109 protein-coding genes, 3 pseudogenes and 5 riboswitches (2 of these 117 only partly in view) are annotated in these 115,343 nt (G+C 49.2%); of the genes and pseudogenes, 79 read left to right on the top strand and 33 right to left on the bottom strand.

The genetic code is table 11. The features are described from left to right. Positions 1–9: the 3' portion of a hypothetical protein gene (locus JOE45_RS21735; protein ID WP_210022396.1), read on the top strand. It extends 3,045 nt beyond the left edge of the window; only the last 9 of its 3,054 coding nucleotides appear in the window; its start codon lies off the left edge, out of view; its stop codon occupies positions 7–9. 4 nt (positions 10–13) lie between these two features. Next, the gene (locus JOE45_RS21740; RefSeq protein ID WP_210022395.1) at positions 14–586 is read left to right on the top strand and encodes a CvpA family protein; all 573 of its coding nucleotides are present in this window, start codon (positions 14–16) and stop codon (positions 584–586) included. Positions 587–768: 182 nt separating this feature from the next. On the opposite strand, the gene JOE45_RS21745 is transcribed toward JOE45_RS21740, so the two are convergent. The 3 genes from JOE45_RS21745 to JOE45_RS21755 all read right to left on the bottom strand — a co-directional run bounded on the left by JOE45_RS21745 (position 769) and on the right by JOE45_RS21755 (position 2,693). Then, complete coding sequence (locus tag JOE45_RS21745) at positions 769–1,479, bottom strand: SDR family NAD(P)-dependent oxidoreductase (protein ID WP_245247111.1); 711 nt, start codon at positions 1,477–1,479, stop codon at positions 769–771. A 177-nt stretch (positions 1,480–1,656) separates the two neighbouring features. Then, the gene (locus JOE45_RS21750; RefSeq protein WP_210022394.1) at positions 1,657–2,079 is read right to left on the bottom strand and encodes a cupredoxin domain-containing protein; all 423 of its coding nucleotides are present in this window, start codon (positions 2,077–2,079) and stop codon (positions 1,657–1,659) included. A 257-nt stretch (positions 2,080–2,336) separates the two neighbouring features. Next, positions 2,337–2,693, bottom strand: coding sequence for a phage holin family protein (locus JOE45_RS21755; protein WP_210022393.1), 357 nt, complete (start codon positions 2,691–2,693; stop codon positions 2,337–2,339). Positions 2,694–2,889: 196 nt separating this feature from the next. Between JOE45_RS21755 and JOE45_RS21760 the strand changes: the two genes are divergently transcribed. The 21 genes from JOE45_RS21760 to JOE45_RS21855 all read left to right on the top strand — a co-directional run bounded on the left by JOE45_RS21760 (position 2,890) and on the right by JOE45_RS21855 (position 23,731). After that, positions 2,890–5,274 (top strand): endonuclease MutS2, encoded by a 2,385-nt coding sequence (locus JOE45_RS21760; RefSeq protein WP_210023525.1) that lies wholly within the window; start codon positions 2,890–2,892, stop codon positions 5,272–5,274. Between the two features lie 158 nt (positions 5,275–5,432). Then, positions 5,433–6,113, top strand: a complete 681-nt coding sequence (locus JOE45_RS21765; protein WP_210022392.1) for a PspA/IM30 family protein — start codon at positions 5,433–5,435, stop codon at positions 6,111–6,113. A 98-nt stretch (positions 6,114–6,211) separates the two neighbouring features. Further along, positions 6,212–6,631 carry a DUF350 domain-containing protein gene (locus JOE45_RS21770; RefSeq protein ID WP_210023524.1) on the top strand — a complete coding sequence of 140 codons (420 nt, stop codon included), beginning with the start codon at positions 6,212–6,214 and terminating at the stop codon, positions 6,629–6,631. Continuing rightward, complete coding sequence (locus tag JOE45_RS23935) at positions 6,631–6,756, top strand: hypothetical protein (RefSeq protein WP_280874637.1); 126 nt, start codon at positions 6,631–6,633, stop codon at positions 6,754–6,756. Before JOE45_RS21770 ends, JOE45_RS23935 begins: the two co-directional genes overlap by 1 nt. Continuing rightward, positions 6,749–7,288 (top strand): hypothetical protein, encoded by a 540-nt coding sequence (locus JOE45_RS21775; protein ID WP_461479651.1) that lies wholly within the window; start codon positions 6,749–6,751, stop codon positions 7,286–7,288. Before JOE45_RS23935 ends, JOE45_RS21775 begins: the two co-directional genes overlap by 8 nt. Before the next feature lie 130 nt (positions 7,289–7,418). After that, positions 7,419–8,741 (top strand): MFS transporter, encoded by a 1,323-nt coding sequence (locus JOE45_RS21780; RefSeq protein WP_210022390.1) that lies wholly within the window; start codon positions 7,419–7,421, stop codon positions 8,739–8,741. 121 nt (positions 8,742–8,862) lie between these two features. Then, the gene (gene cysK, locus JOE45_RS21785) at positions 8,863–9,789 is read left to right on the top strand and encodes a cysteine synthase A (RefSeq protein ID WP_210022389.1); all 927 of its coding nucleotides are present in this window, start codon (positions 8,863–8,865) and stop codon (positions 9,787–9,789) included. Between the two features lie 263 nt (positions 9,790–10,052). Further along, positions 10,053–10,340 carry a hypothetical protein gene (locus tag JOE45_RS21790; RefSeq protein ID WP_210022388.1) on the top strand — a complete coding sequence of 96 codons (288 nt, stop codon included), beginning with the start codon at positions 10,053–10,055 and terminating at the stop codon, positions 10,338–10,340. Between the two features lie 283 nt (positions 10,341–10,623). After that, on the top strand, positions 10,624–11,115 hold the full coding sequence (locus JOE45_RS21795; protein ID WP_210022387.1) for an Lrp/AsnC family transcriptional regulator: 492 nt from the start codon (positions 10,624–10,626) through the stop codon (positions 11,113–11,115). A gap of 14 nt (positions 11,116–11,129) precedes the next feature. Beyond that, positions 11,130–12,335, top strand: a complete 1,206-nt coding sequence (locus JOE45_RS21800) for an aminotransferase class I/II-fold pyridoxal phosphate-dependent enzyme (protein ID WP_210022386.1) — start codon at positions 11,130–11,132, stop codon at positions 12,333–12,335. Between the two features lie 129 nt (positions 12,336–12,464). After that, positions 12,465–12,734: an aspartyl-phosphate phosphatase Spo0E family protein gene (locus JOE45_RS21805; RefSeq protein WP_210022385.1), complete on the top strand. Its 270-nt coding sequence runs from the start codon at positions 12,465–12,467 to the stop codon at positions 12,732–12,734. Between the two features lie 137 nt (positions 12,735–12,871). Then, a riboswitch (cobalamin riboswitch) is annotated at positions 12,872–13,081 on the top strand. Between the two features lie 165 nt (positions 13,082–13,246). Next, on the top strand, positions 13,247–14,269 hold the full coding sequence (locus tag JOE45_RS21810; protein WP_210022384.1) for an ABC transporter substrate-binding protein: 1,023 nt from the start codon (positions 13,247–13,249) through the stop codon (positions 14,267–14,269). 1 nt (position 14,270) lies between these two features. Next, positions 14,271–15,308 carry a FecCD family ABC transporter permease gene (locus tag JOE45_RS21815; RefSeq protein WP_210022383.1) on the top strand — a complete coding sequence of 346 codons (1,038 nt, stop codon included), beginning with the start codon at positions 14,271–14,273 and terminating at the stop codon, positions 15,306–15,308. 15 nt (positions 15,309–15,323) lie between these two features. Then, complete coding sequence (locus tag JOE45_RS21820; protein ID WP_210022382.1) at positions 15,324–16,109, top strand: ABC transporter ATP-binding protein; 786 nt, start codon at positions 15,324–15,326, stop codon at positions 16,107–16,109. Further along, entirely contained in the window at positions 16,109–17,188 is a 1,080-nt protein-coding gene (gene cobT / locus JOE45_RS21825) for a nicotinate-nucleotide--dimethylbenzimidazole phosphoribosyltransferase (RefSeq protein ID WP_210023523.1), read from the top strand. Before JOE45_RS21820 ends, cobT begins: the two co-directional genes overlap by 1 nt. Then, positions 17,185–17,751, top strand: a complete 567-nt coding sequence (gene cobU / locus JOE45_RS21830; protein WP_210022381.1) for a bifunctional adenosylcobinamide kinase/adenosylcobinamide-phosphate guanylyltransferase — start codon at positions 17,185–17,187, stop codon at positions 17,749–17,751. The genes cobT and cobU overlap by 4 nt, the downstream gene beginning before the upstream one ends. A 20-nt stretch (positions 17,752–17,771) precedes the next feature. Then, a complete protein-coding gene (cbiB, locus tag JOE45_RS21835; RefSeq protein WP_210022380.1) occupies positions 17,772–18,758 on the top strand; it encodes an adenosylcobinamide-phosphate synthase CbiB in 987 nt (328 codons plus the stop codon). Continuing rightward, positions 18,731–19,564: an adenosylcobinamide-GDP ribazoletransferase gene (cobS, locus tag JOE45_RS21840; protein WP_348632572.1), complete on the top strand. Its 834-nt coding sequence runs from the start codon at positions 18,731–18,733 to the stop codon at positions 19,562–19,564. The genes cbiB and cobS overlap by 28 nt, the downstream gene beginning before the upstream one ends. A 4-nt stretch (positions 19,565–19,568) precedes the next feature. After that, complete coding sequence (locus tag JOE45_RS21845) at positions 19,569–22,238, top strand: cobyric acid synthase (RefSeq protein WP_210022378.1); 2,670 nt, start codon at positions 19,569–19,571, stop codon at positions 22,236–22,238. A 3-nt stretch (positions 22,239–22,241) separates the two neighbouring features. Continuing rightward, entirely contained in the window at positions 22,242–22,808 is a 567-nt protein-coding gene (locus tag JOE45_RS21850; protein ID WP_210022377.1) for a cob(I)yrinic acid a,c-diamide adenosyltransferase, read from the top strand. Beyond that, positions 22,805–23,731, top strand: a complete 927-nt coding sequence (locus JOE45_RS21855; protein ID WP_210022376.1) for an RluA family pseudouridine synthase — start codon at positions 22,805–22,807, stop codon at positions 23,729–23,731. Before JOE45_RS21850 ends, JOE45_RS21855 begins: the two co-directional genes overlap by 4 nt. A 172-nt stretch (positions 23,732–23,903) precedes the next feature. Here JOE45_RS21855 and JOE45_RS24310 read toward each other — a convergent pair whose 3' ends face one another. Together JOE45_RS24310 and JOE45_RS23735 are read right to left on the bottom strand one after the other, a co-directional pair. Continuing rightward, positions 23,904–23,969 carry a hypothetical protein gene (locus tag JOE45_RS24310; protein ID WP_481856106.1) on the bottom strand — a complete coding sequence of 22 codons (66 nt, stop codon included), beginning with the start codon at positions 23,967–23,969 and terminating at the stop codon, positions 23,904–23,906. Continuing rightward, positions 23,944–24,294, bottom strand: coding sequence for an ElyC/SanA/YdcF family protein (locus JOE45_RS23735; protein WP_245247112.1), 351 nt, complete (start codon positions 24,292–24,294; stop codon positions 23,944–23,946). The genes JOE45_RS24310 and JOE45_RS23735 overlap by 26 nt, the downstream gene beginning before the upstream one ends. A gap of 293 nt (positions 24,295–24,587) precedes the next feature. Here JOE45_RS23735 and JOE45_RS21865 point away from each other — a divergent pair, with 293 nt between their 5' ends. The 7 genes from JOE45_RS21865 (at position 24,588) to JOE45_RS21895 (ending at position 31,094) form a co-directional block, all read left to right on the top strand. Beyond that, complete coding sequence (locus JOE45_RS21865; protein ID WP_210022375.1) at positions 24,588–24,968, top strand: arsenate reductase family protein; 381 nt, start codon at positions 24,588–24,590, stop codon at positions 24,966–24,968. Positions 24,969–24,986: 18 nt separating this feature from the next. Then, a complete protein-coding gene (locus JOE45_RS21870; protein ID WP_210022374.1) occupies positions 24,987–26,066 on the top strand; it encodes a site-2 protease family protein in 1,080 nt (359 codons plus the stop codon). A 70-nt stretch (positions 26,067–26,136) separates the two neighbouring features. Further along, a complete protein-coding gene (locus JOE45_RS21875; protein ID WP_210022373.1) occupies positions 26,137–27,321 on the top strand; it encodes an aminotransferase class I/II-fold pyridoxal phosphate-dependent enzyme in 1,185 nt (394 codons plus the stop codon). 248 nt (positions 27,322–27,569) lie between these two features. After that, positions 27,570–28,721, top strand: a complete 1,152-nt coding sequence (locus JOE45_RS21880; protein WP_210022372.1) for a Gfo/Idh/MocA family protein — start codon at positions 27,570–27,572, stop codon at positions 28,719–28,721. 206 nt (positions 28,722–28,927) lie between these two features. After that, positions 28,928–29,797, top strand: a complete 870-nt coding sequence (locus tag JOE45_RS21885) for a 5'-3' exonuclease (RefSeq protein ID WP_210022371.1) — start codon at positions 28,928–28,930, stop codon at positions 29,795–29,797. Between the two features lie 188 nt (positions 29,798–29,985). Then, a riboswitch (cyclic di-GMP riboswitch) is annotated at positions 29,986–30,072 on the top strand. A gap of 143 nt (positions 30,073–30,215) precedes the next feature. Next, on the top strand, positions 30,216–30,422 hold the full coding sequence (locus JOE45_RS21890; RefSeq protein ID WP_210022370.1) for a hypothetical protein: 207 nt from the start codon (positions 30,216–30,218) through the stop codon (positions 30,420–30,422). A 66-nt stretch (positions 30,423–30,488) separates the two neighbouring features. Next, positions 30,489–31,094: an HD-GYP domain-containing protein gene (locus tag JOE45_RS21895; RefSeq protein ID WP_245247113.1), complete on the top strand. Its 606-nt coding sequence runs from the start codon at positions 30,489–30,491 to the stop codon at positions 31,092–31,094. 320 nt (positions 31,095–31,414) lie between these two features. Here the strand turns inward: JOE45_RS21895 and JOE45_RS21900 are convergent, their stop codons facing one another. The 3 genes from JOE45_RS21900 to sigI all read right to left on the bottom strand — a co-directional run bounded on the left by JOE45_RS21900 (position 31,415) and on the right by sigI (position 35,580). Beyond that, the gene (locus tag JOE45_RS21900; protein ID WP_210022369.1) at positions 31,415–32,881 is read right to left on the bottom strand and encodes a copper amine oxidase N-terminal domain-containing protein; all 1,467 of its coding nucleotides are present in this window, start codon (positions 32,879–32,881) and stop codon (positions 31,415–31,417) included. A gap of 315 nt (positions 32,882–33,196) precedes the next feature. Next, on the bottom strand, positions 33,197–34,837 hold the full coding sequence (locus tag JOE45_RS21905) for an anti-sigma factor domain-containing protein (protein ID WP_210022368.1): 1,641 nt from the start codon (positions 34,835–34,837) through the stop codon (positions 33,197–33,199). Continuing rightward, entirely contained in the window at positions 34,834–35,580 is a 747-nt protein-coding gene (sigI, locus tag JOE45_RS21910; RefSeq protein ID WP_210022367.1) for an RNA polymerase sigma-I factor, read from the bottom strand. Before sigI ends, JOE45_RS21905 begins: the two co-directional genes overlap by 4 nt. A gap of 547 nt (positions 35,581–36,127) precedes the next feature. Between sigI and JOE45_RS21915 the strand changes: the two genes are divergently transcribed. From JOE45_RS21915 to JOE45_RS21950, 8 genes are all read left to right on the top strand, one after another. Further along, positions 36,128–37,405, top strand: a complete 1,278-nt coding sequence (locus JOE45_RS21915) for a nickel pincer cofactor-dependent isomerase, group 22 (RefSeq protein WP_210022366.1) — start codon at positions 36,128–36,130, stop codon at positions 37,403–37,405. A gap of 110 nt (positions 37,406–37,515) precedes the next feature. Next, positions 37,516–38,853, top strand: a complete 1,338-nt coding sequence (locus JOE45_RS21920; protein WP_210022365.1) for an ABC transporter substrate-binding protein — start codon at positions 37,516–37,518, stop codon at positions 38,851–38,853. A 92-nt stretch (positions 38,854–38,945) separates the two neighbouring features. Next, the gene (locus tag JOE45_RS21925) at positions 38,946–39,827 is read left to right on the top strand and encodes a carbohydrate ABC transporter permease (protein ID WP_210022364.1); all 882 of its coding nucleotides are present in this window, start codon (positions 38,946–38,948) and stop codon (positions 39,825–39,827) included. 5 nt (positions 39,828–39,832) lie between these two features. Continuing rightward, entirely contained in the window at positions 39,833–40,648 is an 816-nt protein-coding gene (locus JOE45_RS21930) for a carbohydrate ABC transporter permease (RefSeq protein ID WP_348632608.1), read from the top strand. Positions 40,649–40,726: 78 nt separating this feature from the next. Next, positions 40,727–42,475, top strand: a complete 1,749-nt coding sequence (locus JOE45_RS21935) for a sensor histidine kinase (protein WP_210022363.1) — start codon at positions 40,727–40,729, stop codon at positions 42,473–42,475. After that, the gene (locus JOE45_RS21940; protein ID WP_210022362.1) at positions 42,475–44,097 is read left to right on the top strand and encodes a response regulator transcription factor; all 1,623 of its coding nucleotides are present in this window, start codon (positions 42,475–42,477) and stop codon (positions 44,095–44,097) included. Before JOE45_RS21935 ends, JOE45_RS21940 begins: the two co-directional genes overlap by 1 nt. 14 nt (positions 44,098–44,111) lie before the next feature. Then, positions 44,112–45,125: a zinc-binding alcohol dehydrogenase family protein gene (locus tag JOE45_RS21945; protein WP_210022361.1), complete on the top strand. Its 1,014-nt coding sequence runs from the start codon at positions 44,112–44,114 to the stop codon at positions 45,123–45,125. A 309-nt stretch (positions 45,126–45,434) separates the two neighbouring features. Continuing rightward, complete coding sequence (locus JOE45_RS21950) at positions 45,435–45,956, top strand: acyl-CoA thioesterase (RefSeq protein WP_210022360.1); 522 nt, start codon at positions 45,435–45,437, stop codon at positions 45,954–45,956. 198 nt (positions 45,957–46,154) lie between these two features. On the opposite strand, the gene JOE45_RS21955 is transcribed toward JOE45_RS21950, so the two are convergent. Further along, positions 46,155–46,445, bottom strand: a complete 291-nt coding sequence (locus tag JOE45_RS21955; RefSeq protein ID WP_245247114.1) for a DUF3055 domain-containing protein — start codon at positions 46,443–46,445, stop codon at positions 46,155–46,157. A 217-nt stretch (positions 46,446–46,662) separates the two neighbouring features. Here JOE45_RS21955 and ilvD point away from each other — a divergent pair, with 217 nt between their 5' ends. Further along, positions 46,663–48,348: a dihydroxy-acid dehydratase gene (ilvD, locus tag JOE45_RS21960; protein ID WP_210022359.1), complete on the top strand. Its 1,686-nt coding sequence runs from the start codon at positions 46,663–46,665 to the stop codon at positions 48,346–48,348. A gap of 65 nt (positions 48,349–48,413) precedes the next feature. Here ilvD and JOE45_RS21965 read toward each other — a convergent pair whose 3' ends face one another. Then, positions 48,414–48,716 carry a hypothetical protein gene (locus tag JOE45_RS21965; protein ID WP_210022358.1) on the bottom strand — a complete coding sequence of 101 codons (303 nt, stop codon included), beginning with the start codon at positions 48,714–48,716 and terminating at the stop codon, positions 48,414–48,416. 222 nt (positions 48,717–48,938) lie between these two features. Between JOE45_RS21965 and JOE45_RS21970 the strand changes: the two genes are divergently transcribed. Next, a complete protein-coding gene (locus tag JOE45_RS21970) occupies positions 48,939–49,940 on the top strand; it encodes an HRDC domain-containing protein (protein ID WP_245247427.1) in 1,002 nt (333 codons plus the stop codon). A gap of 47 nt (positions 49,941–49,987) precedes the next feature. Here the strand turns inward: JOE45_RS21970 and corA are convergent, their stop codons facing one another. Next, a complete protein-coding gene (gene corA / locus JOE45_RS21975) occupies positions 49,988–50,923 on the bottom strand; it encodes a magnesium/cobalt transporter CorA (RefSeq protein ID WP_210022356.1) in 936 nt (311 codons plus the stop codon). A 465-nt stretch (positions 50,924–51,388) separates the two neighbouring features. After that, a riboswitch (SAM riboswitch) is annotated at positions 51,389–51,512 on the top strand. A gap of 120 nt (positions 51,513–51,632) precedes the next feature. On the opposite strand from corA, the gene metA reads away from it, so the two are divergent. The 3 genes from metA (at position 51,633) to mqnC (ending at position 55,136) form a co-directional block, all read left to right on the top strand. After that, the gene (metA, locus tag JOE45_RS21980) at positions 51,633–52,559 is read left to right on the top strand and encodes a homoserine O-acetyltransferase MetA (RefSeq protein ID WP_210022355.1); all 927 of its coding nucleotides are present in this window, start codon (positions 51,633–51,635) and stop codon (positions 52,557–52,559) included. Beyond that, entirely contained in the window at positions 52,556–53,761 is a 1,206-nt protein-coding gene (locus tag JOE45_RS21985; RefSeq protein WP_210022354.1) for an aminotransferase class I/II-fold pyridoxal phosphate-dependent enzyme, read from the top strand. Before metA ends, JOE45_RS21985 begins: the two co-directional genes overlap by 4 nt. Positions 53,762–53,996: 235 nt before the next feature. Then, positions 53,997–55,136 (top strand): cyclic dehypoxanthinyl futalosine synthase, encoded by a 1,140-nt coding sequence (mqnC, locus tag JOE45_RS21990; protein WP_210022353.1) that lies wholly within the window; start codon positions 53,997–53,999, stop codon positions 55,134–55,136. A gap of 46 nt (positions 55,137–55,182) precedes the next feature. Here mqnC and JOE45_RS21995 read toward each other — a convergent pair whose 3' ends face one another. Next, on the bottom strand, positions 55,183–56,682 hold the full coding sequence (locus JOE45_RS21995) for a L,D-transpeptidase family protein (RefSeq protein WP_210022352.1): 1,500 nt from the start codon (positions 56,680–56,682) through the stop codon (positions 55,183–55,185). A 280-nt stretch (positions 56,683–56,962) separates the two neighbouring features. Between JOE45_RS21995 and ytxC the strand changes: the two genes are divergently transcribed. The 4 genes from ytxC (at position 56,963) to JOE45_RS22015 (ending at position 60,975) form a co-directional block, all read left to right on the top strand. Beyond that, the gene (gene ytxC, locus JOE45_RS22000; protein ID WP_210022351.1) at positions 56,963–57,892 is read left to right on the top strand and encodes a putative sporulation protein YtxC; all 930 of its coding nucleotides are present in this window, start codon (positions 56,963–56,965) and stop codon (positions 57,890–57,892) included. A gap of 343 nt (positions 57,893–58,235) precedes the next feature. Continuing rightward, positions 58,236–60,173, top strand: a complete 1,938-nt coding sequence (thrS, locus tag JOE45_RS22005) for a threonine--tRNA ligase (RefSeq protein WP_210022350.1) — start codon at positions 58,236–58,238, stop codon at positions 60,171–60,173. Positions 60,174–60,490: 317 nt separating this feature from the next. Further along, positions 60,491–60,646: a sporulation histidine kinase inhibitor Sda gene (sda, locus tag JOE45_RS22010; protein ID WP_210022349.1), complete on the top strand. Its 156-nt coding sequence runs from the start codon at positions 60,491–60,493 to the stop codon at positions 60,644–60,646. A 65-nt stretch (positions 60,647–60,711) separates the two neighbouring features. Continuing rightward, on the top strand, positions 60,712–60,975 hold the full coding sequence (locus tag JOE45_RS22015) for an HPr family phosphocarrier protein (protein ID WP_210022348.1): 264 nt from the start codon (positions 60,712–60,714) through the stop codon (positions 60,973–60,975). A gap of 383 nt (positions 60,976–61,358) precedes the next feature. Here the strand turns inward: JOE45_RS22015 and JOE45_RS22025 are convergent, their stop codons facing one another. Beyond that, the gene (locus JOE45_RS22025; protein WP_210022347.1) at positions 61,359–62,345 is read right to left on the bottom strand and encodes an NAD(P)/FAD-dependent oxidoreductase; all 987 of its coding nucleotides are present in this window, start codon (positions 62,343–62,345) and stop codon (positions 61,359–61,361) included. Positions 62,346–62,752: 407 nt separating this feature from the next. Here JOE45_RS22025 and JOE45_RS22030 point away from each other — a divergent pair, with 407 nt between their 5' ends. Next, positions 62,753–63,943 (top strand): NAD(P)/FAD-dependent oxidoreductase, encoded by a 1,191-nt coding sequence (locus JOE45_RS22030; protein ID WP_210022346.1) that lies wholly within the window; start codon positions 62,753–62,755, stop codon positions 63,941–63,943. A 3-nt stretch (positions 63,944–63,946) separates the two neighbouring features. Beyond that, on the top strand, positions 63,947–64,219 hold the full coding sequence (locus tag JOE45_RS22035; RefSeq protein ID WP_210022345.1) for a hypothetical protein: 273 nt from the start codon (positions 63,947–63,949) through the stop codon (positions 64,217–64,219). 88 nt (positions 64,220–64,307) lie between these two features. Here JOE45_RS22035 and hemQ read toward each other — a convergent pair whose 3' ends face one another. Continuing rightward, positions 64,308–65,054, bottom strand: coding sequence for a hydrogen peroxide-dependent heme synthase (gene hemQ / locus JOE45_RS22040; protein WP_210022344.1), 747 nt, complete (start codon positions 65,052–65,054; stop codon positions 64,308–64,310). 228 nt (positions 65,055–65,282) lie between these two features. Here hemQ and JOE45_RS22045 point away from each other — a divergent pair, with 228 nt between their 5' ends. The 3 genes from JOE45_RS22045 to dnaI all read left to right on the top strand — a co-directional run bounded on the left by JOE45_RS22045 (position 65,283) and on the right by dnaI (position 68,433). Further along, entirely contained in the window at positions 65,283–65,567 is a 285-nt protein-coding gene (locus JOE45_RS22045) for a YuiB family protein (RefSeq protein WP_210022343.1), read from the top strand. A 348-nt stretch (positions 65,568–65,915) separates the two neighbouring features. Continuing rightward, positions 65,916–67,427, top strand: coding sequence for a replication initiation and membrane attachment family protein (locus JOE45_RS22050; protein WP_210022342.1), 1,512 nt, complete (start codon positions 65,916–65,918; stop codon positions 67,425–67,427). A 52-nt stretch (positions 67,428–67,479) separates the two neighbouring features. Next, positions 67,480–68,433, top strand: coding sequence for a primosomal protein DnaI (gene dnaI, locus JOE45_RS22055; RefSeq protein ID WP_210022341.1), 954 nt, complete (start codon positions 67,480–67,482; stop codon positions 68,431–68,433). 92 nt (positions 68,434–68,525) lie between these two features. Here dnaI and JOE45_RS22060 read toward each other — a convergent pair whose 3' ends face one another. After that, a complete protein-coding gene (locus tag JOE45_RS22060; RefSeq protein WP_210022340.1) occupies positions 68,526–68,672 on the bottom strand; it encodes a YqzM family protein in 147 nt (48 codons plus the stop codon). A 180-nt stretch (positions 68,673–68,852) separates the two neighbouring features. Here JOE45_RS22060 and trxA point away from each other — a divergent pair, with 180 nt between their 5' ends. Both trxA and uvrC read left to right on the top strand, forming a co-directional pair. Next, entirely contained in the window at positions 68,853–69,170 is a 318-nt protein-coding gene (gene trxA / locus JOE45_RS22065; RefSeq protein WP_210022339.1) for a thioredoxin, read from the top strand. Positions 69,171–69,261: 91 nt separating this feature from the next. After that, entirely contained in the window at positions 69,262–71,247 is a 1,986-nt protein-coding gene (gene uvrC / locus JOE45_RS22070) for an excinuclease ABC subunit UvrC (protein WP_210022338.1), read from the top strand. On the opposite strand, the gene JOE45_RS22075 is transcribed toward uvrC, so the two are convergent. Then, positions 71,159–72,841 carry a CPBP family intramembrane glutamic endopeptidase gene (locus JOE45_RS22075; protein ID WP_210022337.1) on the bottom strand — a complete coding sequence of 561 codons (1,683 nt, stop codon included), beginning with the start codon at positions 72,839–72,841 and terminating at the stop codon, positions 71,159–71,161. The genes uvrC and JOE45_RS22075 overlap by 89 nt on opposite strands. Positions 72,842–73,067: 226 nt before the next feature. Continuing rightward, positions 73,068–73,208: riboswitch (cyclic di-AMP (ydaO/yuaA leader) on the top strand. Positions 73,209–73,275: 67 nt separating this feature from the next. Between JOE45_RS22075 and JOE45_RS22080 the strand changes: the two genes are divergently transcribed. The 3 genes from JOE45_RS22080 (at position 73,276) to JOE45_RS22090 (ending at position 76,711) form a co-directional block, all read left to right on the top strand. Then, positions 73,276–74,628 (top strand): TrkH family potassium uptake protein, encoded by a 1,353-nt coding sequence (locus JOE45_RS22080; protein WP_210022336.1) that lies wholly within the window; start codon positions 73,276–73,278, stop codon positions 74,626–74,628. A gap of 12 nt (positions 74,629–74,640) precedes the next feature. Beyond that, positions 74,641–75,303, top strand: coding sequence for a potassium channel family protein (locus JOE45_RS22085; RefSeq protein WP_210022335.1), 663 nt, complete (start codon positions 74,641–74,643; stop codon positions 75,301–75,303). Positions 75,304–75,379: 76 nt separating this feature from the next. After that, positions 75,380–76,711, top strand: a complete 1,332-nt coding sequence (locus JOE45_RS22090) for a TrkH family potassium uptake protein (RefSeq protein ID WP_210023519.1) — start codon at positions 75,380–75,382, stop codon at positions 76,709–76,711. A gap of 35 nt (positions 76,712–76,746) precedes the next feature. Here the strand turns inward: JOE45_RS22090 and JOE45_RS22095 are convergent, their stop codons facing one another. After that, the gene (locus JOE45_RS22095; protein ID WP_210022334.1) at positions 76,747–77,655 is read right to left on the bottom strand and encodes a LysR family transcriptional regulator; all 909 of its coding nucleotides are present in this window, start codon (positions 77,653–77,655) and stop codon (positions 76,747–76,749) included. A 267-nt stretch (positions 77,656–77,922) separates the two neighbouring features. Between JOE45_RS22095 and JOE45_RS22100 the strand changes: the two genes are divergently transcribed. The 4 genes from JOE45_RS22100 to JOE45_RS22115 all read left to right on the top strand — a co-directional run bounded on the left by JOE45_RS22100 (position 77,923) and on the right by JOE45_RS22115 (position 82,349). Continuing rightward, a complete protein-coding gene (locus JOE45_RS22100) occupies positions 77,923–78,579 on the top strand; it encodes a succinate dehydrogenase cytochrome b558 subunit (protein ID WP_210022333.1) in 657 nt (218 codons plus the stop codon). 15 nt (positions 78,580–78,594) lie between these two features. Next, positions 78,595–80,355 (top strand): succinate dehydrogenase flavoprotein subunit, encoded by a 1,761-nt coding sequence (sdhA, locus tag JOE45_RS22105; protein ID WP_210022332.1) that lies wholly within the window; start codon positions 78,595–78,597, stop codon positions 80,353–80,355. A gap of 2 nt (positions 80,356–80,357) precedes the next feature. After that, on the top strand, positions 80,358–81,125 hold the full coding sequence (gene sdhB / locus JOE45_RS22110) for a succinate dehydrogenase iron-sulfur subunit (RefSeq protein ID WP_210022331.1): 768 nt from the start codon (positions 80,358–80,360) through the stop codon (positions 81,123–81,125). 150 nt (positions 81,126–81,275) lie between these two features. Then, positions 81,276–82,349: a LacI family DNA-binding transcriptional regulator gene (locus JOE45_RS22115; protein ID WP_210022330.1), complete on the top strand. Its 1,074-nt coding sequence runs from the start codon at positions 81,276–81,278 to the stop codon at positions 82,347–82,349. A gap of 112 nt (positions 82,350–82,461) precedes the next feature. Here the strand turns inward: JOE45_RS22115 and JOE45_RS22120 are convergent, their stop codons facing one another. Then, positions 82,462–83,418, bottom strand: coding sequence for a cation diffusion facilitator family transporter (locus JOE45_RS22120; protein ID WP_210023518.1), 957 nt, complete (start codon positions 83,416–83,418; stop codon positions 82,462–82,464). 428 nt (positions 83,419–83,846) lie between these two features. Then, positions 83,847–84,584 carry a tyrosine-type recombinase/integrase gene (locus JOE45_RS22125; protein ID WP_210022329.1) on the bottom strand — a complete coding sequence of 246 codons (738 nt, stop codon included), beginning with the start codon at positions 84,582–84,584 and terminating at the stop codon, positions 83,847–83,849. A 156-nt stretch (positions 84,585–84,740) separates the two neighbouring features. On the opposite strand from JOE45_RS22125, the gene JOE45_RS22130 reads away from it, so the two are divergent. The 4 genes and pseudogenes from JOE45_RS22130 to JOE45_RS22145 all read left to right on the top strand — a co-directional run. Beyond that, complete coding sequence (locus JOE45_RS22130; RefSeq protein WP_210022328.1) at positions 84,741–84,917, top strand: hypothetical protein; 177 nt, start codon at positions 84,741–84,743, stop codon at positions 84,915–84,917. A 128-nt stretch (positions 84,918–85,045) separates the two neighbouring features. Beyond that, positions 85,046–85,882 (top strand): restriction endonuclease, encoded by an 837-nt coding sequence (locus JOE45_RS22135; RefSeq protein WP_245247115.1) that lies wholly within the window; start codon positions 85,046–85,048, stop codon positions 85,880–85,882. Positions 85,883–85,909: 27 nt separating this feature from the next. Further along, on the top strand, positions 85,910–86,254 hold the full coding sequence (locus tag JOE45_RS22140; RefSeq protein WP_210022326.1) for a hypothetical protein: 345 nt from the start codon (positions 85,910–85,912) through the stop codon (positions 86,252–86,254). Positions 86,255–86,279: 25 nt separating this feature from the next. Beyond that, positions 86,280–86,768: pseudogene (locus JOE45_RS22145) on the top strand (IS3 family transposase); the annotation flags it as partial. A gap of 287 nt (positions 86,769–87,055) precedes the next feature. Here JOE45_RS22145 and JOE45_RS22150 read toward each other — a convergent pair. Further along, complete coding sequence (locus JOE45_RS22150) at positions 87,056–88,234, bottom strand: cytochrome P450 (RefSeq protein WP_210022325.1); 1,179 nt, start codon at positions 88,232–88,234, stop codon at positions 87,056–87,058. Between JOE45_RS22150 and JOE45_RS24315 the strand changes: the two genes are divergently transcribed. Continuing rightward, a complete protein-coding gene (locus JOE45_RS24315) occupies positions 88,145–88,432 on the top strand; it encodes an NAD(P)H-binding protein (RefSeq protein WP_210022324.1) in 288 nt (95 codons plus the stop codon). The two genes, JOE45_RS22150 and JOE45_RS24315, sit on opposite strands and share 90 nt — an antisense overlap. A 272-nt stretch (positions 88,433–88,704) precedes the next feature. On the opposite strand, the gene JOE45_RS22160 is transcribed toward JOE45_RS24315, so the two are convergent. After that, complete coding sequence (locus JOE45_RS22160; protein WP_210022323.1) at positions 88,705–89,223, bottom strand: DUF3231 family protein; 519 nt, start codon at positions 89,221–89,223, stop codon at positions 88,705–88,707. A gap of 795 nt (positions 89,224–90,018) precedes the next feature. Between JOE45_RS22160 and JOE45_RS22165 the strand changes: the two genes are divergently transcribed. The 3 genes from JOE45_RS22165 to JOE45_RS22175 are packed head-to-tail and all read left to right on the top strand — an operon-like array spanning position 90,019 to position 92,867. Then, complete coding sequence (locus JOE45_RS22165) at positions 90,019–91,047, top strand: TRAP transporter substrate-binding protein (protein WP_210022322.1); 1,029 nt, start codon at positions 90,019–90,021, stop codon at positions 91,045–91,047. 57 nt (positions 91,048–91,104) lie between these two features. Continuing rightward, positions 91,105–91,593 carry a TRAP transporter small permease gene (locus JOE45_RS22170; RefSeq protein ID WP_210022321.1) on the top strand — a complete coding sequence of 163 codons (489 nt, stop codon included), beginning with the start codon at positions 91,105–91,107 and terminating at the stop codon, positions 91,591–91,593. Between the two features lie 2 nt (positions 91,594–91,595). Further along, on the top strand, positions 91,596–92,867 hold the full coding sequence (locus tag JOE45_RS22175; protein WP_210022320.1) for a TRAP transporter large permease: 1,272 nt from the start codon (positions 91,596–91,598) through the stop codon (positions 92,865–92,867). A gap of 232 nt (positions 92,868–93,099) precedes the next feature. Here JOE45_RS22175 and gcvPB read toward each other — a convergent pair whose 3' ends face one another. From gcvPB to gcvT, 3 genes and pseudogenes are all read right to left on the bottom strand, one after another. Next, positions 93,100–94,605, bottom strand: a complete 1,506-nt coding sequence (gene gcvPB / locus JOE45_RS22180; RefSeq protein ID WP_245247116.1) for an aminomethyl-transferring glycine dehydrogenase subunit GcvPB — start codon at positions 94,603–94,605, stop codon at positions 93,100–93,102. After that, positions 94,602–95,954 (bottom strand): aminomethyl-transferring glycine dehydrogenase subunit GcvPA, encoded by a 1,353-nt coding sequence (gcvPA, locus tag JOE45_RS22185; protein ID WP_210022319.1) that lies wholly within the window; start codon positions 95,952–95,954, stop codon positions 94,602–94,604. The genes gcvPB and gcvPA overlap by 4 nt, the downstream gene beginning before the upstream one ends. A gap of 41 nt (positions 95,955–95,995) precedes the next feature. Beyond that, positions 95,996–97,098, bottom strand: a pseudogene (gcvT, locus tag JOE45_RS22190) (glycine cleavage system aminomethyltransferase GcvT). 192 nt (positions 97,099–97,290) lie between these two features. Then, positions 97,291–97,385: riboswitch (glycine riboswitch) on the bottom strand. A gap of 242 nt (positions 97,386–97,627) precedes the next feature. Between gcvT and gcvH the strand changes: the two are divergent. Continuing rightward, on the top strand, positions 97,628–98,026 hold the full coding sequence (gene gcvH / locus JOE45_RS22195) for a glycine cleavage system protein GcvH (RefSeq protein ID WP_210022317.1): 399 nt from the start codon (positions 97,628–97,630) through the stop codon (positions 98,024–98,026). Between the two features lie 108 nt (positions 98,027–98,134). On the opposite strand, the gene JOE45_RS22200 is transcribed toward gcvH, so the two are convergent. Then, a complete protein-coding gene (locus JOE45_RS22200; RefSeq protein ID WP_210022316.1) occupies positions 98,135–98,842 on the bottom strand; it encodes a FadR/GntR family transcriptional regulator in 708 nt (235 codons plus the stop codon). Between the two features lie 288 nt (positions 98,843–99,130). Here JOE45_RS22200 and JOE45_RS22205 point away from each other — a divergent pair, with 288 nt between their 5' ends. Further along, positions 99,131–100,105 carry a bile acid:sodium symporter family protein gene (locus tag JOE45_RS22205; protein WP_210022315.1) on the top strand — a complete coding sequence of 325 codons (975 nt, stop codon included), beginning with the start codon at positions 99,131–99,133 and terminating at the stop codon, positions 100,103–100,105. 38 nt (positions 100,106–100,143) lie between these two features. Here the strand turns inward: JOE45_RS22205 and JOE45_RS22210 are convergent, their stop codons facing one another. The 3 genes from JOE45_RS22210 to JOE45_RS22220 all read right to left on the bottom strand — a co-directional run bounded on the left by JOE45_RS22210 (position 100,144) and on the right by JOE45_RS22220 (position 102,890). Next, positions 100,144–100,875 (bottom strand): hypothetical protein, encoded by a 732-nt coding sequence (locus JOE45_RS22210; protein ID WP_210022314.1) that lies wholly within the window; start codon positions 100,873–100,875, stop codon positions 100,144–100,146. A gap of 173 nt (positions 100,876–101,048) precedes the next feature. After that, positions 101,049–102,227: a MalY/PatB family protein gene (locus JOE45_RS22215; RefSeq protein WP_210022313.1), complete on the bottom strand. Its 1,179-nt coding sequence runs from the start codon at positions 102,225–102,227 to the stop codon at positions 101,049–101,051. Positions 102,228–102,320: 93 nt separating this feature from the next. Continuing rightward, positions 102,321–102,890 (bottom strand): GbsR/MarR family transcriptional regulator, encoded by a 570-nt coding sequence (locus JOE45_RS22220; RefSeq protein WP_210022312.1) that lies wholly within the window; start codon positions 102,888–102,890, stop codon positions 102,321–102,323. A 277-nt stretch (positions 102,891–103,167) separates the two neighbouring features. Between JOE45_RS22220 and JOE45_RS22225 the strand changes: the two genes are divergently transcribed. The 4 genes from JOE45_RS22225 (at position 103,168) to JOE45_RS22240 (ending at position 106,804) form a co-directional block, all read left to right on the top strand. Continuing rightward, positions 103,168–104,376 (top strand): quaternary amine ABC transporter ATP-binding protein, encoded by a 1,209-nt coding sequence (locus tag JOE45_RS22225; protein ID WP_210022311.1) that lies wholly within the window; start codon positions 103,168–103,170, stop codon positions 104,374–104,376. Then, the gene (locus JOE45_RS22230; protein ID WP_210022310.1) at positions 104,366–105,208 is read left to right on the top strand and encodes an ABC transporter permease; all 843 of its coding nucleotides are present in this window, start codon (positions 104,366–104,368) and stop codon (positions 105,206–105,208) included. The genes JOE45_RS22225 and JOE45_RS22230 overlap by 11 nt, the downstream gene beginning before the upstream one ends. Positions 105,209–105,228: 20 nt before the next feature. Next, a complete protein-coding gene (locus JOE45_RS22235) occupies positions 105,229–106,128 on the top strand; it encodes a glycine betaine ABC transporter substrate-binding protein (protein ID WP_461479656.1) in 900 nt (299 codons plus the stop codon). Between the two features lie 229 nt (positions 106,129–106,357). Continuing rightward, the gene (locus JOE45_RS22240; protein ID WP_210022309.1) at positions 106,358–106,804 is read left to right on the top strand and encodes a hypothetical protein; all 447 of its coding nucleotides are present in this window, start codon (positions 106,358–106,360) and stop codon (positions 106,802–106,804) included. 147 nt (positions 106,805–106,951) lie between these two features. On the opposite strand, the gene JOE45_RS22245 is transcribed toward JOE45_RS22240, so the two are convergent. The 5 genes and pseudogenes from JOE45_RS22245 to JOE45_RS22265 all read right to left on the bottom strand — a co-directional run. Next, positions 106,952–107,758 (bottom strand): histidinol-phosphatase, encoded by an 807-nt coding sequence (locus tag JOE45_RS22245; RefSeq protein WP_210022308.1) that lies wholly within the window; start codon positions 107,756–107,758, stop codon positions 106,952–106,954. Positions 107,759–107,766: 8 nt separating this feature from the next. After that, the gene (locus tag JOE45_RS22250) at positions 107,767–108,669 is read right to left on the bottom strand and encodes a LysR family transcriptional regulator (RefSeq protein WP_210022307.1); all 903 of its coding nucleotides are present in this window, start codon (positions 108,667–108,669) and stop codon (positions 107,767–107,769) included. Between the two features lie 304 nt (positions 108,670–108,973). Beyond that, a complete protein-coding gene (locus JOE45_RS22255) occupies positions 108,974–110,593 on the bottom strand; it encodes an MDR family MFS transporter (protein WP_210022306.1) in 1,620 nt (539 codons plus the stop codon). 232 nt (positions 110,594–110,825) lie between these two features. Next, positions 110,826–111,620, bottom strand: coding sequence for an HAD-IIA family hydrolase (locus JOE45_RS22260; protein ID WP_210022305.1), 795 nt, complete (start codon positions 111,618–111,620; stop codon positions 110,826–110,828). A gap of 37 nt (positions 111,621–111,657) precedes the next feature. Then, positions 111,658–111,827 (bottom strand): annotated as a pseudogene (locus JOE45_RS22265) (ATP-binding protein); the annotation flags it as partial. Between the two features lie 266 nt (positions 111,828–112,093). On the opposite strand from JOE45_RS22265, the gene JOE45_RS22270 reads away from it, so the two are divergent. From JOE45_RS22270 to JOE45_RS22285, 4 genes are all read left to right on the top strand, one after another. Further along, entirely contained in the window at positions 112,094–113,041 is a 948-nt protein-coding gene (locus JOE45_RS22270; RefSeq protein WP_210022304.1) for an acetylxylan esterase, read from the top strand. 62 nt (positions 113,042–113,103) lie between these two features. Next, on the top strand, positions 113,104–114,081 hold the full coding sequence (locus JOE45_RS22275) for an aldo/keto reductase (protein ID WP_210022303.1): 978 nt from the start codon (positions 113,104–113,106) through the stop codon (positions 114,079–114,081). 217 nt (positions 114,082–114,298) lie between these two features. Continuing rightward, positions 114,299–115,228, top strand: a complete 930-nt coding sequence (locus JOE45_RS22280) for an LLM class flavin-dependent oxidoreductase (RefSeq protein ID WP_210022302.1) — start codon at positions 114,299–114,301, stop codon at positions 115,226–115,228. A gap of 22 nt (positions 115,229–115,250) precedes the next feature. Continuing rightward, positions 115,251–115,343, top strand: partial view of a VOC family protein gene (locus JOE45_RS22285; RefSeq protein WP_210022301.1) — the 5' end (the start) only. It continues 297 nt past the right edge of the window; the window shows 93 of its 390 coding nt (coding positions 1–93); it begins with the start codon at positions 115,251–115,253; the stop codon falls past the right edge of the window.

Below are 115,343 nucleotides of genomic sequence, written 5' to 3' on the forward strand. Positions count from 1 at the left end.
AAGGATTAAAGGAATGAACGGATTGGATTGGGGCGTACTGGTAATGGTTGCCGTCGGGATGGTACTTGGTTTCTCGCGTGGCTTCGTTGCGCAGCTTCTGTCAATTGCCGGATTGTTCGTCGCTTACTTAATCGCCTTCGCTTTTTATGACGAAGTAGCGCCGCTGGTCCGCAGTATGCTAGCCTTCTCTGGGCACGAAACTTACCAGCATTACGAGTTTCTCGCCCAAGAGCTGCATCTGGATACATACGTGTACAATGCGCTGGCTTTTGCGATTCTGCTGTTTGGAGTCAAAATCGCCTTCAGCATTGCCGGACGCCTGTTCAATCTCTTGGCATCCACGCCGGGGTTAAAGCAGGTCAACCAGTGGAGCGGTGCAACGCTCGGCATCCTTGAGGCTGCGCTGATCATCATTATTATTGTGCACGTTATGACCGTGCTTCCAAACGACACGGCGCAGCGGTTGTTGAAGCATTCCATAGCGGCCCCTTATATCCTTGAGAATACACCGGTTTTCACGAACAAGCTGCAGGAGCTCTGGGAGAATCGGGCAGATCTGGTCAAAGCGGCAGTATGGTTGGATTGATTTGATAAAGGGCATGATGTCTCCGTCCGTAGAAGAAGTCGTTACGTTCGGGCAGAACGCAACCGTTGTGGCAAGGACTCATTCCCCTAATATGCAAAAAAGAGCTACCCAATCGTATGATAGGGTAGCTCTTTTCTATTTTAGAAATATCGCGAGTTCGTTCAGCTTGGCATCGGGAGCCATTAGCTTATTTCAGATTCCAGTTCGCCTGCCTGCACCAACCGGCCGGTGAAGCCCGGTTCAGGGAGTGAGGCCAAGGCAACCAGCTCAAGGACGACGGAAGCCGGATCTTTGCCGGTGGCGTGCATTTCCGATTTGATGGTACCCGGGTTGTATAGATTCGCAAGGATGTGATGATCGCTTTCTTCTTCCGCCGTCGTTCGAGTGAGTGATTCCAAGCCCGCTTTACTTGCGCTGTAAGCGATATAGCCTCCTGCTCCGCTTTCGGCCATTCCGGAGGTAATGTTAACGATACGGCCGTATTTTTGCTTTCGCATCGAAGGAACCACTGCTCGCGTCATGAGAAAAGGGCCGGTCAGGTTGACTGCGAGATGTTCATTCCACGCTTCAAGCGTCATTTCTGACAAGGTGCCGGGTTCAAACACAGCGGCATTGTTAATTAATACGTCCACACGACCGAACTGCTCCAAAGCAAGCCGGACCAGACGGAGCGTATCCTCCACCACGCTGACGTCGGCTTGCACGGCCAGAGCCGTCCCGCCCGCTGCAGTGATTTCGGCGGCAACGGTCTCGATCTTGCTTGCACGTCGCCCGCATAATACGACTTGTGCGCCCTCAGCGGCAAAAGCCAGCGCTGACGCACGTCCGAGCCCTGTACCGGCGCCGGTAACGATGGCGGTTTTTCCTGTCAGTAATCCGTTATTCCTCATCATCCCTACCTCTTTTCTATCCTTTTACTTATCATACCAGACCCGTTTCTTCGCGTGAAATCATGTTTTCTGATGGAAGGCATAAGTAAATGTTAAAAAAGGGACGGTTTGGATTCCGCGTGTAAACCAAAAACAGCCTCCTCCGTCTAACGGATGAAGCTGCTTAAAAGTCTAGGTTTATTACGCTTCTACAATCAGTTTGGCTTTCATAGACATGTGACCGGAGCCGCATGGAATGGAGCAGATGATATCGTAGGTGCCTTCCTTATCGAGGGTAACGGTGGCTGATTTCGTTTGGTTGTCCAAATTCACATCGAGCCCGTTAATGGCAATTCCATGAAGCCCTTGTTTATTTTCCAGTGTGAAGGTAACCTCTTGCCCTTTCTTCACTTTGTACTCTTTTTGGTCAAAGGCATAATTGGTTGCGACGAGCTTGATTTGCTGGGACGAGGCGGAATCACCTGCTGCGCCTCCTGCGGCAGACTGTGATGCTGCGTTTCCATTAGCTGCTGGCTGGGCCGCTTGCGGATCTTCCTTCGTACCGCAGGCAGACAGCGCAAAAATAAGGCCGATGGCCACTGTGCTTATAATCCACTTTTTCATTATTATTCCCCCTGGTTGAATATAGATTTATTTCTGTCTTTATCTTACCAATATCCTGTTCATTTGGCTGTGTCAGCGCGGTGACAGTCATGTGAAAAGATCGTGTCTGTAGATCCTCGTACTTCGTAAATAAGGGGCTCTCCCAAGTCTCATGACTTTTGGGACAGCCCCTCGAGATGATATTTGTGTGTTTTCACGGTAATGGAAAAGGACTGTCCCGGCGTCTAATCAGACATGTGGGACAGTCCTTTTGCTGCTTACTTGGCGCCTTCGCGTCGTTCAAATGGTGTCTTGACCGGGATGAACAGATCGATAATTCCGATCACCAAGGCGGCCAAAATGGCACCGATGATGCTTGTCGAAACGCCGCTAACGATAAACTGTGATATCCAAATGATGAGCGCGCTTGTCAGGAAGCCTACAATCCCCCGTCCAAAAGGCGTAATCCTTCTGCCGAACACTCCTTCAATGATCCATGCCGCAATGGCGATCACTAGTGCCAGAAAGAAGGCGCTCCAGAATCCCCCGACGGAAAATCCGGGAACGATCCAGCTAACAACCAGCAGCATTAAGGCGGAAACAATAAATCTGACGAGATGTCCAAGCAAATGCATCTGCAGATTCCTCCTTTGCATACGTTGACGCGAGGCTTGAGCTCTCGCGGGCTTGAACTTAGGGTTACCGTGGACAAATCGCTTTATAAGTGGCAATCCTTAGGGGACCTCCATAGCTTTACGGCTGAGACTTGGATATAATAGTAGCGATGGCAGTTTCGGGTCAAAAGAGAAAGGCAGGTTTATGATCGATTCAATGAAAACAAACTTATCATACAATCAAAAGATATTGTCCACGCTCGACTTTCACTCTGTGCTGCAGCGTTGTTCTCAGCACGCGTCGACATCGCTTGGACAGGAACGAGTCCTCTCGCTCGAGCCAAGTGGACTGTTTGGTGAGGTCAAACGCAGGCTGCAGGCTACCGACGAGGCTGTGAACGTGGATCGTCTTAAGGGCGGTGCACCCTTCGGAGGTATCCGCGACATTCGCGGAAGCATTCACCGTGCACGAATCGGCGGCATGCTGAATCCGGCCGAGCTTTTGGATGTCCTGCTGACAAGCCAGGGCGGCAGACGGCTGAAAAAGTTTCTGGAAGCACTGCATGAGGATTATGCCATACCGATGCTGATCGAGCTCATGGAGCCGATGACGGATCATAAAGCGATGGAGGACAAAATACGGGAGTGTATCGACGAGAACGCACATGTGGTTGATTCCGCCACTCCCGAGCTGGCGAGGGTCCGGCAAGAGCTGCGCAGCAGTGAATCCAAAGCCCGTGAGCGTCTTGAGCAAATGGTGAGAACGCCGTCGATCCAAAAGATGCTTCAAGAAAATCTGGTGACCATGCGAAACGACCGTTATGTCATTCCGGTGAAACAGGAATACCGTGGTCACTTTGGCGGTATGATTCACGATCAATCCGCATCGGGAGCAACGCTGTTCATTGAGCCGGAAGCCGTAGTTCAGATGAACAATCGCGTTCGAGAGCTGAAGCTGAGAGAAGAAGCGGAGATCGAAAAAATTTTGCGGTTGCTGTCCGCCCTTATCGGGGAAGCCGCGGATCCGATACTGGTGAATGTGGAGGTGCTGACGGAGCTGGACTTTATTTTTGCCAAAGCCGGACTTGCACGCGAGATGAAAGCGACGCTGCCGATTCTAAACGACCGCGGCTTCATCAAGCTGAAAAGAGGCCGACACCCATTGATTCCTGCGGAAAGCGTCGTTCCGATCGATCTGGAGCTTGGAAACCGCTACTCGGCCATCATTGTTACGGGCCCGAACACAGGCGGTAAGACCGTCTCGATCAAAACCATCGGCCTTCTGTCGCTCATGGCCATGTCCGGACTGTTTGTACCAGCCGAAGAAGGCAGCCAGCTGTGCGTCTTTGATGCGATTTATGCGGATATCGGCGATGAACAGAGCATAGAGCAAAATTTGAGTACGTTCTCCAGTCATATGACCAACATCATTCGCATCTTGAAGGAAATGACGCCGAAGAGCTTGGTGCTGCTTGATGAGCTTGGAGCGGGAACGGACCCGGCCGAGGGCTCGGCGCTAGCGATCTCCATCCTGGATTATATTCACCGGATGGGCTGCCGCATTGTGGCCACGACGCATTACAGTGAGCTTAAAGCTTACGCCTTCGATCGTCAAGGCGTCATCAACGCCAGCATGGAGTTCGATGTGCAGACATTAAGACCGACCTATCGGCTGTTGGTTGGCGTGCCCGGGCGAAGTAACGCGTTTGCTATCGCCGAGCGGCTCGGACTGGCGAAGCCGATCATTGACCATGCCCGAGGCCAAGTCGGTGAAGAGGAGCAGCGCGTCGAGTCCATGATTGCGACACTGGAGCAGAATCGACTGCAGACCGAAGCGGAGCGCGTGACGGCAGAGCAGCTGCGCCGCGAGGTCGAAGCGCAGCGCGAGCAGCTGGCGAACGAACGGCGGCGCTTCGAGGAGCAGCGGGATAAGCTGCTTGAAAGGGCTGAGCTAGAGGCGCAGGAAGCGGTGGCGAAGACGCGGCGCGAAGCTGACGAAGTTATTGTGGAGCTCCGCAGGCTGCAGCGGGAAGAGGGAGCCGGCGTCAAGGACCATAAGCTGAGCGAGCTCAAACGGCGTCTGAACGAGGCTGCACCGGAGCTGAAAGCAAAGCAGTCGGCCAAGGCGCCGAAGAAGAAGCCGGATCAAATCGGACCGGGCGATGAAGTCATTGTGACGAGCCTTGGTCAAAGAGGCCATGTGGCCGAAATCGTCAACGCTCTGGAAGCCAATGTACAGCTAGGCATCCTCAAAATGAAGGTGAAGCAGGCCGATTTGCAGCTCGTGAAACAGGCATCCGCACAGCCCAAGGCGCCTCCGAAAGCAACTTCAAGCTTGAAGCGGACCCGGGAAGATAACGCGAAGATGGAGCTTGATTTGCGAGGGGCTAATGTGGAGGAAGCCATCATCGAGGTGGACCGGTTTCTGGACGAATCGTATTTGGCCAATTTTGGACAGGTATATATCATTCACGGTAAAGGAACCGGCGTGCTGAGAACGGGCATCCAGGAATTTTTGCGCAAGCACAAGCATGTCAAAAGCTACAGGATGGGTGCATATAATGAAGGCGGTGCCGGGGTGACGGTTGCGGAGCTGAAATGACGGCTGCCGCCCCCAGGCCGAACTTATTTATGATTTTTTTCTTTCACTTATGAAACTCCGGAATAATTCTGTCGTATATAAGAGTGTACAACATCGATGTTCCATAAGCTCTGCAGGCTGAAAACATAAAACCTAAACAAATTCGGGAGGGCTCCGACATGGGGATCTTTAAGAGACTGCGTGATTTGACAATGGCTTCGATTAACGATTTACTCGACAAAGCAGAAGACCCGGTAAAAATGTTAAACCAATTTTTACGCGATATGGAAGAAGACATTCGTGAGGCGGAGATCGCCGTTGCGAAGCAGATTGCCATTGAGAAGAAATTCAAGCAGCAATACGAAGAAGCGCTCGAGATGGTACAAAAGCGTGAGGAACAAGCGCTCAAGGCTCTTGAGGCCGGTAATGAGGATCTGGCCCGCCGCGCGCTTCAGGATAAGAAAGAGCACCAGGAGCGTCAAGACGAGATGAAAGGGCAGTTTGAGACGGCCAAAGCCAATGCCGACCGTCTGCGCCGCCAGCTTGTCGAGATGAAAGATGAATTCGGCAAGATGAAGAACAAGAAGGATATTCTCGTAGCCCGCGCTGAGGCGGCCAAAGCGCAAAAACAGATCAACCAAGCGATGTCCGGCTTCGGCAGCGACAACGCCTCCAAAGGCTTCGACCGGATGAGCGAAAAGGTGCTTCAGCTCGAAGCGGAAGCAGAAGCGAGCGGTGAGCTCAACTCCAAAGGGAAAAGCTTGGATGATGAGTTCGCCGCCCTCGGCAAAAATGACGGGGTGGATGACGAACTGGCTGCGCTCAAAGCAAGGCTGGCAGCAAGAAAGCAAGCTGAATAATTTTATCATAAGCAATCGCGGAGACTGAAGACTGTCCCTTCAGTCTCTTCGGTTGTTGTCCTTGTGCTTCCAAGTGAAAGGCGGGGAGATTCACCATGATGAATGAAGAGGTGGACCGTATGATGGGGAATCCGTATGTGGAAACGCTGGCGATATTTTCTGTCGCCGTGTTGGCGTTGATTGTTTTTTTGGCGGTGTTTGAGCTTGTTACGAAATACAAGGATTGGGAAGAGATTAAGAAGGGCAATGTCTCTGTAGCGATGGCGACGGGCGGCAAAATTTTCGGGATTTGTAACTTGTTCCGCTTTGCCATTCTCAACAACGACACGATATGGCACTCGCTGATTTGGGCCGGCTACGGATTCCTTCTGCTGCTGGTTGCTTATTTTATTTTTGAATTTTTAACACCGTATTTCAAAATTGACGAACAAATTCAGCAGGATAACCGGGCGGTAGGCTTTTTATCCATGACGATTTCGATTTCGCTATCTTACGTCGTGGGTGCCAGCGTTACCTGATGGAAGCCGGAGCGTTGTTCGACTTGAAGGAGGAACGTCCTGTGAAATATTTATGGGGCACCTTATTGGCGCTTGCGCTTGTGTTTTTGGGCGCGGGCGTTTACTATTTTATTAATAATGCATGATGTTGATAAAGGGGAGGAATATCGTTTGTCGCAATCGTATGACTCTCTATGCCCTTGGTGCCAAACCGAGATCGTCTGGGATCCGGAGATTGGCCCTGAAGAAACGTGCCCGCACTGCTTCAATGAGCTAGGAGATTATCGCAGCCTCAATGTTACGGTCAAACCATCGGATCAACAGATTACGATGGATGAAGAAGATGATGAGGACGATTATGCTTTCTCTCAAGAAGACATGGAGTTGATGGATGAATACGAGGAACGTGTCGGGCAGGTGCTGGACAGTCAGGAGGAAGCTCCTGAATGCGGCACATGCCACAGTTTGATGCTGTTCGCCGGAACACAAAAGGGAAAGGGATCTCAAGAATTCGTACCGTTTGTGCACGACAGCTTGAAGAAGCCTTTGCTAACAGCTTCCTTCTCATCTCAGGTTTACGTTTGTCCTTCATGCTTCAAGGTGGAGTATTCTTTGGCCGAAGGGGATCGGCTTGCCATGATCGAGCTGCTCCGTTCTAACGGCAGTTCATCGTCATAAGTTTGCGGGGAGAGGCATTCGTGCTTCTCCCCGTTTCGTGTTCCTTGGAGTTTCCATATACGGGAAACGCTCATGTTTTTTGTCTTATTGGGAAGCTTAACTAAGACATTACATGGGATTAGGTGAGCGAATGCATACCGGAACTAAACATTTTCCAGACCATTGGACACGTGGAGGCGGCAAAGGCGGCCACCCTCATAAGTGGCGAGAAAGGGAAGGCTCGGGTGGCCGGGACAATGAGGAGCCGGGGAATTCAAAGAACGCCCCATTAACGGGTCAGTCCCGGCTGCTGCTGGCGGTCAACGGCTTATTTGCAGCCGCCAACGCTTTATCCGGCATTTTCGTCAATGTGTATCTCTGGAAGGCAAAGCACGATTTTGCGGTTATTGGATGGTTTACGCTGATGCACCACTTAACCATGGCCATGACGTTCTGGCTAGCCGGCAAATGGGTGAAGGAACACAATAAAATGAACTGTCTGCGAACTGGAGTGGCGGTTGCCGCGTTGTTTTATTTGCTTGTGTTGTGGTTTGGCGAGCGGGCAGCGGATTACTTTTTGCTGCTAGGCGCCGTTCAGGGGCTTTCGTCCGGATTGTTCTGGCTTGCGTTCAATGTCATCTATTTCGAGGTGACGGACCCGGACAACCGCGACCGATTTAACGGAGCGGCAGGACTGCTCGGATCGGGAGCAGGGATGATTGCTCCTTGGATTTCGGGGTTTCTTATTGTCCGTATGCAGGAGTATAACGGGTATCGTCTCATTTTTACCTTGTCGCTTATCGTTTTTTGTGTGGGTGTATTCGTAAGCTTTTTTCTAAAAAAGCGGAAAACCTCCGGAAGGTATGAATGGTTCTTGACATGGCGCTGTTTGCGGCAAAAGGACACGGTATGGCGTAAGGTCGGGCTGGCTTTGATGGCCCAGGGAATACGAGAAGGGGTATTCGTTTTTATGATCACTCTGCTCGTTTATGTGCATACAGGAAGTGAAATGAAGCTCGGCAATTTTTCACTTCTGACCTCCGCTGCGGCTTTGATTAGCTTTATGATTGCGGGCAGGCTGCTGCGTCCGGAATACCGGCCGAAGGCGATACTGATCGGAGCGGTGATGCTGGTGTTGATTATACTTCCTTTTTTCTGGAAGGTTAATTTTGCTACCCTCCTGGTATTCGGGATTGGGGCAGCAATTTTCTATCCGCTTTACGGCATCCCGATGACTTCTATCGTCTTCGATCTGATCGGCGGCGATAATGAAAGCGTGAAGCGCCGGGAGGAATATATCGTCATGAGGGAGCTTGCATTGAATGCCGGACGTCTGCTAGGTACGGCGGTATTCATCATCGTAGTATCGTTGACCAGATCGCCAGCAGCGATGAACTGGCTGCTGCTGGCCATTGGAAGCTCGCCGATTGCGGCTTCGTATTGGATTCGTAAAGCTCAGGAGGCTAAAGTATAGGCGTACGTATAAGGGGAGGAAACTTGACAAAATACGCCCTCCCGATAGAATAATAGGGATAGAGTGTTGTTTGGATGTACGGAAGCCTCGAATATTCCGTACCGAAGGGAGTGGCTGCATCATGAGTACAAACAGAAAGATGGTAAACAGCATAACGGAGTTGATTGGGGATACGCCGGCCGTTCGGGTCAACCGACTCGTGGGCGTGGATGATGCGGAGCTATACGTAAAGCTTGAATATTTCAATCCGAGCGGGAGTGTCAAAGACCGAGCGGCATTCAATCTGATCGCTCAAGCGGAGAAGGACGGATTCATTCGTCCCGGCGCTACAATCATTGAGCCGACGAGTGGAAACACGGGAATCGGGCTCGCCATGAACGCGGCGGCGAAAGGCTATAAAGCGATTCTGATTATGCCTGACAATATGACAAAGGAACGAATTAACCTGCTGAAGGCTTATGGTGCGGATGTAGTGCTGACGCCCGCGGCGGAACGGATGCCGGGCGCCATTAAGAAGGCGCTTGAGCTGCAAGCGCAAATTCCGAACAGTTTTATACCCCAGCAGTTTGAAAATAAAGCGAACCCGGATATCCATAGGGTAACGACAGCTCTGGAGATCATCGAACAGATGGAAGGGCGTCTGGACGCCTTCGTCGCCACCTCGGGAACCGGAGGGACCATTACCGGTACGGGAGAAGTACTCCGCGAGAAGCTGCCGGGCATCGGCATCTATGTCGTTGAGCCTAAAGGCTCACCAGTTCTTTCGGGGGGGCAGCCGGGACCGCATAAGCTGGTTGGTACCAGCCCCGGCTTCGTGCCTTCGATTCTGAACACGGACGTCTACGACGAGATCGTGCAAGTAGCTGACGAAGACGCGCTGCAGACAACCCGTGACTTGGCAAGGCTTGAGGGCATCCTGGTAGGACCGTCCGCAGGCGCCGCCGTATGGACCGGTCTGCAGGTGGCACGTAAGCTTGGACGCGGCAAGCGGGTGCTGTGTATCGCACCGGACACGGGAGAGCGATATTTAAGCATGGACATCTTTTAAATTCAAGCGGAAGTAGTGAAGCAACGGCGGGACTGTCCCTAGAGGGGAGGGCCTGCCGTTTTGTGTACAGTTGAGTTGATTACGCTTACACTTATTCCCCTTCAAAAGCCTACGCTGCCGTTAACTCCTGGTAAGGATAAATATGGCAAAACAAAATGAAAATGCTTGTATAAATATACATTAATATGTATAATAATAAATAAGAAGGACGGGAACATCGTTCTTTATGATCTTGACCATCTTACTGGAGAGGGGAACCTTTCATGAAAATCGCGCTGCACAATCAGCTTCCGGGCGAGGAGCAGTTTCAACAGTTGATCGAATCCGTTTTCGCGCATTCAGACCAATGCGGGGCTTTTGCATATGAAACGTACTCTCATAGCGACCGTGTTATAGCGGCTTATGATCAAGAACAGCTTGTGGGATTGGGATGTCTTGTAAATTCCGATCAGCACAGCATTGAAATTACGGTGCTTCCTGGGTACAAGGGACGGGAAATTGAAGGATATATGCGTAAACTTCTTACGCCCCGCAGCATCTGCCATTGTTAAACGAATACCGCCGGCAATGACCAACCTCCATTTGATTGGAGGTTTTTTGTCGTTTATTTTATTTTCCTCCTCCCTCATCATGTCAAGCCTGCGTATTTTTGCTTTGCCAAAAGACGGGCGATAGGTGTAATATGTAGTAATAATAAAAGCTTCTGGTCGAAGCCAGTCGAAGAATATATCGTGGTTAAGCGGAATCTTTTATTGATACAGAATGTTTATTTCTCGTTATTTATGTTAACGAATATCATTACTGTAACTTTAAGCTTTGTAGGAGGGCGCATCCATGGAACAATTCAAAATGAAAATCATTGAGCTGCTCAAAGAAGATGCACGCCGCACGCCGGCCTTGATCGCAACAATGCTCGGGGCTTCCGAGGCGGAAGTGTCGGAAGCGATTGGCGAGCTGGAGGAAGCAAATGTGATCGTGAAATACGCCACGGTCGTTAACTGGGCCAAAGTGGACAGCGAGAAAGTCACTGCCCTTATTGAAGTGCAAATTACGCCGGAGCGCGGACGCGGCTTTGACGCGATTTCCGAACGCATTTATTTATATCCAGAAGTAAAATCGGTCTATTTGATGTCCGGGGCATATGATTTGCTCGTAGAAATCGAAGGTAAGACGCTTAAAGAGGTAGCAGCGTTCGTTTCCAATAAGCTTTCCCCGATTGATCGGGTGCTGTCGACGAAGACGCATTTTATATTGAAAAAGTACAAGCAGGACGGAATTACCTTCGAGGACCATGAAGATGACCGCCGTCTCTTGATCTCGCCATAAAGGACGCTGAGAAGATGATAGAGCATAAACAGGACCAGCAGCAACCACTGCAGACGAAGTCGATGAGCGGCTACCTGGCTCCGCTCGTGCGCGAAATTCCGCCATCAGGCATCCGTAAGTTTTTTGATCTTGTGAGCGGCAGCAAGGATATTATATCCCTTGGTGTGGGGGAACCTGACTTTAGCACACCTTGGCATGTTAGAGAAGCGTGCGTCTATTCGCTAGAACGCGGGAATACCAAGTATACACCGAACTCCGGTCTGCCCGAGCTGCGGGAAGCCATTGCCGAATACTTATACGAATCGTTTCATGTGCCTTACGAGCCTTCAGACGAGGTGCTTGTTACGGTAGGGGGAAGCGAAGCGATCGATTTGGCGCTGCGCGCTTTGGTTACTCAGGGAGACGAGATTCTTATACCGGAGCCTTGTTACATTTCTTACAGCCCGATTACTCGAATCGGCGGCGGTATACCCGTCGGTATTGAGACATTCGCCAAAGACGGGTTCAAGCTGACAGCGGAAGCGCTCAAAGCGGTGCTCACACCTCGTTCGAAAGTGCTTATTTTATGTTATCCGAGCAATCCTACCGGGGGCATCATGACCTATGAGGATTGGCTGCCTATTGCCAAAATCGTAGAGGAGAACGATTTGATCGTCATTTCCGACGAGATTTATGCCGAATTGACCTATGATCAAAAACACGTCAGCTTCGCTTCGATGCCGGGCATGCGCGACCGTACGATCCTTGTGAGCGGTTTTTCCAAGGCGTTTGCAATGACCGGTTGGCGGATGGGGTATGCCTGCGGGCACCGGGATCTCATCTCGGCCATGCTTAAAATTCACCAGTACACGGTCATGTGTGCTCCGTCCATGGGACAAGTTGCTGCGCTGGAAGCGCTGAAACACGGTCTGGAGGAAAAGGACCGGATGGTAGAGTCATACAACCAGCGTCGTCGCTTGGTCGTTCAGGGCTTCCGGGAAATCGGACTGCAGTGCCATGAGCCTCAGGGAGCGTTCTATGCATTCCCCTCCATTCAGGCTACGGGGCTTAGCTCAGAGGAATTTGCTGAGAGACTGATTCTTGAGGCAAAGGTCGCAGCCGTGCCAGGCAATGTGTTCGGGTTAGGTGGAGAAGGGTTTGTCCGCTGTTCCTACGCTACATCGGTCAATCAATTAATCGAGGCCATAGATAGAATAGGAAATTTCATCAAAAAACTGTAAATTCGACAAAATTAGCCATTTTCAAGCTCCCTATAAAATGTTATCTTAGATTTATGGAAGATTCATATGTTCATTCATATGAATCTTCTTCTTTATAGGTCTAAAGATATGAGACGGGAGGGATGAAGAATGGCTTTTCCAGAATATCAGCTTCGGCAAAACTTGAGTATCGGTTGGATTCGTGAGAATGATCATAAGGCCAAGTGGATTTTTGGAACAAGAAAACGAGCTTCGTCTGCCTTATCTTTAGAAGATGACATTTATCACCTTCGACGTGAACTCGAGAGTCTTGTGCAAAGTGGAAACGACCTGACATCGCCGCAGGTGGTAAAAATCAGTATGGAGCTTGATCTTAAGATTAATGAATATATGAATCTGCATCGAAGAAGTCGGTCTTGATCGGCTTCTTTTTTGTTCCTTATCGTGCTTTAATAGCTCTTAAAAGCTTTGAAAGCTGAGGTCTTTTATGTTAACATCATAAAGAATAAGCTGGAGAGACGGTAGGAATAGCCTTACATGCAAGTCATGCCAGCGAACAACAATATAGCGATTCAGGTGCCTGCACGGTAAGATTGCCGCTTGCGGGTTAAAAGGGAAGCCGGTGCGAATCCGGCGCGGTCCCGCCACTGTATACGGGTAATGCTCTTTATCAAGTCACTGTCTTCATCTTAATGAGACGGGAAGGCGAAGAGCTCTTGAATAAGCAGCCCGTAAGTCAGGAAACCTGCCTGAATCTGCATTCGATGCGGCCTTTCGAGGAGAAGGAGCAGATCACGCAGCCTGCCGGCAGCATATCGACCTTGATGTCGACTGGTGCTGCGCAGTATTGTCAGTGTGTGCCCTCTGCTTTGGATACAATCCGAAAAGCAGAGGTCTTTTTGTTTGTAAAGATGTTGAGGAGAGATGAACATATGTACCAGGGTAAGACGAATCGTATAAAAAAGCGGCTGGTGGCAGCCATCCTGAGCTTGGCTTTGGCAGGAGGGTTGGCAGGATGCGGAAGCACTGCGTCAACCCCGGGGCAGGGTCAGCAGGCAGATGCGCCCAAGGCGGGTGGTACTAAGCAGGAAGAGGCGTCCACATCGGTGAAACGGACGACATATCCGCTCACGATCAAAGATGTTACGGGAAAAGAGTTTGTATTTGATAAAGCACCGGAGCGAATCGTCTCCACTTCACCGAGCGAAACGGAAACGCTGTTTGCTTTGGGGCTTGGGGATCGGGTGGTTGGTGTATCGGATTTCTGCAACTACCCTGCGGAAGCGGCCTCAAAGCCCAAGGTCGGGAGCATCATGAAGCCGAACGAGGAGGCGTTGATTGCAGCGAACGCCGATGTGGTCATGACGGGCGTATCCATGAATATGGCCGTAGTGGAGCAGCTTCGCGGATTGAAAGTGAATCTGTTTAAAGTGGAGCCGAAAACGGTGGACGATGTAATGGACAACATTCTGCTGATGGGGCAAATCTTCGACCGGCAGGAGCAGGCGACAAAGCTGGTCGATTCAATGAAAGCCGAACGTCAAGCCGTACTGGATGCGGTGAAGGTGCTGGAGCCGGAGCAGAAGAAAAAGGTGTTTGTCGAGTTTTCCCCGGGCTGGACGGTCGGTAAGGGCGAGTATATTGACGAACTGATCGGTTTGGCCGGCGCTGTCAATGTGGCCGGCGGTGAGAAAGGCTACGTGAAGATCAGCGAGGAAAAGGTGATAGCGGACAATCCTCAGATCATTATTTATCCGATGGGGATCATTGATGATAAGTCCCAAAAGCCCATGGATCAACTGATTCGCGAGCGCAGCGGCTGGGAGCAGATCGATGCGGTGAAGTTGAATCAACTGGTTGGGTTGGACAAGGATATCATGAGTCGTCCGGGTCCGAGAATAACTCAAGCTTTGACGGAAGTAGCTAAAGGAATTTACCCGGAACTGGTGAAATAAGATGAAGCGAAAGCTGTGGATTTGGGGCGGAGCCGCTTTGGCAATGCTTTTACTTGCTGCCTCCTTAGCCCTGTCGATCGGTACAGTGCGCATCCCGCTAGGTCACGTGTGGGGGATCATGCTGCATCAGTTGCCTTGGGTCGGCGACCGTATCCAAGCCGATTGGAGCGCGGCTTCTGAGCAAATCGTATGGAAGGTCAGGCTTCCGAGGGTAGCATTGGGTATTCTGGTTGGAGCTGCTCTGGGATTGGCCGGTGCAGCCTTTCAGGGCGTACTCCGTAACCCTCTTGCCGATCCTTATACGCTCGGCGTTTCTTCTGGGGCATCGGTGGGCGCATCGTTTTTGATTTTGTTCGGACTACAGTATACCCTCTTCGGAGAGTGGACGGTACCGGCGGTAGCGTTCATGACCGGAGTACTATCGCTCTGTACGGTACTCTTGCTGGCACGGACGGACGGCAAGCTGCGCAAAGAAACCGTCATTCTTGCCGGTGTAGTGATGCAGGCTTTCTTGGGTGCCTTCGTTTCGTTGATGGTGGCCATGTCGGATCAGGTGATCAATGAGATTATCTTCTGGCTAATGGGTAGCCTGGCGCTGCGCGGATGGACTTATTCCATGGTACTGCTGCCGTATTTGGCTGCCGGCTCCTTGGTGCTCCTAAGCTTAGGCCGGGCAATGAATTTGTTCGCGCTCGGGGAGCGGCAGGCGGCGCATCTCGGAATCCATGTCGAGCGGACGAAGCTGATCGTATTGGTGGCCGCTACTTTAATCACGGCTGCGGCGGTATCCGTATCGGGTGTTATTGCGTTTGTCGGTCTGCTGGTGCCGCATTTGCTTCGGCTTATGGTCGGTCCGGATTACCGCTTGCTGCTCCCGATGTCTTTGATCGGAGGCGCGATCTACGTGCTGCTTGCCGATACGCTGGCCCGAACGCTGCTCAGTCCGACGGAAATTCCGCTCGGAGTCGTCACGGCGTTTATGGGAGCGCCTTTTTTTGCCTATTTGCTGCGCCGCAGGAAACGGATGGTACGCGAGTGAAGGAGGATGCGGGCGATGATTCGAGTGGATGTGGAGGACGTGTCCAAGGCCTTTGGAGGGCGGGAGATCCTTCGCGGTGTCCGCTTTCGGGTGGAGCCGGGGGAATGGTTTGGTATTTTGGGCCCGAACGGGAGCGGGAAATCGACGCTGCTTCAACTGATTTCCGGGCTGGAACCGGCTTCTGCCGGGAGCGTGAGGCTCGAGGGTAAACCTGTAACGTCCTATTCAAGGAAAGTATTGGCAAGGCGGCTCGCGGTACTTGAGCAGGACGCGCTGCCGCCACTCGGCTTCACCGTGCAAGAGGTGATCGAAATGGGACGCTACCCGTATCAGAACTGGCTGGGTGATGAAGCGGATGATGCAGACGCGCTGGTAGAGCGGATTATCGATTTGTTGAAGCTTGAGTCCCTGCGGGGGAGAACGATAGATCAGTTGAGCGGTGGGGAACGGCAGCGTGTGGCGCTGGGTAAAGCGATGGCTCAGGAGCCTAAGCTGCTGCTGCTCGATGAGCCGACGACTTTCCTTGATATCGGATACCAAGTAGAGATGATGGATATGGTCCGCAAATGGCAGCAGAAATGGGGCATGACGGTCATTTCGGTACTGCACGATTTGAATTTGGCCGCGCAGTACTGCGACCGTCTCCTACTGCTGCACGAAGGCGTGGTAGCGGGAATCGGAACGCCCGTAGAGGTGCTTCGTGCGAATCTGTTGGAGCAAGTGTACGGCACGCGGCCGCACATCCTTACACACCCAGATAGCGGGGTGCCGCAAATTTTACTAGGAAAGGGAACTAGATGATGAGTAACAACCGATTGGAACAAATGATTTCCGATATTGCGCCTCTGGATAAGCAGAGTATAGAGGAGGCAGCGCTTCATCTGGATCAGCTGACTAAGCCGCCCGGCAGCTTAGGTAGACTGGAGGAGGTAGGCAAGCAGCTTGCGGGAATCCGCGGGGAACGGATGCCGGACCTGGGGAAAAAAGCGGTTGTCGTTATGGCTGCGGATCACGGCGTATGTGAAGAAGGAGTCAGCGCCTACCCGGCCGAAGTAACGCCGCAGATGGTGCTCAACTTTTTGAATGGGGGAGCGGCGGTGAACGTGCTGTCACGCCATACCGGCGCCGACGTCGTTTGTGTTGACATCGGCGTTAATGCCGAACTATCGGATCCCCGGCTTCGATCGCATAAAATTCGCATGGGGACGGCCAATATGACCAAAGGGCCTGCGATGACGCGGGAGGAAGCGGAAGAAGCCGTGCTAGTCGGTATGAGGCTGGCAGAAGAATTGGTGGGAAAAGGATACGGACTGATCGGTACTGGAGATATGGGCATTGGCAACACGACGGCAAGCTCGGCGATTTTGACCGTGCTCGGCGGGACGGATGCGGCTGAGGCCGCAGGGCGAGGAACCGGTATTGATGACGAGCGCCTGCTGCACAAGCAAGCTGTAATTCGCCGAGCCATCGAGCTCAATTCTCCGGATGCGGCGGACCCGATGGATGTGTTGTCCAAAGTGGGGGGGCTTGAGATCGCCGGCTTGGTTGGCGTTATTCTGGGTGCTGCGAAGCATCGTTGTCCGGTCGTCATTGACGGGTTCATTTCTTCGGCCGCGGCATTGGTCGCCGCCCGATTGGCTCCGCTTAGCGTACCGTATATGCTGGCATCACATCTCTCGCAGGAGCAGGGCCATGCACGACTGCTCGCTGAGATCGGGCTTACGCCGATGCTCGTGATGGATATGAGACTTGGAGAGGGTACGGGCGCAGTTCTTTCTTTTCCGTTGATTGAGGCTGCGGTCAAAATCATGCAAGAAATGGCAACCTTCGCAAATGCGGGAATATCAGGGGGGGCCCCAGCGGAGCCAGTGCAAGGATGAGCGGCGGAGGAATCAAGGTACTTGTAACGGGCGGAGCGCGCAGCGGGAAGAGCTCCTTTGCGGAAAGCTACGCGGCAACGCTTGGCGATCAAGGCTTATACATTGCCACGTCGCAGGTTTTTGACGAAGAAATGAAGGAACGCATCACGCTGCACCGGCTGGAGCGGGAGGAGCGCGGGTATCCATGGGTTATGGCCGAGGAGCCGTATGATCTCGCTGAAACCCTTCTGAAGGCGAAAGCGCCTGTCGTGCTTGTGGATTGCCTTACGCTTTGGCTGTCCAATTGGCTGCTCCGGGTGGAACAGGAGCCAGAGGCCGAGCGGTTAGGCAGGCTTGAGGATAAAATCGAAGAGTTGGAGCATGTGTTTAGTTCGCTCGATTGCCCGGTCGTACTGGTTACCAATGAGGTAGGGAGCGGTCTTGTGCCCGAGTATAAGCTGGGGCGGGTGTTTCGCGATCTGTCCGGGAGGATGAATCAGCGGTTGGCCCGTAAGGCAGACCAGGTGTTTCTTGTAACGGCGGGAATTCCGATCGAGCTGAAAAGCCGAGCGTTTCATTTATAGTACGGTGCGGAGGAACGGACTTGTTGTTTTATAGTGTGCAAGAGTTGATGTGGATGGTGCTTGCCGCGGTCGTGATCGATTGGATGATTGGAGACCCTACGTGGCGGTGGATGACACACCCTGTGGTGTGGATCGGGCGGTTGATTACGCTGCTGGAGAAACGATTGTATCCGAGATCGGTTGAAAAGATGGAGCGTACCCGTTCACGCGGGGCTGCACTTGCCATCGTGACCATCGGTGCGGCTTACTGCAGCATATGGCTTATCGTATGGTTCGCGGATCAAGCGCATCCTTGGCTCGGTTATGGTGTTAGCGCATGGTTAATCTCGACAACGATCGCCGTGAAGGGTTTGAAGGATGCGGCAATGGCAGTGTATAAGCCGCTCAGCGAAGGAAACATCCTTGAAGCAAGAAAGTGGGTCGGCTACATTGTCGGGCGGAATACTTCGCAGCTCGACGAGCCGGAAATTACGCGGGCCACGGTAGAGACTGTAGCTGAGAATATTGTGGATGCGTTTGTTTCTCCGATCTGCTATGCGTTACTGGGCGGTGCTCCTCTGGCGATGCTGTATCGCGCTTCCAATACGCTTGACTCGATGGTGGGCTATAAGAATGAAAAGTATATTCATTTCGGATGGGCTTCGGCCCGTTGGGACGACGTGATGAACTGGATTCCCGCGCGGTTGACGGGGGTGCTCTTAGTGCTTGTGGCGTGGTTCAGCCCCGGGCTTCGCGCAGGAAGAGCCACACGATCGATTATGCGCTTCGCCCGGCTTCACCCGAGTCCGAACAGCGGCATCCCGGAATCGGCCGTCGCCGGAGCGCTCGGTATTGAGCTCGGGGGTGTGAATGTATACCACGGCCGACTGAGCGAGCGGGCCCGAATGGGATGGCCGCTCCGGGAGCGGGAGAGAGAGGACATCCGACGGACCGTCAGAATATTGTACGGTGTCAGTTATTTGGTTACGGGGGGATTGCTGTGCGGGCTGTTTTGGCTTTATGGATAACGTGGGGATCGGCGTGTGCGGCCGCCTTTCAATTTCTGACTCGGCTTCCCGTACCGGTAAAGCTGGACTACAATGACGCTTTGTTTCGCCGGAGCGTCGTTTTTTATCCTTTGGTCGGCTTTGTGCTTGGTGCTCTTCTGTTCGGAGTGTCCAAGCTGTTGAATATGACACTGCCTCCGCTTCCTGCTGCAGCGCTGCTGTTAGCGGCTTGGACGCTGCTGACCGGAGCTCTGCATTTGGACGGTCTGATGGATACGGCGGATGGTATTTTGAGCCATCGATCGCGCGAGCGGATGCTGGAGATTATGAAGGACAGCCGGGTTGGCGCCATGGGTGTCATGGTCTGTGTGCTTGTAATGCTGCTGAAGTGGTCCTTGCTGCAGGAGCTGCTTCGATTCGAGGAGCAAAGCGGCTTACTGCTCCTGCCGATGGTTTTGCTGTGGAGCCGCTGGTATATGGTCGTTGCTATAGCCGGGTGGCCCTATGCGAGACAGGAGCAGGGCGGCGGGATGGGTACTTTTTACCGAGGTATCGGATGGAAGCGCGTTGCCGCGAATAGTACGGTGGCTGTACTTTTATCGGCTGCTGTACTCCAGATCGCGCAGGCCTTCGGGCTGCATTTGGCAGGGGGGATTTGGCTTATACTCGCTTTTGGAGGAATGACTCTGTTGAGCGGTTATTTGATGAGCGCCTACATACATAGCAAGCTGGGCGGTCTGACTGGGGATACATATGGAGCTATGAATGAGCTGTTGGAGGTTCTGCTCCTCTTTATGCTTGTGTTGATGATAGGATGGGGGGAATGAATGGATGCTGGAGCGATACGGACACGGCGGTGATTTATGGACGGCGTCAGAAGCTTTTGGGGTACCGCAGGAGCAGTTTCTCGATTTCAGCTCGAACATGAATCCGCTGGGCCCTCCGGAATCGGTAGGGATCATCTTCAGCGGCAGGTGGAGAGAGGTTGTGAACTATCCCGATCCGGCAGTGAGGGAATTGACAAGGAGATTGGCTGCCAAGCACGGGGTCGGCGAAGACTGCATTCTGGTCGGTAACGGTGCAGCGGAGCTGATCGATTTGGCCGTTCGAGTACTGCGCCCAGGCGTGACGGGACTAGCGCGGCCGTCCTTTGGTGAGTATGAAGAAGCGGTGGAAAAAATCGGCGGGCGGGTGCTCGATATTCCGTTGTCGGAGGCATCGGGGTATGTATTGAAGCTTTCCGACGTGAAAGAAGCCGCAAGCAGGTGTGACCTGTTGTTTCTCGGACATCCGAACAATCCTACCGGGCGTTTGCTGCCTAAGGATATCGTGTCTTTGTTGGCGGAAGGGGATATACCTGCCATTGTTGATGAGGCTTTTCTTGACTTTACTCCCCTCGAAGAGGAGCTTACGCTTACGCGTGCGGCGGCGGAGAGCTCGAATTTGATGGTCATTCGTTCCATGACGAAGTTTTATTCTATCCCGGGTATTCGGCTAGGATATATTGTGGCGAATCCGGAACGAATCCGTCTTATGAGGCGGCTGCAGGTGCCGTGGAGCGTTAATGCATTAGCGCAGTGGATCGGCTGCAGCGTACTGGAGGAGCGGGAATATGCGGCCAGTACGCTGGAATGGCTGAGGGAGGAACGGGGGGTTCTTTCCGGCAGGCTCCGGGCATTGGGATTCCAAGTGGTTGACAGCGACACTAATTTTATTCTCTTTTCGCTCCGGCCGCTTGGTCTTACCGTCCAGGCGCTTCAAGCGGAGATGGGAAGGCGGGGAATTCTGATACGGGACGCGTCGCTGTTTGCCGGATTGGATGAGACCTGCTGCAGGGTGGCTATCAAGCTGCGGGAGCAGAACGAGAAGCTGCTGGCCGGCTTGGCGGAAGCTTTAAGCGTGCTGCAGGGATCGGCAGCTTCTGCGGAAGCGCTGCCTGTCTCGGTTGACAGTCCTGCCTGTAAGCTTGCTCCGACTCTGATGTTCCAAGGCACGTCATCGGATGCGGGCAAAAGCCTGCTGACGGCTGCACTGTGCCGCATTCTGCTTCAGGATGGCCGGCGCGTCGCTCCGTTTAAGTCGCAGAATATGTCGCTGAACTCGTACGTGACGCCGGATGGCAAAGAAATTGGAAGGGCTCAGGGGATGCAGGCCGATGCCTGCCGCATTCCCGCGACGACGGACATGAATCCGATCCTGCTGAAGCCGAAAAAGGACATGGTTTCCCAAGTCGTTGTACACGGCAAGCCATACCGCGATCTTGACGCCAGGACGTATCGGGAAAAGTATCTGCCTGAGGCGGAAAGCATTGTGAAGGAGTCGCTCCAACGGCTGCGCAGGGACTTCGAGGTAATCGTCATCGAGGGGGCAGGCAGCCCTGCCGAGGTCAACCTGAAAAGCCGCGACATCGTGAACATGCGGCTGGCCGGTTGGGCGGATGCGCCCGTACTACTGGTTGCGGATATCGATCGGGGCGGGGTATTCGCCTCGATTGTAGGAACGCTTGAAATCTTAACCCCGGAAGAACGATTGCGCGTCAAAGGATTTGTGATCAATAAATTCCGCGGGGACATCACCCTGCTGAAGCCCGGGCTGGATTGGCTTGAGAAGCGGACAGGCAAGCCGGTGCTGGGGGTTATTCCTTATTTGCCCCAGCTTGAACTCGAGGATGAGGATTCCGCTTCACTCGACCGCAAGCTGGCAGAACGTCAAGTAGGGGAGAGGCTGCCTGGCATGCTGGATATTGCGGTGCTTCGCCTTCCGCGCATTTCCAACTTCACGGATGTCGATCCGCTTGAGTACGAGGGGGATGTTCGATTGCGGTTTGTAGAGACGCCGGAACAGTTCGGTGAGCCGGATGCCGTGATCGTGCCGGGAAGTAAAAACACGGTCGACGACCTTCTTTATTTGCGCGAGGTCGGGTTTGACCGCAAGCTGCTCGATTATGCCAAGAGCGGCGGGTGGATTGTGGGCATCTGTGCAGGCTATCAGATGCTTGGCTCCAGGCTGCTGGACCCGGAGCTGGTGGAATCGAATCAGCGGGAGCTGACAGGTCTTGGTCTGTTTCCGACGGAAACCGTTTTTGCCCGGGAGAAGAGGACGGTGCAAACGCGAGGAACAACGGGACTGTATGCCGAAGAGGGGCAGCGTTTTCCGATCACAGGCTATGAAATTCATATGGGACAAACTTCTTTTCTTGAACCGGTAGAACACCCATTTGTTCTGCAGCCATCGGTTGATGATACGGGCACTGCTGCCGATGGGGTCGTGAACGGAGACGGTCGCCTCTTCGGCACGTATGTGCACGGTATTTTACATAATGACGACTTCCGCCGTGCGTGGTTAAACCGGATTCGCGAAAGTAAAGGGCTGGAGCCAAAGAAGGCCGAACTGCGTTTTCAGGAGCGCCGTGAAGCCGCATTCGATCGATTGGCCGCGCATGTAAGGGAGCATTTGGATATGGAACGTTTATATGAGATGATAGATTGCAAGGAGGGATAACGGATGAGAATTTATACGAGAACGGGCGATGCAGGTCAAACGGGTGTTATCGGGGGACGCGTGGATAAGGACGACGTTCGAGTAGAGGCATACGGCACGGTCGATGAGCTGAACTGCTTCGTCGGTCAGGCGATGGGGTTTCTTGATCCGGAACGGGACGCGGATTTGCTTGCCGATTTGCTTGAAATTCAGCATGAGTTGTTCGACTGCGGTTCGGACTTGGCGCTGCTGAAGCAGGAGCTGCGTCCATACAAGGTCACGGCGGAGATGGTGGACCGTTTGGAAACGTGGATTGATAAATATGATGCGGAAGCCCCGGAAATTCAGCGGTTTATTTTGCCGGGAGGAAGTCAGGCCTCCTCTACGCTGCACGTATGCCGGACCGTGTGCCGCAGGGCGGAGCGACGGGTGGTGACGCTGGCCCGCACGCAGCCGATCAATGAGCAAGTACGCCGCTATTTGAACCGGCTTTCGGATTTGTTCTTCACTGTGGCAAGGTCGGCTAACAGCCGTGCAGGTATTCCGGACGTGGAGTATGCACGCAGCGCAAAGGTGTTTCGCCGCAAATGATAGAATATTACAAACCTCTTCAATACATTGTGCCTTCGGAAGATGACGGGATGCTCCTTCGCACGGTGTTGCAGCAGAGAATGGGGATTTCCCGAAAGCTGTTGTCCAGGCTGAAGATGACGGAGCAGGGCATTATGCTGAACGGTGAGCGCAAGTACATCGATGTGAAGGTACGGACAGGTGACAGGGTAGAGGCTCGCATGGAAGTAGAGACGTCCGATGATATTTTGCCGCAGCCGATTCCGATCCATATTCTCTACGAGGACGAGGAGCTGCTGGTGCTGAATAAAGAGGCTGGCCGAATCGTTCATCCGACGCACGGACATTACACGGAGACACTGGCCAACGGAGTGGTTCATTACTGGATGGAAAAAGGGGAGAGATTCCGTTTCCGCCCGGTCCACCGTCTCGATCAGGAAACATCAGGGGCACTCGCCGTTGCGAAGAACGCGTACGTTCACCAGCAAATTTCCGAACAAATGCAATCGGATGGCCTGAAAAAAGAGTATGTAGCCTTGGTACATGGAGTAGTTGCACTTGACGAAGGTACCGTTGATGCTCCGATTGATCGGGATCCGCTGTCGCCGCATCTTCGTATCGTCACCGAATCGGGCTACCCGTCTATAACTCATTATCGTGTAGAGCGCCGTTTTCGAAATGCGACGTACATTCGTCTGCGGCTGGAGACCGGTCGCACCCACCAGATTCGAGTTCATATGAAGCATCTGGGCCACCCGCTCTTCGGTGACAAGCTGTACGGTTTGGAAGCCGGATCGGAAGAGCAATCGCCATCAACTGCGATCGATCGCCACGCACTTCATGCCATAACGCTGGGCTTAACTCATCCTATTACCCATCAATGGATGGAATTTAATGCACCGCTGCCACTGGATCTGCAGCGGTGCTTAGAAGGCTTGGAATGAAATGAATAAAGTAAAAACCGCCGTTCTTCGAAAGAACCGGCGGTTTTTGCGCTCCTTAGAGCTATTGCAGCATACCCAAATACTCTTTTAGTGCAAGGCGTAGTTGATTCATTGCGGTAGAGACCGGCACGAATAATCTGCCTGTTAACCCGCTATCAGTTTTGCTTAACAATTAGCCAACCGGATAAGGGATAACCTCCACTTGTTGTTCATTAAAATGTTTGACTGACCTTGCCAGGTGAAAAGCGGAAGTGATTAATACTGGACGCCAGCCCATGCTGCACAAGCAATTCTTTCGTGTATCGAGCGTTTTCTTGCGTTGTGCGGCTTCGATCGTCCACCAGGATGGCCTGTTCAGGCACGCCCAAGGCGAGTCTCTGCAATGTGGCTCCTCCGGTTAGCACGACGTAGGCGTCTCCTTCAATGGATGCCGGTGGGGCGTAGCGATCCTCCAGTGACTGGAGAGCCGTTCGCCGATCAGCGGGATCGATGACAAGTATAGAAGGAAAGCAAGGGTCAATGGAACAAGCCACGATTTGCGGCCGACGCGATAATACAGCCATAACGCGACAAGCAATAACAAAAGCACAAAGATTCCGGGAGGAATTAATAGGTTGTAAACCAAATTAATAAAGTAAAGCATTGCGGCTTATCTCCTCTTTTGATGTCGTATGACGACTGAACGACAGATCTTACACCATAGCGATGGTAAAGCTGAGGTATTGTTTTCCATTATCTGCGCTGCATCATTCTATTTCAACTATGGGCTTGAAGCGGCTGATTTGCAGGGGAGATGCTATCATCGGTATAATGGATTGTATAGGAATATATAGTGCAAGGGGACGAGGATGATCAGATGAGCATCAGCCAAAGATTAACTGTTTATCAATATCCGCAATGCGGTACATGCCGTAATGCGGTAAAGTGGTTGAAAGAGCACGGGTGGGATGTGGAAGCCATTCACATTGTTGAGCAGCCTCCAACGGTATCCCAATTGCAAGAAATGATTCCCGTGAGCGGTCTTGAGATCAAGAAATGGTTTAACGTATCGGGAGAAGTTTACAAAGAAATGCAGCTGAAAGACAAGCTTCCCACTCTGAGCGATGAGGAGAAGATCGCGCTGCTGGCGTCCAACGGCAAGCTGATCAAGCGCCCGGTTGTGACCGATGGCTCCAAAGTAACGGTCGGATTCAAGCCGGAAGCGTATGACGAGGTGTGGGGCGGCACGAAAGCCTAAAAGGAGCGTGATCGAGGATTGCAGCCAAGTCGAAAATCGAAAAAAAGTAATTGGATATGGTATATAGGAGCCGCTGCGGCATTCCTGCTGACCAAAGGCAAGGGCTTACTTTCTCTGCTTAAATTTGGTAAAGCAGGAGGCGCGCTGGTTTCCATGCTGGTCTCTGTAGGAGCATATGCCATTATATACCCATGGGGCTTCGCCCTAGGTGTGGTGCTTCTGCTGCTAGTACACGAGCTTGGGCATGTATGGGCCGCCAAGCGTAAAGGATTGCCGGTGACGGCTCCCATATTTATTCCTTTTCTCGGTGCCCTGATCAATATGAAAAGACATCCGAGAGATGCGGTGACGGAGGCTTACGTTGCGATGGGGGGACCAGTGCTTGGGACGATCGGCGCCGTTGCGACGTTTGGCGCGGCATATGTATGGGAGCATCCGTTGCTCTATACTTTGGCATATGTCGGATTTTTCTTGAATCTGATCAATTTGCTGCCGATTCATCCGCTGGACGGCGGGCGTATTGCCACGGCCGTAACTCGTTGGCTTTGGCTGGTCGGTCTGATCGGCGGGTTGGTCATTATCGTTTATTTGCGCTCGATTTTATTTTTTATTATTTGGGCGATGTTTGCCTACGATCTGTACAAAAAGTATGTCAAGAACCGTAATCAAGGTGAGGAACGCTTAGTGACGGCGAGCTTTCTCGTTCCGGCGGAGCCATTAATCGCGCAAGGGTATATCATTCCCGGAACAGAGCACAAAAGAGAGCTTCCGTTCATTACTTATTCCAATCTGGAGGACGGGCAGCAGTACGTGAAGGTGCTGTGGGACGGCCTTGATTTTCAAGGTACGGTGCCCATGATGAGCCAAGGCATCATCAAGAGGGCTTACGTGACCCGACTGGAGCATATTCAGAAGGAGGACGGTCTGCATCTGATGATCCACTGCCGAATCGACTACACACATTACGAGAACGATAAATATTACGAGGTGCCCACTGCCTCTCGTTGGAAATTCGGTATCTCCTATGTGCTGCTTGCTGCGTTTCTGATCGCCATGATGACGCTTGTGCATGATGTTTCCGGCCTGGCGGTTAGATAACGATCATTTGATAACTAAGCCTATATCGTTTGTTTTGAATATCCACTACCATAAAAAAGAGGTTTGTCGCATGAAACGACTGGAATCAAAACGTTTGGCCGAACTGGGTTCGGCTATTTTTTCTGAAATGGCACAGTGGAAAAAGGAGGTAGCGGAACGCGGCGTCGATGTCATCGATTTGGGTATCGGCAGTCCCGACCGTCCCCCTTCGGCACGGGTGATGCAGGCGCTTGCGGATGCAGCAGCCAACCCCATGCTCTATGGGTATCCGACTTCTGAAGGAAGCCCCGAGTTCAGACAGAAGGTTGCGGAATGGTACAAGCACCGCTTCAGCGTTACACTGGACCCCGAAAGTGAGATTGTCACCCTGATGGGCTCGCAGGACGGTCTAGCTCATCTCGCCATGGCGGTGACCGATCCGGGAGATCACGTATTGGTTCCTGACCCGGGCTACCCCATTTATGCGGCGAGCCTGGTGCTGGCTGGCGTGCAGCCTTATTTTATGCCGCTTCGCGCGGATAACGGCTTTTTGCCCAGATTGGAAGATATCCCTGAGGAAATGGCAAGGCAGGCCAAATTTATGCTATTGAATTACCCGAGCAATCCTTTGTCTGCCGTTGCGACACTTTCGTTCTTTGAACAGCTTGTCGCTTATGCAAGAAAGCACGAACTTCTGATCGTGCATGATCTGGCCTATTCCGAGATGGCTTTTGACGGGTTTAGACCGCCCAGCATTTTGGAAGTCGAGGGTGCGAAGGATGTAGCCGTGGAATTCCATTCTCTGTCCAAAAGCTTTAATATGGCGGGGTGCAGGATTGCATTCATGGTGGGTCAATCCGATGCGGTTCGTGCGCTTCGCGTGCTGAAATCGAATATCGATTACGGCGTGTTTTTGGCGGTACAGCAAGCAGGGATTGCCGCTTTGGAGGAGGACATGAGTCCGGATAGCCGTCCTGTTGCAGGCACGTACGAGAGAAGGAGAGACATCGTCATCGACGGTCTTCGCCAGGCAGGCTGGGACATTGACAGACCGAAAGCGACCATGTTCATCTGGGCGCGGATTCCTGACGGGTGGACTTCTCGACAAATTTCCCGGGAAATTCTGTACTCGGCCGGGGTTGTGGTTATTCCAGGCGATGCGTTCGGCAAAGAAGGAGAGGGTTATGTTCGCATAGCCTTGGTCCAAGAGGAAGAGAGGCTTAAAGAGGCAATTCGGCGAATTGGACAATTTTTTAAAACGAAAGGTTTGGCATAGGCGAGGCAGACTGCGCAAACCCTTGGATTAAAGGAACAAGCACCCCCAAAGACCCGATCAAGAGATCAGCTTGAATCGGATGAAGTGGGTGCTTGTTTTTTGCTGTTTCATCGAATCGTTAATGATTGGAGCGATCCATAACGGGTTAATAAATATATGGGATTCACTATAAATTAGCAATTTTTTATATCATACTAGCAGTGGCGTTCCGAAAAGAAGCGATGCGCCTTGTGACGGGATGTGACCATATGCGGAAAATAAAAACAGCGATACTAGGAGCCGGGTTTATCGGACGGGCTCATATCGAAGCGGTCAGACGGCTCGGATATGCCGAAGTTACCGCAATCGTGCAAAGTGGTGAACAAAGAGCAAAAGAAATTGCCGAATCGGTAAACGTTCCAAAAGCATACGGGAGTATAATGGATGTACTTCAGGATAAGGACATTGATGTGATTCACAATTGTACGCCGAATTATCTTCACTATGAGATGAATAAGCAAATCTTACTTCATGGCAAGCATTTGCTCTCGGAGAAGCCTCTAACACTGACCTGCGAGGAAGCGAAGGAATTGTACCATTTGGCTAAGGAAAGAGATTTGGTCACCGGTATCAATTTCAATTATCGTCAGTTCCCGATGGTCCAACATTTGCGAGGCATGGCGCAGGATAATGATTTGGGCGAGATTCGGATCGTTAGAGGGAATTATTTGCAGGATTGGTTGTTGTATGATACGGATTATAACTGGCGGATTGAACCCGAATATGGCGGGCGGGCGCGAGCACTCGGGGATATCGGTTCCCATTTGTTTGATTTGGCGCAGTACGTAACAGGCTTCAAAATTGCGGAAGTAATGGCAGATATATCAACCATTATTCCCAAGCGCTACAAGCAGCGGATAGGACAGACGGCTTTTCAAGAAGGCGGGGCAAACGATGCTGAGCTAGTGGACATCAGCACGGAAGATTATTGCTCTGTCCTGGTCAAATTCGATAATGGCATAAAAGGGGTATTTACGGTTTCTCAAGTGACCGCGGGAAGTAAAAACGCTCTGGATCTCCATTTGGACGGTGCCTTAGCTTCCGGATCATGGAATCAGGAGAGGTCTTCGCGTCTGATGATCGGTTACAGGGACAAGCCGAATGAAACGGTATTTAGAGACCCGACTCTTGTGAAAAAAGAGGCACATCCTTTCCTTCATTATCCTGGCGGTCATGAGGAGGGCTGGCCGGAAAGCCTAAAGAACACGATGGAGAACTTTTATTCAGCAGTAAGAGATCAAACGCCTCTTTCGAATACGATCGCTTCTTTTAAAGACGGCTACCAAAGCATGCTTCTGATTGAAGCGATTCTGAAAAGTGCCGACAGCGGAACCTGGGAAAAGGTAGAGACGGCAGAATAAGAATTGAATAGCAATGTGAGCTTGTGATAACAGCCTATTGACTCCCTCAATAGGCTGTTTTTTTCTTAGTACAGATACAAAGAAAGGGGCAGCACGGTCTGGCTCCCTTTACCAAGGATCATATGGATATCACTGTGTATTTACGAAACAAGGTGGATGTTATAGTATAGATAAGATAAAGATCACATCTACCGGAGAGTGAATTCATGCAATCAGCTAATAAAACGTTAATTATTGATGGTATGGCATTGTTGTTTAGGGCCTTTTATGCCACGTCTTATAGTGGATACATAAGAAAAACGACGGCAGGTGTTCCGACCAATGCTATTTATGGATTTGTTCAGTATTTATTCGATGCGATAAAAGAATATAATCCAACTCATATCATTTGCTGCTGGGATATGGGCAGCAAAACGTTCAGGACTGAATTATTTGATCAATATAAATCCAACCGGATCGCGCCGCCGGAAGAGCTCATTCCACAATTTGACCTAGTAAAAGACGTGGTCACTTCATTGGGTATTCCAAACTTTGGACTTCATCACTACGAAGCGGACGACTGCATCGGTACCCTGTCATTTCTTTTGAGTTCTGAATCGGAAGTTGTCATTTTGACGGGTGACCATGATATGCTTCAATTATTAACGGAGCAAATCTCTGTGGCGATCATGAAAAAAGGCAGAGCTAATTATTGCTTATACACTCCTCAAATGTTATGGGAAGAGAAACAAATTACTCCTGTTCAAATGGTAGATTTAAAAGGTTTGATGGGAGATACCAGTGACAATTATCCTGGAGTCCGTGGAATTGGCGAGAAGACGGCTTTGAAGCTTATACAGGAATTTTCCTCTGTTGAAGAGGTACTTAATAATTTAGATAAGGTTTCCCCATCGGTCAGAAAAAAAATCGAAATTGACCGAGACATGTTGATACTTTCAAAAACATTGGCGACAATCAAAAAAGACACTCCATTGGATTGCAATCTGAATGAATGTGTGTTGAGTATTAAAAGAGAAACAGCCGAAAAGATATTTTTGGACCTTGAATTCGAAAGCCTGTTAAAGTTGATTGGCTAGAAGTTCAATTTACTATAATAATACAAGAGGGGCTGTTCCCAAAGTGGATTTTTCTACTTGAGGAAATGGCCCTTTTGTTCACACAATAATAGAATAAAAATGAAAATTTTTACTAAAAAAAGGAATTTGATTTATGATGTCGAATATTGTTTAATAATATATAGTTTTCTGACAAGTCTTCCTTGAAAAGTCGATAAAGGCACACCCATTGAAAAGTGGGGTCGCAAAGCTACAGGGGCTTCAGTGTGATTACACTATGCCAGCCAGTTACCGAAACCTGGATCAATAATCCTCCAATTTCGGAGGATTTTTTTGGTTTTGGGACGTTTTTTTTGTGTAGCATTCTTTCATCGTCACTCTAAGTAGATGAGTCTGACCATCATTTGTGAAATATCATAGTGATAGAGGAGAGAGTGAAATGTACCTTGGCCGAGTTCCTGGGATGGGATTAGAGGAGATTCAAAACAAAACGTATGAGGAATTGAAAGACCATTACATTAGCCTAAAGGTTGAATTAAAGGTAGCCCGTATTAATTTTGAATTTGAGAGGGCCATGGACCTTAAAGAAGAAATGGAACTCATTTATAAAGCATTATCAAACAAAAAGGAAAAAAAGACCAGTTAATTGTATATTCAAGATGGATTCACACGAAGCAGGTTATAACGCTTCGCGGTATGGAGGACCTATGAAATGAAAAATGAAAGATTGCTTTACATACTGTTTCGATTAATGAAGAAAGAACTAAGTATTTACGAACATTGTATGCGTGTTGGAAAGCTGGCCAAAATATTGGCTTCCCATCTCCATTATAATCAGGAACAAACACGCAGCTTGGTAGTAGGCTGCCTTCTGCATGATATTGGAAAAATTTTTATTCCTACTGATATTTTAAATAAGGATACAGATGCAACGGTAGAAGAGTGGGAAACCATGAAACGTTATCCTGTTCTTGGAGCAAATTTGGCGCATAAAGAAGGAATTCATGATCTTAACATCATTGAAATTATTAAATTTCATCGTGAACGATGGGATGGGGCTGGTTATCCTTATGGCTTACGTGGCGAGTTCATTCCGAATTTCGCGCGAATTTGTTCTATTCTTGAAGTTTTTGATCATATGCTCCAAGATACCCCTCATCGGAAGGGGTTATCCGTTCAAGAGGCCAAACAAGAACTGTGGTATCAGAGCAGGAAGCAATTCGACAAAAATATTGTTCAAGTTTTCCTGAACATTCCTTCACATGATTTGGAAATTTATAATCGTTCTAGCAAATGGAGAAATGAACAGTATGGGTAAGTATTATCCTGATATCCCCTGAAATAATACGGTTATTACATCGTATACATAAACCAGGTAACCGTAAAAAAGAAAAGAAAAAAATAACATATCCTACACCCCTTGTGTCATCTCGAAATTGCGCCCGATGAAACTGTTCATACGCTCAAACAATGGGCCAACCAGCACAATTGCATTACGGTCATCCACGCATAGTATAAGGGCTAGGCGCAAAGTTTTCGTTGTTTTTTTGGTTATAATGGCGGATGCCCGACCCAAGGATATCCTTGGGTCAGGAAACAACGCCCCCGTTCGGCTGATCAATCGTTTGTTTATCTCATTTATTCAGAAATCACGATCATTTGACTTTCGGCTTTCCAATCTACCTTTGCACCAAGTGATTCAGCTACAAAACGCAGCGGAAGTACCATGCTGCCGTTTACAATCTTGGCAGGCGCATCAATTGTAAATTCTTGACCGTTCACAATAGCTGCATTGCTCTCATTTGTTAGTAGAATCGTCGTTTCTCCACGCTGAATTGAGACTTGTTGCGATGCTTCTTCCCATTCCACATTAGCTCCAAGTGATTCTGCAATTGCACGAGCAGGCATCAGTGTAAACCCATTTTCAATAAATGGAAGGACTTCAAATTTGGGCACAACTCCATTTACGAATGTTTTAAGCTCAGTGTTATTGGTTTGTGCAAATACTTTGTTCAACTCTTCAAAGACCAATAGATTTTTCGGGTTAAGTGCAGCTGCGGTCGAAAGATGAGTAATCGCTTCATTAGATTTACCTGCTTTAGCTAACTCTTCACCGAGTTTAAATCGTACAACCGCACTAGTCGGATTTTTCTCTACCGCTTGCTCAAGATAAAGTTGTTTCTCATCTGACTTATCTTGGCGTCCAGCCATTTCTGCCTTTACAATCAAGGAAAGATAGCTTTCCGGTGCTCTAACATCAAGTTGTTTGGCAATCTCCTTGGCATTGTTGAGGTCACCGTTCGCCAGGTATGTTAAAGCTAATTCAACATACAGGTTGTTGTTATCCGGGCTTGCCTTCAATAATTGCTGGAAGTTGGCAATGGTTGAATTGTAATCGATGTTTTGTTTCAACTCGAAGAGGTTCGTCTCAGCCTGCTGTTCTTTTAGATATTGCTCATAAGCAGAAGGATCTATCTTAGAACGGAATTCCTCCACGCTCCATGACAGTTTCATGACTTCTTCGAAGCTGGAATCAAAGGGTTTTTCCGTTATGTCAAAATCAAATCCTTCCTTACCATCCCCCAAACGTGATTCAGAAGAAGTTGCTCCATTATGTGCAGCAGTTGTAGAAAAAGTGTTTTCTCCGGCTTCCGTGCGAGTCTCGGAAGAACCGGATTGAGAAGCTGTGTCATTAGTCGGCGCAGAGCTAGCACCTTTTTCCGAACGAGAGTCGGAAGAACCGGATTGAGAAGCCGTGTCATTCGTTGAAGCAGAGCTAGCGCCTGTTTCTGAACGCGATTCGGAAGAGCTGGATTGAGAAGCTGTGTCGTTCGTGGAAGTAGAGCTAGCGCCTGTTTCTGAACGCGATTCGGAAGAGCTGGATTGAGAAGCTGTGTCGTTCGTCGAAGCAGAGCTAGCACCTGTTTCTGAACGCGATTCGGAAGATCCGGTATGTGAAGCCGTGTCGTTCGCCGAAGCAGAGCTTGCTTCGGTTTCCGTTCCTGACACAGAAGAACCTGCACCGTGTGTCTGTGCAAAACTAGAATGGATTGGTGTAATTAATAGCATGGATGCGATAGATAATGCGGTAATTTTTTGTTTCATTTGTTCATGACCTCCATTTTTATATGTATTATTTAGTTTCATGATTGTTAATACGACTTTAGTTGTATATAAATGGGGGTCGATCGACATATATCATCAAAATATTATTTATTTTATGGGACTACAGTACTGCAATTAATTATTTCATGTGACTTTTAGGTTATGCTAACCTGCCAAACCAATGATGTTTTCATATGGTAGCGACTGATTCTATACGGGGAGACTATAAAAAATGGCTTGTGGAATAAAAACAACCTTACTCCAACAAAATGCCGAAGTAAGGTTGTTTAGTAGATGGGGCTGATAGCTATGTGTTTACCTAGAATAACCCCTGCTGGATGTAGAGGCCTCGGATGAGCTGGAATCCCCGGAAGATCCGGACGAGTCGTAGGAGCCGGATGAACCGGAATCTTCGGACGAGCTGGACGATCCAGACGAGCTGGAAGAATCAGATGATCCAGACGAGCTGGAAGAATCGGACGATCCAGACGAGCTAGAAGAATCAGATGATCCAGACGAGCTGGAAGAATCGGACGATCCAGAAGACCCAGATGAACTGGACGGAGCAGATGAACCAGATGAACTGGAAGAACCGGAATAGTCCGACGAGCTGGAGGAACCGGAAGAGCTGGACGAGTCATAAGAGCCCGACGAACCGGACGAACCGGAAGTCTTCGAAGATCCCGACGAACTAGACGAACTAGGGGCTCCTGAAGAAGAACCGGAAGAGCTGGACGAGTCATAAGATCCCGACGAACCGGACGAACCGGAAGCCTTCGAAGATCCCGGCGAACTAGACGAACTAGGGGCTCCCGAAGAACCTGGAGAACCATACGACCCGGAAAAACCAGACGAACTTGAAGTGTCGGATGAGCCGGTTGTCGGGGAACTATCGGACGCCTTAGGTGTATCAGATATATCTGATGTGCTGGAAGCCCCTGGTCTGTCGTGCGCTTTGGAAGACTCAGATGCCCCTGAAGGCTCCATGAGATTCGTATTATTGCGTTGATCCTGAGATGGTGCTTCTATCGGTTTTTGCTGCTGTGTATTATTTATTACGACATCGGATGGTATTCCCGTACCGCTTTCATTTTCTACAGACGTGTCCGTAGGAATCGTTTGTTGGTTCGTGTTTTCGACGTGATCTTTTTGTTCACCCGTTGGATCCGCAGCTTGATGACCAATTTTCTCTTGAGTTATAGAAACCCGAATAGGTTCAAAAATTTGTTCTTTATTTATTCCCGCTTTTTGTAAGACCTGGGCCAAGGACTCAGAAGCGGCTCTATCTACGCTGATATGAACTCCAAGCCGCTCAACTTGTTGAATCAGCAACCATGTATTGAGAGAAACGCTTTTATCTTTAGATTCATCATATAAAGACTCGTCAGCTTGCTCCACTTTGAGAAAAGCATGGATATGCTCTGATTGCAGGATCTTTGTAACAACCGACTCGATAGTACTCGAGTTTATGACGGATTCCCCTTTTAGTTTTGCAATGGCGATCATGATCATATTATCTTTGTCATTGTTCATATAGCCTAACGCAATCGACCTTGTAAGAACCTGTTCAATCGCATTATGTAATGTTACTTTTCCCGAAGGGAACTGCTTCAGTACTTGATCCGCGTCTGAATTCAAAGCTTTGACCTTAACTACACGGCTTTCCGAATCCAAATATAACTCCATCTTAGGATTGATATCAATCGCTATGACATGATCATATTTGGGCTGCATTTGAATAAATAACGTTAAGCCAATGAAAATAAAAAGACATGCTGCAGCAGAATACAGCCATGAATATGGAATCCGTTTTTTCTTGCGAAGCGGAACAGTGATTCGTTCCCCTACACTAGGAACTTTCTTTGGAAGGGGAAGATTGCGGAATTTTCCATCATCACACATCACTACGATAAACTGGTCCGTAATCTTTATGACAAGTCCTTTGGTTTCTTTCATGAAATACCCCTCCTTTCCAAATCGGGAAATGCGATGGACGCTTTCAAGTGGGGGAGATCATCTGAAATGAGAATAACAATAAGGGCGATCAGATATTTTCTTCCCCTTTCCACTGTTTTACGGCTAACCTTAACAAAATCGAGTATCTGCTTAAGGGGCAGTTGTTTTGTTTTCATCAAAAGCTCAACTAAATGAGGGTAGCTTATAAAATCATGGGCAATCTGAATCAGATTGTTTCTGGCATCTGTACGATCGGGAGAGGCGTCTTCCAACTCTTCAAAATAAATGCCGAATTCCTCTAGCCTAGAGCTGTAAATTTGAATTTCTTCCATCCGTTCTTGAATTTGCTGTTGTTCGTTATAGTGGTCCCAGGATTGCTTAATCTCCGCCGGGTTCGACTCATAGTGGTCACCATCCGGATCCTGTGTAACAGAATCCAGGCTTACAGAAAACTGATGACGGTTCGTCTTTCTGAAGTAATCAATGAGTCGGGATTGGATGATGAGTTTCGCATAATTATGAAAATTATCGTTTTGTGATTCATTATACCTGCCGATGGCCTCATTGAAAGCGATGAGGCTAATGCTCATTTCATCGTCATTCCACGAAATGATTCGTTTACAAACTTTAGCGGCTACCTTTTCCACGAATAATTTGTTGCTTTGAATGATTTCTTGCCGACTTTGCTCATCCCCTTGCTGAGCCTTTTTGATCAATTCTTTAAGAATAGATTCTTCCAACATCTACCGTCAACTCCCCCCTTGCCTTCCATACGTAATACGGATCGATGCATACCTAACTGTCCGTTAAAAAATGAGTTTTGAAAATATTTTCATCTCTTTAGGAATACTTTTTTTCGTTGTAACTCAAAGTTCGCAGAGTGAAAGTCTGCTTAACAACACAACGTGGGTTTGAGATCGATTGGATTTACTGCTTGAAGGAATAGAAAAAAACACCGCTTTGATGGGTAAAGTGAGAGTGTTGAGCTACCACTACCACACAGAAGGGATGTCCTCTATATGATAAAGCAAATGCAACCACTCGATCAACTACAAAAGAACCGGCTTTCCAGACAGAAAGTCCTCAAACATTTGAATGCTGCGGGTTTCAAGAAGAAATTCGGATTTACCTCCAAAGCCCTCTGGAGTATTGGGGGGGTCTTCCAAATTAAAAAAAGATAGGGAGATCTTAAATGATTACCCTATAATCCGGCCATGGAGCCGCGTATCATTAGTTTTAATTAGCCCCTCTCCAAGGCGAGGGGCATTATGTTTAGGGAGCTGAAGGTTCATGCAATCATTAGATCTGAAGAAATTTCCGGAGATACCTTTGCCGCGATTTCTTAAGGTGCATCAGCATTTCGAGCATGAAAAGATTGAGGATATACAAGGAGAACTGAGTGTCCAAATAAAGCCGCACCTAAAAGATATGTCGGGAAAACGAATCGCCGTGGGCGTAGGCAGCCGGGGAATCGCTAACTTGGCAGAAATTACAAGGTCGGTCGTGGATCACCTAAAGCAAGCGGGCGCGCACCCCTTTATTATTCCGACCATGGGCAGCCATGGCGGAGCAACAGCCGAGGGGCAAGCTGAGCTGCTGGCCTCCTTCGGCGTTACGGAGGAGGCTATGGGGGTGCCCATCGACGCCTCAATGGAGGTGGAGGCGATTGGCGAGCTGGAGTTGGGGCTTCCGGTCTATGTTTGCACAAGTGCGCTTCAGGCGGATGGCATCGTATTCGTTGCAAGGGTCAAGCCTCATACCTGTTTTCGCGGTCCTATTGAAAGCGGACTTTGCAAAATGCTGGTGATTGGACTCGGAAAGCAGGTAGGCGCTTCTTCTTTACATAATCAGGGCTTTGGTCGCTTTGCGGAGCTGATCCCCAAGGCGGCGCGTATGATTATGGAAAGAACCAAGGTTTTGTTTGGTGTGGCTCTTGTAGAAAATGCTTACGAAGATACTTCCATCATCGAGGTTATTCCGAAGGAGGACATCATGGAGCTGAAGCGGGAGGAGGCCTTACTTGAGCAGGCCAAGGCAAGAATGGGGCGCATTCTCCTTCCTGCGTTCGATGTTTTAGTAATTGATGAGATTGGAAAAAACATTAGCGGTGACGGCCAAGATCCGAATGTGACCGGTCTCTTTTTCACTCCTTATGCAAGCGGCGGGCCTACATACAAAAAATGCGCTATCCTTGACGTATCCGAGCCGTCCCACGGCAATGCGAACGGCGTTGGGATGGCGGATGTTACGACACGCAAGCTGTTTGATAAAATCGATTTTATCAGCATGTATACCAATGCGTTTACAAGCACCGAGGTGCAGGCGGTCAAAATTCCTATGTTGGCGTCTACCTCGGAGGATGCGCTGCGCATGGCGGTCAGAATGTGTAATGGGGTCCATCCTTGTCAGCATAAGGTTGTTTGGATCAAAAATACGCTGGAGCTGAAGGAAATCATCATCAGTGAACCATTGTTGAACGAGGTTCGGGCGCATTCCCATATTAGAGCGATTTCGGAACCGAAGGAGTTAACATTCCTAAACGGTGAGCCTCAATGGGATAGCCTTTGAGTAAAAAAAGAATAGGTAATTCTAGAATATTTACTATATAAACGGAGTTGGTTACACCGTATCATTAAAGCAGAAAGTATAAAGAATAGATGAAAGGGGTTACAAACAGAATGAGGATGTTAAAGAAAAGCATGATTGCTTGTGTATCTTCCGCGCTTCTATTAACGACAGCATGCGGAAGCGGAGGCGCAGGACCAGCGGAAAACAGCGGGGCTCCACAGGCTGCAGCAAAGCCTTTTGAAGGAAAAAAAATAACAGTCTTCGTGCAGAATCACCCTTGGACGGACACGATCAAGGCGGCCCTGCCCGAGTTTGAAGAGTCGACAGGGATGAAGGTCGATATCCAAGGATTTTCCGACACCCAGCTTCAGCAGAAGCTAGCCGTACAGCTTACTTCCAAATCGGAATCGCCGGATGTATTCATGTTTAGACCTTACATGGATAAAATCCAATATTCGAAAAACGGTTGGGTCACCCCGCTGGATGAGTATGTGAAAAAAGACCCGGGCTATGATTTCGGCGATTTCGTAAAATCTGCTGTGGATGAGAATATTGTGGATAATAAACTACTCGGCATCCCTATTTTTGCAGACCAATTTGTCATGTACTACCGCAAGGATATTTTGGAGAAGCATGGCATCGCTATTCCGAAGACGCTGGATGAGCTGAAGGAAGCGGCGAAGAAGGTGCATGATCCAGCAAACGAAATGTACGGCTTCGTTTCCAGAGGAGAACGCAATTCGTTAGTGGTCGGCGTATCCTCTTATCTGTTTGCCGAGGGCGGGGACTTTATAAAGGGCAACCTCATGACGGGAGCTACCGCAGCGGTAAATACGCCGGAGGCGATTAGCGGTTTCCAGATCTATGCCGATCTGTTGAAAAATTACGCGCCTCAAGGGGTTCTGAACATGGCTTGGCCGCAAGCGGCAGGTATATTCGCCCAAGGGAAAGCAGCGTTCTATACGGAAACTGCAGCTGTATATCAGAACGTAACCGACCCGAAGAAATCGTTAATCAGCGATAAAGTCGGCTTTGCGATGTTCCCTGCAGGAAAGAATGGCGTAAAGCCGTTTAACGTTGCGGCTTGGTCGCTCGGTATCAACTCCAACACGCAGAACAAGGATGCATCCTGGGCTTTCATTGAATGGGCAACGAACAAAGAAAATGTGCTTGAGATTCAAAGAAACGGCGTTCCAGGCACAAGAAACTCCGTTTGGGATATGAAGGAAGGCACAGAAACATATCCGCAGGATCTGGCAGAGGCTATCAAAGAAACAATGAAGGTCGGCATCGGTCATAACGTTCCGCAGGTCATCAGCGTTGGCGAAGCGCGCGATGCGGTAGGCACGATCGTCGTCAAAGCAGTGCTTGGCGAGGACATCAAGGCAGCTGCGGATAAAGCGAATGCCGATCTGCAGGCCATTATCGATAAGGATAAAGCGAAATAATAAAAAGAATAATTATCGGATATGGAAAATGGTAAGCGGGCAGGTCGAAGCTATACCTCTTCGACCTGCTACTTCAAAGGGAGTGACTCTTCATGGTTTCCGCATGGCTAGATCGAAATATGAAATGGATATTTACCTTACCGGCCGTACTGTTTATTGTCGTTATGGTTGCATTTCCAATTGTTTATACCGTTCGCATCAGCTTGTTTGAGTGGAGCATGTCTACAAATACACCGCCCAAGTGGGTAGGGCTTAGCAACTATACCCATTTGCTGACCGATGAGCGCTTCTGGGGCTCCGTAGGGCGTACCTTTTATCATGCGTCAGTAAGTATTTTTTTCGAAACGGTGCTTGGTGTCTTAATTGCTGTGCTGATTTCACGCAAGTTCAGAGGACAAAAAATAGCGAAAACGTTTCTTATGCTGCCGATGGTGGCAACCCCAGTGTCGATTGCCTTGGTATGGTTGTTAATTTACGAGCCGTCTATTGGACTGGCTAACCAAATCCTGAAGTCGTTGAACTTCAAACCTCTTGCTTGGCTCGGGTCCGTCGATTTGGTTTTACCTTCTTTGATTCTGCTCGATATATGGCAGTGGACGCCAATGATCGTATTAATCGTTGTAGCCGGTCTCACGACATTACCTACTGAGCCATACGAAGCTGCGAGTGTGGATGGCGCCAGTCCCATGCAGAAGTTTTTCCATATTACGCTGCCTCTGCTGATACCGACGATTTTAACAGCGGTCATTTTGCGGCTGGTCGATTTGTTGAAAACGTTCGATACCATTTATGCGACAACGCAGGGCGGTCCCAATTACGCTTCAGAAACATTAAACCTGATGGTCTTTACGGAAGCGTTTCACTATTTCAAATTCGGGTCGGCCTCCGCACTGATGATGCTGTTCTTCCTGATCATCATGATCGTCATTGTCACATTGATCGCTCTTAAGAAAAGGTTAGGTGGACTCCATTGAATACAGTGAGACTTGGACTAGGAATGCGAATGTATTATGCCGTTCTAACGCTTGTGCTGGTTATCCTTTTTTCCATCCCTTTCCTGTGGATGATTTCGGCCTCCTTCAAGACGCAGGTGGAAATTCTTTCTTCCGATAAATGGCTCGCCTTCGGAGCTCAGCTTGAAAACTACTTTATGGTTTTTCGGGAGTATGACTTTATTACTTTTATTAAAAACAGCTTTGTCATCGGTGTAGCGTCAACCATCGCCTCGCTGATCCTGGGCTTGCCGGCGGCCTATGCTGTAGCCAAATACCAAATGAATTATTTTTCGTTAACGGTGTTGATTGCGAAGATTTTACCGGGGATCACTTATTTGGTGCCATGGTATCTTTTGTTTAATAAGGTGGGGCTGATCGATACCTACGCGGCTTTGATTTTAAGTCACATCGTGCTGGGGCTCCCTTTTATTATGTGGGTCATGATTCCTTTTTTTGAATCGTTTCCTTCCGAGGTGGAGGAATCCGCGTGGATGGACGGCTGCTCCAAAATGCGCACGTTTGTTCAGGTCGTACTACCGGTATCGATTCCCGGCATTGTGACCTCGGCGCTGTTGTCCTTCATATTTTCTTGGAACAATTTTATGTTTTCGCTTATTTTATCCGGGGAAAATACTAAGCCGCTGCCGCTTGCGGTATATGGCTTCATATCAGGCACTTCGATCGAGTGGGGAGCTCTGATGGCAGCTGCATGCATTATTACTTTGCCGGTTCTGGTCATCTCCTTAATTACGCAAAAATATATTGTTAGCGGTCTGTCTGCCGGTGCGGTTAAAGGCTAGAATGCGAATAATGCAGTGCATTTTCTCGCTATTTCATTTACAGTAAGAAAAGCAGATCGATTGATAGCGGAGAGTGACATGATGCATTATCGCTGGACCACCTATAAAAAAATTATATTGCTTGTGCTGTTGCTAATGATTCCTACTATTATATTGTACGGCTACTCCCATGTAACCTCTATCAAAGTCATTGAAAAAGAAATACAAGAGGCCAGCTTAAACCGTATATTCACTCTATCCTCTCAAATGGATAATATCGTAGAACAGCTATCGATTTTATCCATTATTGTGAGCAAAGATCCGGCAATTAAAGAATTGAACAATTCGGTTAGCGGAAGACCTGATGCGCTTCGGCAGCTGGAGCTGCAGGAATCTCTCGTAAGAAGCCTGAATTTGCTAAGCGCGACGAGCCGTTGGATGAATGGAATTACGATTTATTTGCCCGGGCTGAAGCAGGCATACTCTAACGATTACTCTGGCGTATATAATCCCGATTATTTGTTGAACCATATGACCACCAGCTGGAAGTTTCATCCGACGGAGCAAGGGGACTCTTATTTCACGAAGTTTGTTTTGAGTCCGCTTATTTCGTATCAAAATCCGCTTGACGCGGAATCGTTAATTGAGGTCAGATTCTCTAAGCAAAATATCGTCACTATGCTGTCAGAGTTCAAAAGCGAGAACAAGGGTGAACCGTTTCTTTATGAATCCGGCTCTGACATGGTCACGAGCAGCGGAGCCAATATGGAGATGGTTAAGCAGATCGCTGCGCACTTGGATGAGCAGGCACTGGACAAGAGCGGCCACCTGCTGCTAACGCTGAATGGCGAACAATATATTGTTAACTATTTGCAAAACGAAAGCCTGAAATGGTATTTGGTCGATTATATGCCGCTCCATCAAATCCTGCAGCCTATTTTCCATACAAGAAATTTGTTTTATTTCGCAATGTTTTTGCTGCTCGGCTTGAGTGCGGTTGTCGCATTTTTTCTTTACAAGCAGGTGCAGGCTCCGATTAAAATGCTGCTGCAGGGCGTGCAGGGGATTCATCGGGGGAAATATTCCTACCGTTTGAATTACCACCCAAAAAATGAATTTGAATTTTTATTTTATCGCTTTAACGAAATGGCGGCTGAAATTCAACGCCTGATTGAAACAGTATATAAGGAAAATATTCGTTTTCGCGAGGTCAAATTAAAGCAGCTTCAATCGCAAATCAATCCGCATTTCTTATATAATTGCTTGTTTTTCGTGAAAAATATGATCGCGATCAATGATAAATCGGCCGCTACGGCCATGGTGCTGAATTTGGCGCAATATTACCGGTACATCACCAAGCTGGAGAGTACAATGACGACCCTAGAGGATGAAATGAAGCTGGTTCAAAGCTATCTGGATATTCAAAATTTGCGGATGGAACGGTTTCATTACGAAATCGACATTCCGGAAGAGATGCTGCAAAGCAAAATCCCCCGGCTGCTTATACAGCCTATCGTTGAAAACGCGATCATCCATGGTATAGGCAATATCGAGGGGTATGGGATCATTTCAATTGAAGGCAAGGTAACCGACACCGAGTACAAGATCATGATTGATGATAATGGGAACGGGCTTTCCGAAGAGAAGCTGAAGGAGCTGCTGGAACGTATTTCCCGGCCCTTGGACGGAGAATCCGGGTGCGGCTTATGGAATGTGCATCAAAGGCTTCAGCTTCAATTTAACAAGCAGGAAGGACTTCGATTTTCGACATCCCCGATGGAGGGGCTCCGGGTCATTATTTCATGGGGAAAAACAATCGTTGATGATAGCGAACGGAGGGAATGGTGATGCTCACCTTACTAATCGTAGATGATGAAAGCAGTGTTGTGGAGACCTTGGCTATTACCATTCCGTGGGCAGACATGGGTATAGAAACGGTACATAAGGCTTTTTCGGCGAAGGAAGCCTTAGATATTTTAAACACTTACCCTGTCGATATTGTCCTAACCGATATTAATATGCCAGTTATGAACGGCCTGGATCTGGTTGGGGCCATTCAAGAGCGGTGGAGGCGAACCAAATGCATTTTGTTATCCGGACATGCGGAATTTGAATATGCTCAGATCGGCATTCAAAACCATATCAGCGGATATTTGCTGAAGCCGGTCAGCGATGAGGAGCTGATGGACCGTGTCCAACAGGTCATCCTGGAGATTCACTGGGAAAGCTCGCAGAATGATGCATATGAACGAGCGATGAAGGTGCTGCGCGACCATCTACCCCGGTTAAAAGGGGAGTTTCTTCATGACCTGCTGCAGGGAAAACGATTATCGCTGGATAAGCTGCAGGAAAAGATAGGTTTACTGGAGCTGCCTGTAGCCCCCGGGAATGAGATTCTGATGACGCTGGTCCGTTTTAAAGAGGACTTCAACGATTATAATTCTTTTGAAATGTCACTTATGGAGTTTGCGATCGGCAATTTGGCGACTGAAACGTTCGAGGAGCATTTCCAAGTGTGGCAGTGCAAGGATGTTCATGAATATTTGGTTCTCGTACTCATCCCCAAAAACGACAGTTTGCCTGATCGTCGCGATGCGCTTGTTGAGCATTTAACGACCGAGTTTCAATTAAATGTGCAGCAATATTTGAAAAAACGGATTTCGGTGCTAGTAGGTCAATGGGGCGTTTTTCCGGAGTCGCTTACAAATCTGTATAATAACCTGCTCCTTGTGTTCCGGAAAAGAATTGGCTCGGAGCAAAATCTCCCCGTCTATATGATGGACAAATCCGATGCGGTTGACATTCAAATGCTGAATCGGCTGTATGAGCCGCCTACACTGATGAATTTACTTGAAGCCGGTCACTGGGAGGCTGTTGAGCAAAAGCTGGAGGCTGCTTTGGAGGAGCTTGAGCTGCATTGGGCGGAATCATCCGAGCATATTACGGAAACGTTCTTCTTTATTTTCTCTGCGTTTTCTTTCATTGCGCATAAGAATGGGAAGAAGCTTGCCGACATCATTGATGAGGAGTATGTAAAAGGAAAGGAATTGACCCCGTCCTATACCGTCGCGCATCTAAGGGGATGGGTCCGAAATGTTTACGAAAAGTTCCATGCAAGCGCAATGCAGGAGTCAAGAACAGCCAGAGCAGGGATCGTAAAGGGTGCACAAAAATATATGCTGGCGAATTTGTCCCAAAATATATCGCTGCAGGAAATTTCAGACCATTTGCGATTGCATCCGGCTTACCTGTCACGGATATATAAGCTGGAAACCGGTGAGAACATCAGCGAATATATGACCCGCTTGAAGCTGGAAAAATCGGTTCAGCTGCTGATGCTCAGCACCATGAAGATTTATGAAATTGCGATGGAGATCGGTTATCAAAACCCGAACTATTTTAACAAAGTGTTTAAGAAACATTTTGGTCTTACGCCTCAAGAATACCGGACGGCCAAAGCTCAAACCTAAAGGAGAATCTATCCATGAGACAAATAGTGTGTGAACAGCCTAACCATTTGGTCTATACAGAAGCGGAAACGCCAGTCAGTCAGCCGGGGGAAGCTTTAGTCCGTATACGACGCATTGGCATTTGTGGAACCGATATGCATGCCTATAAAGGAAATCAACCCTTCTTTAGCTATCCCCGGGTATTGGGGCATGAGCTGTCAGGGGAAATTGTCGGTTTGGGAGATGCTTCAGCTCCATTCCAAGCTGGCGATATCGTATCCATCATTCCGTACCTGGAGTGCGGCAGCTGTATCGCTTGCCGAAACGGTAAAACGAACTGCTGCACAAACATGAAGGTGCTAGGGGTACATAAGGACGGCGGGATGGCTGAGTTTATGACCGTTTCCTATCATCTTTTAATTAAAATCGAGGGACTTAGCTTAGATCATGCGGCGCTTATTGAACCATTAAGCATCGGAGCCCATGCGATTAGACGGGCGGAGATTAAGCAAGGCGAGTACGTTCTCGTGATTGGCGCGGGTCCGATCGGATTAGGCGTGATGGCGTTAGCCAAGCAAGAGGGCGCAAAGGTGATCGCTATGGATGTAAATCCAGAGAGGCTCGCGTTTTGCTCCGAGTGGGCGAAGGTGGATTACACAGTGAACGCGCTGGAAAACCCTCTGGACCAAATTGCGAGTATTACGAGTGGAGAATTTCCCACAACCGTATTCGATGCTACAGGAAATGCAAGGTCCATGACCGAGGCATTCCGTTATCCTGCTCATGGCGGGAAGCTGGTCTATGTCGGCTTAGTGAAGGCAGACATTTCATTTGACGATCCCGAATTCCATAAGCGCGAACTTACTTTAATGGGCAGCCGTAATGCCACTCGCGAAGATTTTGAGTACGTGATTCGTTCCATCAAGCAAGGCAGCATTCCGTTAGACGCTTATATTACTCATCGTTCCGACTTTAGCACCATGATTGATCATTTCGAGACATGGCTGGATCCAAGTTCCAAGGTGATCAAAGCCATCGTAGAGTTGTAATCTAATCAAACGTGTGACTATACCTTCATTGATGGTCTGGAAAAGGACGTCTGGCTGCGGATATGCAGTTCTAACGTTCTTTTTTTCGTCTAACGGAATTCATGGGCAGCATGAGCTGAGTGATTACAAATTATGGTATAATACGAAGTTTAATTAATGAAGGGAACGCTCTCTGAGATTAAGCGGGTTCAGTTCATACGCACATGGACATAGCATTGACAACATATGGGTTAACCTGCATAATGTGTTCACAACGTACGTTTGGGTACGGGTCGTGTACACGAACATGAAGGAGCCAGTGGACTACATATGGAACAAAGATATGTGAAGGAATCCAGATGCTACAAAACATCCCGAGTGTTTCCGACGGATGTCAATAATCACAATACGCTGTTTGGCGGAAAGCTGATGGCATATATCGATGACATCGCTTCTATCGCGGCTTCCAAGCACTGCCGTAGAAACGTCGTTACGGCTTCGACGGACTCTGTCGACTTTTTGTCACCTGTTCAAACCACGGATTCGGTATGCTTGGAATCATTCGTAACCTGGACTGGCAGAAGCTCTATGGAGGTCTTTGTTAAGGTCATCACCGAGGATCTGATAACGGGAGAACGCTCGATTGCCGCGACTTCATTCCTTACTTTCGTGGCGCTCGATGACAATAAGAAGCCCGTCGTCATCCCAGCAGTCATTCCCGAAACGGAAGAGGAGATAAGGCTTCACGAAACGGCTGTGCACCGTGCCGAGATGCGCCGATTGCGCAGAGAAGACAGTAAAAAATTTGCGGACTACCTCACGATGAGCTTTCCATGGGAATCGCATTCATAATCCAATCATCCTATGAGCGGAAACGCAGCGGATGAGTCACATTATTATTGGGAAATGCGGAGCCAGGTGTAAAGTGGAAAATTTTAGAGCCGCGCGCTGCTCGATTCCTTCACGCCGGCGCGTGAAGATTTAATGAAGCGATCATCATAAAAAAGCCGATCGGTGCTCCTTATCGAGCTATAGATCGGCTTTCTTCATTTAGATATCCGTAAAGTTGACCGGCCCGACGATTTCCGATAAGAAGATCGTGAGTTCCGCCGCTTCTTCCTCATTGACCTTGTATACGTGCTCCAAATAGCCTTCTGCCTCCAGATCGTCCGGCCCGATAACAGCCGTGCGGCCGGATTGCAAATCCGTGACCATCTTCTTTCCGTAGAAACGGTTCGTGGTTGTGATGGCCAAGTCGAATCTCCGCAGCGAATCTCCGACAAAACAAACGAACCTTGTTTTCGTTTCCTCCGTACCGTCGTATAAATAATCAAAATCCATGATTTCTGCTTTCCTCCGTTTCAAGCTTCTGTAAGTTATTCGAATTATAACAGATTTTCTGAGGCTTCGCCAAAAAAGTCGGAGCGTAGAAGAGATTAGCATTATTTTGACCATGCGTTTCGTTTTCATTTCGTGCGAAACATGATACAATCGGTAGAAGCGATACCATTTATAGAATGAAGCGATTCATAGAATAGAAACGGAGGCTTTTAAGAAAATGTCCAAAGGTAAAATGAGAAGTGACATGATTAAGAAGGGCTTTGATCGCGCCCCTCATCGCAGCTTGCTGCGTGCTGCCGGCGTCAAAGAAGAAGATTTCGACAAGCCGTTCATTGCGGTTTGCAATTCTTATATTGATATCGTTCCCGGCCACGTTCACCTGCAGGAATTCGGGAAAATCGTCAAAGAAGCGATCCGTGAAGCAGGCGGCGTTCCGTTTGAATTCAATACAATTGGCGTAGACGATGGGATTGCGATGGGGCATATCGGAATGAGATACTCCCTCCCAAGCCGTGAGATTATTGCCGATTCCTTGGAAACTGTCGTCTCCGCGCACTGGTTCGACGGTATGGTATGTATCCCGAACTGTGACAAAATTACACCGGGTATGATGATGGGTGCCCTGCGCGTCAATATTCCAACCCTCTTCGTAAGCGGTGGGCCGATGAAAGCGGGTAAAACTAGCGATGGCCGTTCGATTTCGTTGTCTTCCGTATTTGAGGGCGTAGGCGCTTTCCAAGCGGGCAAGCTTGATGAGAAGGGCCTTCAAGAGCTTGAGCAGTACGGCTGTCCTACTTGCGGATCCTGTTCCGGTATGTTCACTGCGAACTCGATGAACTGTCTGGCAGAAGGCCTAGGCCTTGCGCTGCCAGGCAACGGTACGATTCTTGCCGTCGCTCCAGAGCGCAAAGAGTTCGTAAGGCGTTCCGCAACGCAGCTGATGGAGCTGATTAAAACAGACATCAAGCCGCGTGATATCGTAACGATTGAAGCGATCGACAACGCGTTCGCTTTGGATATGGCGATGGGCGGCTCCACCAATACCGTTCTTCATACGCTGGCATTAGCGCATGAAGCGGGGATCGATTACCCGATCGAGCGCATCAACGAAGTTGCGAAGCGCGTGCCGCATCTGGCGAAGATCGCGCCAGCTTCCGATTATCATATTGAAGACGTGCATAACGCCGGCGGCGTGAGCGCGATTATTAACGAGCTGCTCAAAAAGCCGGGAGCGATCCACGGCGATCGTATCACTGTAACAGGCAAGACGCTGAGCGAGAACGTTGCCGGTTGCGACATTCTGAATACGGATGTCATTCACACGCTGGATAACCCACACTCCGAGGAAGGTGGACTAGCGGTTCTATTCGGTAACCTAGCTCCGAACGGTTCCATTATTAAGGTCGGTGCAGTAGACAAATCCGTAGGCGGCTACCATAAAGGGCCTGCCATTTGCTTCGACTCCCAAGAAGATGCTCTTTCAGGCATTGCGAACGGTAAAGTGAAGGAAGGCCACGTGGTGGTCATCCGATACGAAGGACCTAAGGGTGGACCGGGCATGCCGGAAATGCTCGCTCCGACTTCTCAAATCGTCGGAATGGGTCTTGGCGCGAAGGTTGGTCTGATTACGGACGGTCGTTTCTCCGGCGCATCCCGCGGGATCAGCATTGGTCACATTTCCCCGGAAGCGGCGGAAGGCGGTCCGATTGCATTCGTAGAAGACGGAGATATCATCGAGCTTGATCTGACCAATCGCAAGATTGAGCTTCTGATCAGCGAAGAAGAGTTCGATCGTCGTAAGGCGAACTGGAAAGGCTTTGAGCCGAAAGTAAAAACCGGTTACTTGGCCCGATATTCCAAGCTTGTTACATCCGCCAGCACAGGCGGCGTTATGAAAGTATAACCATCGGTTTATGACAAAAGACAGCCCAATCCGCCGTATAGCGGATTGGGCTGTCTTTGTCGCATTCATTCGTCCACGTGGTCATCCCCGGATGAATCGTGGGTCGGATGAGCACCCGGGTACTCGCGTGAAATTCCCGCGTGCAGTTCCCGGTTCTCATAAGTAAACCGCTGCTGTGGCCGCTGGTCTTCTCTCCATGGGGTACTTTTTCCGAGCGATTCGGTTCGCAGGCTGCTTCCGTAAGGTCCCTCGGGAAATTCCTCGGCGGTCAGGTCGTTACGCTGGGATTCGACGGTTTTTAGATCGGTATATTTCTTTTGAGGAGCTTCCTCAATAAAGCCGTCTTGATTGCGGTCGATCGAATCCATTGCTGAAACCTCCTTGAGATTGGATGATCAACTAGTGATTTCATTTTAACCCTTATCATAACTTTTTATCCAAAACCTGCTTGATTTCGTATCCTCTCCGTGATATGATCGATTTAATTTCAAACGTCAACTGAGGAAGCACCTCTCTTACTTACCGTAGGAGGGTGCTTTTTTGCGTTTGAAAATAACTATTATATCGGGAGGGGAAAGCATTTGAATCTGATGTTTTTGAACAGTATGGAAAAAGCGACGGAGGAGGGAAGAGTCCGAACGGCCCAGGTATCGATCTGCGAAAATCAAGGCTCATGGGTTGTCATGTGGAATGAAATCAAGGAAGATGGTCACTCAGAGCAGGAGACTTGGTACGAAGGATTGCAATGGGATGAGATGCTGTCCTCCTTCCGTGAGCGCGTATTTATGAAACAGTGTGATGGCTTTCACCCTATGCTTGAGATGAGCGTAAGTGAGGTGGATGGACTTGATGGACGCGCCGCGTTTATTCAAATGCTGCATTTCTACAGTGAAAAGCATTCAAATGAGGAGCTCTATGAGGCACTTCGTCAATGGCGATGGAAGCAGGCGTCGCGAGAGGGCAAAGCACAGTTCATCATTGCAACGAACCGTTTGCTCAAAATGATCAGCACATTCGTTCCCCAAACGGAAGAAGAGCTGCTGCAGCTGCCGGGATTTGGCCGAACCAAATCGACCATGTACAGCGCAGAAATTCTCGCATTGACCGTACAGTCCTCACAAAGCGGCACTTTTCCTTTGACTTGGGTGGAGGGAAAGATTGATCCATTGGAGTTCAATGCTTGGCTGTTGGAGGAGAAGGAACGGAAGCGGAAAGCGGAGGCGGATAAGCAGGAGATCAAGCGAAAGCTGCTTGAGGCAATCTCACGAGGAGAACAGCTGGACCAGCTGATTGAGCAAACCCGGGTTCAACGCAGAAACCTTCTTCTTTGGATCGAGGAACTGGACCGCGACGGTTACGATCTCGAAAGTTATATCGAGCTGATGCTCGAGCCGATTCCTGCGGAAGAAAGGGAGCTGGCTTGGAAAGCGTTCGAACAGCAGGGCGATCGCTATCTGAAGCCGATCCTGCAAACGGTCTACAAACAGGAGGAGCTCTCCGCCAAAGAGGCGGACCGCATCTACGAATGGCTGCGCCTGCTGCGGATGAAATTTCGCCGTGCGAATGCGATGAAGGCTGTTGAGGCGTTTTGATTTAGATGGATTCATGGACTCTGACAAAAACGAAAAAAGACTGGCGATTAGAGCCAGTCTTTTTTGCGGAATAACACGAACATAGATATACCGACAAGGACCATAAACACGACGGCGGCGATTCCGCCATACGCAGAATGTAGTCCAGGGATATAATCGAAGTTCATACCGTAGATGCCCGTGATAAACGTCAGCGGCATGAAGATCGTTGTAAGCGCGGTGAATACGCGCATGATATCGTTCGCGCGGCCCGCCAGGCTGGATTGGTAAGCCTCCCGCAAGTTGCCCATCAGGTCACGCAGCGTATCAAATGTTTCTGAAATTTTAACAGCATTCTCATAGATGTCGCCAAAATATTTTTTGAGCGGCTCGCTGATCAGCCGGAGTTCTTTTTTATGAAGCGTGTATAGCACTTCTTTCTGCGGAACGAGTACTTTCCTCAGCCATAGGATTTCGCTTCGAAGTCCGATAATTTCGTTCAAATGCGACTTCTTCGTATGCATTAATATGTCTTCTTCCAGTTTTTCAATCTTTGCATCGATCCGGTCGCCGACAATGGTGTAATTGTCCACGATCAAATCCATCAGATGGTACAAAAATTGGTCGGGAGAGGTGACCTCTTCTTCCCAAAGCACGGGCTTTAACGCCCGAATTTCATTGATTTTCTGCCTCGTTATGGTGATAATATAATGTTTGCCCAGAAACATATTGAGGGCGCGAAGGAAAATTTCTTCATCGTCAAAGCGGATGCTGTTGACCACGATGAAATAATGCGTATCATATAGCTCAATTTTTGGACGCTGCTCTTCTTCGGTAAGCACGTCCTCCACGGCTAATTCATGAAGATGGAATAAGGACTGTAAAATATCCAAATCTTCCGGCTCGGCATCAATCCAATAAAATCCATGCTGAGGCGGATAGGCGGTCTGAGTAATGTCTTCCACAAGTGTAAAAATACCATCTTGCACCAATCGTGCCTTCATAGGTTCCACCCCTTTATTGTACCCGAGTGGAACGCACGGCCGGATGGCTGTAAGGCGGTCATTGCCGGAATAGAGCGTTAGGCATGTATTCTAACGCATCAAGTCTGGGGAAGGATCCGACGAACGGCCGCGGCCGGGTTCCAAACGAGTTATTCGGTTGTTTGAACGTAAGATTTCTTCCCCTCGGGTCTCCGTCCATTCGAATGCCGCACCCCTCTTTCTGAATGAAATGTCGAATACTTGTCTAGTATAACCCCTCATTTTCGAGAAAACAATCTATTATACATAGGAATAATGCACCTTACCTACTATATGTGTACGGACGCTTTATGGTACCCGAGGACAAATTTTGAAAGGCATTCCATTCGCGCAGCCATACAGCTTCTCGAGGTCGCGCTTGACGATAGCCGCGTTTTCGTTTACATTAATATTATCCAAAACTAACTGAATAGATTCGGTTTCACACTCTTATCAAGAGCAGGTGGAGGGACTAGCCCTATGATACCCGGCAACCGACAGTTCTTTGTATCGCAAAGACTGCACGGTGCTAAATCTTGCGGAAGCTGTAATGGCTTCTGAGAGATGAGAGAGGACGATGTTATATACAAAGGCCTTTCTCGTGCGTACGAAGAAGGCCTTTTTGTTTTGCCTTCTGCGAGCGTGAGAGTGCAAGGAACGACGAATCCCACTATGTGAAGGAGTGATTCCGATGCCTATTAAGGTTCCAGACCATCTGCCCGCCAAAGAAATATTGATCAACGAGAATATTTTCGTTATGGACGAAAGTGTAGCGTATCGTCAAGATATCCGGCCGCTACGAATCGCCATACTGAATTTGATGCCGACTAAAGAGACGACGGAAACGCAGCTGCTGCGGCTGATCGGAAACACTCCGCTGCAAGTCGAATTCGTCCTGCTGCATCCGAAAACACATACATCTAAGAATACATCGCCCGAACATTTGGAACAATTCTACAAAACGTTCGATGATGTGAAGGATGAGCGCTTGGACGGCATGATTATCACCGGGGCCCCGGTGGAGCAGATGGACTTTGAAGACGTGAACTACTGGGATGAGATTAAGCAAATCATGGAATGGAGCAAGACGCACGTCACCTCTACACTCCATATTTGCTGGGCGGCGCAAGCCGGGCTGTATCATCACTTCGGCGTCCCGAAATACCCGTTGGAGGAAAAGATGTTCGGCGTGTTCCCGCATACGATTACAAGGTCCAATGTCAAGCTGCTCCGCGGCTTCGACGAATCGTACTTGGTACCTCAATCGCGCCATACCGAGGTGCGCCGTGAGGACATATTGAAAGTACCGGAGCTGGAAATCCTCTCCGTATCGGAGGAAGCAGGCGTTTATATCGCCGCTACCCATGACGGAAAGCAAATCTTTGTTACAGGACATTCGGAATACGACGCGTGTTCGCTCAAATTGGAGTATGACCGCGATATTAATAAAGGATTGAACATTGCCGTCCCGAAAAATTATTACCCGAACGATGATCCGAGCAGGCTGCCGCTCAATACATGGCGGGCGCATGCCAATCTGTTGTTCTCCAACTGGCTCAATTATTATGTGTACCAAGAGACTCCGTTTGATCTGCACAAGGGGGAATATGCAAGATGAGTAACAGTAATCAAGAGAAACGATTAAGAATTGAAAGCCGGCTGGCTCAAATAGGCTCTCAGGAGGAGCCGGTGACCGGAGCAGTCAGTTTCCCGATCTATCAATCGACTGCGTTCCGTCATCCAAGGCTGGGGCAAAGCACCGGTTTCGACTATGCGCGTACGAAGAGCCCTACGCGAAAAGTGCTCGAAGACGCCATTGCAGAGCTGGAGTCCGGAGATGCGGGGTTTGCCTGCAGCTCCGGTATGGCGGCATTACAGACGATTTTCGCTCTGTTCAGTCAAGGCGATCATTTGATCGTTTCGCTTGATTTATACGGTGGTACATACCGTCTCTTGGAGCGCATTATGTCGCGTTTTGGGGTAACGGCCTCTTATGTGGATACCAACAATATGGATGACCTTGAAGCCAATATCAAAACGAACACCAAGGCGATTCTGATCGAAACGCCTACGAATCCGCTCATGATGATTACGGATTTGGAGCTTGTGTGCTCTTGGGCCAAAAAGAAAGGGATTCTCTCTATCGTCGATAACACGCTATTGACTCCTTTCTTCCAGAGGCCGATCGAGCTCGGTGCCGACATCGTCATTCACAGCGCCACCAAATATCTAGGCGGTCATAACGATGTCCTTGCCGGCCTCATCGTAACAAAAGGCAAAGAGCTATCGGAGGAAATGGCCTTCCTGCACAATTCCATCGGCGCGGTGCTGAATCCGCAGGACAGCTGGCTGCTGATGCGCGGGATGAAGACGCTGGCGATCCGTATGGAACGCCATCAAGCGAATGCGAAGGCTATCGCTGCGTTCCTGCAGTCCCACCCGCAGGTGGAGGCCGTTTATTATCCGGCCCTTCCGGACCATCCGGGGCATGACATTCAGAACAAGCAATCCTCTGGCAACAGCGGTATCTTTTCCTTCAAAATGAAGGATACGCGCTACATCGAGCCGATTCTGCGGCATATCCAGCTTATCGCTTTCGCGGAAAGTTTGGGTGGGGTTGAATCGCTGATGACGTATCCGGCTGTCCAAACGCATGCAGACATTCCTGAGGAGATTCGCCGAAAGATCGGTGTGGATGACAAGCTGCTGCGCTATTCCGTTGGGATTGAACACGCTGAAGATTTGATTACGGATTTATCTCGGGCCATTGAGATGGCCCGGCAGGAGATTGAAGCAGATCAGCCGCTTACGCGAGGATAAATATTCGAAGAAGCCGGTGACTATGGCAGATGTCATCGGCTTCTTTCTTCTTGACAGCAGGTAAAGCCGGTGAAAAAGAAATGGAGCTGCACCGGCGCATACATACGGGGGGAACCTGAACAATTTATTGAATTTTCGACCGCATTCAGGGCCTAGGTCCGAATTGACGCTCTTTTTGTATGGCGGGTAACACATTATTTATGGTACGATGAATGGGTAAAGGAGATGAATTGCGATGAGTTCCATCGACCGGATATTGGAGCATGCGCTGGCCGGGAATCGGATCAGCTTGGAAGATTGCATGGCGCTTTATGAATCGGATGAAATTGAAAAAATGGGTCATACGGCCAATCAGATTATGCTGAAGCATCACCCGGACCCGATTACGACCTTTGTTATCGGACGGAATGTGAACTATACAAATATTTGCGATGTGTACTGCCGGTTTTGCGCATTCTACAGGGCACCAGGCTCGAAGGATGGATATGTGCTGCCGGATGATGTCATTTTCCAAAAAATTCAGGAAACGATGGATGTCAATGGTACGGAAATCCTAATGCAGGGCGGTACGAACCCGGACCTTCCTTTCACGTTCTATACGAATTTACTGCATGAGATTAAGAAGCGGTTCCCGGAGATCACGATGCACTCCTTCTCTCCTGCGGAGATCATGAAGATGAAAGAAGTATCGAACGGTCTCACGCTGGAAGAGGTTGTCCGCGCGCTTCACGAAGCGGGTCTTGATTCACTTCCGGGTGGCGGCGCAGAAATTTTGGATGACCGGACACGACGCAAGATCAGCCGTCTGAAAGGTTCCTGGCGCGATTGGATGGATGTGATGCAGACGGCTCACCGTGTCGGGATGCACACGACGGGTACCATGGTCATCGGCTTTGGGGAATCTATAGAAGAGCGGGCTCTGCATCTACAGCGCATACGCGACGCCCAAGATGAATGCATCACGAATGGTTGGAATACGCCGGGCTTTCTGGCCTTCATCTCATGGACCTTCCAGCCGGAAAACACCAATATGAAGGCCGAGAAGCTGGGAGCGGAGGATTATCTCAAGAATGTGGCGATCAGCCGCATCATGCTGGATAACATTCCAAACTTCCAATCTTCTTGGGTGACAATGGGTCCGGAAGTGGGCAAGCTGTCCCTGCATTACGGCTGCAACGATTTCGGTTCAACGATGATCGAAGAGAATGTAGTGTCCGCTGCCGGAACCACGCACAAGGTGAACATCGGCTCGACGCTGCAGCTTATTCGCGAAGCGGGCAAAATTCCTGCACAGCGTAATACCAAATATCAGATTCTGCGCGTGTTTGAGGACGAGTCGGTCCCTGTAGATAAGGACTTTATTATGCAAAATTAATACAAAAGACGCTTCATCCCAGTAGGGATAAGCGTCTTTTTGTATGTCAGCCAAGCCAATGGAACAGGCGGTATGGCGCCGTTTCGTCAGGGGAAGGAAACAGGGGCTGAGCCGGAAGCAGCAGCTCTGGGGATAAAGCTGTCGTAAAGTCGCCTTTCGGTGCAGTAGCCTTGGCGATCTCCACCTCCGTGCCTTTGGGAACCAACGGATAGAGCGCGGCAATATCGCTGTTGGATAACCGAATGCATCCCAGAGATTGATTTTGCCTGATTGATTCTTCGTCTAGGGTACCGTGAATCGCTAGGCCTCCCATACCGAGCGCGGCGGCGCCATAGACCCCGGGCTTACTGCCCTGCGGTTCAAGAACCCTCTCGGAGATGAAGAACCTGCCTGCCGGCGTGAGGTTGTTCCGGCCAAGTCCAACGGGTGCTTCCGCCAGCAAAAGCGGACCGGCCGCAAGCCGCAGAGAATGAGAGGATGGGTTCACGGTCAGCGTCAATGGAACGTAAGGATAGGCTGCTGTATCGGCCGCTGTGTTGGGGTAAAACATAGATGAGGGTTCATCAGCCGATGTATCGTATACCCAACCTCCGCTGCGATCAAAAACGGTTCGGACATTCGCCGAACCGGATTCCGTTTCTATAGGCAGAAAGCTTAAATAATTGTTAGGGTAATCTTTAAGCAGCAGGTCGATGGAAGCAGGAGGATTTCCGTGATCCGCCACATAAGCCAGAAGAGCGGTCCGGACCAGGTTGGCGCCCGCGGCGGTATGAAGCTGCTGCAGCTTCGAGTTGAGAAACCGGATTTTTACGGCGGTATCGATGGCCGGGTTATATTCCGCCACGACAAAGGCTTTGCTTTTAGACTCCTCGTTCGTTAGGGGCATTGCTTTATTCTCAATGACCGTTACAGGGGAAGCCATGCCGTAAATACGAATGCTGATCATCGGATAGGTTTCGGAGAGATTCATTGCTTTGATGTGCAGTGCTTTTTCCACTTGCTCGCGGGGGTGACCGTAAGGGAAATGCATGACAAACGGTGTCTCCACGCTTTCATAGGTGACTTCCTTGCCGATTGACCACGGCAATACGACAGATACCGCCTTGGATACGGTCGTGGGCCCGTAAAGGGCCGCAAACAGCAGAAGGTTCAACAAAAGCAGTGCGATAAGAAGCGTTTTCATAAACAGAGGAATGGCCGAGCGCGTCCTCCTGTTGGATGAAAAAGGGCCAGCTTCCAAACGATGAGCCGATACTGCCGAATGCTGGGTTTTATCCAAACGGCGAATCGCAGCGGAAGCAGGATAATAATAAGGAGAAGGCTGCGTCTTCATCGCTGCTTTGTAATGAAAAATAGCTTTAGCCGGTTCTCCTCTATGCTCGAATTGCTGCCCTAGCCGATAATGCGCTTCAGGCGAATGAGGATCAAGGTAGCGGAGGACCTTTTCGTGATAGTTCGGGTCCTTGCGGTTCACGTACACATTCTTATGAAGGTGAACCAGATTGTCCGCTGCCGGGGGTTTGAAACGATCGTGAAAATGCTGCATATCTATCCTCCCGTATTTCTTGATTATATGATACAAATAGTATCATATAATCAAGAAATACGAAACGAAATTCAATAATAATATACAATACGTATCTAAACCTGAGTATTTAAAAAGATCCTTGTTTCCATGATCCCCTCAATTTTGGCTGAACCATGATTCCATAATTGTGTATAAATCTCATTTATTCCTATAGTTAGCCAGCTTCTTATTTGTATATATGCGACTGTCCTACCATATACTTAGAAGGTAAAGTAAGGCCTCAAAGGAGTGAGTGGGGATGAAGCTGTTAACGGTGACTTTGACAAAACGTACGGATGAGCAGGCGGATCGGCTGTATCGACTGCTTCAATTTTCCGGCGGGATACTACATAATAAGGAGCACATCCATATCGCTCTGGATCGGCGGGATGGCTTGCATCAGATAAAAGTCAGCGGAGTGGCGCCTGCATTTCGGTTAGAGGAAGACGGCATTCGATTATATAAAGAAGCGGCGGAGGTCCTCGCGGACTATTTACTCGAGGAAGAGGAACCGGAGATGCTTCGCAAGATGATTAAACATGACTTCCATTATCATCAGGTTGACGAAGTGGAAGGAATCATGGCCTTTTGCGGGCAAACGCTGTGCGGTGAAGGTCAGTGGTGCGAAGGGAACGGCAAAACGGCAGCTTATTTAAGAAGGAAGCAGCAAATTACAGCTGAGCTTTATGAATATCTTGAGAAGCATGAGGAACTGAATTTGGACGGATTGGTGCGGTTTCGGCTGCAGGCTTACAGAGGTGAGCTGCGGGATGTAGTCGAATACGCGATCGACGAATTTGTAATGGACCAGCAGTATCAGGAATTCATCTCGCTGCTGCAATATTTCGTCTATATACAGGAGGCCAAAATACCGTTCGTGCATCTGATCCATAAGGGCGGCAGCGAATTTATGCTGCTTAACGAGCGTATGGAGACCTTGAATACCGATGAAACCGATGCGGTCGTTACAGTGGAGATGCTGGAGAAGGAAATGAATTTTGAAGATATGATCGTTAGTACGTTAATTACAGTTTCTCCTCAGCAAATCTATATTCACACCAGAGAGCCGGAGCTGCAGGTGATTAAGACGATCACGCAAATATTCGAAGATCGGGTAGAGCTGTGCGGATACTGCAGATTGTGCCATAACCTTGACCGTGGAGCAGCAGCTGAATATAATAAGGGATAAGGCTAGGATCAAAGACATGAGCGATTGAAGTGCTGTCCAGAGAGAGGGGACCCGGCTGAAATCCCCTTCAGTGAACGACAATTGGTTTTACCCCTTTGTAGCTGTGATATGGAACGACGACCGTGATGCCGGATGTAACACCGGAGGGCGTCCAGTATATGTCACCGGATCATTCCCGTTACGGAATGTCATGAGGATTCGTGAGCTTGTTGTATTGCTTTAATAGACGGCTTTCGAATCGAATTAGGGTGGAACCACGAGCTAAGCGCACTCGTCCCTTTACGGGATTATGATGCGCTTTTTTATGTTTTCTAAATCGGATTGAAATCGGAGGTACAAGAGTATGGCGGTAAAAGTAAGTTTTCCGGATGGCGCGGTAAGGGAGTTTGAACAAGGCGCTACGGTGGAGGATGTCGCGGGCTCCATTAGCTCGGGCTTGAAGAAAAATGCTGTGGTAGGCAAGATGAACGGTAAGCTGGTGGATTTAAACACGCCGATCGAAGCGGACACACCGCTTCAAATCGTTACATTGGACAGCGAAGAAGGGCTTGAGGTATACCGGCACAGTACGGCGCATTTGATGGCGCAAGCGATCAAACGCCTGTACGGGGAGAAGAACGTTAAGCTGGGGATCGGCCCGGTCATCGAAGACGGTTTCTACTATGACATCGATATGGAGGCTTCGCTGACACCTGAGGATCTCGTGAAGATAGAGAAGGAAATGGAACGGATCGCACAGGAGAACTTGCCGATTCGCCGCCGTGAAGTCAGCCGGGAAGAAGCGGTACGCATCTTCACTGAACTGGAGGATCCTTTAAAGCTGGAGCTGATTCGTGATCTTCCGGGGGATTCGGTAATTACGATTTATGATCAAGGCGAATTCTTCGATCTTTGCCGCGGTCCTCATCTTCCGTCCACTGGCCGGATCAAAGCCTTCAAGCTGCTGAGTGTAGCCGGTGCTTATTGGAGAGGCGATTCCAAGAACAAAATGCTGCAGCGGATTTACGGTACGGCCTTCCCGAAAAAAGCGGAGTTGGACGAGCATTTGCATCTCCTGGAGGAAGCCAAGAAACGCGACCACCGCAAGCTCGGCAAAGAGCTGAAAATGTTTACCTTCTCCAATGAAGTCGGCCAAGGGCTGCCTCTTTGGTTGCCTCACGGAGCGAAGCTTCGACGTACGATGGAGCGTTACATCGTCGATTTGGAGGAACGTTTAGGGTATCAGCACGTGTATACGCCGGTGCTTGCTAACGTCGAGCTTTACAAAACCAGCGGTCACTGGGAACATTACAGCGAAGATATGTTTCCTAAGATGGTCATGGATAACGAAGAGCTGGTGCTGCGCCCGATGAACTGTCCGCATCACATGATGGTGTATAAAAGCGATATGCGCAGCTATCGCGATCTGCCGGTACGGATCGCCGAGCTTGGCATGATGCACCGTTATGAGATGTCCGGCGCGCTGACCGGTCTGCACCGCGTTCGGGCGATGACGCTGAATGATGCGCATATTTTCTGCCGTCCCGATCAGATCAAGGAGGAGTTTGCCCGCGTCGTGAACCTGATCCGTCAGGTATATGAAGATTTCGGGATTAAAGAGTACCGTTTCCGCTTGTCTTACCGTGATCCGAAGGATACGGAGAAGTATTTCCAGAATGACGAGATGTGGGAAATGTCGCAGCGTATGCTGCGTGAAGTAGTGGAAGAGCTCGGCCTGCCGTTCTTTGAAGCGGAGGGCGAAGCGGCCTTCTATGGTCCAAAGCTTGACGTGCAGATCAAGACCGCTCTTAAGAAAGAAGAGACGCTTTCCACTGCACAGCTGGACTTCCTGCTGCCGGAGCGATTCCAACTAGAGTACGTCGGCGCCGATGGTCAAAAGCACCGTCCGGTCGTTATCCACCGCGGCATCATCTCTACGATGGAGCGCATGACGGCCTTCCTGCTGGAGAATTTCGCAGGTGCGCTGCCGACATGGTTGTGTCCGGTTCAAGCTAAAGTGCTTCCTGTATCAAGTAATTTCGAAGGCTATGCTAAGGAAGTGGAGGAGAAGCTGAAGCTCGCCGGCATTCGTGTAGAAGCGGATGTGCGGAACGAGAAGCTCGGTTACAAAATCCGTGAAGCACAGCTGGAAAAAATTCCATACATGCTTGTTGTGGGCGAGAATGAGGTCCAATCGGGAAGCGTGTCGGTACGTAAACGGGGACAAGGCGATCTGGGCGCTCAAAGCTTGGAGAGTGTCGTTGCGCTGATTGAGGAAGATATCCGTTCAAAGCAAGTATAATAGAAGGAATACGAACCGCCAGGCGATGAGCCTGGCGGTTTTCATTTGAGGAACGGGGAACTTTTACATGAAAGGAAATATTTATTAAATTGGGATATACATCCTAATTCTAATCACTCTTTTTTATCAACTCAATGAGATTGAAGGCTGTGTATAACTTTGTCCACATAACCCACCGTATGAATACACATTAAACGACGGTTATTAACAACATACTCACAGGTTGTACACATATCTATGTGGATAACAGAACGCTTGTTCTAGCTTTGGCTGCGTGTTAATATGATTGTAGATTACAGGATAAGGTGATAGATCTTATGAAACAGATCAGTAATGAGATGTTGGTGGATTCGTATTTCAGAGCTATTGATTTGCAGTTGGAGAAAGAATTTGTTGAATTGTTGCTGGATGAGATTAGACACCGGCAAATCAACTTAGACTACTACAGAGCAGGTGAAGCCCAGGTCAGTTGACCGGGCTTTTTTTCTTTTTTTCTGTGATATAATGATTATCAAATCATTAGTTTGGGAGCGTTCATATGCAGAGTCAGACAGTCATTGTAGATCATCCGCAAGGCTTTCATGCCAGACCTGTTGCCCGTTGGGTGAGCCTTGCCCAGACATTTCACAGCGATATTACCGTGAAGTTCGAAAGCAGCACCATTGACGGTAAAAGTGCGCTAGGGCTCATGGCGCTCAGCATAAAAAGTGGAGCGAAGCTGGAGATTTGTACGAGTGGTCCGGATGAGCAGGAGGCGTTAGCGGCGCTCGTCTTATTGGTTCAAAATCATTTTCAAGCTTGACACTGAAGGTATGGAGGCATAAAGGCACGTTATCCGCAATCGGCGCGATGGGCATGATCCGTGGAGGTCCGGACTCGAGGAAGCGCAAACCTTCATTGATTGGGCATTAACGAAGCAGGCGCAGGAGCTTGGCAAGCAGGTAGGGAATTACCAATGGCTAACGAACCGGGAAGCGGTATCTCCTGAAGAGGCGGTCTCACTCGATGTGCTCCAAGTCATTCCCTACGATCAACAGTGGGCGGGAGATAACCGCAGGCGGCTTATCGAACGTTGGGTCAAAGAAGTCCTTGGCAGCAGCTAAACATAAGGGCATACCCAGTAACGCAAAAAACGGACCTTGCTAGTCCGTTTTTTGCGTTAAGTTCTCATATCCGCCAACATGCTTACAGCTTCATGTTCGAGCTATGTCCGGGGGAGAGCTTAGCCGTAGGATCGATGTATACTTTGGCATTGTTGATGGCCGTAGGTGCTTCACCGAAACCGACGGCGATCAATTTCAGCTTACCCGGGTAAGTGGTGATGTCGCCAGCTGCGAAAATGCCGGGAATATTCGTTTCCATGCGGGAATCTACGATGATCGAGCCGTTGTCGATCTCAAGTCCCCATTGTGCAATAGGACCAAGCGTGGAGACAAAACCGAAGTTAACAATGACCGCATCCACGTCAATGACCGTTTCTTCGCCGGTTTTGATGTGTTTTAGCGTCACTTTCTCGATCAAGCTGTTGCCATGCAGTGCGGTGATTTCCGTCGGTGTGACCACGTCGACCTTGGATTTCATCAAGTTCTCTACGCTGTGCTCATGTGCGCGGAATTTATCGCGGCGGTGAATCAGCGTCACCTTCTCGGCGATGGGTTCCAGCATCAGCGCCCAGTCTACAGCGGAATCCCCGCCGCCGCTAATGAGCACCTTTTGTCCTTTAAACTGGTGAAGATCACTGACGAAATAATGCAGGTTTTTCTTTTCGTATCGGGCAGCTTCGGGCAGCTCCAGTCTTCTCGGTTCAAACGCGCCGACCCCGCCGGTAATGATGACAGCCTTGGATTGATGAGTTCCTTTGTCCGTAGTCACTTCAAACAGCCGCTCGTCTTTTTTCTCCACCTTCTGTACTTTCTCTTCCAGGCATACTTCGATGGGAAAATGCTTCATTTGGGTGTTTAAATTGTTGACCAGTTCTTGCGCCGTTACTTTAGGAAATCCAGCCACATCATAAATGTATTTCTCCGGATAAAGAGCAGCCAATTGTCCTCCGAGCTGTGGCATGCTTTCAATCAGTTTTACGGAAGCCTGCCGCATCCCTCCATAAAAAGCGGCAAACATACCTGCAGGGCCTCCGCCGACGATAATCACGTCGCTTATTTCGTTACTCATGAAAAAATAACACCTCCGATAATCAATCTTTTATATTATAAACTTTACACCCCTAGTATGAAAATAAGAAATGCCATTTGCAATGACTGATTAAATTGATTAGCCCGATAAAGTTTTTGTATAGCAATCGACAAATTTTGCAGATTTCACGGTTGTACACCCGGTATTGTGCCGATTTTCCTGCTTTTTTAACCAAATTAGGGCTTGCTATTTGCACAATAAAATTATATTATTTTTGTGAACTGGTTAATACCGTTGTTGAAGATATGCTTTAAACGCTTATATTTTCATTCTCCATTGCAAAATATAAAGGAATGAAACTATTTTTTGGCATACATTGTGTAATTTTTCACAAACGGTTTTGTAGCTATATAATAAAGTAAATATGGGATGGAAGGGATAGAACCATGAGTCGAATTCCGAGAATAGTCATTTTGGGCGCTGGGTATGGAGGCATTGTAACGGCTATTCGTTTGCAAAAAGAGCTGAACTACAATGAGGCTGATGTGACGCTGGTAAACAAGCATGATTACCACTACATTACCACTCATCTGCATATGCCTGCAGCAGGTACGGATAATCCTGAAAATGCAAGAGTGAATATTTTGAAGCTCATCGACGAGTTTAAAATTGACTTCGTTAAATCCACTGTCGTTCAAATTCGTCCGCAGGAGAAGAAAGTCATTCTTGAAGAAGGAACGCTTTCGTATGACTATTTGGTAATTGGTCTTGGTGGCGAACCGGAAACATTCGGTATTCCAGGTCTAAAGGAGTACGCTCTGAATATTCGTTCGATCAACAGCGTCCGTTTCATTCGCGAACATATCGAATACCAATTCGCCAAGTTCAAGCGCGAGCCTTCCCGTACTGAGTACTTGACTTTTGTAGTCGGCGGCGCAGGGTTTACGGGCATCGAATTTATCGGCGAGCTGGCTGACCGAATTCCTCAACTGTGCAAGGAATTCGACGTGGATCCTTCCCTTGTTAAAATTTATAATGTAGAAGCGGCACCGACGGCATTACCGGGATTTGATCCGGAGCTGGTCGAGTACGCAATGGATGTTCTGAAGAATAAAGGCGTAACGTTCAAGATCGCTACAGCCATCAAAGAGTGCACGCCGGAGGGCGTTGTGCTGGCCACTGGCGAAGAGATTAAATCCGCGACGGTCATCTGGACTGGCGGTATTCGCGGAAATCACATGTTGGATGAAGCTGGCTTCGAAACGATGCGCGGTCGCATTAAAGTGGATGAGACACTGCGTGTGCCGGGGCATGAGAATGTGTACGTCTTGGGCGATTGCTCCATCGTGATGAATCCGGAAGGCCGCCCATACCCACCGACGGCGCAAATCTCTATGCAGCAAGCGGAAGTGTGCGCAAGCAATCTAGTGGCCCAAATTCGCGGTTCCGAGCTAAAGAAGTTTGAATATAAGCCAAAAGGAACAGTGGCGTCCCTTGGCCGCGGCGAAGCGATCGGAATTGTCGGTTCCAAGAAAATTAAAGGCGGAACGGCTGCGATCATGAAGAAAATCATCGATATGCGCTACCTGTACATCATTGGCGGAATTCCGCTGGTCATCAAGAAAGGAAAGTTCTAGGTCGTGAGACACTGCAGCGTTCAAGTTCGGGGGCTGCTGACGCGGAATGAGCTCGACAGGTACAATGCGCTGATGGACGTCGGCCATTATTTGGAGTCGCAGGAGCGCTATGATCTGGTTCATACCGTACAGAAGGAAATCGATATTCTGATCCTCCCCGCCATTGAGCGGTTGAAGGAGAAGTCACGGCAGCGCGACCGGGATACGGAGGAGTACCTTCGCCGCAAAGAGCTTGAAAAAGAGCTTGAGCGATTGGCAGCAGACGACGATGAATAAAATAAAACCTTATCGCAGATCGGTTTGTGGCATGGACCGATTGCGATAAGGTTTTTTGTTATAGTCCGGTATGAATGAAATGCAGGATCTAGAGCTTCAGCATCGATGCCATTTTGTCTTGATCAAGCAGGTTGCCGACGTAGAATTCGCCGAACTCGCCGAAACGTGCGCTTGTCTCGTCAAAACGCATCTCGTAAACGATCTTCTTGAATTGAAGCGCATCATCTGCGAATAGGGTTACGCCCCATTCCCAATCGTCCAGACCGATGGAGCCACAAATGATCTGCTTAATCTTTCCAGCGTAATTGCGGCCAATCATGCCGTGGCCGCGCATGAAGCTGCGGCGTTCCTCCGTGGAAAGCATGTACCAGTTATCGTTGCCTTCACGTCGCTTATTCATTGGATAGAAGCAGATATGCTTAGCTTTTGGAAGCGTTGGTTTTAATCGGGCAAGGATTTCGGGATCCTGCATCGGGTCAGTGCCAGGTTTTGCCATGTATCCGCCTAGCTCAACAATAGAGACATAGGAATAAGTCGGTAACGTAACTTGTGCGAACAACGTTTTGTTAAACGCGGTTTCAAGCTCGTTCAATTCTTCCAGCGTTTCGCGAAGGTGCATGAACACGAAGTCGGCCTTTTGTCCGATGACGGAATAAAAAGCGGTGCTTCCCTGCTTTTGGTCTTCCGTATTTTGATACTGGCTCAATAGGGTGTACAGCTCATCCTCGGCACGGGCTCTTTCATCGGCCGTCAGGCTCTTCCATGCATTCCAGTCGATCGCGCGGAAATCGTGCAGGCAATACCAGCCTTCCAGTGTGGATACGGCTTCACTCATGATGGACAACTCCTTTATACTAAAATCATTCTATGTAATTTCGAGGTCGCTTGTTTCATTGTAGCGAAATCGGCTGTAAAGGGCAAATGACAGACCGTGACAAAACAACGAACGATTTGTGTCCGTGTCTTATATTCCATAACCGTTCACTTTACCGGGCCCTCAGGTTTATTATAAAATAGATTTGATAAGCTTGCGTCACGTACGAAAAGAAAGGGGCTGTCCGGATTGCTGCAATTGATTATCGTCACCATGCTGTTGTTCGTGCTTTTCTTCGGGCTCGGTTTTATTCTAAACATGCTGATGAAAACGACCTGGTTTCCCATTTATGGATATATTGCTCTGGTCATCGGTTTGGTCATCTATTGGGAATGGGGTACCGGCTCGCTTGGCGCCAACTTGGCAGAATACTCTATTGTCGACTATGTGCCCGCTATCGGCGGTCTGATCGGCGCCATCATCAGCGGCTCGACGATCAAATCTCTTCGGGAAAAAGGCTATAAAATGTTTTAAGTTTTACGTTTCTGAACTTCCTTACTTATTCCCCTCAAGGCCCTGCCATTTTGGCGGGGCTTAAGTTTATTTAAGGTGATTTGGTGTGGAGCGGAGAGTCGTGTAACTGCCGGAGAGTTTACGTGCCGCCTTTGAAATCGGGTTTTTACCGCTAGGAAGTTCAATGAATACCCGATTTCAAGAGCGGCCGGAGGCAGTTAGCACAAGCTAGCAGCGGAATGCCAACAATCACCATAGCACTTCAGTCCCGCCAACATCAGCATAGCCTTCTTTTTCTTCTACACACCTTGTCGATTCCTGTGGTAAAATGGAGAGTGAGACTGACAACACGGATGGAGCTTTGAACGAATGCGAATAACGAATTTGCTGCATTTTTCCGAATATCACCGTTTCTATGTCGTACGGGATTTCGCGTTGAGCAGCTTGGATTATAAGGTGCTGACTGCGGTTTACCAGCCTATGATCGGGGCGTATGCCCTGAGCATATATTACACGCTGTTTCATCAGCTGGCAGCCGATAAGGCAGGCTGCTCCGAGATAGAGCAGCAGCGCAAGCTCTTTCTGGCACTGGAGCTGGAGGCAGGGGAAAGAGGCAGAAAGCATTTTGTCGAACAGACCTCTCGTCTTGAAGCAGTAGGGCTTTTGAAGACGTCGCGCCGGTTTGCAGCGGCTTCGGAAGATTATGTATACGAATATACGCTGTATGCGCCTGAAAAGCCGGCGGATTTTTTCCGGAATCAGCATTTGACGCTGCTGCTGCGGGATAAGGTTGGTAAATATGCGGTCTTTGCGCTGCGGGACGAGCTAGTACGGCCGGAGCCCGATGAACTGAAGGACGCCAATGCGGAGAACTTATCCGTACCGTTCTACGAGCTGTTTCGGCTCAATACTCAAGTCGTTGATTATGAGCTGGAGCAGGCTTTCTTCGAGTCAGCCGCAGCTGAACCTGCGGAAGGGAAACCGGAAGTGACCTATAAGGGTTACCAATACGCGGAAATCATCATGCATTTCCCGCGCGAATCCTTAAACCGGGAGTATGTGGAGCGTCTCAAGTATGAGACGGAACAGATGGCTACCATTAATTTTGTGGCGAAAAAGTATAGTTTATATCTGACGGACGTTTGCCGTTTGCTGGATGAGGACGGCGTATTTGACGAAGAAGGACGGGTCGTTCTGGAATTGCTTCAGCATAAGGCGAATCAAGTATTCCGGGCGGATAAAAAACGCAGCGACGACCGTACTCGTATGCTGGCCAAAGTGAATGATAAGCAGGGGGATTCAAGCCGCGACGGCGATGAGGACGGTCAATCCACTGGGGATAAAATCGTGGAGATGGAATTTTATCTGGACGTGCCCGATATATTCCAAGGCGAATGCAATCAGCACCAGTACAATTATATTTTACGTAACGAGCCCTATACATTCCTGTTAGAGAAAATATTCTCCAAAGGTTCGGTGCCGGACGGGCTGCTCGATACGCTGTCCAAGGTCGATTTGAATTACGGGTTGCGTGAAGAAGTCATTAATGTACTCATTCATTATATTTACGTTAACAAACGTTCATGGTCCAGGACATCCATTGAATTCAGCGTGACGGACATGCTGGGGAAGCAGGTTAGTTCGTTCGAACAGGCGGTTCAATATATCCGTGAGCAGATGAAATATACGGACAAGAAAGCGTCTCGAAGCGCACAGAGCAAAAGCGGCGGGGGCACAGCAGCGGCAAGGGGAGGCCGGGGAGGAGTACGTCAGAAGCCGGTCATCCCGATTGTCAAGGATGCGCCTGCTGCGAAACAGCGAAGCGAAGCCGAACGGGAGGCGCTCCGCAAAAAAGCCCAACAGCTTGACGGACAGAGGTAGTCTGTCTGTTCTGATTATGGGTTAATCGGAAACCATGGGGGAGGTGGAGCCGGTGGAATCGTTAGGAGAGCTGCTGCGCGGCATGCAGGGCCGCCAGCTGTTACAACAAGCGGATGAGAAATTGCAGCAATTGGCGATGGATCCTCTCATCGGCAAGCTGAGGCAAAAATATCCGCAGCTAGATCATCAGACAATGAAGCTCAATTTGAACAAGCTGCACCAATATGTGACGGAATACAACAACTGCTCGAATTGTCCGGGCCTGGACCGCTGTCCGAACGACCTTGAAGGTCATTACTCCATACTGACAGTAGAGCCTGGTGAAGACCGGACGCGCGTCCACGATCAGAAGGTGTCCTGCAAGAAGTTTATCGCGAGGGCAACGCAGGATGCGGTACGCAGCCGGATTCGCAGTTTTTATGTGGATGAACGGGCGCTGTCAGAGGGATATTCGTCACTGGAGATATTAGACAAGGATCCCGATCGGGAAGAAGCGGTCGGGCAGGTCATCGATTATATTTTCAGGGTGAGGGAGAGCGGACTGCAATCAACAGGTCTTTACCTCGCAGGACATTTTGGAACAGGCAAAACCTTCTTAATGTGCTACCTGCTCTATGAGCTGGCCAAAGACGGGTATTCGGGAGCGATCGTGTACATGCCCGATTTTGCCGAGGATTTGAAATCGATGTTCCAGGATCCGATGAAGCTGAAGGAAACGATCGATGTGCTGAAGGAAACGGATCTGCTGGTGTTTGACGACATCGGCGCAGAGAACCTGAATCCGTGGCTGCGCGACCATGTGATGGGAGCGATCCTTAATTACCGGATGAACCGCAAGCCGACATTTTTTACCTCTAATCACGATTTAAACTCTCTTGAGAAGCATTTTAGCTTTACCAGTAAGGATGGGGACGAGGAATACAAAGGCCAGAGGATCATGGATCGCATCCGGCCTTTTGTTGAAGTGGTCATGGTGAATGGATCCAATAAGCGGGGCTCGAATTAAATCGCCTCCTAATTAGATATAAAAAAGCCCTTCTCGCGTACATAGACGACGAGAAGGGCTTTTGGCATGACCGGCTTTGTTTGATGAGTAAATTACTTCACCAACATGGAGATAACAGTAGCCACTACCGCGATTCCGAAAAGAACGATAAAGAATACGCCGAAGCCCATGGCCGTATCCATCAAATCGTCGCGTCCTTCTTCGTACACGTGCAGCTCCGGATGTTTAGGATCGTTCATGTACATTTCCTCCTTCGGCACATAGCCGGGGTGCATATATAAAATAGTATACCCAAATTTCAAAGGGATTGTAAAGGATGGGAAAGTGACAATTGTGCAAACTTTGGCGCGGTTGAAAAAGGCGGACGATGTGGTATACTTTACATGTTGGGCAACCTTATCCGAAAGGAGATATAATTCATGGCAATCGTAAATGTTTCTGACCAATCTTTCACTAATGAAGTGGAAGGATCTGGTACGGTTCTTGTAGACTTCTGGGCTCCTTGGTGCGGTCCTTGTAAAATGATCGCTCCGGTTCTGGAGGAGCTGGATAATGAAATCGGCGACAGCGTAAAAATCGCCAAGGTGAACGTGGATGATAATCCGGAGTCCGCTTCCCGTTTTGGCGTCATGAGCATTCCGACGCTGATCGTGTTCAAAGATGGACAGCCAGTGGACAAGGTTGTTGGCTTCCAGTCCAAGGACGCACTGAAAAACGTACTTAGCCGCTATCAATAATTTGGCAGCAGGCATGTCAGGTGACGAAAAAGCTCTTTTTCTGCTATGCTGGGAAAAGAGCTTTTTTGTTGTGGAAAGGAGGGGAACGCAGATGACTGTATATGAAGGGGAAACGAATCCACTGCAGGATCGGAAGAAAACGCTGGCAGCGATCAAGAACAAGCTGTCGCTCGTTCCGGAGCAGCCCGGCTGCTATTTGATGAAGAACCGAGAGGGCACCGTTATCTATGTCGGTAAAGCCAAGGTGCTGCGCAACCGGCTGCGGTCCTATTTTACCGGCAGCCATACCGTGAAGACGCAGGTGCTGGTTAATGAGATCGTCGACTTCGAATACATCGTTACGGCCAGCAATGTGGAGGCGCTCATTCTGGAGGCCAACCTGATTAAAACGTATTTTCCGCGATATAACGTTCTGCTGAAGGACGACAAATCGTTTCCATATATTAAAATTACGAATGAAAAGCATCCGCGGCTTGAGGTAACCCGCCGGGTGCTGAAGGATAAAGCCAAATATTTCGGTCCGTACCCGAACGCCTTCGCGGCGCAGGAGACGAAGAAGCTGCTGGACCGACTGTACCCGTTGCGCAAATGCAAGACGCTGCCGGACCGTGTATGTCTGTACTATCATCTCGGCCAATGCATCGCTCCATGTGAATATAAGGTAGAGCAGGAGACGTATGACAAGATGGTAAATGAGATCAGCCGTTTCTTGAACGGTGGACACAACGCCATCAAGGTGGAGCTGACGCGCAAAATGCATGAAGCGGCAGAGGAGCTGAACTTCGAGCGGGCGAAGGAATTCCGTGATCACATCGTGCAGATTGATGCGGTAATGGAAAAGCAAAAAATTACGACAACGGATATCGTGGACCGCGACGTATTTGGCTTTGCCGTGGATAAAGGATGGATGTGTGTGCAGATCTTGTACATGCGCCAAGGCAAGCTGATCGAACGGCATGCTTCACTCTTTCCGTATTATGGGGAAGAAGGCGAAGATTTCCTCTCGTTCGTCACGCAGTACTACAGCGAGAATCCGGCACTGCCGAAGGAAGTTTTCCTGCCGGCGTGGGGAGAGGGGCAGACGCAGGAGGGAGAGAGCCAGCCTGCTTCGGAAGCGGGCGATAATGTCGGCTCTGGAGAAGCTGAAGAACGCTTGTCGGAAGCGAAGATCGAGGTCAAGGAAGCGCTGGAAAGCTGGCTGAAGGTGAAGGTGCATATTCCGCGCCGCGGACTAAAGAAGAACATGGTGGACATGGCCTGTGACAATGCCCGGGTAGCGCTTGAAGAAAAGTTCCGTTTGATCGAACGGGATGCGGAGCGCACGGTCAAGGCAGTAGAGAACCTTGGGCATTATTTAGGCACTGGCGTCGTAAAGCGTATAGAAGCATTCGATAATTCCAATATTCAAGGCTCGGATCCGGTATCGGCGATGGTTGTGTTTACAGATGGCAAGCCGGACCGCAAGGAATACCGGAAGTACAAAATCCGCACGGTGCAAGGACCAGACGACTATGAGACGATGCGAGAGGTGGTCAGACGCCGCTATGAACGGGTGCTGAAGGAAGGCCTGCCGCTGCCGGACCTCGTCGTCATTGACGGCGGGAAGGGGCATATCGCCGCTGCGGTGGATGTGTTAGATAACGAGCTTGGACTATATATTCCGGTATGCGGCCTGGCGAAAGACGCCAAGCACAAAACCGCGCAGCTGCTAATGGGAGACCCTGCCGAGGTCGTACCTCTGCCGCGTGACAGTCAAGAGTTTTATTTGCTGCAGCGTATCCAAGAGGAGGTTCACCGCTTCGCCATCACTTTCCACCGGGAAACACGCGCGAAGTCGATGGTCGTGTCCCAGCTTGATGCCATCCCTGGCATTGGGGAGAAGCGGCGCAAGGCGATGTTGAAGCATTTTGGCTCACTGAAAAAAATAAAAGAGGCTCAGCCCGAAGACTTTAAGCCTCTTGGAATCGGTGTAAAGCTTGCAGCGCAAATTATAAAGGCGTTAAACGGCCCGAGCCCGGATGCGGCCCCGGAGCCGGTGACGGGTCTGCCCGGGGAAACGACGGAGGCCGTCGATTGAATCTGGCGTGCAGCCTAGAAAGCAGCCAGCCGATAGCTGCGGGAGCCGCCAAATAAGCTGCGCCGACAGCGACCTGTCCGGGCTCTCCGATGAACATAATCGAGAGCCCCATCAGGATGCTGTTCATGGACGCATGCGTGAACAAAGCGGTCAGAAAGCCGTATTTCAAGAATACATAGCCGAAAATCAATCCAATGACTGTGACCTCCACCAATCGCGTATAAACCGGATAAACGGGATACTGGGTATGGCTCATTGCCCAGATGACGCTTGGCAGCAGCACGGCCAAGAAACGGCTGCGCGTCAGCTTAAGCGTAACGGCAATGCCAAGCAGCCGGTAAACCGCCTCCTCAGAGATGGAAGCGACCCATGCCATTAATGGGAAAACGCCGGGGTAAGTCATATTATAGACAGAGTCTGTCGGATCGCTGACCGTCCACACGTCGAATGCTTCGGCTCCGATGAAGAACATCGTTTGCTGCAATCCGAGAATGAACAAGCAGAGCAAGTACCCTCTTACCGTCGCTTTCCATACCTCATTGCCAAAAACCGTGTCCCTCCATACCGGCCACGGGTTCCATCCGCGGTCGAGCCACAACTGTCGTCCCGCAGACAAAGCCAAATACGTCGAAACGGCCATGGCCCCTACAAAAATATTCGAAAACCACAGGTAAAAGAGAGCGCCGGGTTCGGACGGTCCGCTCCCGTGCATCGTTCGAAACGCAGGCAGCATATTAAAATTGTTGGCGATATAAATGACCAGAAAGAAGAGCGTGAGAAGCGCACCTCGCGCATATAGGATTTCACGGCGGCGCCTAACAACCATGATTAGCGCGACGAGCGTGAACACAAGTGTGATCCCCATGCTGATACGCGTCATGAGGGCGGATCGGTCGTCCTGCGCCTCCTGCCAAGCGATAAACGTATCCGGAACAGGGAATGTCGGCTGAAACGCCGTGACTCTGCCGTTTGCTACTTTAAGGTGAAGCTCTAATGGAGTTTCGCCGATCCGCTCCGTGCTGCTGCGAAAAATCAGGCTTCCATTCCCGGCTCGTGCGGTTTCGCCCGTAAGTGTAAATTGGGCCGGATGATAGCCCATCTCCCGAATAGCGTCCTGCGCTGCCTTCAGCGGATCGGAAGTCGGCGCGCTTACGGAGTCGCTCCGTGCTGCTGAGGATCGGTTCATCATGAATCCGAACACCTGCAGGCTTTTATAATTCACGGCCACATAGTACGTTACGCCCTTCTCGCGGTCGTTGATCTCCACCTCGAAAAATTCAAGGGGGAATCGCTCTTCATATTTTTTCTCGTAATCATCGTACAACTGTTCTTTCAGCAGATAACCGTTTCTCACGGGATAAGATTGGTACAAGGTGTATGCTTCTGTGTCTTGTCCTAATATAAAGCGGCTTTCGATGAACTGGACAGCGGCATCCGCCGCTTGCTGCTTAGTAACGATAGGGTGACCTGCGTGATCGTCCTCGAGCCGGGTTGTCCCTTCTTGAAGGGCGGAGGCAAACGTGACGCCAAGGTACAGCATCAGGCCAAGGACAGCTAGAAGCAGCAATGGAGGTTCGGTTCGTCTTTTCGGCATGAAAGGCTCCTTAGGGGATGGGATAATAACAGTCTATTCTTTTAAGGTAGCACACATGCCACAAGCAAATCCAATGATAACAAGAGCTACACGAGGTAATATTCAGCAAAGCAAAGTGCTGTATCAATAGAAGCGCTTACATATGTCGTAATATTGCGAAATCCGGCGCATTTACGTAAATAAGGGCTTTGTACTTCAATGAAAAGAGGATTATAATTCATATCAATCGAATAATGAGCCGAATTTCTTTAGGAAAACGGGGGAACCATGAGTTTAAGGGGTGAATTCAGCAGGCCGTGAGCCGCTGATAGGGTGCCTGTACATCCGAATCCGTCAGCTAACCTCGTAGGCTTGAATTACAGGAACCTTAATTTGACATTGGGTTTCCAGTGTCTTTTTTTGTTGCCTGAAACACAGAAACAGGGGTGCCATTCATGAAATCCATCACCCAAAAATTCGAGCTTACACCTCCGCAAATTTTGGTCATCGGTTTTGCTTTCATTATCTTGATCGGGTCCATTCTGCTGTCGCTTCCGGTGGCCGCGGCGAAAGGTGTACCGATGCCCTTTCTGGACGCTTTCTTTACGGCCACCTCCGCAACTTGTGTTACAGGGCTTATCGTTGTGGATACGGGCACCCATTTTTCTTTGTTCGGACAGATCGTCATTATTTTATTAATCCAAGTCGGCGGACTTGGTTTTATGACGATGGCCACCTTGTTCGCGTTTGCGCTGAAAAAACGAATATCACTGAAGGAAAAGCTTATATTGCAAGAAGCGCTGAATCAAAGCAGCATGGAAGGCATTGTACGCTTGATCCGTAAGGTGCTTCTCTATTCACTGACGATCGAATTGGTAGCCGCGGTTATTTTCGCTGCACGTTGGTCGGTTGATTTGGGCCCGCAAAAGGCGGCCTATTACGGAATTTTTCATGCCGTTTCCTTCTTTAATAATGCCGGTTTCGATTTATTCGGACCGGTGACGGGAAAGTTTAGCAGTCTGACAGCGTATGCGGAGGATCCCATAATCAATGCGGTTGCGATGGGACTCATTATTTTGGGCGGAATTGGTTTCGTCGTTATGTCGGATCTCATGGATTTTAGAAAAAATAAAAGGCTGTCTCTTCATTCAAAAGTGGTGCTAAGCGCTACCGGCATTCTGATCGGAGTCGGAGCGATTGTTATATTCATCTTTGAATTTACAAATCCAAGAACGCTCGGTTCGCTCAGCTGGTCCGGTAAAATTCTTGCCTCGCTGTTTCAATCCGTTACGCCGCGGACGGCTGGCGCCAATTCACTTGATATTGCAGGGCTGAGGCAGGCGACGCAATTTTTTATCATTATTCTAATGTTCATTGGAGCTTCGCCTGGCTCTACGGGCGGCGGTATCAAAACGACGACCTTTACTACCCTGGTTGGCGCCATGATGGCGATGATACGCGGAAAGGAAGATATCGTTTTCTTTCGTTACCGGCTCGGCAAAGAGAGGATTCTGAAGGCCGTTACGCTTACGCTCGTCGCCATCGCGCTTATCATCCTGGTGACGATGATTCTTGCAACGACCGAGAATCATGCGTTCTTGATGATCTTGTTTGAAGTAACCTCAGCCTTCGCAACCGTGGGCTTGTCGATGGGGCTGACTCCGGATTTATCGGACCTTGGCAAAATTCTCATCGCACTTACCATGTTTGCCGGCCGCTTAGGTCCGCTAACTCTGGCTTACGCGCTGGGACCGAAGACAGAGAAGGAATTATACAGATACCCAGAAGGTAAAATTACGATCGGATAGGGGAACGGAAACATGAAAAACACACAATATGCAGTTATCGGATTAGGGAGATTTGGCTCCAGTCTTGCTATGGAACTCCTTAACCTTGGTCATGAGGTGCTTGGCATCGATATGGACGAGGAAGCGGTGGAGGAGATGAGCGATAAGCTGACGCACGTGGTAGTGGCGGATTCAACCGAGGAAGAGGTCATCCGATCACTGGGGATACGGAATTTCGATTGCGTGGTGGTGGCGATCGGTAACGATATTCAAGCCAGCATCCTTACCGCGATTCTGCTAAAGGATATTGGGGTAAAAACCGTCGTAGCCAAAGCGCTGTCCGAGCTGCATGGTAAAGTGCTCAACAAAATCGGGGTGGACCGCATTATCTTTCCTGAACGGGATATGGGGGTCCGCGTAGCCCATCAATTGGTTTCTCCCAATCTGCTTGACTATATTGAGCTGTCCGATGAATATACGATTGCCGAGCTTGCCGTGCCTAAACGGCTTGCCGGAAGGTCGCTGAAGGAGCTCGACCCTAGGGCGCGTTATGGCTGCAGTGTCGTGGCGATCAATAAAAAGAGCGGTGTCATTATCGCTCCTACAGCCATAGATACGATTGAAGAGCGGGACATCATGGTTGTGATCGGAACGAACGAACAGATTGAGAAATTCGAGGATGAAGTAAATCGATAGTGAACAGACAGATGCAGGTGATTGCTCCTGCGTAACGGAAAGGACGTGCCAGGGTTTGAAACCTGTGTTTAGAATCATGAAGCTGTCGCCCCCGCAAATTTTGGTGTTCGGCTTCACATTGATTATTTTGGCCGGGACGGTCTTGCTTTCACTCCCGATTGCAACGAAAAGCGGGGAACCCATGCCTTTGCTGGACGCCTTCTTTACAGCCACCTCGGCGGCTTGCGTAACCGGGCTTGTGTTAGTCGATACAGGGACCCACTTCTCCACGTTCGGGCAGGTCGTCCTTATTACGTTAATTCAGATCGGCGGTCTCGGTTTTATGACTATGGCGGCTTTGATCGCACTCGTATTCAGACGGCGGATCTCGCTGAAAGAACGTCTGGTGCTTCAGGCGGCGATGAACCAAAGCACCATGGAGGGAATCGTCCGGCTAATACGCAAGGTCCTGCTTTATTCCTTAACTATTGAGATCGTGGCTGCCGTCATTTTTACGATCCGTTGGTCGTTCGAGATGGAGCTTTCTCAGGCGATTTATTATGGGATTTATCATGCAATTTCTTTATTCAATAATGCAGGTTTTGATTTGTTCGGCGGCTTGAACCGACCATTCGGAAGCTTTTCCCATCTTGCAGACGATTGGATAGTTAATTTGGTTGCGATCATCCTGATCGTGCTTGGCGGGATCGGCTTTATTGTTATTGCGGAGTTACTGGAATATCCCAAAACCCGAAAGCTATCGCTGCATTCCAAAGTCGTGCTTAGCACCACGGGAGCGCTCACTGTCGCAGGCGCCATCATTCTTCTGATCTTTGAATTCACCAATCACAAAACGTTCGGCGCTTTAAACGGATCGGGCAAAGCTCTGGCTTCATTGCTTCATGCGGTGACCCCCAGATCTGCAGGGGTAACTACGGTGGACGTCTCTTTGATGAGACAAGCTTCGCAATTTTTTATCATCATTTTGATGTTTATCGGAGCTTCTCCCGGGTCTGCGGGCGGCGGGATCAAAACCACGACTTTCGCCATATTAGTCGGGGCGCTCATTGCCATGATCCGGGGAAAGGAAGACATCGTGTTGTTTCGTCACCGGCTCGGGAAAGACCGAATTCTCAAAGCCATAACGCTTACCATGTTTGCGATCATTGTCGTTGTATTCGTCACGATGCTGCTCTCCACAACGGAGGACCACGCTTTCCTGGTGATTTTGTTCGAGGTCACCTCCGCTTTCGGCACGGTCGGTTTAAGCATGGGCTTAACCCCTCAGCTCAGCGATTTCGGTAAAATTGTCATTGCCCTAACGATGGTTGTAGGGCGGCTCGGTCCAATGACCCTGGCTTACGCGCTCGGAAGTAAACCAGAGAAGGAGCTTTACCGCTATCCGGAAGGTAAAATTACGATCGGCTAAGGCGGATTATAACGAGGGCGATGTCCCTAATATGGTTACTCGCCCATCGGTTTACCTGGCTGGTAGTGGCGAACGGCTTGATCAATGAAGAGACTGATGGAAGGCTGGAGAACGGCATCCTCTGTATACAGCAGAGAGGTCGTTCTTTTTGTTTGCTTCAGCTCCGGTATAAAGCGAACGGTCAATTCGTTATCTTCCATTAAATTACGGCGGAGATACGATTCGGGAAGTAAAGTAGCCGCATTGCAGGTGGAGACCAGGCGCGTGATCGCCTCGAACGAATCGATTTCCATCTTGACGTCGGGATGAACAGCATAGCGATGGAAGATTTCGTCCATCAAGACGCGGTACCAGGTGCCGCGCGAGAACAAGATCATCGGCAGCTCGTTAAGATCATGGACTTTGAGTTCCGTTTTGCCAGTATAGGGGTGACCATCCGGGAGCACCAGACACAGGTGGTCGTCGAACAGGGGCACACAGGTGAGAGCCGGATCCTCGATTTTGGATGCAACGAGTCCTATGTCTACTTTTCTGTCTTTGACGAGCGGCACGATTTCATGAGTTTTACCTGTGATCGCTTTAATATCGGTGTTCGGATATTCCCGCATATAAATCGTAATCAGATCCGGCAGCGTAGATTGCAGCGTAGTCAGGCTTGCTCCGACGATGATGCTTGCAGGCTGCACACCGGTTTTGAATGCCTGCAGCGCTTCCTTCAGCTTGCGCTCCAAACGCTGCTGATCCAGCGCATATTCATAGCAAACCTCGCCAGCCCGGGTCAGCTCCAGGCGTTTGCCTATCCGCTTGAACAGCTTGACGCCGAGCTCTTCTTCAAGACGCATGATTTTACGCGACAGGGCGGGCTGCGAAATATTCAGAAGCTGCGAAGCTTTGTTTAAGCTTTGCTGCTCAACAACGGCAGCGAAAACATCAATGAGTTCCATAGGAAGTATAATCTCCTTTTTTACATATGCATAATTGTTATAACGGCATATAAAAAATAAGCACTTCCATTATAAGCGATTCGAGAGTAGTATGGTATATGTCACTTCCTGTACACATTTTCGCTGTATACTGCATAAAAAAAAGTCGATTCATGGAAGATAATTGTAGCGTTTTCTGTTGACGCTCCATGTATGCGGGAGTACAATGGTAAATGGTTTTGACGAAATAGTGACAAGCTTTAACCTTAAGGGGGGAACGAATTACTAATGATTAAGAACTCGTATTATTCTCGAAAGCTTCATTCATTACTGGGTGTCATTCCGGTCGGCTTCTTCCTGATCGAGCACCTGCTGACGAACTACAAAGCGTTCAGCGGTGGACATTCAGGCTTTATGGAGCAAGTGTTCTGGCTGCACTCGCTGCCGCTGGTCCTGTTCCTGGAGATTTTTGGGATCTGGATTCCACTGGCATACCATGCCATCTACGGACTGTACGTAGCTTACACAGCACGCAACAACGTGTCCAACTATGGCTATTTCCGTAACCAGATGTTTTTCCTGCAACGCGTGACCGGCGTTATCACGTTCATCTTTGTGGCGTGGCACTTTTTCCAAACGCGGTTTCAGATTGCGATTGGCGCGGTCGCCCAAGGTGAAATCGGTGTGCACATGCATGGCATTGTAGTCAATCCGGTATACTTTGTGTTCTACGTTATCGGTGTCCTTGCAGCCGTATTCCATTTCAGCAACGGCATGTGGTCTTTCCTTGTTAGCTGGGGAATTACCGTAGGTCCGCGTGCACAACGAGTATCTACTTATATATGGATAGGCGTCTTTGTTGTCATGTCCATCATGTTTATCTTGTCTTTGACGGCGTTTATGGATCCTTCATTCCAGCAAGTGCCGCAAATGGCTAAAGGTTAAGGAGGGCGGACGATCATGGCGAATACGAAAATCATTGTAGTCGGTGGAGGCCTAGCAGGCTTAATGGCCACCATCAAAGCGGCTGAGGCAGGAGCTCACGTAGACCTGTTCTCCCTGGTTCCAGTTAAACGCTCTCACTCCGTTTGCGCCCAAGGCGGTATCAACGGAGCGGTGAATACAAAAGGCGAAGGCGATTCCCCATGGGAACACTTTGACGATTCGGTATACGGCGGAGACTTCCTTGCAAATCAGCCGCCTGTTAAAGCGATGTGTGAAGCGGCCCCTGGTATCATCCACTTGATGGACCGTATGGGAGTTATGTTCAACCGTACGCCTGAGGGTCTGCTGGATTTCCGCCGTTTCGGGGGAACCAAGCATTCTCGTACGGCATTTGCCGGAGCTACGACAGGTCAACAGCTGCTATACGCGCTCGACGAGCAAGTACGCCGCTGGGAAACCGCAGGTCTGGTTAAGAAATACGAGCATTGGGAGTTCCTTGGTGCGGTGCTGGACGATGACGGCGTATGCCGCGGTATTGCCGGTCAGGACCTGCGCAGCATGGAAGTGCACACCTTCAAAGCGGATGCGGTTATTCTGGCGACAGGTGGTCCTGGGATCATCTTCGGCAAGTCGACTAACTCGGTCATCAACACAGGTACTGCGGCAAGCGCAGTGTACCAACAAGGCGTATATTACGCTAACGGCGAATTCATCCAGATTCACCCGACAGCCATTCCGGGCGACGACAAGCTTCGTCTGATGTCCGAATCGGCACGTGGTGAAGGTGGACGCGTATGGACTTACAAAGACGGCAAGCCATGGTACTTCCTTGAGGAGAAATACCCTGCTTACGGAAACCTGGTGCCTCGTGATATCGCAACGCGGGAAATTTTCAGCGTATGCGTTGACCAGAAGCTCGGCGTTAACGGCGAGAACATGGTTTATCTTGACCTTTCCCACAAGGATCCAAAAGAGCTGGACGTCAAGCTGGGCGGGATCATCGAGATCTATGAGAAGTTCATGGGCGACGACCCGCGCAAAATTCCGATGAAAATTTTCCCTGCCGTTCACTATTCGATGGGCGGTATGTGGGTAGATTACAATCAAATGACGAACATTCCGGGCTTGTTCGCCGCAGGCGAGTGCGAGTACCAGTACCACGGTGCGAACCGTCTGGGTGCGAACTCGCTGCTGTCCGCTATCTACGGCGGTATGGTTGCCGGTCCGAAAGCGATTGAATATATCAAAGGCTTGGATAAGCATGCAGAAGACATTTCTTCTTCGATGTTCGACCGTTGGACGAAGCATCACACCGATAAGTACGAGGGCATCCTGAAGATGAACGGTACCGAGAATGCTTATGTGCTTGGTAAAGAGCTTGGCGATTGGATGACCAACAACATGACGGTAGTCCGCTACAACAAGCAGCTGCAAGAAACACTCGACAAGATCAACGAGCTGAAGCAGCGCTACCAGAACATTAACATCAACGACTCTGCTCGTTTCAACAACCCTGGTGTGGCTTATACCCGTCAGCTGTGGAACATGATTGAGCTTGCACATGCCATGACGCTCGGCGCTTTACTTCGTGATGAGAGCCGCGGTGCACATTACAAGCCGGAGTTCACAGAACGTAACGACGAGAAGTTTATGAAAACAACGAAGGCAAAATGGACACCGGATGGTCCGCAAATCGAGTATGAAGACATCGACGTATCACTCATTGCGCCTCGTAAACGTGACTACACGACCGACAAGAAGAAGGGAGGTCATTAATCATGGCCGAAGCAACCGCAACTGCAAACAAAATGATTAAGTTTGTTGTAACCCGTCAAGACTCGCCGGAAAACGCGCCATACACCGAGGAGTTTGAAATTGCATACCGTCCGAACATGAACGTGATCAGCGCTTTAATGGAAGTACAGCGCAATCCTGTGAATGCGAAGGGCGACAAAACAACGCCGGTTTGCTGGGAATCGAACTGTTTGGAGGAAGTATGCGGCGCATGCTCCATGGTCATCAACGGCAAACCGCGTCAGGCCTGCACAGCGCTGGTAGACAAGCTGGAACAGCCGATCCGCATCGCTCCGATGTCGACGTTCCCGGTCGTTCGTGACTTGGTTATCAATCGTGAGCGCATGTTCTCCGCTCTGAAGAAAGTCAAGGCATGGATTCCTATCGACGGTACGTACGATCTGGGTCCAGGACCACGTATGGCCGAAGCCAAGCGTCAATGGGCTTACGAGCTGTCCAAGTGCATGACTTGCGGTGTTTGCTTGGAATCCTGTCCTAACGTGAACGACAAGACAGACTTCATCGGTCCAGCGGCAGTTTCCCAAGTGCGTTTGTTTAACGCGCATCCGACGGGTGAAATGCACGCTCACGAGCGTTTGGACGAACTGATGACTGACGGCGGAATCGAAGGCTGCGGTAACTCGCAGAACTGCGTGCGTTCTTGTCCTAAGGGCATTCCGCTTACGACTTCAATTGCGGCAATGAACCTCGATACAACGAAGCATTTGTTCAAGAAATGGCTCAGCGTATAATGCTGCATGCGAAGCCCGTCTAACCATCGGGCTGTGGAATATATCCGCCTTTGTCGGCTTTTAGTCGGCAGGGGCGGTTTTTTCTTGTAACCATTTCACTAACGAATAGATGGGTGTTACATTATTTTTTTGATGGGAGCTGTTAAGCTTATGAGTAAAAAGCGCCAGATTACCATCGTTGACCTCGCTAAAGCCGCTGGCGTTTCCATTGCTACCGTGTCCAATGTCTTGAACAGACGTAATGTCCCGATGACGGAGGAAACGATCCGCAAGGTGGAGGAAGCGGCGGAGAAGCTAGGTTATCGCCGCAACGTCATGGCAGCCAGCCTCAGCAGGCGTAAATCGTACGAGCTGGGAATGCTTGTGCCGATTTTTGCAGGCTATTATGGACGCTTTGCCGAAGAAATGCAAAGAGCGGCGCATCTGTACGGGTACCACCTGTCGGTATTTTCGGCGGCAGGGTTTGATCCCGAGATTGAGAAGCGTCATATCGATGTGCTGCTGCAGCGGAGAGTTGACGGTCTTTTCTGTCACGGCCTTGCTATGTCGCAGGAAGCTACGAGGAAAATTGTCGATGATGGAACCCCGCTCGTCCTGTTCAATGCTTGGGGATGGCCTAATGATATTGCTGCCGGAGCGGTCAATCTGGACTTCGTGGATGGCTGCAGGCAGGCCGTAGCGCACTTATATGAACAGGGCTGCCGGAACCTGATTTATTTGGGACGCAAGAAAACGCATGGGACCGACGAGCAGCGCCGCATCGGGTTTGCGGCAGGGATTGCACAGCTACCTGAAACCGTCCGTTCACACCTATTGGATATGGGCGAACGGGAGGATATGGAGCAGTTGTTGGATCAAGCGCTGGAAGCAGTGGATGGGGCATGTCCTGTCGGCATCTTGGCTTTTGACGATATGGCTGCCTTGCCCTTCATGTCAGCTATTCAGCGCAGGGGATACCGTATACCAGATGATTTTAGGATCGTCGGCATTAACAACGATCCGGTCACGACGATGTGCCATCCTGCCATGACAACCCTCGATATTCCCTATCATGAGCAAGTGAAGCTTGCCATCGGGATCATGCTGGAGAAGCTAGGTGAAGAGGAGCGATTGAGAGGGCAGACTGCCTCTGGCCCTGACTTTGTGTTACCTGAAGAGCATGAAATCCGCATTCCTTTAAAACTTATTCCTCGCATGTCTACGTTGGAAGTCGCTCTAAAGTAGCATATTATATGGCTAAATAGAACATGGCAAGCCGCTGGTATGAGCACTTATAAATCATAAAACCCTCTAGCCATCCGTTGGGATGGAAGAGGGTTCTGCTGTGTTTATTGATTTACGTGGGCTGCGCCGATTCTGTGAATTCGTCTTTGTGCCGTAAAAATTCTTTGCCGTACTCCCCATGGGGATGAATGACCGCATGCTCCATTTGAATGGTTGAATGCTCAATTCCGTATTTCTCTTTCAACGTTTCATTGATGGCGAGAAGGATGCAGAACGGTTGGGTCTTGTCATCTATGAACACATGCGCGGTCAGCGAATAATGATCGGTGGAGATGGCCCATAAATGCATCTCATGCACATCCTCTACACCTTCGACCTGAGCAATCGATTCGCGTATGTCGTCCAGCTGAAAGCGTGCAGGTACGGATTCCATAAGAATAAAGTACGATTCTTTAACGATTTTGGCGCCGCCTGTAAAAATGATGCCTCCGATTACCATACTGATCAGCGGGTCTAACCATGCGTACCCCGTAAAATAAATTAAAATCGCGGAAACGATAACCCCGACCGAGCTGAGCAAATCGCCGATAAAGTGCCATAATGCGCTTTGGATGTTTAAGTTTTCTTCTTCCTTTATGCTGCGGCTTAATACGTAGGTCAGCACCACATTAACAACAAGCCCGATGGAGGCAATAGTCAGCATCAGCTTCAGGTTGATTGCTTCCGGATGGATGAAACGCCGGATGCCTTCGATGAAGATCCATACCGAGATCGCGCAGAGCGTAAGTCCGTTTATAGCAGAGGCGATGATTTCAAATCGCAAATACCCGAACGTAAACCTGGCATCAGGCGGCCGAGTAGCCAAGTAGATGGCAAACATGCTGAGTCCGAGAGCGAATACGTCTGAAACCATATGAGCCGAATCGGAAAGAAGAGCAAGAGAATTAGAGAGAAGACCTCCAATGACTTCCACTATGGTAAAAAATGCAGTCAAAATCAGCGTAATCCACAGCGTTTTCTTGGATCGGGACTGTTCCTTGACGTGATGTAAATGATGGTAGTCGTACATATTTTTCACCTCGCCTTTCATGTACCCCTATGCTCCGGATTATACGTCAAGTGCTGAATTTTGGCAAATACTTTAATTGAGACTGATATTCATTCGTTTTTGTCACATATTCTCCTTTTTGAGAAGTTTTATCACTGTTTTGATAGTCGTTCTCAGTTCTGTATTGAGCGCTTTCAAAATTGTTACACAAATGAAATAATTCTGTTACGTGTTTAACATGTTGACGATGTATTATAAATGACAAGACCCCCTTTTTAATATATACACCTTTAGACCCGCCCCGTTGGCGGGTCTCTTTTTTGTCTGTATATTTGAGAGCCCTTGCTTCATAAGGGGTTTTCCGCTTTAACTTGGCAGCGAATATTGCAAAATGCGCGTGTTGGCAGGATTTTGGCAGGGAATTACGGGTGATGGCAGGAGAAATGCAGCTACATAAGGAGTTTCTCTAAAGCAGTAGCCGCCTCGGCTTGCATGTTAGGCATCAAGTGCGAGTACGTGTCCAAGGTGATCTTGATGGACGAATGACCAAGTTGCTCTTGGACTATCTTTGGATGAATGTCCAAACTCATGAGCAGGGAAGCGCACGTATGCCGCAGATCATGGAATCTGATGATACGCATATTCGTCTTCTTAAGCATACGTTTCCATACAGCGCTACAATTAGCTTTAGATAGAGGAGTTCCATATTTACTGCACACCAAGAAGCCGTTATCTTCGTATCGTTCCCCCGCAGCTAGCTTTTCCTCCTTGATCATTACAATACGTCTTCTAATCTCTTCTGCGACAACAGGGGAGATGGTTATAGAGCGATTCCCTGCATTAGTCTTAGCCCCGACTTGAAGTTGTTTTTTGAAAGTAAGGATATGACGTATCTGAATTTTCCTCTTCTCCAAGTCGATATCAGAAAGCCTAAGCCCTAGGATTTCCCCTTGGCGCATCCCACAATGAATTGCCAACACAAAGATTATCCGAAGCCTGTGCTTATTAATGGATTTTAAGAACGTCTTAGCTTCATCAGGAGTCCAGTAGTTCATTTCCTTTCTGGATACCTTTGGCTTTGAGACGAGGATTGCTACTGTCAAATGCAGGGAAGAATGTCGTAATCGCAAAAAGTCTAACCACTGCCCTCTGTATTTACGACCATAAATTGTTTGTAATGTACTCAATGCTGCCAATTACTTCGTTGAACATGCTAAGAAAGCGTTCGCAGACTCGTATATATGTCTGATCCATCACATAGCATAAGAAACTCCCTGAACCAGGGTATATGCAGATACAGGTTGTCCCTCCTCAAATTAGCACAGAGGTAGGAGTGGCTTTAATTGATTGCCATACCCGCAGGAATCATCATTTTTATAGCCATGCTCTGTATGGCAGATAACAGAGTAGACAAGTTTAAGTATGATTTCGGCTGCTTTGGGCTGAGGCTTATAGTGCTGGAAGTAGTAGAGTATAAAGAGGCAGTTATAGTATCTATAATGGATGCTGTTTTTGTATAATTAGTCACTTCTTAGGAAGGATTAGGAAGATTATTGCCGAAATATGTATGTTCAAGCAGTTCAAAAGTGGTGATTGGTCAAGAAATGTTATTTTCAGCTTAGAGAACGAGCTTGTAGGAGGAGAGAAGTTGGTTAGGACTTATTATGCGGAGGGAAGACAAATTGCGTATATCTTGAAGGGCTTGTTTATTATTGGAGGACTTGCTCTGTACTTCAACATTCCAGGATTGCACTGGGGCTTCTTCTTTGGAATTCTCATTGGTTCGATCATCGTTGCTGACATCATCGGTGCAATTTGGACTCGAAAAAGACGTACCGAGAAAAAGCAGAAAGCCAAGAAGGTTACTCATACAAACATAAGACGGACTTTAATAGGATGTAGAAGTGATGAGATCATCCTTACAAGCAGATTGGATGACCTATCTGGAGCTGAGTTTGAGCGTTTACTTGCGCTTTACTTCCGTGATCAGGGCTACACAGTGAAAGAAGTAGGTGTAGGCGGTAATGATGGTGGAGTTGACCTTGTAATCGTAGATGGCCGCGGGGAGAAGACGGCTGTTCAGGCGAAATGCTATGCCGATCATAATTCTGTTCCTGTCCAGACCATACGTGAATTGGTAGCGGCGAAAAGGAACCATGATTGCATTTTATCCCTTCTTGTAACGACTTCTGATTTGACAGGACCAGCCAAGAAAGAAGCAGAGCAATTCAAAGTGGATTATTGGCACGGAGCATTACTCGAACAGAAGTTTAGAAAATGGGGCAAGTGGAAGCCAGGGAAGAAGATTTCGAGGCAAGCAGCAAAGACGGAGATCATGAAGGCTAGTAAGGAAGTGGCCGCGGCATCAGCCACAATATGTAAGTGCGGTGCTCCTATGGTTAGGAGGAAGAGTAGGCAGGGTGAGGAGTTCCTTGGATGTAGTAAGTTCCCAAATTGTCGTCATACAAAGGCCCTTCAAGGGTAATAAATTCTCTTTGAACGGAGGCAATAGATGAGTTCTTTTACAAACGATCACATCGAGCGATTTATGCAAAAGCTAGTGACCGAATCTCCCCAATCCTTCAGTATTATATTTGGGGGCCATAATCTTGAGTTTCAACAAAGTAAGATATACGACCAACATGAGCAATTAGGTAGTTCTGAGGTTCACTTGGGTCATCAGATTGATTATAAGTTTAGAATTAACGGCAAGGAAAGGACTATTACTATAGAACACAGGTATATTCCTAATGATAAGTACAATCGCCTTGAGGTACACCTTCCAGATTCAAAGCGCTTGGCGGTAGCCAAAGATGCCCTCCACCTTATCATAAAGCAAGATCATGGCATCCGCTAGCTGTCAATAAGACAGAAACGGGAGCCCAGCGGAGTGTTGTCAACGGTGGGTAACCGACGTAACCGAAATGAATTACGGAAAGAGTCAGAAAGCTTATCTCAGCGCAATATTAGATCTTCACGATAAATCCATTGTCGCCTACGTTCTTGGCCACTCTAACAACAATAGCCTTGTTTTCACAACGCTGGACTTGGCTTTGAAAGCCGCACCCGGAACATCGCCAATGTTGCATAGTGATCGAGGTTTTCAATATACATCATGGGGCTTTAAAAGACGCTTAGAAGCACACGAGATGACGCAGAGTATGTCGAGGGTAGGGAAGTGCATCGATAATGGCCCCATGGAATCATTTTGGGGTACTCTCAAGAGCGAGAAATACTACCTCCACAAATACCACACCTTTGAAGCGTTGAAGAAGGATATCGATAACTATATTCATTTTTATAACTACGAGCGGTTACAGAGAAAATTGAATAGCCTTAGCCCGATGGAAGCTCGAACTAAGGCTGCTTAATCATTTTATTTTATTCCACTGTCTACTTGACTGGGGGCACTTCAGTCATTTGTGAGCCCCACTTTCTGTTCTTATAACCATATTTCAAATGCCGTATTCAGTATCCTGGAACCCCGGGCTTTATGAAGTAAATGGCGTAAACACATAATGCCCATTGCCCACTCTATACTGCACCAATGTCTGTTAGAGTTCCCTGCCTCAAATTCTGGGGGTGATCAAAGGTAGACCACGAGCCGGTCACGTGCGAAAAAAAATCCCTCAATGAAATAAGGGGTTTTGCGATTTGATTATGCCATTACGATAGGAAAGCTTCTCAGCCCGTATACCGCACTGTTCTCGATCGCATCTACAGTAAATGTTTTCGGGAATGAAAGGGAAGAAAACTTTTTCACCAATTCTGTTAAGGCAATTTCAGCTTCGAGCCGGGCCAATGGAGCACCTAGACAGAAATGATTGCCGTGTCCAAATGCAATATGATGATTCGGATGTCGGTGAATATCAAATACATGGGCGCGTTCAAATTTGTTCTCGTCTCGATTAGCTGATCCAAGGAAAACAACTACAAGTTGTCCCTTTTGCAAGAATTTGCCCCCGATCTCTATATCCTCTTTCACTACCCGCTGTATTAACGGAGCCGGAGCGCGATATCGCAGCGCTTCTTCTACTGCGTTGGGAATGAGAGAAAGCTCATTTCTAAGTTCTTCATAAATACCAGGGTTCTCCAGAATGCTGAATACGGCATTTGAAATCAGATTAGTTGTCGTTTCGTTTCCGGCCACCAGCAATAAGTTGAAGAACGGGACCAATTCCTCTGGGGAAAGTTTCATGCCTTCTTCCTCAGCCTGAATTAAAATCGAAATGATATCTTTTCCTAGATTTTCGCGTTTCTCCTCAACAATGCCGTGGAAGAACTCAGCTAGCTCCAATTCACCTCTGACCTTTGCTTCCATCCATTTTTTTATTTCTTCTTCGCTTCCGTCCTTCGGAGTGCTGACAAGAATATCGGACCACTCTTTGAGTTTATCAATGTGCCTAGCCGGAACCCCCAGCAACTCGGATATGATAACGACAGGCAGAGGATGGGAAAAATCATTTATAAGGTCCATTTCATTGCTGCGGGACGCCTTATCAAGCAGTTCTTTTGTGATTTCACGAATGCGAGGTTCCCACTCCTTCATCACGCGTGGCGTGAAAGCACGGCTTACAATCGATCGAATTTGGGTGTGTTTGGGGGGATCCATATTAAAAATGGTTTGCGACAACGAATTTTCGCGCGTTACAGTAAAAAACTGACTGGAGAAATTGTCTTTGTCCCCCAATATCCTTTTCGCATCTTCATATAGAAACACGCTCCATACGTTCGCTTGATCATCATAATGAACGGGAGATTCCTTTCTCATTTTCTCGTACCAAGGAAAGGGACCGTCAACAGTGCCTCTAAAGAAATTATTCGAATAGGCAAACATATTCAGTCTTCCAGTTTAGACTGGACGCTCGTCCGCGTCGGATTCCTGAACAACGATGAAATTCAACCGTTAAAGGTCGGTTATTACGGGCACGGTGTCGTCGATGTAAAAATATCGAGATCAAGTATTGCCAAATTCATGTTGGATCAAGTAGTAACCAACGAATATTTAGGTAAATCTCCTGCAATTAGCAATTAAAAAGCGCATATGATACGAGAATGGATAAGTGTACTTTTATATTTCATTTTTAAAAGTTTACTAGTTTACTTTAACCATTAGGGAATGCCGCGATGTTTCCGAGATGTAACGGTTATCTTGGAATTCGTCGGCGCTGGTGAGCACTTCAGTATCCATAAAATCCCTCATCGACCTGTTGTGTTCTCGATCGATGAGGGACTCCGGACGTCTTTTTGCTGCATCTATAACAGCTTACTCTGTTCTGGAACAAGAAATCACATGCAATTAGGCACTCACGCTTCTACAAGATCAGGTCTTTTAATTTGAAGTGGCGGAGGGATTAACCAGCCTTTTTCTTTGCTCATTTTTAATATTTTTAAGCCAATAGCAGCTTTTGTTGCATGATATTTGCCAAACAGCGCTCCAATGTCTTCTCTAATTGATTTGCCCATCGTTTGGCTGCAAGCAATCAAGCCCACTGATGTATCTGCGGCAATCATCGAAGCAATTTCTTGATCACTAAATCTTGCGCCGACTGGGATATCTTCAAGCTTTGTTTCAGGTCTTTCAGGCAGTAAAGGAGGAGGTGCGATGCCATTATGAGTGAGTATCTTATCACATTCGCTAACTTCCAGCTCTGCTTGATTAATTAGATCGCCCAAGATATTTTTGAGGTCTTTATCTCCAGCGTGATACCGGTAAGCTCGGTAAGCAGAAATGCATCCTTTTGCTTTCATCGAGCATTGCCATACATCATAAATTTCACCATAGTGTAATGGCTCATCTTTTGAATTGCCGCTTAAAATACCCATCGTATTATCTCCTTTGAAATGTTTTGATTGTTGAACCGATGGTTAGTTTATCCTACAGAGAAAAAACTATTCTATTGTAGTTGTTACAATTGAAAAACGAAATCCCCCACTGCCTAGGTGGGGATTTACTTATTACATGGATAAAGCAGTACGGGTTGTTTTGGCTAGACCTAATAAATCTCCGGCAAAAATCCTGTTTCGAGGTCTTTTTCATTTCGATGAGCTTGAGGGTTTCGTGGCTGGGCAACGAGATGACCCTAAAAGAAAAATTTTTATACAATGGTATGAAATGTTTAATTTCAGGAAAACCTTTCTGAAGTGTCTTTTTTAAAAATGAAAATTTTAGGGAGAGTTAAAAATTGGCTAAGCTTTTAATCCCTGCACAAATAAGTAAACAACTACAGCAACCTGTAAAATGTAAAGATTGTGTATGGGGGCGTTGGGATGGATTGAAACAATATTGTAGTAAACTGAGATGTGTTAAATTAGACTGAGAAATAACTACTAAAAAAATCCAAATCCCCAAAAGCAAATGGGGATTTTTTTATTGATACAGATGGACCGGGCACTTCTAATCGACTTTGGATTGAATGGAATAAGGTGAAGGGAAAACCAAGATCTACATAGAAAAATAGCATTGCCATAAGAGGGAATTCCTGCTAGTATTTAACTAAGATTCTAGTATTTAAATATCATGTAAAGGAGCTGACAATTCTAAAACGGTATGTGCGGGGTCTCGAATAAATGAACGGCAGAACGCATTAGTTTTTTTAATTATTTAAGGGGGAAACAGCAATGAATAAATTGTTTAATGCAACCGCTTTCTTAGGAATAGTTGGAATCTTGTTGACCGGATGCGGTGGCGATAAAACCGAAACGGCTGCGGTAAGCCAAGAGCAGACGAAGAAAGCACAAGTTTTGAACGTGGGGACATCCGTCAATTCTCAACATTCTTTATATGAAGGATTAAGTAAGTTCAAGGAATTGGTTGAAGGAGAAAGCAACCAAAGGCTACAGGTGAACCTTTTTCACAGCGGACAAATGGGAGCAGACCGCGAGCTGGCAGAGGCCATTAAGCTTGGAACGGTTCAGGCGGCCATCATTTCTCCATCAGCATTAAGTAACTTTTTCCCTGAATTTACAGTGTTCGATTTGCCGTTTTTGTTTTCCAGTGAAAACCAGGTCGATGAGTTTCTTAAAGGCTCCGTTGGACAGGAAATTCTGAATAGCGGTACTAGTAAGGGATATACTGGGCTGAGTTATATGGAGCTAGGGTTTCGAAATATAACAAATAGCAAGCGTGAAATCAAATCAGTTAAAGATTTGCAGGATATTAAAATTCGGGTAACGGAAAATCCGCTAACCGTCGATACCTGGAATGCATTAGGGGCGAAACCGACACCGATGGCGTTTACTGAGCTATTTACTGCGCTGCAGCAAGGAACAGTCGATGCCCAGGAGAACCCATATGGACAGATTGCGGCAAGTAAATTTTACGAGGTCCAAAAATATCTGTCTAAGACCCATCATACCTATAACCCTGCCCCATTCATCATTGGTAAGAAGTTTATGGACTCGTTAAGTGAAGAGGATCGGCAGATCATCCTGAAAGCGGGGGCATCTGCAGCAGAACATCAGGTCAAGATCAATCGCAAAAAAGAAACCGCTTCCTTACAGCTATTGATCGACAATGGGATGGTCGTTACCGAATTAACACCGGAAGAGTTAAACGGTTTTCGGCAGGCGGTTCAGTCCGTCAATGAAAAATATGCTGATAAAATCGGAAAAGACTTCATGCAAAGAGTGCTTGATGCCGTCAAATGAGGTTAGAGCTATTGAAATATTATGGCCGGAACGAATCGAGTTACCCGGGGTGAACATATGAATTGGGTGGATAAAATAAATCGCCATTTTGAGGAAATTTTGGTCGCTTCCCTGTTAGGGGTCATTACATGCTTGCTGTTTCTCCAAGTCGTATTCCGGTATGCCGTTAATCTGCCGCTCGATTGGACGGAAGAGATGGCAAGGTATTTATTTATTGCCTTCACCTTTCTTTCAGCAAGCTTAGGAGTCAAGGTTAACCGCCATTTGCGAGTGGATCTGCTGATGGCTTTAATACCGGACTCATCCAAAAAAGTTGTGCAAATCATCAGGGATTTCATCTGGTTCCTCTTTGCTGTAGTTATGGTTAAAATCGGCTTTGACGTTGCCTTAATGAACTGGGTCGCTGATCAACGTTCACCTTCTCTACAGATGAATATGGGGTACGTTTATTTCACGGTACCGTTTGGCTTTGCTCTCATGTCTGTGCGCATCCTGCAAAACATCTATCAAACGGCCACGGGCAAAGATTTGCCTAGGGGAGAATAAATATGGACGCGATGTGGGTACTAGGTATCTCGCTGCTCGTAACCCTGTTCCTGGGGATTCCTATTTCTTTTTCGTTGGGGATTTCCGTTTTTCTCTCCTTATTGGCCGGAGGCGTCCCCGTTGCCTTCATAGGGCAAACGATGGTCACTTCCATGGATTCGTTTCCCATCCTGGCTATACCCTTGTTTATATTATCAGGCGCAATGATGGAATCGGGTGGAATATCCCAACGGCTTATTCAATTTGTGCAAAGTTTTACAGGACAGATCCGAGGTGGGTTAGGGGTTGTCACCATACTGTCCTGTGCCATTTTTGCTGCGATCTCGGGATCAAGTCCTGCTACTGTTGCCGCCATCGGGACGATTATGATACCTGCTATGGTGAAAGCGGGTTTCAGGAAAGAGTTAGCCGCTTCCATATCTGCAAGCGGTGGAGGGCTAGGCATCATCATCCCTCCATCGATTCCGATGATCTTGTATGGAATATCAACCGATACTTCAATAAAAGACTTATTTATGGCGGGTTTTGGACCGGCACTTGTGATTATCATCTTTATGCTGCTGCTGATAGGCTGGATTGCCAGAAGAGAAAACTTGAGCAAAAGTGGAGAGCAGCTTTCGATTCGAAACGTATTGCAAACCTTTTGGCGGGCCAAATGGAGTCTAATGGGACCGGTGATCATTCTGGGAGGGATTTACAGCGGGATTTTTACCCCGACTGAATCTGCTGCTGTTGCTGTGGTTTACAGTTTTGTCGTGGGCATGTGGGTTTATCGGGAACTATCCTGGAAAAAACTCCCCCAAATCTTGATCAACAGTTCGATTACGGCAGGAACCGTGCTGATAATTATCTGTACAGCCACAGGTTTTGCACGATTGATGACACTCTACCAAATTCCGAATATATTAGGTGATTGGATTACCAGCTTGTCGGATAATCCTACGGTCTTATTGCTTATCATAGCCGGGTTTCTACTGCTTATCGGTACTTTTATGGAAACCGTCACTGTCATATTAATATTATCCCCCATCCTGCTGCCGGTATTGGTACCGTTAGGGGTGGATCCGGTTCATTTTGGAATGATCATGGTAATAGGCGCGGAGATCGGTATGCTGACACCTCCCGTTGGAGTAAATTTATTCGTGGCATCCAGTATTTCCGGATTGCCGATGGGTAAATTGTCTTATGCCATGATTCCCTTTGTGATATGTATGATCGCAGCTTACTTATTGATCGTGCTGCTGCCCCAGATTTCCCTTCTGCTTGTCAGGTGATGAAAACTCCAAAGAATCCAATTCATAGTTTATAACAATGGCGCCAACCCGCATCAGTCCGGGTTGGCGCCATTGTCTTTCCTCATAAAAAATCCATGATTCGTGAGGCATTGCGTTAATAGATGAGCAGGATAGAGTTATTTATCATAGATAGCCCAATACATAAGAGGTGAGGTAATCCGCACCTCAACTCATTAAAAGCATGATAGGAATGGATTGATTTGAATCATTTCTAGCTGCAGGTGCAGTTTAGTACGGGTTTTCGGGCCGCTTGTGTTTCGTTAAGTCTTTTCACAACCGTGGTGTGGGGGGCGTTCAACACCAGCTCGGGATGATGTTCGGCTTCATGTGTGATCTGGATCATCGTATCGATAAAGGCATCGAGCGTTTCCTTGCTCTCGGTTTCGGTAGGCTCAATCATGATGCATTCTTCTACGTTCAACGGAAAATAGATGGTCGGGGGATGATAACCGAAATCGAGCAGTCTTTTGGCTACATCCAAGGTATGCACGCCGAATTTTTTCAGCGCTCTACCGGACATGACAAATTCGTGCTTGCAAAGGCGCTCATACGGAACCTCATAATAAGGTGCCAGCCTGCGCATCATGTAGTTGGCATTCAGCACAGCGCATTCGGATACTGTGCGAAGCCCTTCCGGACCGTAGCTGCGGATGTAGGTGTAGGCACGGACGAGAATCCCGAAATTGCCATAGAAGGCTTTGACTCGCCCGATGGAATCCGGTTTGTCATAATCAAAGTAATAGGTTCCGTCATCCCTCCGTTCCACGGTCGGTTTGGGCAGGAACGGGATCAGCTTTTGCTTCACGCCCACCGGGCCTGCGCCCGGGCCTCCTCCGCCGTGTGGGGTGCTCATCGTTTTATGAAGATTTAAATGAACGACATCGAAGCCCATGTCCCCGGGGCGCGTAATGCCCATAATCGCGTTGGAATTGGCCCCGTCGTAATACAACAGGCCTCCGGCTTCGTGTACGATTTTCGCAATAATCACAATTTGCTCCTCAAACAATCCAAGGGTATTGGGATTGGTCAGCATTAACGCGGCTGTATCTGAACCCACAGCAGCACGCAGCGCCTCCAAATCGACGAGACCCTTGGAATCGGATTTGATCGTGATGGTCTCAAGCCCCGCCACGGTCGCGCTTGCGGGGTTGGTGCCGTGGGAGGAATCCGGGACAATGACCTTCGTCCGATGTTCGCCGCGGCTCTCATGATAGGCCCGTATCATCATCAGCCCGGTCCACTCACCGTGTGCGCCCGCTGCGGGCTGCAGGGAAACCATATCCATGCCGGTGATGGCGCTCAAGTCATGCTGCAGCGTATACAGCAGCTCTAATGCGCCTTGGATGGAGGATTCAGGCTGGTACGGGTGAACTTTGGCAAAGCCCGGCAAACGGGCGACATCCTCATTCAGCTTTGGATTATATTTCATCGTACAAGAGCCGAGGGGATAAAATCCGTTATCGATCCCGAAGTTACGGCGCGATAACGCGGTATAATGACGAATGACGTCCACTTCATAGACCTCAGGAAGCTGAGCGGGCGTTGTTCGCAGCAGATGAGAAGGGATGAGTTCATCGATATTCGTTTGCGGCACATCGCATTCAGGTAAGGAGTACCCGATCCGGCCCGGCTTGCTCATCTCAAAAATCAGCGCCTGATCGTGCTTCACATCGGCCGTGTCCGCCGTGAACCGTTCACCGGGATTTCCGCTGCTCATAGGGATGCCTCCATTCGGCGGATGAATTGCTCGATTTCTTCTTGAGTTCTGCGCTCGGTAACGGCTAGGAGCAGGTGATTCCTTAATTCAGGATAATCGACACCCAGATCATAGCCTCCGATAAAACCAAAGGATAGCAGTGTTTCGTTAAGTCGATGGATGTCCGTATGCTCGGGCAGCTTGAGCACGAATTCATTGAAAAAAGGACTACTGAAAGCAAGGGAAACTCCGCCGATCCGTTGGAGGATTTTGGCTGTGTAGTGGGCTTTCTGCACATTCGCGCCCGCCACTTCCTGCATGCCGGTTTTACCCAAGACGGATAAATAGACGGAAGCGCAAAGGGCGAGGAGTGCCTGATTGGAGCATATATTGGAGGTCGCCTTCTCGCGGCGAATATGCTGCTCCCGTGCCTGGAGCGTGAGCACGAAGCCGCGTTTGCCGCCACGGTCCACCGTTTGGCCTACGATTCGGCCAGGCATCCGGCGGATCCACGGAGAGGCGACGGAGAAGAAGCCGCAGGTAGGTCCTCCGAGTGATGAGGGGATGCCTAAGGGCTGCGCATCGCCAACAACAATGTCCGCGCCGAGAGCGCCCGGGGGCTCCAGCAATCCGAGAGACAGTGGATTAACCCCGACCACAAGCAAGCCGTTGACAGCATGAATGATCGGTTCCATAGCCCGCAAGTCCTCGATACAGCCGAAGAAGTTGGGAGACTGCACGATAACGGCTGCGGTTTGATCTGAGACTGTGGAGGCTAGCTGCCCCAAGTCCGTTACACCGTTGACATAGTTGATTTCCACAACCTCAAGATGCAATCCCCGTGCCGCCGTTCGTAATATTTGCCTTGCTTCCGGATGTACCGCCCGCGAGACGACAAGCTGTTTTCGCTTAGTGGCCGCGCTTGCTAGCGCCCCGGCCTCCGCCAGAGCGGTAGCGCCGTCATACATGCTGGCATTGGCCGCGGCCATTCCCGTCAATTCGCAAATATACGATTGAAACTCAAAGATCGCCTGCAGCTCTCCTTGGCTGATTTCCGGTTGGTATGGGGTGTAGGCTGTGTAAAACTCGGAACGTGAAATGACGTGATGAATGACGACGGGAATGTGGTGATCATAAATACCGGCACCCAAAAAGCTGGTGTAGCGATCGGTATCGGCATTTTTCTCTGCTAATCGGCGTGTATGCATCAGCAGGTCATGCTCGCTCAGGGCTGGCGAGACACGCAAGGTTCCTTGATAGCGGACTGAGGCAGGGATGTCGGCAAACAGCTCCTCCATTGAGGCAATGCCGATTTCGGCCATCATGTCCAGCCGATCCTGCTCTGTCATGGGTAAGTATCGATGCTTCACCCTATTCAGCTCCTTTAATACTCAGGGATTGCTGCTTCGCTTTATTTTTGGGTGCGTTTATAAAATGGACTAGGCACAACCTGTGCCCTTAATTGTTTGCCGCGAATTTCCACCTCTATTTTCGTGCCTATGTTAGCATAACGTGAATCCAGAAAAGCCAACCCCAAGCTCCGTTTGAGGGTTGGGGATTGCGTCCCTGAAGTCACCTCTCCGATACACTGTCCATCCGCATACACTTTGTAAGGAGTGCGGGGAATCCCGCGATCGATCATCTCGATGCCGACGAGCCTGCGTCGTAATCCTTCCTGCTTTTGCTTCAACAGCGTCTCTTTGCCGATAAAACGTTCCTTATCCAGCTTCACGCAAAAGCTGAGTCCAGCCTCTAAGGGGGACACCGCTTCGCTAAGCTCTTGACCGTACAAAGGCAGCCTTGCTTCAAAACGCAGCGTATCTCGGGCCCCGAGGCCGGCGGGGATCAAGCCGTATTCCCGACCGTTCTCAAGCAATGCCTTCCATACGACGGAAGCGCTAGCACTTGGAAGGTAGAGCTCAAACCCATCCTCACCGGTATATCCCGTCCGGGAGATCAGAGCCTGAACGCCGCAGACTTGGACATTGGGAATAAACGAAAATGATGTTAATTCGGCAAGAGGGGCATCTGTAACCTGGAGAGTATGGTTTCCGCTAAAGGGCCTTGAAGCGCAAGCAGAGCGGTTTGCTCAGAGATGTTCTGGATTACGACGTCTCCGATCAGGTGGCGGTCCATCCATTCAAGATCCTTATCGATATTCGAGGCGTTGACGACCAGCATAAACTGGTCTGCACTGAGCCGATAAACAAGCAAATCATCAACGACACCGCCGTCAGGGCAGCACATCAGACTGTACTGCGCCTGGCCGTCCTTTAATTTGGCGACGTTGTTCGTAGTCAACACCTGCAGGTAAGCTTCGGCATAAGTACCGATAACGATGACCTCCCCCATATGGGAGACATCGAATAAGCCGGCATACTGCCGAACGGCATCGTGTTCCTTCTGAATGCCGGTAAATTGGACGGGCAGCTCCCAGCCGCCGAAATCGATACAACGTACGCCCGGTTCATCCGCATAGAGCGGGAAAAGCGGTGTTCTTTTTAAGGGGGACATACTCTTCACCTCTTTCGATGATTTGTCCTCGCTCATCGTATAGAAAAAACAAACAGAGCAAAAGAAGCGGGCTTTCCCGGACTTGCCGGCGTTACCTCGTTCTTCGCTCTGTCCTTTATACCTGAGAGTTGCCTCATGCCGCAGCACAAGTTTCCCCTTGGGTGACCCGTATACGAGTTCTCTCCAGAGATGTGTCCGACAAAGGTCCTTTTGCCTGAGAGATTCACCCTATGGCTTACCCCTTCGGCGTTACTTTAATGTCAAGTAATCTCTCCCTTTGCCATCATCCACAGATATGTAATTGACTTATCTTCATTATTTCCCGGTTTCAGTCCATTGTCAATGTGTTTTCCCGATAAAATTAATTGATGTGTAAGTTATGTTGACGTAAACTTGTCCTATGTTTTATTCTACAAGTATACATGTGAAGATGACGGATAACTATGGTGTGAAAGCCTGTACCGCTGCAGAGAGTAAATTACCGCCGGTAGGTGCTGGGCTGTCACATATAACGGGGAGCTGTATGAATATGAGCGAGGTTAAAGCGAACGTTTTCTACAGCAAGGAGCATGAATGGGCAGATATCAGCGATTCAGGGACGGTGAGGGTTGGCATAAGCGATTTCGCGCAATGCGAGCTCGGGGATATTGTGTTTGTTGAGTTCCCGGAATTAGGTGCGAGAGTTCAAGCCGGAGACCCCATGGGAACGATTGAATCGGTAAAGACCGTTTCGGATTTGTTTGCCCCTGTTTCGGGAATCATCACGAAGGTTAACACCTCTTTGCTGGATCAGCCTGAGCTTGTGAATGAGCAGCCGTATGAAGGCGGATGGATCGTCGAAATGGAGTGGGTTCAAGACGCTCAAGAAGAGATGAACGGGCTTCTAACCGCGGAGCAATACAAGGCATTTATCGATGAGCACCAATGAGTTAGAGAAGGGGCATAGTCTCGTATGCCCGGCAGCTGCAGCATAAAGGACTACCTTCCAGCTGACTCTGGAAGGTTCAGTCCTTATTCGAGTTTCGTTCTGTATGGGTCAACGATCCATGATGGATTTATAGAATGGTTTGGACCTGTTGAAGGAATAGTCACTGGCTTCTTGCACCTGCTTTACATCTCCGGATCTGAGTGCAAGTAGTAGACGGGTCCGGTTTTCGATACTTTGAGTTTGGGCACCAGGGACAAGAAGTAGCTTAATGCTCGTTTCTCTGCGCAGATGGATAACCGTTTGCATCAGTTTATAATAAATGTTGTTTCCGCAGATCTCACCTATAAAAATATCAAATCGGTCCAGCAGCTTTTGAAATGCTTCGGGGTCATTTTTTTGACGGACCTCTTTTAAGTCGGCTAAAATCGTTTCCAGCTCTTCAAAATGGGGCTCTTTCACTTCCTTGGCGGCAGTCAGATAAACTTCGGATTCGATTAATTTTCTGGCGGCATAGACTTCATCCAGATGATGGATTTCATTATGAAAGAGCCAAGTGATCGTTTCCGAAGAAATAGGCTCGTCCTGCTTTTTAACAAAGCTGCCTTCTCCGGCTTTGATATGAATTAAGCCAATCAGGGACAAGGCCCGCAGCGCTTCGCGTATACGTCCTCTGGCTACTCCGAATTGTTCGGCAAGCAGTCGTTCGTTCGGAAGCTTTTCCCCTGCCGCCAGCTCCCCGGAAATGATCGATTGAGCGATTTGCTCCATAATTTGCTCCGTAGCGGTAACTTTTTTGATCGCCTCAACTTTAATCATTCGATCTAACCCCCAGAAAAATGTGAAAATATATTAATTAACAAAATGAATATACTATTTTAATATAAATGGTACTACCATACCACCGGAATATGCTTATTTATGAGTTTACCACAAGTGTATCTCAAAGATGATAAAATTTTGTCTGCCCAAAACGAACAGGATTATGATAATATTTCAGTAACCAAATTTATTATGGACAAAATCGATGAGAATGGCTGAAAGCGGGAGAGAGACAATGATCAAAGAATATGAAGAAGCTTATGCGAAATCTGGTGCCCCAAAATAATGGATAAACTGAATAAACTGCTTGAAAAAAGTATGCCTTTACTTACCCCTTTCAGTGTGTTGATGGGTGTGGCTTTATCCGGCGTATTGTCCGCTTATACGTCTTGGGTGCCATGGATTTTCGCATTCATGACGTTCGCCGGCAGTCTGGGAATGAATGTTAATGATTTTCGGAGGGTGCTCTTGCACCCTTTTCCCATTTTCGTTTTTTTGATTGTTCTTCACATAATAATGCCTTTAGTGGCTTGGACTGCAGGACATCTGGCATTCCCTGGCGATCCTTATACCATTACGGGTTTAATTCTGCTGATGGTGATCCCTACGGGCATAGCCAGCATGATCTGGGTATCCATCTACCGCGGGCATACGGCGCTGACGTTAACGATGATTCTGATCGATACTTTACTTGCGCCGTTATACGTCCCGTACCTAATGTCCCTGCTCGTCGGGGAGCAGGTGGCGATTAACTCGTGGGGCATGCTAAATGGCCTGTTATGGATGATTGTGCTGCCTTCCTTTTTGGGTATGCTGCTCAATCAATATACAGGAGGGAAAGTTAAAGTGAAGTGGACTCCGGTGTTATCACCGTTATCCAAAATCAGCTTAGGGATTATTATTGCGATCAACAGCTCGGTGATTGCGCCAGTGATCCAGGCTTGGGATTGGGGGATTGCCTATATGATCACGGTCTGTCTTGTGATGGTCGCGCTTGGCTATATCATCGGCTGGGGAGCTGCCCGCGGTATGAAGCTTTCCCGGGACCTGGTCGTGAGCATGACGTTTAACTGCGGGATGAGAAATATCAGCGCCGGAGCGGTGCTGGCTATCGCGTATTTTCCGCCTGCTGTAGCGGTGCCTGCCGTTATCGGAACCCTATTTCAGCAGCTGCTTGCGTCGATTTTCGGGAGCTTGTTGTTCCGCAAGGCGGAGTCTTCTGTAGTGAAAGAAGCAGCACATGGAGCTAAATCGGCTTAAGGAATAGAGCTGCCGCGGGTTGGATCCTCTATAATTCACTATTTTCCAACAATGCCTTGGATTTTCATCGACAGCAATTTCTTTCTAAACCCTTTCCAGACGAAGAACTGAATGGCTGGTACGACAAAGAGCGGAATGATAAACCGCAGAGCATACAATAACGAGATGAACAGTACTGCCAATATGGAGCCTATTATGGATTGTTTGGTGGTTTCCTTTATGGCGTCCCATATACTTTGAATCATATTGTTAATATGCGGGTTTAACAAGGAATACGAAACTATATATCCGCAAATGTAGTTTAGCGCGACGAGGAGCCATTTTCTGATTTTCAAACGAGACATTCTTTCTACGGAAGACTCTATTTTAATAAGAAAGTTTAAGTTGGGTATGGCTGCCGTTAATGCAATAAGCAGTATGAAGGCCGGGTAATAGAAAAAACTGAAAAGCGGTTCAAACAAGGTTTCAACGATAAATTCAAGGAAAAGCATTGAGATTGCCGGCAGCAGCACCAATGCGAGCGGTGTAAATAAGATTTGAAGGATTTTGCCGGCTCCCTCGGATAACTCCCAATCCTCGTCAAGCTCATACCCGCCAGAATTACCCATCATACCATAAGCGTGCTCGCTGCTGTTGAAAGCGGGTTTAGTCGGATCGATGACGTACCCCAAGCTGTCCACGTTCGAATAACGATTGAAGTCCGTAGACCGGTCAATCACCGGTTGACTGGTATTTTTCGCATAACCGTTGTAATCCACATTTGGATTCATTCTGTCACTCTCCTGATGTCTTCTTCTTACTTGTCTATCTTACATTCGATTTATTATACAATAATTGATAATGGAAAAGGGTGTGTCATTTTTCACAAAACGAAGACATAAGAAAGCCCTCCATTCACGGAAACAGTATCCGGAATGAAGGGCTATTTGGCTTAGGCAGGGGCTTATTGGGTCCGGCCTGAAGCAGCATCGCAAAAGCGCTTCAGCGCTTCCTCCAGGAGCGATCTCGGGCAGGCCAAGTTGATGCGCAGCCAGCCTTCCGCTTCCGTGCCGAAGACGGAGCCTTCGCTGAAGGCGACGCGGGCTTTCTCGAACATGAGTGATTTGAGACCTTTAATGTCGAGGCCCAGGCCTCGGCAGTCCATCCACAGCAGGTAGGTCCCGTCAGGACGCATCGGCTTCACTTCGGGCAGATGCTCCGCCAAATAAGCTATGGCGTAATCCACATTGCCTGCCGTGTATTCGATCAATTGATCGAGCCATGCTTCTCCTTCGTTATAAGCGGCCATTACAGCCTCATGAGTGAAGAAATTCGTCATATGCAAGCTGAGCGTTTTGACCCGGTAATCGAATTTTCGTTTCATTGCCGCGTTGGCGGTGACAATGAAAGAGGACTGGACACCCGGAAGATTGAACGTCTTCGTTGGCGCGAGCGCGGTCAAGGTGATTTGTGCGAGTTCCTCCGATAGAGAGGCAAACGGAATATGCCGGTGTCCAGGCAGTGCGAGATCGCAATGAATTTCATCTGAAATGACGGTAACCCCGTGCTTCAAACACAGCTCCCCAAGACGAAGCAGCTCCTCGCGCTCCCAGACGCGTCCGCCCGGGTTATGCGGGCTGCACAGCAGCATCAGCTTGGCCCCGCCCGCCATTAATTCCTCCAGATGGGCATAATCCATTTCGTACCTGCCGTTACGGATAACCAACGGGTTTTTGGCTACCTCGCGGCCATTCATTCGAATGACATCGTAAAAAGGGTAGTAGACCGGAGACTGAAGAATAACGGAACCTCCGGGCTCGCTGAACAAATCTACCGCAATGCTAAGAGTAGTGACGACGCTGGGTACATCGCTCAGCCATTCTCGCTCAATCGTCCAGCCATGCCGACGTTGAAACCAGTGGACAATAGAGTCTACATAAGCCTCGTTTTTGATCGAATATCCGTAAACGCCTTGTGCAGCCCGGGCTTCAAGCGCTTGCCGAACGGCTGGCGGGCTTTCAAAATCCATGTCGGCTACCCAAAGGGGAAGAATGTCATGATCTCCGAACAGCTTGTGGGATTGATCCCATTTGTAGGAATTCGTATTGCGTCGATCGATCACACGGTCAAAATCGTATTTCACAAGCATCACCTCATTAGAACGAATAGTATCCACCTATTCTATCATAAATTGCGCTTGAACAGGAAAAAGGAGCCGCAACCGGCCCCCCCCGCATTATGGTTTATCCGTTTCTTCCTTAGGAACTAACGAGAAAATATCCCCGTTCTCAAAGGAATCGATCAATCGCCCCAGCCACATGTAGTAGCGGATGGCCTCCTGCAGCTTTTCGATATCCGTGTTGACGATCTTATGCAGCTCTTCAATGTCTTGGTGCGCTTCCTTCAACCGCTGCAGTTCGCTAAGTGACTTGCGCACCGCTTGAAGGTTCATTTCCGTTTGTTTCCTCCACTTAATGGCGAAGTAATCCGCAAAGGTCTGGTACCAGTCGGGTTCCACTTCGTACAGATCTTTGCGTGTCCCCGGTTCCCATACCTTATGAACCATCTTCAGATCCGTGAGCGTGCGTACACCCGTGCTCATGCTTGTCTTGCTCATCCCCATGCCTTCGCCCATTTCATCGAGCGTCATGGGCTTGTCCTGAAAAAACATCATACCGTATAAATGCCCGGACGATAACGTAACTCCGTATAAGTCCATATTTTTACCGATCGATTCAATCACGCGTTTACGGGCTTTTTGAATGATGCCGACTTGTTCCTCCGACATGCCAACCCAGTTGTTCATCGTTGTGCCTCCTCCGGACGAAGCCGGCTGCATATGCTGTTCATAAACTGCGGACCGGCAGACGCCGACACGCCCTTAATGGAATATTTACATTGTATTGGACTTGGTTTTGAAAGTAAAGAAGTCACATAGGCAGGAATTAGGAGGAATGAGGAGTATTCTGTACGATACGTTTGTAAAGTTTTTTCTGTACGTACGTAACGAACTTATTTGGCTTTTGACCCTATTACCCCAAAACCTGTAAACTTAAACACATCTTAGATTGGGGTGATACGGGTTGATTGAAGTAAAGGACCTGATTAAAATATTTGGGCAGCAGCCGGAAAAGGCGTTGAGCCTCCTTGAGCAAGGCTGGAGCAAAAAACGTATTTTTACCGAAACGAAGCTGACCGTCGGCGTGAACCGCGCCAGTTTTACAGTAAAAGAAGGGGAGATTTTCGTCATCATGGGGTTATCCGGCAGCGGTAAATCCACGTTGATCAGACTATTAAACCGACTGATTGAACCGACCGGGGGAAGCATATCTTTTCAAGGCGAAAATATCGTTGAGATGTCGGAGGACAGGCTGCGGGAGTTCCGGAGAACTTCGATGAGCATGGTGTTTCAGAAATTCGCACTGTTCCCGCACCGAACGATTGCACAGAATGTGGAATTCGGTCTTGAGGTACAGAAGATTCCCGCCAAAATTCGCAGAGAGAAAGCGCGGGAAGCTCTGGCTTTGGTCGGCCTTGAGGAATGGGAGAACAGTTATCCCGACCAGCTTAGCGGGGGAATGCAGCAGCGCGTAGGATTAGCCAGAGCGCTGGCCAACTCACCGCAGGTGCTGCTGATGGACGAAGCGTTCAGCGCGCTGGATCCTCTGATTCGCAAGGACATGCAGGAAGAGCTGCGGGAGCTGCAGGAAAAGCTGAAGAAAACAATCGTTTTCATTACGCATGATTTGAATGAAGCCCTGCGGATCGGAGACCGCATTGCTCTAATGAAAGACGGTTCGATCGTGCAGATCGGTACGCCAGAGGAAATTATGATATCGCCTGCTAACGAATACGTGGAGCGGTTTATCGAGGACGTGGACTTATCCCGCGTGCTAACGGCATCGCATGTGATGCGTAGACCCGAGACCATGGTCTATGATCGCGGCGGTCCAAGGGTGGCTCTGGAGCTCATGCGGGAGAACGGGATTTCAAACCTGTTTGTCGTTGACAACGCCAAGCGTTTGATCGGCGTACTGACAGCGGAGGATGCAGCCCGGGCGATTAAGGAAAACAAAGGGCTAGACGACATTATCATCCGTGAAGTGCCGACGGTGACTGGGGATACACTGCTGAATGACTTATTCGAGCTTGTCAGTGTCAGTCGCGTACCGGTAGCCGTTACCTCGGAAAGCGGCAGACTGCTTGGCGTGATCATCCGCGGCGCCGTGCTTGGAGCTTTGGCAGGAAATCACGACCGAGTACGAAAGGCGGTGAGCGAAGATGGTGCCTAAGCTGCCAATTGCTCCCGCTATAGAGCGTTTTGTTGACTGGCTCGGATCTACCTTTGAATTTTTCTTTGATTTGATCTCCGCGATCATCGGTGGAACGGTGGACGCCTTCTCCTGGGTGTTTCATTTTCCGCCGGCTATCGTCTTTATTCTATTGGTAGCTTTCTGGGCTTACCGTTCCGCAGGCTGGATGCTGGGACTGTTCTCTCTTATCGGATTGCTGTTAGTCGAAAACCTGGGATTCTGGGATCACACGATGGACACGCTGGCGCTCGTCATGACCAGCGCGCTGGTTTCGGTCGTCGTGGGGCTGCCGCTGGGTATTTGGTGCGCGAGGAATAACTCGGTGCAGAATACAGTTACGCCGCTTCTGGACTTTATGCAGACCATGCCTGCGTTCGTCTATTTGATTCCTGCGGTTTTCTTTTTTGGCCTGGGAGTAGTGCCGGGTGTTATTGCCTCGGTCATTTTTGCGGTGCCGCCTACGATCCGGCTGACGAACCTCGGTATCCGCCAGGTTCCGTTCGATCTGGTAGAGGCCGCCGATTCGTTCGGTTCGACACCCGGCCAGAAGCTTTGGAAGGTACAGCTCCCACTGGCCATGCCTACATTGATGGCGGGCATAAACCAAACCATCATGTTGTCTTTGTCCATGGTCGTCATTGCATCGATGATCGGGGCTCAAGGAATCGGCGCAGACGTCTATCGTGCGGTGACTCAGCTCAAGATAGGCGAAGGCTTTGAAGCAGGAATTGCCGTTGTGATTTTGGCGATCCTTTTGGATCGCTTAACTCAAAATATAGTCAAAAAGAAAAAGGGAGAGGGTAAACATTGAAAAAGAGAACTCGTAATTTGATGATCATGGCTGCTTGCGTATTGGGAATATCGGTGCTGGCCGCCGGATGCGGACAAAAGGATTCTGGTACAGCTTCCGACTCCGGCTCGGCTTCGGTCTCTGTAGGAGATCAGGTCAAATATGAAATCATCGGGATTGATCCTGGAGCAGGCTTGATGCAGGCCACGAGTAAAGCAATGGAGGAGTACGGCCTCACGGACTGGAAACTGATGGAGGGCTCCGGGGCAGCCATGACGGCCGCACTTGAGAAAGCGTACAAAGACCAAAAGCCGATTATTGTAACGGGTTGGACGCCGCACTGGATGTTCGCTAAATATGATCTGAAATATCTTGAAGACCCGAAAAATGTATATGGTGGCGATGAGCAGATCCATACGATTGTCAGAAACGGGCTGAAGGATGAGCACCCATCTGCTTACGCTATGCTGGACCGTTTTGAGTGGACACCGGACGACATGGCGAAGGTGATGGTAGATGTACAGGAAGGCAAAAAGCCTGAGGAAGCCGCAGCCGCTTGGTTGAATGACAATGCTGCCAAAGCTGACGAATGGGTGAAGGATCTGCCTAAAGAGGAAGGCAAGTCGCTCAAGCTTGCTTACGTGGCTTGGGATTCCGAAATTGCCAGTACGAATGTCGTAAAGCAGGTGCTGGAGGCGAGACTGGGATACAAGGTCGATCTGCTGCAGGTTGAAGCCGGGCCGATGTGGGCTGGCGTAGCTGGAGGCGATGCGGACGCTATCGTTGCCGCTTGGCTGCCGACTACGCACAAGGACTACTTCGACAAGTTTAAGGATAAATTAGAGGACCTCGGTCCGAATTTGAACGGGACCAAGATCGGTCTAGTTGTGCCGCAGTATATGGATATCAACTCGATTGAAGATTTGAAAAAAACAGAATAGGCTGGAAGCCAGACTCACGATTTCGGGAAGCAAGCTCCGGATGATATGGGGCTGGCTTCTTTTTTTGCGCTGTATGGACATGAGAAACGATAAAGACATGACAGCGGGTATCTTACCCATTTTGACGATTGCGGTTCAATTACCCAAGCCAGATAGGGCGTATTCACATAATCTACAACAAGTAGACAAGTCGGAGCAAGCCAATACGTTATGAGGGCAGGGAATGTGCATGAAGAAGACAAAACAAGCGCAAGTCCGTAAAACCGTCCAGCGTTCGGCGCAGGGCTCTAAACCTAAACGCACCCACTCCAGCGGTGTAGGCCGTCCCCACATGAATACGGCGGAGGTAAAAGGGTTGTTCAGCCCGTTCGGCGGTGGAGGAGCTTTTGGTACTCCAGGTGGTGCGGAAGGCGCAGGTGCGGCGGATGCAGCAAGAGCGTTGGGATCCGAAGGGGGCTTTCTCTCCATGTTCAACCGGGTCGGGGGATTGGATGGCATATTGTCCACGATGGGTAAAATGCAGAAGCTGTTCACCATCATGAGGCAAATGGGTCCGATTTTTAAACTGATGGGTAGTTTTGGCGGCTTGGGGACGGCGAACGTAAAGATGGCCGCTCTGCGCGGCAAACCTACCCCTAAACGTAAGAAGGACGCGCGCCTTAAGCAGCCGCGGTAAAAAAGAAAGATAAACCAGATGAGCCTTCTCGGTTACAAGCCGTTTGGTTAAATCCGGTTAGTCCGTACGCTGCGGGCTAACCGGATTGTCATGTTAAAACAAAAAAACGGATCGTCAGGATAACCCTGAACATCCGCTATGGATAGCCTATAAAGGAACTTTCTGCATTTGCTTCTCTTTGAAGTATACCCACTCACGGAAGCCGATGTCCTTAAGCCGTGCGGCGACTTCGTCCCAATCGTCACCCACTCGGCCGGGCACATGGGCATCCGACCCGAAGGTGACCTTCACCCCGTAATGCAGCGCCCGCTCCAGAATCGGATCGATCGGATACCAGCCGCCGCAATCCTTCGTTTTGCCGGAAGTATTGATCTCGATGGCGATGCCGACTTCGCCGATGGCTTTCAAGGTTCGGTCGACCGCATCCGTTTGGATGTCCGAGAACGCAGGGTAGAACCCTCGCATCGCGTCAATGTGGCCGAGAATCTGAAACATGCCGCTGCGCGCGGATTGTTCGATCAGGTCGTAATACAGCTCTTTTTGCTCAACCTTCTGCCGGTCGGTCAGCCCGTTCCAGCGCCTTTTGTTGAAGATGCTTACTCCGCCTGACAAATGGACCGAGCCGATGATGTAATCGAGCGGATACTGCTCATACACCTTTCGGTATACATCTGCGTGCTCCGGAAAAAAGTCCGACTCCACCCCGAGGAGCACATCGATGCGTCCCCGGTACTCTTCTTTCAGCTTGAGGACTTCGTCTGCATAACGCTTAAACTCACTCTTCGCCATCGCGATACCCGGCTGCTCCCGGTCCGCCTTACTTGCAAAGTAAGGCGAATGATCGGAAATCCCAATGACCTGAAGGCCGTGGGAGATGCCTGCTTCGACATAATCGCGGATCGTGCCGACGGCATGCCCGCAGCGTTCATGATGGGTATGCAAATCGAATTTCATGTTTCTCGTCACTCCGATCCGATAAATTGAATTTCCTCCATACCTTTGAGATCCAATAAGAACTGATGAAGCGCCGAGCTCAAGTAACGTCCGGATTTGTAAACCACGCCGACCGGGTGGCTGATTTCCAGCTCGTTGACGTTTATCATCTTCAGTGTGCCGAGCCGAAGCTCGCTTTGAATCGAAAGTTTGGAAATGATGGCTGCTCCCAGATTAAGTTCCACCATCCGTTTCACTTCTTCGCTGCTGGAGAGCTCCATCACGACCTGAGGAACGATATGAAGCTGCTTGAGAATCTGATCTACGAACCGCCGTCCGGCTGTTTCGGGTGATAGCATAATGAGCGGCAGCTCATGCAGCCTTTCGATCGGGACGTGCCTGTATTGGGCTAGCGGGTGGTCGGGGGACACAACGAGCTCGAACGTGTCGTAATACAACACGGAGCTTTCCAGCGCCGGATGTTTGTCGAACAAATACGTAATGCCGATGTCGATCGTTCCGTTATCCACGCTTTGCATAATCTGCGATGTCGTCATGGAATGAATCGTCGTTTTGATCAGGGGAAATTGGTTTTGAAAATAGGATAGAACCCTTGGTAAAATTTGAATGGCAATGGACGTCGTCGTTCCGAGGTGAATGTGTCCCTGGGGCGTTTGGTTCAAATCGGCGAGCCGCTGTTTCAAATCTTCCACCGTCTGCAATATCATCTCGGCATGATCCAGGAATACCTTGCCGCCGTCGGTCAAGGTTACCGGCTGATTCCGGTCGATAAGGACTGTTTTGAACTCGTCTTCGAGGCTCTTGATTTGCGCCGACACCGCAGGCTGTGTCAAATTCAAAAGCTCGCCTGCTTTACGGAAGCTCATTGTTTTGGAAATCGTAATAAGCGTTTCCAATTGGTTGAGGTTCACGGTAATTCCTCCTCTCCCAAGTGTGAACCTGCGCGGAAATATTTTGCGCAGAATAACTAATTTTTATCAATTGTGAAAAGTGCATAAATCTCGTTTCTCAACTACTACCATTATATGATACTTGTCGGAATAGGGCAAACCAAGCCGGCAGTCCCATTTTTAAAATAAATTTTTTGAATCCGTTCGGCAGCGCCTTGTCAGGAGCACTCACGGAAGGTTGCGTCAGCAAATTACACAAAAAGGCGTTCCCTATACCTCAAAGGGATTGAAACGCCTTTTTGTCGTGTACTTGCCGTACGTATAATTACTCTGCGTTTGTTTCCGCAGCTTTGGCCTTCATGCTGTGGCTTTCTAATTTGATTTTGCCGAGGAACAGCGTTAAGAAGGCGCCGAGAAGGACAAAAGCGAGTCCGAACCAGAACACGGACTGGAGCGATTCGACCAATGCGCTTTTGACGATCGGTATCATTTGATCGACCAGCGCTTTCGGGAACTGGGCCAGCGTCTCAGGATTCAATAGCGCCGAATACAAGCCCTGCGGGTTGGTGTGAATCGTTCCGATGATTTGATCCGCTATGCCCGCCGTTTGCTCAGGAAGCTGCTTCAGTTTGGGTACCAATTGCGATGACAGCAGCTCATCCGATCGGCTGTTCATCACAACGCCGAGAATCGTCATACCGAACGTTCCGCCGATTTGTCGGAAAAATTGGCTGGAAGACGTAACCACTCCAAGCTCCGATTTCGGGAAGGTTTCCTGCAGCGTTAGCGTCAGCAGGGGCATAACCAGACCCATTCCGAGACCGAGCACCATCATGATCCCGCTGGCGGTCAGCTTGGTCGTATCCATATTCATCGTCGTAAGCAGCAGGAAGCCTGCGGCCATCACCACCATCCCGGTAATCAGCTGTGTTTTCACGCCAATTTTGTACACTAGCTGTCCGCCGATAATGCTTGCTGCGATCATCGTGAGCATCAGCGGAGTCATGACAGTACCGGAGTCCGTAGCGCTGATTCCTACTATACCTTGCATGAACAGAGGCACGAACATAATCGCTCCGAACATGCCCACGCTCATCAGAAACCCGATGGAGTTGATCACGGTGAAGGTTCTGTTTTTAAATAGACGAACCGGTAGGATGGGCTCGCTTGTTTTCGATTCTATCCGTACGAAAGCGAATAAGGACACGGCGGAAACGACGAACATCCCGATGATCTGCCAGGATGTCCAAGCGTATTCCTTGCCCCCGAATGTAAGTGCCAGCAGGAGTGTGACGACACCGACGATCATCGTAATCATGCCCGGCACATCGAATTTGACGGGTCCTTGAGCCGGCTGACCCCGGAGCCCCATCGAAATAAAAATCGTTGCTATAATGCCGACAGGCAAGTTAATAAAAAAGATCCAGTGCCAGTTCATTGAATCGACGATCCATCCGCCGACCTGCGGACCAAGGACGGAGGCAAGGCCAAAAATTCCTCCGAAGATGCCCTGCCATTTGGCCCGCTGCTTCCCGCTAAACATATCACCGATAATAATCATGGCCATCGGCATCATGATACCGCCTCCGATGCCTTGCAGTGCACGGAACCAAATCAACTGCTCCATGGTTTGGGATAGTCCGCAAAGCATGGAACCCAGCATGAATATCATTAAACCTGTTACATATACCGCTCTACGGCCAAGCAGGTCGGCCAGCTTCCCGGCAATCGGGACGACAGTGGTTGATGTGAGCATATAAGCCGTCGTCAACCAGGTCATCAAGCTGAAGCCTCCGAGCTCTCCGACGATCCGCGGCATGGCCGTTCCGACGATTGTGCTTTCCAAAGCTGCGAACAGCATGGCGATGATCAAGCCTGTGATCAGAAGACTGCGGCCGGCTATCGATTTATCCTCCAATGGATTGAGATGTATGGTTTGCTGCATATTGTTCCTCCTGTTGTCTTTATTGTTGCTGAATATGATCTGATCTGTGATGTTATAGAACGTTAAAATTAATTTAGTAATAAATAATTTAATAATTAAACAAAATCCTAACACCAGCTACCTCAATCGTCAAATGGAAATAAAAACAACCCCTTCCGGGAAAGGGATTGTTGGTATTTGCAAATGCGGGCTTTCAAACGCGATATAATATGAGACTAAACGAATAACATGCTTACCCTAGCCGCTCCGCGAGCTCCATAAGATGTCGGCAAACGAGCTCCGGCCGGACACCGGCTTTTGCGATTTGCTCCTCTACATTCGATTCATTCGCAAGCCCCGTAAGCACCAGAGCGGTACGGCAATTCGCATCTGCGCCCCCGCGGATGTCGGTGTTCATATTGTCGCCGACCGCCCAAATCTCCTGGGGAGGCAGCCCAAGCTTGGCCACGGCATAGCGCATAATGATCGGTGAGGGCTTGCCGATGATGACAGGCGGTTTCTCGCTTGCGCGTTCTATCGAAGCCGCAATCGAGCCCGCACCAGGCGTAAGCTCGCCGTTCCACGGAAGCAGGTGATCGGGGTTGGTCAGCACATACTGCGCCCCGGCCCGGATATAACGCACGGCCTTAAGCAGCTTCTCGTAGCTGAATGTTCGGTCAATTCCCTGGACTACGGCGGCCACACCGTGTTCCGCTTCTTCCTCTCCAACCAGCCTGAAGCCCGCCTCTGTTAGAGCCTCCCGCAGCCCTGTCTCTCCGATGCACATCACCGAACCTCTGTCGAGCCCGGCATCCTTCATATACATTGCCGACGCTTGGGATGAAGTCAACACTTCGCTTGGGGACGCGTCAATGCCCGTTGCCGCCAAATGCGAGGCTACCTGCTCCGGAGACCGGGACGAATTGTTAGTTACGTATAAATACGGGTAGCCTCGTTCTCGCAGCCAGCTTATAAACTCCGCGGCGTACGGTATGGGCCTGTCTCCATTGTACAGCGTTCCGTCCAAATCCAGTAAAAATCCAGGCATTCTGATCCTCCTACGAATTAATGTAGCTGTTCCTTAATTAAGCTTCCAGCTTCAGCTTGACATAAAAATGAATGCTGCCGTCCGCCGATTCGGCCCAAATGCTTCCCTCGTGGGATTCGACGATGTTTCGGGCGATCGCAAGGCCCAAGCCGGAGCCCCGGTTTCGGAGGTGCGGGCCTTGTCGACGCGGTAGAAACGGTCGAACAGCAGCCGTGCTGGGCCATGGTTTAGCGGCCTCCTTATATCCCAGAGTTGTCTAGGCATTACGCCGACATCATCATAACATGTTTCATTGTACCCGTTAAATCTTAAGAGACCATTGGCTAAAATCTTAAATCATTCTTAATCCATAGCCGGGCTTAGACTGTAATGTGCGCGTGAATTGACGGTTGACAGCCCAAACCCCTTTCGATACCATCCTTTTAGAGTGAAAAACGGCGGTTTATTGGGCCGAGAAAAAGGACGGAGCTTGTATGCATTTTATCGATAAGAGGATTAGCGAATTGGAAAGCTACATCGTCCACTCTCCGGCTCCGGATGATTTGGATGCGTTCTGGAAGCGGACTCTGGAAGAGGCGAGTCGCAGACCGTTGAACGACCAGCGTGAACCGGCCGATTCTTTGTCCGAATATTACCGGACTTACAAGGTGGTGTACGCGGGGTACGATGAAACGTCGATCCACGGATGGTTTCTGCTTCCGTCTTTTGCGGATGCGGAAGCGCTGCCCTGTATCGTTTATTTTCACGGATATCAAGGCAGCAAGGAATACCCGGAAAGCTACGCCAAATGGCTGCTGATGGGGTATGCGGTATTCGCGATCGACGTTCGAGGACAGGCTGGGGAGACGGGCAACGCGCTGCCCCAGCACTTCGGCATGAGCAAAGGATGGATCACGCAAGGGCTGCTCGACCCGGAGCAATGTTATTATCGCGCCATCACCGTCGACGCGCTCAAAGCGGTAGAATGGGCGGCCGGGCAGCCGGAGGTCGATACCAAGCAAATTACGGTTGTCGGCGGGAGTCAAGGCGGGGGACTGGCTTTGATCTCCGGTGCCTTAAGCGGTATTCCAGCGAAGGTGATTGCCGATATTCCGAACATGTGCCACATGGATTATGGCATGATGAACTCGACGGGCTCCCTCTCGGAAGCGGCAGCTTTCGTGTCCAGGCATCCCGAGAGGCTGGAGCAGGTGCTGCACACACTGAGCTACTTCGACATGCTCCATCTGTGCAACCGGCTGCAGGTGCCTGTGTTCATGTCGGTCGGCTTGAAGGATACGATCTGCATGCCGGAGACGATTTACGCCGTATACAATCGCATTTCCGTACCTAAGGAGCTGCAAGTGCTTCCGTTTAACGGGCATCATGTGAGCGGGGACCATTTCCGCAGAAGGATAGAGTTTATACGTAAATCGTTTTGACTCGCGAATATATTAATGAAGCAAAGTTGAAATCGGATGGAGTATAAGGAGGACACGAAAGTATGAAGACAACTATTCCATTGCAAAAGCGAGGCATTCCGGCTAGCCGTCTGGTGCTGGGTTGTATGGGCTTTGGCGGAGGGTGGAACCGGAATCCGGTCACTGCGGACGATCTGAAGCAGGCACACGCTGCGGTAGAAACGGCTCTCTCCTCAGGAATCACCATGTTTGATCATGCTGATATTTATGCTTACGGTAAAGCGGAGCAGGTATTCGGTCAGGTGCTTCGGGAACGTCCGGAGCTTCGGAAGCAAATCGTGCTTCAATCCAAGTGCGGCATTCGGTTTGATGAAGGCCCGGGTCGACCTGCGAGATACGATTTTTCCGAGGAGTATATTCTCTCAAGCGTGGATGGCATCTTGAGCAGGCTTGGCGTCGATTCGCTCGACATCCTGCTGCTGCATAGACCGGACCCTCTAATGGAACCGGAAGAAGTGGCCGGTGCTTTCGAAATGCTGAAGCAGGCCGGTAAGGTAAAGGGCTTTGGAGTGTCGAACATGAGCTCAATGCAAATTCGGTTTCTTCAGTCGTATCTGGATGCGCCGCTTCTTGTGAACCAATTGGAATTAAACTTGGCTAAGCTGGATTGGATAGAGGCCGGTGTGCTGGTGAACCAAAAAGAGGGCGCCGCGGCATCGTTTCCTGAAGGAACGCTCGAATTTTGCCAGATGGAGCATATTCAAATTCAAGCTTGGAGTCCATTGGCTAAGGGGATGTTCACCGGCCGGGAGCAGGAGGATCGACCGGAATCCGTCCGTCAGACTGCAGCTCTTGTCCATGAGCTGGCGGAGCAGAAGGGAGCTGCGCCGGAAGCCATTGTGCTGGCATGGCTGATGCGCCATCCGGCAGGCATCCAGCCTGTAGTGGGCACCATCCGGCCTGAGCGCATTCAAGCGAGCGCCGAAGCGCTCAGGGTGAGCATGACCCGAGATGAGTGGTATTCTTTGTATGTGAGCTCCAGAGGCCGAAAAATGCCGTAATCCGCTTGAAGTGTAAAGACCTCGTGTATACTCCGCTATCAAACGGAATCGACACGGGGTCTTTACTAATTTGTATAAACCTGTCTCTAGTCATACAGATTAATCCTATGGGCCAATCGCAAAACATTGTTTTCCAGTTAAGGGCTGTTTTGATATGATTAAGGTTAAGCATCGTGATCACGCATATGGCATTAATACATAGAGAGAAGTTGATTTCATGAAGCTTAGTGTGTTGGATCTTGTCCCCGTTCTTGAGGGAGCTGACTCCGTTCAAGCGTTGGAGCAAGCGGTATTGCTCGCGCGGACGGCAGAAAAGCTGGGCTATCACCGTTACTGGGTTGCCGAGCACCATGACATGCAGGGTCTCGCCTGTACTTCACCGGAGGTGCTATTGGCCCATATTGGAGCACATACACAGCGGATTCGGCTTGGTTCAGGAGCGGTATTGCTGCCCCATTATAAGCCGATCAAGGTGGCGGAAACGTATCATATGCTGTCTTCCTTATATCCCGGACGGATCGATTTGGGCATTGGGAGGGCCCCAGGCGGTTCAGCGCACGTCAGTATGGCACTCAGCGGTAATTTTTTGGAGAATGTCAGGGTTCTGCCGGAAACGATACAGGCTTTGTCGCATTTGTTGGCCAACAGCTATCAGTTGGAAGGTCAACCTGTCAAGGCGCGGCCGATTCCTCCACATCCCCCTGAGGTCTGGATGCTCGGTACGAACCACAAAAGCGCCTCATATGCTGCCGAATTCGGGACGGGCTATGTCTTCGGACAATTTATGAGCGACAAGGATGGGATGGAGGTTTTAGCCGCTTACAGGCAGGAGTTTCGTCCTTCACATCTTTCCGATGAGCCCCATGCGATCGTGGCCGTGGGTATCGTTTGCGCCGACACGGAAGAAGAGGCGAAAAGCCTGGCTATCAAGGCGAAAGCATGGTTTAGACCGGAGGACCCTGCTGAAGAAGAGGGTCCTGATTCCGAACGCAAGCTGCTGGTCGGTACTCCGGAGCAAGTGAAAGCGAAGCTGGAGGAATTAAGGAGCATGTATGGTGTGGACGAGTTCGTTGTTGTCACCATGGTGCCCGATTACCAAAAGAGGCTTCGGTCCTACGAGTTGTTGGCACGTATCGTAACCATATAATGGAAAAGCGAGGGATGATCCAATGGCCAACCTGTATCCGTACATTTTTAGTGAAGATGCAAGGCAGCAGGCGGAGTTTTATGCCAAGGCATTGAAAGGTGAAATTGGTGATGTC

It is taken from the genome of Paenibacillus sp. PvR098 (genome assembly GCF_017833255.1).
Lineage (GTDB): Bacteria > Bacillota > Bacilli > Paenibacillales > NBRC-103111 > Paenibacillus_G.

Bases quoted from the DNA above. Each gene is read 5' to 3' on its own strand.
- JOE45_RS21740 (WP_210022395.1), top strand. From the start codon at position 14: ATGAACGGATTGGATTGGGGCGTACTGGTAATGGTTGCCGTCGGGATG.
- JOE45_RS21745 (WP_245247111.1), bottom strand. From the start codon at position 1,479: ATGATGAGGAATAACGGATTACTGACAGGAAAAACCGCCATCGTTACC.
- JOE45_RS21750 (WP_210022394.1), bottom strand. From the start codon at position 2,079: ATGAAAAAGTGGATTATAAGCACAGTGGCCATCGGCCTTATTTTTGCG.
- JOE45_RS21755 (WP_210022393.1), bottom strand. From the start codon at position 2,693: ATGCATTTGCTTGGACATCTCGTCAGATTTATTGTTTCCGCCTTAATG.
- JOE45_RS21760 (WP_210023525.1), top strand. From the start codon at position 2,890: ATGAAAACAAACTTATCATACAATCAAAAGATATTGTCCACGCTCGAC.
- JOE45_RS21765 (WP_210022392.1), top strand. From the start codon at position 5,433: ATGGGGATCTTTAAGAGACTGCGTGATTTGACAATGGCTTCGATTAAC.
- JOE45_RS21770 (WP_210023524.1), top strand. From the start codon at position 6,212: ATGAATGAAGAGGTGGACCGTATGATGGGGAATCCGTATGTGGAAACG.
- JOE45_RS23935 (WP_280874637.1), top strand. From the start codon at position 6,631: ATGGAAGCCGGAGCGTTGTTCGACTTGAAGGAGGAACGTCCTGTGAAA.
- JOE45_RS21775 (WP_461479651.1), top strand. From the start codon at position 6,749: ATGCATGATGTTGATAAAGGGGAGGAATATCGTTTGTCGCAATCGTAT.
- JOE45_RS21780 (WP_210022390.1), top strand. From the start codon at position 7,419: ATGCATACCGGAACTAAACATTTTCCAGACCATTGGACACGTGGAGGC.
- cysK (WP_210022389.1), top strand. From the start codon at position 8,863: ATGAGTACAAACAGAAAGATGGTAAACAGCATAACGGAGTTGATTGGG.
- JOE45_RS21790 (WP_210022388.1), top strand. From the start codon at position 10,053: ATGAAAATCGCGCTGCACAATCAGCTTCCGGGCGAGGAGCAGTTTCAA.
- JOE45_RS21795 (WP_210022387.1), top strand. From the start codon at position 10,624: ATGGAACAATTCAAAATGAAAATCATTGAGCTGCTCAAAGAAGATGCA.
- JOE45_RS21800 (WP_210022386.1), top strand. From the start codon at position 11,130: ATGATAGAGCATAAACAGGACCAGCAGCAACCACTGCAGACGAAGTCG.
- JOE45_RS21805 (WP_210022385.1), top strand. From the start codon at position 12,465: ATGGCTTTTCCAGAATATCAGCTTCGGCAAAACTTGAGTATCGGTTGG.
- JOE45_RS21810 (WP_210022384.1), top strand. From the start codon at position 13,247: ATGTACCAGGGTAAGACGAATCGTATAAAAAAGCGGCTGGTGGCAGCC.
- JOE45_RS21815 (WP_210022383.1), top strand. From the start codon at position 14,271: ATGAAGCGAAAGCTGTGGATTTGGGGCGGAGCCGCTTTGGCAATGCTT.
- JOE45_RS21820 (WP_210022382.1), top strand. From the start codon at position 15,324: ATGATTCGAGTGGATGTGGAGGACGTGTCCAAGGCCTTTGGAGGGCGG.
- cobT (WP_210023523.1), top strand. From the start codon at position 16,109: ATGAGTAACAACCGATTGGAACAAATGATTTCCGATATTGCGCCTCTG.
- cobU (WP_210022381.1), top strand. From the start codon at position 17,185: ATGAGCGGCGGAGGAATCAAGGTACTTGTAACGGGCGGAGCGCGCAGC.
- JOE45_RS21845 (WP_210022378.1), top strand. From the start codon at position 19,569: ATGCTGGAGCGATACGGACACGGCGGTGATTTATGGACGGCGTCAGAA.
- JOE45_RS21850 (WP_210022377.1), top strand. From the start codon at position 22,242: ATGAGAATTTATACGAGAACGGGCGATGCAGGTCAAACGGGTGTTATC.
- JOE45_RS21855 (WP_210022376.1), top strand. From the start codon at position 22,805: ATGATAGAATATTACAAACCTCTTCAATACATTGTGCCTTCGGAAGAT.
- JOE45_RS23735 (WP_245247112.1), bottom strand. From the start codon at position 24,294: ATGGCTGTATTATCGCGTCGGCCGCAAATCGTGGCTTGTTCCATTGAC.
- JOE45_RS21865 (WP_210022375.1), top strand. From the start codon at position 24,588: ATGAGCATCAGCCAAAGATTAACTGTTTATCAATATCCGCAATGCGGT.
- JOE45_RS21875 (WP_210022373.1), top strand. From the start codon at position 26,137: ATGAAACGACTGGAATCAAAACGTTTGGCCGAACTGGGTTCGGCTATT.
- JOE45_RS21880 (WP_210022372.1), top strand. From the start codon at position 27,570: ATGCGGAAAATAAAAACAGCGATACTAGGAGCCGGGTTTATCGGACGG.
- JOE45_RS21885 (WP_210022371.1), top strand. From the start codon at position 28,928: ATGCAATCAGCTAATAAAACGTTAATTATTGATGGTATGGCATTGTTG.
- JOE45_RS21890 (WP_210022370.1), top strand. From the start codon at position 30,216: ATGTACCTTGGCCGAGTTCCTGGGATGGGATTAGAGGAGATTCAAAAC.
- JOE45_RS21895 (WP_245247113.1), top strand. From the start codon at position 30,489: ATGAAAAATGAAAGATTGCTTTACATACTGTTTCGATTAATGAAGAAA.
- JOE45_RS21900 (WP_210022369.1), bottom strand. From the start codon at position 32,881: ATGAAACAAAAAATTACCGCATTATCTATCGCATCCATGCTATTAATT.
- JOE45_RS21905 (WP_210022368.1), bottom strand. From the start codon at position 34,837: ATGAAAGAAACCAAAGGACTTGTCATAAAGATTACGGACCAGTTTATC.
- sigI (WP_210022367.1), bottom strand. From the start codon at position 35,580: ATGTTGGAAGAATCTATTCTTAAAGAATTGATCAAAAAGGCTCAGCAA.
- JOE45_RS21915 (WP_210022366.1), top strand. From the start codon at position 36,128: ATGCAATCATTAGATCTGAAGAAATTTCCGGAGATACCTTTGCCGCGA.
- JOE45_RS21920 (WP_210022365.1), top strand. From the start codon at position 37,516: ATGAGGATGTTAAAGAAAAGCATGATTGCTTGTGTATCTTCCGCGCTT.
- JOE45_RS21925 (WP_210022364.1), top strand. From the start codon at position 38,946: ATGGTTTCCGCATGGCTAGATCGAAATATGAAATGGATATTTACCTTA.
- JOE45_RS21935 (WP_210022363.1), top strand. From the start codon at position 40,727: ATGATGCATTATCGCTGGACCACCTATAAAAAAATTATATTGCTTGTG.
- JOE45_RS21940 (WP_210022362.1), top strand. From the start codon at position 42,475: ATGCTCACCTTACTAATCGTAGATGATGAAAGCAGTGTTGTGGAGACC.
- JOE45_RS21945 (WP_210022361.1), top strand. From the start codon at position 44,112: ATGAGACAAATAGTGTGTGAACAGCCTAACCATTTGGTCTATACAGAA.
- JOE45_RS21950 (WP_210022360.1), top strand. From the start codon at position 45,435: ATGGAACAAAGATATGTGAAGGAATCCAGATGCTACAAAACATCCCGA.
- JOE45_RS21955 (WP_245247114.1), bottom strand. From the start codon at position 46,445: ATGGATTTTGATTATTTATACGACGGTACGGAGGAAACGAAAACAAGG.
- ilvD (WP_210022359.1), top strand. From the start codon at position 46,663: ATGTCCAAAGGTAAAATGAGAAGTGACATGATTAAGAAGGGCTTTGAT.
- JOE45_RS21965 (WP_210022358.1), bottom strand. From the start codon at position 48,716: ATGGATTCGATCGACCGCAATCAAGACGGCTTTATTGAGGAAGCTCCT.
- JOE45_RS21970 (WP_245247427.1), top strand. From the start codon at position 48,939: ATGTTTTTGAACAGTATGGAAAAAGCGACGGAGGAGGGAAGAGTCCGA.
- corA (WP_210022356.1), bottom strand. From the start codon at position 50,923: ATGAAGGCACGATTGGTGCAAGATGGTATTTTTACACTTGTGGAAGAC.
- metA (WP_210022355.1), top strand. From the start codon at position 51,633: ATGCCTATTAAGGTTCCAGACCATCTGCCCGCCAAAGAAATATTGATC.
- JOE45_RS21985 (WP_210022354.1), top strand. From the start codon at position 52,556: ATGAGTAACAGTAATCAAGAGAAACGATTAAGAATTGAAAGCCGGCTG.
- mqnC (WP_210022353.1), top strand. From the start codon at position 53,997: ATGAGTTCCATCGACCGGATATTGGAGCATGCGCTGGCCGGGAATCGG.
- JOE45_RS21995 (WP_210022352.1), bottom strand. From the start codon at position 56,682: ATGCAGCATTTTCACGATCGTTTCAAACCCCCGGCAGCGGACAATCTG.
- ytxC (WP_210022351.1), top strand. From the start codon at position 56,963: ATGAAGCTGTTAACGGTGACTTTGACAAAACGTACGGATGAGCAGGCG.
- thrS (WP_210022350.1), top strand. From the start codon at position 58,236: ATGGCGGTAAAAGTAAGTTTTCCGGATGGCGCGGTAAGGGAGTTTGAA.
- sda (WP_210022349.1), top strand. From the start codon at position 60,491: ATGAAACAGATCAGTAATGAGATGTTGGTGGATTCGTATTTCAGAGCT.
- JOE45_RS22015 (WP_210022348.1), top strand. From the start codon at position 60,712: ATGCAGAGTCAGACAGTCATTGTAGATCATCCGCAAGGCTTTCATGCC.
- JOE45_RS22025 (WP_210022347.1), bottom strand. From the start codon at position 62,345: ATGAGTAACGAAATAAGCGACGTGATTATCGTCGGCGGAGGCCCTGCA.
- JOE45_RS22030 (WP_210022346.1), top strand. From the start codon at position 62,753: ATGAGTCGAATTCCGAGAATAGTCATTTTGGGCGCTGGGTATGGAGGC.
- hemQ (WP_210022344.1), bottom strand. From the start codon at position 65,054: ATGAGTGAAGCCGTATCCACACTGGAAGGCTGGTATTGCCTGCACGAT.
- JOE45_RS22050 (WP_210022342.1), top strand. From the start codon at position 65,916: ATGCGAATAACGAATTTGCTGCATTTTTCCGAATATCACCGTTTCTAT.
- JOE45_RS22060 (WP_210022340.1), bottom strand. From the start codon at position 68,672: ATGAACGATCCTAAACATCCGGAGCTGCACGTGTACGAAGAAGGACGC.
- trxA (WP_210022339.1), top strand. From the start codon at position 68,853: ATGGCAATCGTAAATGTTTCTGACCAATCTTTCACTAATGAAGTGGAA.
- uvrC (WP_210022338.1), top strand. From the start codon at position 69,262: ATGACTGTATATGAAGGGGAAACGAATCCACTGCAGGATCGGAAGAAA.
- JOE45_RS22075 (WP_210022337.1), bottom strand. From the start codon at position 72,841: ATGCCGAAAAGACGAACCGAACCTCCATTGCTGCTTCTAGCTGTCCTT.
- JOE45_RS22080 (WP_210022336.1), top strand. From the start codon at position 73,276: ATGAAATCCATCACCCAAAAATTCGAGCTTACACCTCCGCAAATTTTG.
- JOE45_RS22085 (WP_210022335.1), top strand. From the start codon at position 74,641: ATGAAAAACACACAATATGCAGTTATCGGATTAGGGAGATTTGGCTCC.
- JOE45_RS22090 (WP_210023519.1), top strand. From the start codon at position 75,380: ATGAAGCTGTCGCCCCCGCAAATTTTGGTGTTCGGCTTCACATTGATT.
- JOE45_RS22095 (WP_210022334.1), bottom strand. From the start codon at position 77,655: ATGGAACTCATTGATGTTTTCGCTGCCGTTGTTGAGCAGCAAAGCTTA.
- JOE45_RS22100 (WP_210022333.1), top strand. From the start codon at position 77,923: ATGATTAAGAACTCGTATTATTCTCGAAAGCTTCATTCATTACTGGGT.
- sdhA (WP_210022332.1), top strand. From the start codon at position 78,595: ATGGCGAATACGAAAATCATTGTAGTCGGTGGAGGCCTAGCAGGCTTA.
- sdhB (WP_210022331.1), top strand. From the start codon at position 80,358: ATGGCCGAAGCAACCGCAACTGCAAACAAAATGATTAAGTTTGTTGTA.
- JOE45_RS22115 (WP_210022330.1), top strand. From the start codon at position 81,276: ATGAGTAAAAAGCGCCAGATTACCATCGTTGACCTCGCTAAAGCCGCT.
- JOE45_RS22120 (WP_210023518.1), bottom strand. From the start codon at position 83,418: ATGTACGACTACCATCATTTACATCACGTCAAGGAACAGTCCCGATCC.
- JOE45_RS22140 (WP_210022326.1), top strand. From the start codon at position 85,910: ATGAGTTCTTTTACAAACGATCACATCGAGCGATTTATGCAAAAGCTA.
- JOE45_RS24315 (WP_210022324.1), top strand. From the start codon at position 88,145: ATGAACGGGAGATTCCTTTCTCATTTTCTCGTACCAAGGAAAGGGACC.
- JOE45_RS22150 (WP_210022325.1), bottom strand. From the start codon at position 88,234: ATGTTTGCCTATTCGAATAATTTCTTTAGAGGCACTGTTGACGGTCCC.
- JOE45_RS22160 (WP_210022323.1), bottom strand. From the start codon at position 89,223: ATGGGTATTTTAAGCGGCAATTCAAAAGATGAGCCATTACACTATGGT.
- JOE45_RS22165 (WP_210022322.1), top strand. From the start codon at position 90,019: ATGAATAAATTGTTTAATGCAACCGCTTTCTTAGGAATAGTTGGAATC.
- JOE45_RS22170 (WP_210022321.1), top strand. From the start codon at position 91,105: ATGAATTGGGTGGATAAAATAAATCGCCATTTTGAGGAAATTTTGGTC.
- JOE45_RS22175 (WP_210022320.1), top strand. From the start codon at position 91,596: ATGGACGCGATGTGGGTACTAGGTATCTCGCTGCTCGTAACCCTGTTC.
- gcvPB (WP_245247116.1), bottom strand. From the start codon at position 94,605: ATGAGCAGCGGAAATCCCGGTGAACGGTTCACGGCGGACACGGCCGAT.
- gcvH (WP_210022317.1), top strand. From the start codon at position 97,628: ATGAGCGAGGTTAAAGCGAACGTTTTCTACAGCAAGGAGCATGAATGG.
- JOE45_RS22200 (WP_210022316.1), bottom strand. From the start codon at position 98,842: ATGATTAAAGTTGAGGCGATCAAAAAAGTTACCGCTACGGAGCAAATT.
- JOE45_RS22205 (WP_210022315.1), top strand. From the start codon at position 99,131: ATGGATAAACTGAATAAACTGCTTGAAAAAAGTATGCCTTTACTTACC.
- JOE45_RS22210 (WP_210022314.1), bottom strand. From the start codon at position 100,875: ATGAATCCAAATGTGGATTACAACGGTTATGCGAAAAATACCAGTCAA.
- JOE45_RS22220 (WP_210022312.1), bottom strand. From the start codon at position 102,890: ATGAACAACTGGGTTGGCATGTCGGAGGAACAAGTCGGCATCATTCAA.
- JOE45_RS22230 (WP_210022310.1), top strand. From the start codon at position 104,366: ATGGTGCCTAAGCTGCCAATTGCTCCCGCTATAGAGCGTTTTGTTGAC.
- JOE45_RS22235 (WP_461479656.1), top strand. From the start codon at position 105,229: ATGATCATGGCTGCTTGCGTATTGGGAATATCGGTGCTGGCCGCCGGA.
- JOE45_RS22240 (WP_210022309.1), top strand. From the start codon at position 106,358: ATGAAGAAGACAAAACAAGCGCAAGTCCGTAAAACCGTCCAGCGTTCG.
- JOE45_RS22245 (WP_210022308.1), bottom strand. From the start codon at position 107,758: ATGAAATTCGATTTGCATACCCATCATGAACGCTGCGGGCATGCCGTC.
- JOE45_RS22255 (WP_210022306.1), bottom strand. From the start codon at position 110,593: ATGCAGCAAACCATACATCTCAATCCATTGGAGGATAAATCGATAGCC.
- JOE45_RS22260 (WP_210022305.1), bottom strand. From the start codon at position 111,620: ATGCCTGGATTTTTACTGGATTTGGACGGAACGCTGTACAATGGAGAC.
- JOE45_RS22270 (WP_210022304.1), top strand. From the start codon at position 112,094: ATGCATTTTATCGATAAGAGGATTAGCGAATTGGAAAGCTACATCGTC.
- JOE45_RS22275 (WP_210022303.1), top strand. From the start codon at position 113,104: ATGAAGACAACTATTCCATTGCAAAAGCGAGGCATTCCGGCTAGCCGT.
- JOE45_RS22280 (WP_210022302.1), top strand. From the start codon at position 114,299: ATGAAGCTTAGTGTGTTGGATCTTGTCCCCGTTCTTGAGGGAGCTGAC.